The following is a 115,343-nucleotide window of genomic DNA, read 5'->3' on the forward strand; positions in this document are numbered from 1 at the left end:
AACAGTTCGTCCGCACGACCCACAACGGCATCACGCGTTTTTGGCGGTCCAATTGGAATCATCACGACTTGGGTTGGTGCCACTTTTGGAGGAAGTGCCAGACCACGATCATCACCGTGTACCATGATCAGCGCACCGATCAAGCGTGTACTTACGCCCCACGATGTCGTATAGGCATGCTCAAGTACATTTTCACGGCTGAGATATTGAATCTCAAATGCTTTGGCAAAGTTAGTACCCATGAAGTGAGAAGTTCCGGCCTGTACGGCACGTCCATCTTTCATCATCGCTTCGATGGAGTATGTATCCACCGCACCTGCAAATTTCTCTGAAGGCGTTTTTTGACCACTGATAACCGGGATAGCCAAATACTCTTCCACGACTTCGCGATAGATTTCAAGCATGCGCATCGTTTCCTCACGTGCTTCTTCTTCCGTTTCGTGAGCCGTATGACCTTCCTGCCAGAGGAATTCGCTTGTCCGTAGGAAAGGCAATGTTCTTTTCTCCCAACGAACAACGTTAGCCCACTGGTTGATCAGAACAGGAAGATCACGATAGGATTGAATCCATTTGGAATACATGTGACCAATGATGGTTTCGGAAGTCGGACGAATTGCCAGACGTTCTTCCAACTTTTCACCACCAGCTTCGGTAACCCAAGGCAATTCCGGGTTGAACCCTTCAACATGCTCTTTTTCTTTTTGGAAAAAGCTCTCTGGAATGAACATTGGGAAATACGCGTTGCGATGGCCCGTTTCGCGGAAACGACGATCCAGTTCATCCTTGATATGTTCCCAGATCTCAAATCCATCCGGCTTGAACACAATACATCCGCGAACCGGCGAATAATCCATCAGATCGGCCTTTTTAATAACATCAATGTACCAACGGGAGAAATCCTCGCCCTGTGGTGTGATTTCAGTCACGAATTGTTTATCATTTTCCTTTGACATAAGACTCCAGCGTCCTCCCATAACGACCCTCTCTGCAAATTCAGAGTGTAGTCAAACCATAATTATCCGTTAATTAAACGTAGTATATCATTATATGTTACAGCCAGCATCAGTACAAACAGCATGGCAAAGCCTATAAAGTGAACCATTCCTTCACGGTTAGGATCAACAGGCCGTCCTCTTAGCGCTTCAATTCCAAGGAATACCAATCGGCTGCCATCCAGCGCAGGTATGGGCAACAGGTTGAAGATTCCAAGGTACAAACTCAAAATAGCAGCCCATCTTGTTAGCTGTTCAATGCCCTGTTTGGCAATCTGACCTGTTACTTCAAATGTACGTACCGGTCCGCCGATGTCGTCCATGTTAAACTGATTAATCAGATGTTTGAAACCTTCAAAGATGACTTTTGTGGTGTCCACCATGGCTAAACCTGATACTTTGAACGTTTCTGCAAATCCAACAGATCGGGTTGGCAGTGTTGGCACGATTCCTACCTTACCACCCTCTTGTCCCTCTACAGTACGGGGGGTAATCGTTATATTGAATGTTTCTTCTCCCCGACGCAGGGTCCATTCCATCGGCTTGTCTTTCGACTCAGCAATCATAGCCACCATTTTTTGCGAATCAGTACCTATAGCCGTACCATTGATAGTCTCAATGATATCTCCTTCTTTCAGGTTGGCCTGGTCGGCAGCGCCGCCCTCAAGTACTTCACCGATTTGCAGATTTTTAGGGTTTTCCACCGGAACTCCGGCCATTTGTGCATACACGGCAAACAAGACAAAAGCCAGAATGAAGTTCATCAATGGTCCAGCAAAAATCGCCATCGCCCGTTGTCCAACCGTCTTGCTGCCAAACTGCCGGTCTTTCGGAGCAATTTGTGTTTGTTTACCGCGACTAACGAGCATTGCTTGTGGATGTATACGGTAGTGTTGTACCTCTCCATCAACATCCAATTGCATTTTCAACGCATTCTCCATATCAATGGAGATCACTTCGCCACGTATTACATTTTTACGATTATCCAATTGATCCAAATAAATCATTTTCACTTGATCATCCATCGGTCTAACCGCAATGGTCTGACCCTCTTGAATTTCCACAAGCTCGGGGTCTTCACCAGCCATACGTGCATATCCGCCAAATGGAAGCAAACGCAATGTAAACTGGGTCTCGTTTCTTTTATATGAGAACAATTTGGGACCAAAACCGATCGCAAATTCCCTTACAAGAATACCGGCGCGTTTGGCAAAATAATAATGCCCCCATTCATGAACCGTCACGATGACAAAGAACATGAGCACCGTTAGAAATACAACTTGTATGGTTTCCAATCCCTATCCATCCTCCTTCACGGCACGAACCGAAGTCTGTCCCTTTAGATTATCATTATTCCAAGGTGCCGCACAAGAGAATCACTTCTTCCATATTTGTAATGAAAAAAGGATTACAGACTAAAAGCATGTTTACGACTTTCCTGGTCACATCTTGCAATTTCTTCGAGATCAGGATTCTCCACATTGCGGTGTGCATCCAGCACGGAAGCAATAATATCCTCTATTTTAAGGAACGAAATCTCTTTGCGCAAGAAGCGTGCTACAGCAACCTCATTCGCGGCATTAAATGCCGTAGTTGCAGTCCCTCCCATTTTACCACACTCATAAGCCAGTCTTAAACAAGGGAACCGCTCCATATCCATCTCACGGAATTGCAGCTTGCCTGCTTGGGCCAATGATAATCGCTGTGCTGGTGAAGGCAGCCGATCTGGATAAGTTAACGCGTACTGAATCGGAACACGCATGTCCGGATTGCCAAGTTGAGCAATGATGCTCGTATCCTCAAATTCAACATAGGAATGTATGATACTCTCTGGGTGAAGCAGCACGTCAATCTGGTCATAGGTCAACCCGAACAGCCAATGAGCCTCTATCACTTCCAAGCCTTTATTCACCATCGTTGCGGAATCAATCGTGATTTTGGAGCCCATCGACCAATTGGGATGCTTCAGGGCATCTTCAACCGTAACATCCCGCAGCTGTTCACGTGAGAAATCGCGGAAAGAACCCCCTGAGGCCGTAAGGGTAATTCCTGCTACCCGGTTACGGTTTTCTCCGTTCAAACATTGAAATATCGCAGAGTGCTCGCTATCGATCGGCAGCAAAGAGACACCTTTTTCCGCAGCTCGCGCTGTCACAATATGTCCTGCCGTCACCAGTGTCTCCTTATTGGCTAGCCCTATCTGTTTGCCTGCTTCAATGGCAGCCAGTGTTGATTCGAGCCCTACGCTCCCCATGACAGCTGTCACCACAGTATCTGCGTCCGTCCCGGCTGCTACTTCCACCAAGCCCTCTTTTCCATAGAAGAGCTGCGTTCCCGCAGGTAAGTGCGGGGCGATCGTCTCAGCCAATTCTTTGGTACCTACCGATACCTTTTTTGGAAGATAGCGATTGGCTTGTTTGATTAAAAGTTCAGTATTTCCTCCGGCAGCCAGGCCCTCCACCTGATAAAGCTCAGGATGCATGTCAACGACATCCAATGTTTGAGTTCCAATCGAACCGGTGGATCCGAGAATTGCTATTTTCTTCATGCTGCACCTCATCTTTATTTATCCATTGCGTGCATCATTTCAAATTCATTTGTTATACACGTCTTATGTTCAAAACATTAGTAAGGCAGAAGCATTAGTATATGTACAAATGGAAACACAACAATCCAGCTGTCGCACCGATCCAGAATACCTCCATGCCCCGGAAGAAGGTTGCCGGAATCCTTAATATTGTACACACGTTTGTAAGCGGATTGGATTAGGTCTCCCATCTGGCCGACTACAGCACATGCGAGCCCAATCAATATTGCTCTCTGCCAAGATAACAAGCCATCCGATAACATCGCAAACACAACAGATGTTACAACGGCAATCACAATACCGCCCAACGCGCCTTCTACCGTTTTGTTAGGACTTATTGATGGCCATAATTTGTTTTTTCCCATAAGCTTCCCCACAAAGTAGGCACCAGCGTCACTGGCCCAGATAGAGCCTAATAATAGGAATGTCCAAAAGAGCCCGTGATGAAGATGTCTGGACTCAGCAATATAATAAAAACCGATACCTATATACAGCACACCCAAAAAGAGCATGGCGATTGTATTCACAGGAATCCTGTTCTTGGTTATCACCGAGGCCGTCATTAAAACAAGCATAACCAGCCAACTGATCTGGAACAGCGTCAGCGGTCTGCCTTCCCACACCATTTCCCATGGAAAGACAAGTGCAAAAACACCTGCATATCCAATCAGGGCTACACCTGAAAAAGGTTGTACCCCCGTCATTTTCACAAATTCATAATAACCGATGAGAGCCATAAGCAGTACCAGGCCATGATACCAAGGTCCGCCCAGCATGCAAAAACCCAAAAACAACACACCTGCTACTATCCCTGTCGTTAATCGCTGTTTCAACGGCTTCATCCTCCATCTATTTCAAACCGCCGTAACGCCTTGTTCTGCGCTGATATTCGGCTACTGCTTCAAGCAAGTGCTGTTTGCCAAATTCGGGCCAGTATATATCCGTAAACCATAGCTCGCTATATGCAAGCTGCCAAAGCATAAAATTACTGAGCCTTAATTCTCCACTTGTCCGGATTAACAGATCCGGATCAGGCATATCCACAGTCAACATATGTTTGTCTATGAGCTCAGGTGTAATGTCTTCTGCCGAGAGTTCCCCCGACTGGACCTGCAGCGCAATCTGCTTCACACAGTCCGTCATTTCTCGACGACTTCCATAATTCATTGCAAAGTTCAATACAAGTCCCGTATTGTGTTCCGTGAGACGAATTGCTTCACGTAAGGCATTAACGGTATGTGAAGGTAACTTCTCTTCCTGCCCCATCATGCGTATGCGGACATTCTTTTCTATAAGTTCATCTAACTCAATCGCCAGAAATTCTTGTGGAAGTCTCATTAGAAAATCCACTTCTTCTTTTGGACGTGTCCAGTTTTCTGTCGAAAAAGCATACATCGTCAGATATTTGATGCCCAGTTCATCCGCCGCGATGGTTGCACGTTTCACTGCCTTCATGCCATTCTGATGCCCAGCTATGCGTGGCAGACCCAGACGTTTGGCCCATCGACCATTCCCGTCCATAATAATGGCAACGTGCTGCGGGATATTATCCTCGGATATAGTCAGCGTTTCCTGCTTTGCAGCCCCATTCCACCACGACCGAACCCGTTTGATCATTCCTGTTCCTCCAAAATCCCTGAAGTTTCTTCACCTGAAGACTAGAAAAAGAGACAAAACCCCACCGTATTGGAGGGGCTGCGCTTGTCTTACACTTCCATAATTTCTTTTTCTTTGGCAGCGAGTACCTTATCGACTTCAGCAATAAACTTGTCGGTCGATTTTTGGATATCGTCCTGATGTCTCCGGGACTCGTCCTCGGAAATCTCTGACTTCTCCATTTTTTTGATATCATCATTCGCATCACGACGAATGTTACGAATCGCAACTTTTCCTTCTTCACCGAACTTTTTCGTCAGTTTTACGAGTTCTGTTCTGCGCTCCTCTGTAAGTGGAGGAATGGACAAACGAATCATGTTACCATCGTTGGCCGGTGTTAATCCCAGATCCGACTTCATGATCGCACGTTCGATTTCGCCCATAGAAGATTTGTCCCATGGCTGAATCATCAGCGTACGGGAATCTGGTGTGCTAATATTCGCGAGTTGATTAAGTGGTGTCATTGCTCCATAGTACTCTACCTGAACCCGGTCCAGAAGAGCCGGAGTTGCACGTCCTGCACGCAAAGTGGCAAGATCACGACGTAACGCTTGAATTGCTTTATCCATACGTTCTTCGGCATGTTTTTTAACCGCTTCTGGCATTAATCTACACTCCCTTTAACGATTGTTCCGATGCGTTCACCGAGAACTACACGTTTGATGTTACCTTGTTCTGTAATGGCAAATACGATCAACGGAATATTGTTGTCCATACAGAGCGAGGACGCCGTCGAATCCATTACACCAAGATTTTTGTTAAGTACATCGAGGTAAGTCAATTGCTCATATTTCTCAGCTGTACTATCCTTGAACGGATCGGCCGAGTATACGCCATCAACTTTGTTTTTAGCCATCAGGATGACTTCTGCTTCGATCTCCGCTGCGCGCAGTGCTGCTGTTGTATCCGTGGAGAAGAACGGGTTACCTGTACCTGCTGCAAAAATAACGACACGGCCTTTCTCCAGATGACGAATAGCTCTGCGACGGATATATGGCTCTGCAATTTGCTGCATGGCAATTGAAGTCTGTACACGTGTAGGCACTTCAATCTGTTCCAATGCATCTTGCAGTGCTAGCGAGTTCATTACTGTAGCTAACATTCCCATATAGTCGGCTGTTGCTCGATCGATGCCGTTTTCGCTGCCGGCGATTCCACGCCAGATGTTTCCGCCACCACATACGATGGCAACCTGCACACCAAGTTCAACAACTTCTTTTACCTGCTGAGCAATCGACGAGATCGTCTCTGCATCAATACCATAGCCGTTTTGACCGGAAAGGGACTCCCCACTAACCTTTAAGACAACGCGTTTGAATACTGGCTGTTCCAATTGTTCACCCTCCACTTTAAACTTGAGCACCTTCGGTGTTCAATCAACAAAACTTCTCGCGCATGGCCTCCTGCTTAAAAAGAAAGGAACACGACTGTGTTCCACTCTTTTAGAAAAACGATTAACCGGTTAGGCACTGTTTTCCTGAGATATAAGGGAGCTCTGCTTCGAAGTTTTATCATTCTTATATCTTCGAAAACCAATTTCTGCTTGCCGGTATGAAACCGTCTTATTTGTTCACTTGGGACATAACTTCTTCTACGAAGTTATCTACTTTTTTCTCCAAACCTTCACCCAGTTCGTAACGAACGAAACGACGGATGGAGATGTTCTCACCGATTTGGCTGATTTTTTCGTTCAGCAATTGGGAGATTGTTTTGTCTGGATCTTTAACGAAAGTTTGTTCCATCAGGCAGTACTCTTCGTAGTATTTACCGATACGGCCTTCAACCATTTTCTCAACGATTTTTTCTGGTTTGCCTTCGTTCAGCGCTTGAGCTTTCAAGATTTCTTTTTCTTTTTCCAGCTCTTCTGCAGGAACTTCTTCACGAGTTACGAATTTCGGACTAGCTGCAGCGATTTGCATAGCGATGTCTTTAACGAAATCTTTGAATTGGTCTGTTTTACCTACGAAGTCAGTTTCGCAGTTAACTTCTACCAGGACACCGATACGGCCACCAGCGTGGATATAAGATTCTACAGTACCTTCAGTAGCTGCACGTCCTGCTTTGTTTGCAGCTGCGGAAAGACCTTTTTCACGCAGAATTTCAGCCGCTTTTGTGATATCACCGTTTGCTTCTTCCAGTGCTTTTTTGCAATCGAGCATACCAGCGCCCGTTTTTTCACGAAGTTCTTTTACTGCACTCGCGTTAACTGCCATTATTAATTCCCTCCAAAATAAGTATTGTACGTACACGTACACTCTAAAAAAAGGGCAGTGAGAGGTTATCCACCTACCAACCACCCTTTTCATTTAGTTCATTCGTTATGTTCGAATCTATTAAGCGGAAGTTTCTTCGCCTTGGTTAGCTTCGATCACGGCATCAGCCATTTTACCTGTCAACAGCTTAACAGCACGGATTGCATCGTCGTTACCTGGGATAACATAATCGATTTCGTCCGGATCGCAGTTTGTATCAACGATACCTACAATTGGGATACCCAATTTGCGAGCTTCAGCAACAGCGATACGCTCTTTGCGTGGATCGATGATGAACAGGGCGCTTGGCAGGCCTTTCATATTTTTAATACCGCCGAGGAATTTCTCCAGACGATCTTTTTCTTTGCGAAGCAAGATAACTTCTTTTTTAGGCAATACAGCGAATGTACCGTCTTCTTCCCAAGCTTCCAATTGTTTCAAACGATCAATACGTTTTTGAATGGTTTGGAAGTTAGTCAGAGTACCGCCCAACCAACGTTGGTTAATGTAGAATTGACCAGCGCGCTCAGCTTCTTCCTTAACAGAATCTTGAGCTTGTTTCTTAGTACCCACGAAAAGAATTGTACCATTCTCTCCTGCGATTCCTTTAACGAAGTTGTAAGCCTCTTCGACTTTTTTCACCGTTTTTTGCAAATCGATGATGTAAATTCCGTTTCTTTCAGTGAAGATATAACGATCCATTTTTGGGTTCCAACGACGAGTTTGGTGACCGAAGTGTACCCCAGCTTCGAGAAGCTGCTTCATGGAGATTACTGCCATCTTCACACACCTCCTAATATGGTTTTTATTGTGTCCTCCGCCGGCATCATTTTTCGCCAAGACTCTCCATCAGGAAAGCACCCTCAACAAAATTAGCACATGCGTGTGTTTTAACACCGTTATCTAATATAGCATAACTGCTTGGCTGATGCAACAGTCTTTGAAAGCAAAAATACCTAGTCGCACAACGTTTTTATGTTATGTGAAATCTCCGACTATAATTATTGCCCAATTAGACTATAAAATAAAAAGAACCGTCTTGCCTGAGTGTACTCAGCTTGACGGTTCTTTAGTAATTTTGGCGATGATGGATTCGAAGCTTTCCCCTTTTTCAAGTGCGTACGTACCCACCTGAATCTTGGTGTTAATTCGCTCTGCCTTTCCCGCCTTAATGAAGGCCTGGGCATCATCTACTATCCCAGCTTTCTCGAGATTACCAGCGACAATCGCCAAGCTGTTACCAGAACGCACTCTAAATGTGACTGCTGCCTTTTGAGGCGTATTCGGTGACGATGGCTCTGCTGCTTTTGGTTCGCTCACATTATTCGGACTCTCATTGCCACTTGAAGCGGGCTGCTGAGGCTCCGTGGGAGCTTCCGGATCACTTGTATCCTCTGCCTTCTCCGGAGCAGCAGCCGTTTCTCCCTGCATTTCACTGCTCTCCTGCTTCTTCTTTTGTACCCATTCGGCTTCCGTATATAGTTCGTCCTCTGAACCAACAAGCTTCAAATCCATGCTTTTGGCAGCCAACTCCAACTCTTCTTTCGTCAGATTGGCTGCAGCCGGATCCGTTTCCAAACTGCTGTCCGATAGGGCGTTTTGCCCCACTGTGGCAAGCTGAAGCAGCACTGCTCCAATGATCATGCCCGTTCCAATTCCAATCCATAGGGAGCGCTTGTCCATCTCTTAGCCTTCCTCCCGTTCTGCCAGCTGAAGAATCAGCTGTACTTCACCACGTTGTATGCCGGTCTGTTTTGCGATCGCATCCACTGATTTGCCTTCATCATACAAATGAAACACTTCTGAATACCGATCTTTGATTGACTCTCGCTCATTGACAGGCTCTCGGCCACTTAGTGATGGCTCCATTTCTGAAATCTGCTTTGCGGCGTCTTCTCTCACACTAGCCATAAGAGCCTGAGCCTGCAAGGCATTGAATTCATCCTTTGATATATCTGAAACATGATGGGTTTCGGACTCTTTGCTTTTTTCAAGTTCATTGAGACGCTTCTGCAATTCTTCAAGCTGCATTTGCATGCGTTGATCTGCAGCTGCCGCCTCTCCCTTCATTTCAGCAACACGCTGAATAAGGGCATCATTATCGCTTTCGATTTCAGCCATATAATGTTCAAGTGTGGATTCCATCTCTTGCACTAATTGTTGGCTCGGTTCTGGCTTCTTAGTTTTCTTGGGCATGATGAATGCATATGCAATGGCACAGGCACCTAATATGACAATAATAACCCATGGTGACAAATTGGTTCCTCTCCTTTGGATATCGCCTTCAAAGCTCAAGTCTTCATTTTCGTAATACGGGAAGGGTTACAATGACAGATCCACATGCTTTCCTTTGTACGGATGCTCCGCAGGTTTGACTTGCTCTGACATCTGGATCGTCTCCTGCTCCCCGGAACCCCCTTCGTGCTCTCCATTACTAGATTGACCGTCTCGTACACCTGTATGTGCTGTTTCTTCCATCGCTTCACTACGCTGTCTTGCCTCTTCTGCTTCCTTGGCTGTTTGCACCGCCAGTAAATTCTGGTCCGTGACCGGTCGCTGCTGATATTCGCTCTGATACCGACCGGCTTCACTTGTTCGTGGTACTGCAATCTGCAACTCTACTGCCTTAAAACTCATACGCTCACCTCACGGTTTCGAATGGTTTTCTACCTGTGCCTGATGCTGTACTTAAACGAATGGAGTCATCGTAATGTCCCCGTCATGATAATAAAATGAAATTCTACTCACAGGATCTTTAATAAATTTGGTGTATCTGCCGATAACTATCTTAGAGCCTCCGTAAATCATCTTGAGAATATCCACCCGGGCTCTGCTCGTATCTTCCAATACTTTTTCAATTTCGAATATACGTGACTTAGTTTCCTCATTAAGACGAAGTGCCGACTTTTGTGTAGCCGTAAGCTTAACTCGCATTGCCATTTTGTCAGGACTCAGTTGTCCAGCAGCAGCTAATTGATCCAGCAGTACCAATGCTTTTTTCGTTTTGTCCAAGGAATCCATCTGTTCCCTAAGCCCTTTACGCAATTCACTCAGTTCGTTACGCAGTTTGGGTAGAACACCAACTTCAATCGAAGTTACTGTCGACATGCTGTTCCCCACAATTCGTGCTGAAACATTTTCACCGGCTTGAATGGATCCACCAACAATAAGGCCTTTGGTGCCGGCACAGATCACGCTCCTGCCTGCACGGATATTGGAATGCATAATGCTTTGGGAGACGAGAACATCTTCACCTGCATCTACGCTACCTTCCTGAATAAAGGTGCATTTGACATTGTGACCCGCCTGAACAAGCCCTTTGTTATATCCGATGATACCACCAGTGATCTCAACAGAGCCCCCTGCTTCTAGCTCTGCGCCTTCGACACCGCCGACAACGCGAATGTCACCCGCAGCTTTTATTTTAAAACCAGTTAGTACATTACCGCGTATGACCACCGTACCTACAAAATCAATATTACCGATATTGTAGTCTACATCGCCATTTATTTCGTATACCGGGAATACATTCAGTTTATTCCCTTCCGTTTTGGTCACCAATCCATCCAAGGCGGCATACATTGCAGATCCATCCGGATTAATAACAACATTTTTCCCCACTTTGAATCGTGCGTCTTTCCCTGGTCGAAAAGGAATTTCCTCACCAGTAACGGCCTGACCTACTGAACCATCCACTGGAGGAATGCGCTCGGCAATGATTTGACCTGATTTTACATTATTCAACCGAGTTACTTCTTTGTAATCCACCTTGCCATCTTCCGCTTCCAGAGGCCGCCGTTCACTCGCATCGTCCATGCCAACCAATACCTTAATGTACCCGTCTGTTCCAGGAACAGCCGCGATGCCTTCGGCGATCTTCAACTGCGTATTCATATATGTTTCAGGTTGATTCACAAACACGAGCAGTGCCTCACGCAGCACACCATACTTAATGCCCTGACCCGCAATAAACTGTTCCAGTTCATCCAGCGTGCAGGTGAAACCTTCTTCCTGCTTGGAAAACTCAAGGTAGGCCGTACTTTTATCTTCCGATAAAACAACGCTAAGGCATTGTTCCAAAGCAATTCGCTGTGTCAATGCAGTTCTTCCTCCTTTTACACTTTCCACTCCCCGAAATCCATGTAATCAAGCTTTCTATTAATCTTTGCGCATTAACAGATCCTTCTGTTTTTCGAGCGTTCCACGGAGTCTCAAAATGGCTTTGGAATGCAGCTGAGATATACGCGATGGTGAAAGAGACATTACTTCAGCGATCTCACTAAGCGATAAGTCTTCATAATACAAGAGGGAAACTACCGTTCTCTCTTTAACTGTCAGCTTATCGAGTCCCTGAACCAAAGCATCCTTCAGATAAAACTCGTTCACTTTGTAATCTGGATTTTTGGCCTTTTCATCGACCATTAAGGAAAGACGTGTCTCTGATTCTTCTTCCCGTATCGGGTCTTCAAGAGAGCACAGTGACATTACCGCCACTTCCTGGAGCATATGTTGGAAGTCCTTTGTCGACACGTCAAGATACTGACTCATTTCTTCATCGCTTACTGATCGTAGATAGGTTTGCTCCAGCTGCTGATAGGCATCTTCGATTCGTTTAGCCTTTTCTCGCACGGAACGGGGAACCCAATCTCCTTGACGCAAACCATCCAAGATCGCTCCACGAACACGCCATGAGGCGTACGTCTCAAATTGAAGGCCTCGTTCATAGTCGAATTTCTCAAGAGCATCGATTAGTCCCATAACGCCGTTGCTCTCCAGATCATCTTTTGGGACATTTTTAGGTAATCCAACAGCCAAACGACCGGATACATAATTCACAATGTGAAGATATTTTTCAATTAAAGCTTTTTTGGCTTCAAGATCTCCGTGTTCTTTCCACTTTTCCCACAGATCAGCATGGTTCAAATGTGAAGCTTTACGCTCGTCCAATTGCTTTCACCCTCCTTATTTGTCTGTCAGGTGACGAACGGCCTGCGCCAATTCTTCCGGATCCTTGGTCCGGACCAGTTTAGGCGGATCCAATGGGGCGAAACCCGTTGGAGCTTTCGTCTCGGATGGCGGAATCTCTTCCCCAGAGGAGGCGTTCTGTCCATTCTTGAGCAAGTCGTTTAGCTCTTGTCCATCGTCTTCGAGTTTAATGTCAACCTGCGAACCTCTCATTTCTGGACCAATTTGGGTATCATAATCGAAACCCTTACTTCCTGCGGACGGGGTCAGCAGCAACCCCAGCCCCCAGCGCAAACCAAAAGCAAGGGCGTACCAGGCTACGAATCCGATTAACCCGCGAATTAAACTGGTCATCAACAAATTGCTGCTGTATGCTACAAAAAAAGTCAGAATAAATCCGACTATGCCTGCTCCAAGATTAATGCGGTAGTTTCCTATCATAGTTTTATAATTCCTTTACACCCATTTGTACACTTCTAATATTTAAAATCCCTGTTTCACAGTCCATTTCAATGGTCCGGCCATAATTTCCACCAGTGTCTTCAGCAAGAAGAGGAATATTAAGCTTTTGTAGCCATTCCCGGCAAGATTCCGCATTCCTCGGCCCAATACGCATGGTATCTCCAGCTCCTGAAAAAGCAAACATCTGAGCACCACCTGCCATTTTGGACACGATACGTGAACGAGAAGCACCGAGTTTTAACATCTTTTCTAATAACTCAGGCAACGCCGTATCCGCATATTTAGCTGTGTTCAATTTTCCTTCTCTTGCAATCTCAGAAGAAGGAAGCATCACATGCGCCATTCCAGCCAGCTTCAAATGCGGATCATACATCGTTAACCCCACACAAGAACCAAGCCCTGTCGTGCGGATTATGCCAGGAAGGTGAGCAATGTTCAAATCCGCCATACCGACTTTAACGACGCTTTTTTCTTCAATCATGATCCAGAGGCACCCCTAAAGATTCAAATATCTTGGCAAATGACAATGGATCGGGAATCAGGAAAAATTGACCTTCCACCTGATCTTCTCCTTCGAAGAACGATGTGTCAATCAAAAGTGCATCGTCTCCCATTTCTCCAAATTGCAGCAGCCCATAGCTGAGTATTGCTCCTGCCATGTCAATGGCTAGTCCGGGAACCGTTGGATACATCGACAGCTTGGTGAAATCTGCAAGTGATGAAAGATATGATCCAGCCAGAATATTACCGATTTCTGATAACGCAGACTGTTCCATATCCGTAAACATGAGACCTTCCTTCAGATCAAAACCAGCAAGCCGGTTCAGCAGCATTTTGGCCGCCTCCGGGGTCATCATGAAAAACAGATTACCTGGCGCCTCGCCTTCAACACGTAAAAAGACAGTCACCACGATTCGTTCGTCCCCGCCCACTTTTTCGGCTACTTCTTCGAAAGGAAGCATCTGTACTGTCGGCACACCCATGTCAATCGGTCTATTTAGAAGTTGAGACAACGCCGTTGCGGCGTTGCCTGCTCCAATGTTACCGACCTCTTTGAGCACATCCATTTGGAATCCCTCAAATCGGTTGAACATCTCCACGTGTTAGCCCTCGACACTTTCCAGCTGTACAACTTCGCTTTTATTCAATACTTCATGCAGATTAAGCATGATCAACAAACGCTCATTTTCCAATTTAGCCACTCCGCGCAGATATCTCGCTTTGACTCCACCCACCACTTCCGGCGGACTGTCAATTGCACTGCTCTTAATGTCAATGACGTCATTGGCTGCGTCAACGATGAATCCAACCTGCATGTCACCTACAGCTACAATGACAATTCGAGTTTGATCCGTATATTCTGTTTCTGGCAGAGAAAAACGACCACGCAAGTCGATAACAGGGATAACAACCCCGCGAAGATTAATAACCCCTTTTACGAAGGAAAATGTCTTAGGGACACGAGTAATCGGCATCATGCGTTCAATCGTCTGAACTTTTTCAACCTCAATACCGTACTCTTCAGATCCTAGTTTAAAGACGATGACTTTCAATTCTTCCATGAATAAAACCTCCCTATAAGTGTAAGGCTTAGTTGCTTATTTAATAAATGCGTTAGGGTCAACGATGAGAGCTACTTGTCCATCTCCCAGGATGGTTGCTCCGGAGATTCCTTCAATGGAAGGAAGATAGCTTCCCATGGATTTGAGAACAATCTCGCTCTGTCCGATAAACTCTTCCACGGAAACCGCTGCTAGACGATCTCCTTTGCGGATGACAACGATTTCCGTTTCCGACTCATCCTCATCGTTGAAATCAGGTACACCAAACACTTCGTTTAGCGACAAGTACGGAATGAGGGATTCACGGAACGTAATCATTTTATTACCATGAATGTTTCGAACTTGTTCACGCTGCACAATGGCCGTCTCCACGATAGAAGACAACGGAACCGCATACTTCTCAGAACCTACGCGTACAAGCATTGCAGCGATAATTGACAACGTCAATGGCAGTTGAACCGAGAAATTAGTGCCTTTGCCTGGTATGGAATGAATGGTTACATTACCGCCAAGCGAAGTAATTTTGGATTTTACAACGTCCAAACCTACTCCGCGACCAGAGATATCCGAGATTTTGTCAGCTGTACTGAAACCAGGAGCAAATAAAAGTTGATTAACTTCATCGTCGCTCATCTTCGCACCCTGTTCTTCCGTCACGACACCGCGTTTAATGGCTGTTTGTAAAAGCTTCTCACGATAAATTCCTTTGCCGTCATCTTCAATCTCAATGAAAACATGGTTGCCACTGTGGAAAGCTCGAAGGTTAACTGTACCCATTTCCGGTTTTCCGGCAGCAACACGTTCTGCGATTGATTCGACACCGTGGTCCACAGCGTTACGCAGCAAATGCACCAATGGGTCACCGATCTCGTCAATGACAGTACGATCCAATTCAGTTTCAGCACCTGTAATGACCAGGTCAATTTTTTTATCCAAGGTTTTGGCTAGGTCACGAATCATTCGTGGGAACCGGTTAAATACGGTATCTACAGGTACCATGCGCAGCTTGAGAACGATATTTTGCAGATCTGAGCTGACTCTGCTGAGATGAGCCACGGTATCGGATAGATCATTATTACCCGTTTCACTTGCCAACTGCTCCAGGCGCGACCGATCAATCAGCAATTCACTGAATAAATTCATCAGTACATCCAATCGCTCAATATCTACTCGGATCGTACGCGAAGGTGCGGCTGCCTGTTTAGTTGGTGCAGCAGGCTTGGCTGCTGGTTTTTCTTCTGTTTTGACCGCAGTTGCGATCTCTTGTGATACAGCTGTTGCTATTGCGACTGTTTCAGCTTCAACTGCAGCTGCAGCCTGATTGGTCATCTGCTGAAGAGTTTCTTGATCCAGCTGAATGACTTTGGCACTTTCTATCTCTGAAATGCTTAAAATGCTTTTTTCCAGTTCCTGCGCTTCTTTGGTTGTTATGTAATACAACGAGAAACTGCGCTCAAACTTCTCCTGCTCAATATCCTGAACCGTAGGGAAAGACTTCACAACTTCACCTGAACGCTCCAAGAGATCAAAGACCATGTAGGCACGTACACCTTTCAGCTGACTGTCCTCACTAACAAGCACATCAATGTAGAAAACTCGATGCCCTTCCGCGATAGACTGGTCCAGAACAGAATATTGGAATTCGTCCAGATCAACAGCTGATGAAATGCTTTCTACCGGCTTAGCCGTTGTTGTAGCAGCTGGAGTTTCACCACCTGTCCATTCACCACTTTCAATGGCTTGAAGGGAAGCAACAATTGCGGAAACATCGGCTTTACCTTCTCCACCACTGGTAATATCCTGAACCATGGATTCAAGCGCGTCCAAACTCTTAAACAGGGTATCAAAAATATAGTCCTGCATTTTCAATTTCTCATTACGTACAAGATCTAACACATTCTCCATTTTGTGTGTCAATGATGCCAAATCCTCAAAGCCCATTGTTGCGGCCATACCTTTCAAAGTATGAGCAGATCGGAAGATGACTTGGACTATACCCAGATCCTCCGGATTGCCTTCGAGTTGAAGCATGTTGTCGTTAAGGGATTGCAGATGATCATTAGACTCATCAATAAACATGGATAAGTATTGGTTCATGTCCATTGTGAGGCACCTCCTCCATGAGTTACACTCCGTTTATTTCACTGCTTGAACAAGTTTTGGGGCGATCTCCTGCAAAGGCAGAAGATGACGTACGCATTGCAGCTCTACAGCAGAACGCGGCATTCCATACACCACACAGGTCTCTTCATTTTCCGCAAAGGTAGACGTTACACCCGCTTCATACAGCTTTTTCATCATTCTCGCTCCATCACTGCCCATACCCGTCAGCAAAACCAAATGCCGCTGAAGCGATGTAAAAGGCAATAACGACTCAAACATCGTATCCACTGAAGGCCGATGGCCATTCACCGGATGTTGCTCCGTAAGCTTCAGGATATACTTTCCATCGGCTGCTTTACTTACTACGATGTGATATCCGCCAGGAGCGATATAAGCGGAACCTTTCTTTAGAACCATACCTTCTTCCGCCTCAACGACATGCAGCGGACTAAATGTATTCAGTCGTTGTGCCAGAGACCTTGTAAAGTTGGGCGGCATGTGCTGCACAATGATGACAGGTGCAGGCAAATCAGCAGGCAGCTCCTCAAGCAAAGTTTTAAGGGCCCTTGGACCTCCCGTAGAGCAGCCAATTGCAACAATTTTGTTGAATGTACCTTCAGTCCCTGTTACTGCTTTTGGTATAGGTTGACTTGTGGATGCCGCCGTTTGCTCCATTGCCGACCGTATTGGCTCAGCATTTCGCAACTCCTTCGGAGTAGGAAGAGGCTTAATAGGTTTAGGCACCTTAGCTTCTCTTGTGTTAGGAATACGATCTGGACTCTTTGCAGCTTCCAGTTTTTTTTCTGACCGCTCTTTTTTCTGATCCGCCAGCGGCATGTTTCGCTGCAGCACTTTGGACTGGGGTTGCTCACTTGGTTCATTTTTTGGCCGTGAAACTGGCTGAACAGGATCAATCCTTTTTTGAGCGGGTTCTCTGTGAACTTGTGCAGGAGCATCACGCTGTACTCGCTGAGATTGACGCAAGAGATGTTCCTGAATCTCTCTCGTCCGTTTCAAGGACTCCTCACGGTCTGCCTTTCGCTTGATTTCGTTCATGGCCGCCCGCATCCGCTCGACGAGGGCCTTGCCTACCTGAGCAATATCCTGATCATGTGAAATGGAAGGCTTGCGTATAAAATCAAAGGCCCCTGCCTCAAGCGCCATGATGGTTTCCTTCATACCTTGTTCATTGATACCTGATAGCATAATTACAGGCACCGATGACTTCTGCATGATCGACTTCAGTGCATCCAGCCCATTCATCTCAGGCATTTCTACATCCATCGTAATTACATCAGGCTGTAAATCCACTGCTTTTTCAATGGCTTCCTTGCCGGTTGAAGCCGTTGCCGCAACTTTGAATTCCGGATCAGCTTCAATTAAATCCGTGACAATTTTGCGCATAAAAGCGGAATCATCGACAACCAATACTTGATACACCGCCATGTTTTGTCCACCTCTGTTTCCTTTTTTCAAGAATCATGTTGTCTTCCTAAGCCACTTTTTCATAAATCCCCTGATTCCTGTCAAGGTTCCGACTTCGTTAACCGCAGGTTCAGCCACATAGCGAAGGGCTAGCCGCTGTATATCTCTGGAAGCTTTTGAATGGGGATAAGCCAAGCTGTAGGGCACTTGTCTCTTCACCGCTTTAACAACATTCGGATCTTCAGAAACATACCCAAGTAGGGGGATATCCGTTTGCAAAAAACGCTTGGCTACTCCTGCTATTTTGTCCGCCACCTGTTCCGACTCCTGTTCATTTTCAACACGGTTAACGATCATCCGAAAAGGTGTAGCATTTTCCTGACCATGCATCACTTTAACCAGTGCATATGCATCTGTTATGGAAGTGGGTTCAGGTGTGGTTATAATCATACATTCGTCAGCTGCACCAATAAACTTCATATTCTCCCGAGAGAGCCCCGCTCCAGTATCAAATATGACATAATCCATTTCCTGTGCGACCATTTCCACTTGCTCTGCAAAAAATTCCAAATCACGGTCCGACAACGAAAATAACTCTTTCATGCCAGATCCGCCTGCAATGTAAGGCAGTCCATTCGCACCAAGCTGAATGATTTCCTGTATGGACTTCTGCCGATACAACAAATGATACAGATTATAAGGTGATGAAGTGCCCATAAGGACATCAATATTAGCCATACCGATATCTGCGTCAAATACGAGTACCTTCCTGCCCAGTGTTTGCAGCGCAAGGGCAAAGTTCAAAGTGAAATTGGATTTTCCTACTCCGCCTTTTCCGCTGGCAATCGTTAAGATTTTCGAAGAGCGGCCACTGCGCTGGGTTTTGTCCAATCCACTCGGTGCTGACACCAAACTTCGAAGAGAGGCTGCCTGGTCCTTCATTTCGCGAGTTCTCCCAGCAATTGTTTAGTCAATGAAGCCGGATCCGGTTTGAGCAAGTCATCCGGAACATTCTGTCCATTGGTCACATAAGCAAGTTTCAACGGGAAGTGATGCAGCAGATTAATCATTGGACCACAAGTGCCCGTTTCGTCCATCTTGGTGAAAATGATCTTATCCAACCCGTACTTGCTGAAATGTTCGGTAATCTCAAACATGTCCGCGCTTTTGGATGTCATGCTCATGACGAGAAAGGTTTCACTGTTCTCTACTGGTGCAAGCAGGCTTTGCAACTCAGAAACTAGCAATTCGTTTCTATAATTTCTCCCTGCAGTATCCATGAAGATCAAGTCACAATCCTGCAAACGAGATATAGCTCGTTGTGTATCTCCTGGAGACTGTACAACCTCAAGTGGAACATTCAAAATGGAAGCGTACGTTCTAAGTTGTTCTACTGCTGATATACGGTACGTATCCGATGTAATGAATCCCACTTTCCGATGATGCTTAAACATCTGCTCAGCCGCCAGTTTGGCTATGGTCGTTGTTTTCCCCACACCTGTGGGTCCAGCAACATAAACAATACGAGTGCCAGGCAATATCCCCGCATCGATACGTTCCTCCAGAAACGTTAAAATCTGTTTCTGAACGGATTGAACAATCTCATTTTCGTCCAGCTCTTTAGCATTCAACTGCGTCTGAACCGTTTCAAACCATGACTCAAAAACTTCCGCCCGCACCTCTTGATTAATCAGCCGCTCTCTAAGAAAAAGAAACTCTTCAGGTACAGGGTCAGCCAATTCATTCTGTCTAGATAATTGAGTCATCATCTTTTTGAGTTCTTTCAGTTCAGACATCAGTTCTTGTTGGCCCTGTTTGTTTGGTTCCTGCACGGAAGGAGACGATGAACCCGAAAAATCCGCCCCTTCCGGTCGCGGTTTATAATCCATGCTTGACTCAAATTTACCGTACCCTCTATCTGATTCGATGTTTATCGATTCAGCATGAGCAGCGGTTTCCTTACGTTTTTCATCGGCGCGTTGTTCAACAACCTGGGCAGCTGATTCCGATTGATTGGCTTCGTTCACAAATGAACGAGCCGTTTGCCTGTACGCTTCAGGAACATACGAACGAGGTACTGACGCAACTTGGTTCTGTATTTGCTTCTTGGCTTCTTTTTTATCTTCCTCTTCAACCGCAGCTACAACCTCAATTCTCTTTTTGCGAAACATTCCCATCATTCCGCCCACCTTAATTTCTTTGGTGGACAGAATGACAGCGTTACTTCCCAGGTCTTTCCGAATTTGAAGCATAGCTTCGGGCATGGTCTCTACAATATATTGTTTTACTCTCATAAGTTCACCACTCCGACACTTTGGATTTCAACATTCGGTTCCAACTCACTATAGGAAAGCACCGGTATGTCCTGCATGGTACGTTCAATGACTTGACGCAGGTACATACGAATGGTTGGAGAAGTTAATACGACAGGTTGTTGACCTGATTGGATTAATCGATTGACCTGCTCGGTCAATTTTTGATACACACTTTGTGTAGATGCAGGATCCAGTGCAAGGTAACTTCCTTGATCGGATTGTTGTACACTTTCGGCAATTTTCTTTTCCAATCCAGGCCCAACGGTGATCACTCTAAGTGTTTCACCTTTTTGGGAGAACTGTTGGGTAATTTGACGGGAAAGCGATTGTCTTACGTACTCTGTCAGAACATCCGGGTCTTTGGTATACGTCCCATAGTCAGCCAGTGTCTCGAAAATCGTGACCATATCCCGGATGGAAATTTTCTCGCGCAGAAGTTTTGCCAGCACTTTTTGTACATCCCCAATGCCCAAAATCGATGGAATCAGTTCATCGACAAGTGCAGCATAGTTCTCTCTGAGATTATCCACAAGCGCCTTCGTCTCTTGTCTGCCGAGAAGCTCATGTGCGTGTTTCTTAATCAGCTCCGTCAGATGGGTAGCCACTACGGATGGCGGATCCACAACGGTGTAACCAGCAAGCTCAGCTCGATCTTTGGTCACTTCGTCGATCCATAGAGCAGGAAGGCCAAAAGCCGGCTCCGTAGTTTCAATTCCTGTCACTGATTCTTCTTCGTACCCAGGGCTCATAGCCAGATAATGATTAAGCAGCAATTCACCGCCACCCACCACATTACCCTTGATCTTAATGACATACTCATTAGGTCTCAATTGAATGTTGTCTCGAATCCGAATGACAGGGACAACGAGCCCTAATTCAAGCGCACATTGCCTACGTATCATAATAATCCGATCCAGTAGATCTCCGCCCTGCTGGTTATCGGCCAGAGGAATCAAACCGTAACCAAATTCGAACTCGATTGGATCAACCTGAAGCAAGTTAATTACACTTTCTGGACTTCTAACCTCTTCGATCTGTTGTTCCTCCTCCATCTGTTCTTCTGCCTCTTGTTTGGATTTCAGCGTATTTTGCATCCTCCATGCGGCAAAAGCCAGTATACCCGCCAAAGGTATGGTCGTAATGGCGTGAATTGGAGTGAAGAAACCAAGCATTGCTATTACAAAAGCTACAATATATATGAGCGTCGGGTATGTAAACAACTGCCCCGTAATATCATCTGCCAAGTTACCTTCGGATGACGCTCTAGTGACGATAAGACCCGCTGCTGTAGAAATCAGAAGTGCAGGAATCTGACTGACCAATCCATCCCCGATTGTTAATACAGAATAGGTGGACAACGCATCTGCGAACGAGAGACCGTGCACGGTCATACCGATAATAAATCCACCAATGAGATTGATCAGCAAGATGATAATACTCGCGATCGCGTCTCCTTTTACGAATTTACTCGCACCGTCCATTGCACCGTAGAAGTCAGCCTCTCTCTCAATTTTGGAACGTCGCTCACGGGCCTGTTGTTCATTGATCAAGCCTGCATTTAAGTCCGCATCAATACTCATCTGTTTACCAGGCATCGCATCGAGTGTAAATCGCGCTGCAACTTCAGCTACACGTTCTGAACCCTTGGTGATAACGATAAACTGAACAACGACCAGTATGAGGAAGACGATAAAACCAATAGCAATTTGACCGCCTGCGATCCAGCTACCAAAGGTTGCTACGACAGACCCCGCATTCCCATTTCCAAGAATCAGCTTCGTTGTTGAAATGTTCAAAGCCAAGCGAAACAGTGTAGTAATCAACAATAATGCCGGAAAGATGGAGAATTGCAACGCTTCCTTGCTGTTCATCGCTACGAGCAATATCATCAATGCAAGTGAAATGTTGACAACAAGCAGCATGTCCAACAACCAGGTTGGGATCGGGAGAATCATCATCAACACAATGCCAATGATACCCGCAAGGACAGCAATATCTTTTGTTTTCAATGAATGTACGGCCTCCGATCCCTTTTATTTCGTTCTGCCCTTTAATTTATATACATAAGCCAGCACTTCGGCTACCGCTTGAAACAAATCAGCCGGTATGGCGTCGCCAATCTCGGCCCTCTGGAACAATGCCCGTGCCAGCGGCTTGTTTTCCATTGTAATGACACCGTGCTCTTTGGCAATCTCCCTGATGCGCAAGGCGACGTAATCCTGACCTTTGGCAATAATCTGAGGTGCTTCCATCTCAGACCCTTCATACTTCAGCGCTACTGCGAAGTGCGTCGGGTTTGTGATGATCACATCTGCATTTGGAACCTCCTGCATCATGCGCTGTACAGCCATGCGACGCTGACGTTCCCTGATTTTACCCTTGATCAGCGGGTCACCTTCCATTTTTTTGTACTCGTCCTTGATGTCCTGTTTGGACATCCGAATGTTTTTCTCGTAATCATATTTCTGATACATATAGTCGAACACTGCAAGTACCATTAAGGCCACAGCAATTTTGACACCCAGATTGAGGGTGATTGAAGCCGAAAAATGTAGTATGGCATCCAAAGAAAAATGAGAAAGTGAAGCAATATCCGATTGATAACTTGTAATCGTACTGTAGACTAGATAACCGATAATCGACATTTTCAAAATGGATTTTGCAAACTCCACTAATGAACGGAGTGAGAAAATGTTTTTGAAACCTTTGATTGGATCAAGCTTCTCAAGCTTTGGCTTCAATCCTTCTCCCACAAGTAGAAAACCAACCTGCATATAATTGACGATCAAGGCAACAACCGCCGCACCTATCAGTACGGGTGCTAGCAGCAGCATAACTTCAATGCCGTAGCGCATCATAAGGGCCATTACATTCTCGCCGGTAATCTCCAAGCTCAGCCGATTCATAAAGATATCTGTAAATAACCGAACAATGCGTTCTTTGTAAAAATCACTGAATACCATCATGATTAAAAAGGTGAACAGGAGAATGGATGCTCCGGAGATCTCCATACTTTTGACAACCTGTCCCTTTTTGCGCGTATCCTGCCTTTTTTTCGGGGTGGCTTTCTCCGTCTTCTCCCCTGCGAATAACTGAAGGTCAAGCTGAAATTTCATTTAAATCCTGTCCTCCGTTTCCTTTAGCCCGGCCTCTGTCCGATCGTTCCAAGCAACTTTTCCATAGATCTAAACATCGCTTCGAACAATTGGCTAAATACAAAGGCGAAGCTCGGAACCATCAAAAGCAATATGGCGATCCCCACCAGGACCTTTAATGGCATACCGACAGCAAACACATTGAATTGAGGAGCAGTTTTAGCCAAGAAACCCAATCCCACATCCGTCAAAAACAAAGCCACTACAATGGGTGCCGACATTTGGAAGGCAAGCATAAAGGCCTCACCTAACGTATGAACGAGAAACTCAGCAATACTACCGTCGGCCAATCGTATGAAAAAGGCATTGGATAAAGGTATCCAGCGATAGCTGTACACAATGGCGTCAAGAAGGTAGTGATGTCCATTCATCGTCAGGAAAAGCAGCATAGCAAAAGCATATTTGAAATTACCTGTCAGCGGTGCAGAAGCACCCGTCATCGGATCAAATACATTCGCCATACCAAAGCCAATCTGAAGGTCAATGAATGTTCCTGCCGTCTGCACGGCTGTCATGATCAGATAGGCTACGAAACCTAGCAGCAATCCTATCAATATCTCCCGGATAATCAACAGAATGTAACTCAGATCGGTAGGCACTTCCTGATTCATGCCATAAACTACATAAACCGTTAATGTTACAAATGCCGAAAGACCAACCTTAATGGAATTCGGCACATTTCGAGCTGAGAATACTGGAGCAGTTACAAAAAATGATGCAATTCGACAAAACATAAGCAGAGCGACAGGAAAACTTTGCAACAATGTCTCCATGTGCGAAAGCCTACCCTATATATCTGTATAAATTATCGAGAATGTTATACGTGAAATCTACCAAAATATTTAAGATCCAAGGTCCGAATAAGAGCACTGCCAGAAGTACGGCAATAATTTTCGGTACAAAGGCTAATGTCTGCTCCTGAATTTGGGTCGTTGCTTGAAATACACTGATAATGAGACCCACAACTAGAGCAAGTATAAGCATGGGTGCGCTGGCCAGCAGCGACGTATATACTGCTTTCCCGGCCAGACCTATAATAAATTCTGAAGTCATGACCGTCCTCCTTCAACTTTCCTGCTCATGTGTTAAAGCTCAGCAGCAGTGACTTCACTACAAGATACCAACCGTCCACAAGGACAAATAGCAATATCTTAAAAGGTAATGAGATCATGACCGGTGGTAGCATCATCATCCCCATAGCCATGAGTGTACTTGCAACCACAATGTCTATGACTAGGAACGGAATGAAAATCATGAATCCCATCTGGAATGCTGTCTTTAATTCACTGATTGCATACGCTGGCACCATGACAGTGATCGGTATATCTTGATACGTTTCTGGTTGTTCGGTCTGATTATATTTCATAAAAAGCAGTAGATCTTTCTCCCGTGTGTGGGAGAACATAAATTTCTTAATGGGATCTTGTGCCTTTTCAAGCGCTTCCGTTTGCGTAATGTCTCCTTTGAGATAAGGCTGAAGAGCTACCTGATTAATAGAAGACAGCGTCGGTGACATGATAAACAGTGTCAGGAAGAGCGCTAAACCGACAAGCACCTGATTGGGTGGCATTTGTTGTGTCCCCAAGGATGTTCGTATAAAACCGAGAACGATAACAATTCGGGTGAAGCTGGTCATTAACACCAGTATTGCAGGCGCTATACTTAACACCGTAATTAACAGTATTATGGACAGAGAACTCGTACTTGGTGTTCCTCCATCTCCGCTTCCGATTTGGATATCGATGTTCGGTATCGGTTCGGCAAAGGCAACCGTCACAGATGCCAGGCTGAGAAGCCCCATCAAACAACATGCTAGCCAAATCTTTTTCTTCATGAATCCCTCGACCGATCTGTAGTATTGTCTTCTTCCAGGAGCTTGTCCATCTTTTCTTTTCGGTTAGGCATCTGCCGCAGCTTCGACTCGAACAGCTCGTGAAAAGAGGCTGTTTCCTCAAGTTCCATTTCCCTTGGTGGTTCTTTCTTGCGCAAGCGGGATGCCAACTTGTTGATTAATGGTGAAAGGCTTCCCTGTTGTGAAGAAGCTTCTCTCTCAAATGAATCAACAATTCTCTGTGCCTCTTCCAAATCTGAAATTTTGTCTAGCAATTGTATATTTTCGCCAACACCGACCAGATAAACATTGCTACCAATTTCTATGATCTGAAGTGACTTGTTCGGCCCCAGCCCCACACCACCCAAAATACGGACTGTACCACTTCGGAACCACTGCTGATTCCGTTTGTTCAAAAAGCGGAGCAGGTAGACGATAAGGACCAGGATGACGGCCAGGACGACAATCACCCATACAAGCTGAAAATAATAGTTGGTCCCAATGTCAGCTCCTCCAGGAGTATCACCCTGCGCCATCATCATGTGTCTTAAACTCCCAGCGTTTTGCTGATAGCTTCGATGACTCGGTCAGACTGGAATGGCTTAACGATGAAATCTTTGGCACCAGCCTGAATTGCATCAATTACCATCGCTTGTTGTCCCATAGCTGAACACATAATGACTTTAGCGTTCGCATCGATTTTTTTGATTTCTTTCAATGCTGCAATACCATCCATTTCAGGCATGGTAATATCCATCGTAATCAGATCAGGACGAAGTTCCTTAAATTTCTCAATTGCTTGTGCTCCATCCTGAGCCTCGCCAACGACCTCATATCCGTTTTTGGACAAAATGTCCCGGATCATCATTCTCATAAACGCAGCGTCGTCCACGACTAAAATTCGGTTTGCCATCTTGATTCAAGTCCTCCCTAAATTGTGCTTATTGTAATTTCTGAATTCGGTCCCATTGGCTTACGATATCTATAACACGAACACCAAAGTTTTCATCGATAACGACGACTTCTCCCTTAGCGATCAGTTTGTTATTGACCAAAATATCGACAGGTTCGCCGGCCAGTTTATCCAGCTCGACAATTGAACCTTGTGAGAGCTCCAATATATCCTTAATTTGCTTCTGGGTCCTTCCTAATTCTACGGTGACTTTAAGGGGAATGTCCATCAATAAATTCAAATTATTTTCGTCCACCTGACCGTAAGCCCCGTTTTGCAAATTGGCGAACTGGACGGGTTGTACATTCACATTCCTGTTTGGCATACCGCCGTAGTGTTGTGGTGCACCATACGGTTGCTGTGGTGGCATTCCGTAAGGCTGTTGTGGCGGCATTCCTTGCGGCATACCCATTGGTGCCTGTCCATATCCATTATAGTCTGGAGCAGGCTGTTGAGGCGCCTGTGGAGGCATTTGCTGTTGAACCGGTGGTTGTTCCGGTGCCACAGGTGGAGCCGCCGCCGCTGGTGCTGCATGCGATGGTGTTGTCACAGGTGCATTAGCCGTTGATTCTTGTGCTCCGCCGATCAACATATCGACCATGTGTTTGGCGAAATCAACAGGCAAAAGCTGCATCAGATTGGAGTCAATCAGATCACCAATCAGGAGGCGAAACGATACTTGAATCAACGTTTCGTCATGCGGGAGATTGCTGACACCCTCGCCACTTTCCATATTGAGAATATCAATGCCTGGCGGAGAGATATTCACAAATCGATTAAAAATCGTAGACATGGAGGTTGCTGATGAACCCATCATTTGGTTCATTGCTTCCTGTACTGCACTAATATGGATCTCATTCAGCTCTTCATCCGCTGGATTGCCTTCGCCTCCAAGCATCAGATCAGCAATTACTTGTGCATCGCGCTTTTTGATAACTAGTGAATTGATCCCTTCAAATCCATCCACATAATTGACATGTACTGCAACATGTGGCTTGGGAAACGCTTCTTCGAATTGCGAACGGCTGATAATGGATACCTTCGGTGTTGTAATATCTACTTTTAATCCCAATAGCGTGGACAATGCTGTCGCTGCGCTACCAAACGTAATATTACCGATCTCCCCCAATGCATCTTGTTCCAGTTCAGTCAAAAAGTCATCAACTGTTTTTTCAGCAGGTTCCGTGCTACCCATCGATTCGGATTGCCGGAGCAAAGCGTCGATTTCTTCCTGGGACAAATAATCCTTACTCGTCAAATTCTTCAACTCCTTCGGTGACAATCTTATCTATTTGTACAGCCACACGGTCTTTTATCGTTCCCGGACTGCCCATATACTTCAACCTGTCGCCCACTTTGATGGACAATCCCTCATCAACCGGTTTGTTTAACGTAATGACATCGCCGACCGAAAGACCAAGGAATTCCGAGATCGAAATTCTGGATTCACCCAGTTCCGCAACAACTGGCAATTTGGCTTTGTTCACACGTTCTCTAAGGGCATCGTATTCTTCCGGCGCTCTTGTTTTCTTCTCTGAAACAAACCACTGATGTGTCGACAGCCTTGACATAATAGGTTCAAGAACGACATGCGGGATACACAAATTGATCATGCCCGTAGTGTCACCGATTTTGGTGCTCAGCGAGATCAAGGCAATCGTTTCGTTAGGTGATACGATCTGCATAAACTGTGGATTCGTCTCCAGTGCTTCCATTCTCGGCGATATGTCGAGCACTGTTTTCCAAGCTTCCTGCAAGCTTTCGAACGCCCGGCTGAAGATTCGCTCCATAATTGTCGTTTCTATTTCAGTCATTGAAGCTATTTTAGTCGGCGCACTTCCCGTACCACCCAGCAATCGATCCAACATCGCATAACCAACATTGGGGTGGACCTCCAGCACCATTCGTCCTTGCAATGGTTCTGCTTCAAATATGTTTAATATCGTCATTTTAGGGATTGAACGAATAAATTCATCATAAGGCAGCTGTTCGACCTGAACGACATTAATTTGAACGAATGTCCGCAATTGGGCTGAAAAATAAGTGGTGAGAAAGCGTGCAAAGTTCTCATGAATTCGAGTCAAACTTCGGATATGATCTTTGGAAAAGCGAACCGCCCGTTTAAAATCATACGATCTAATTTTTTTTTGAGTTTCTTCCTTTTTTAATTCCTCGGCATCCATCTCACCTGAGGAAAGTGCTGCTAATAGGGCATCAATCTCATTTTGTGATAATACATCCACCATGTTCTCACCCCCTTACCGTTTTACAGCGTGCTCTGTTCATTACATTGATGCCATCAAAAAATAAGTAAAGTTCGTGCTGCTCAGCTTTGGTTCAGGCAATGCTTCATTGATCAGTTTCGTCAATTTTTCATTAAACTGAGAACGTCCCTTGGCTGTTTTTAACTCCTCTGGCTGTGCATCCGCAAAAGTCTGAACAATAATTGGTTTTACGGTAATTTCTTTAATTTTCTCGAAATCTTCTTTTGCTGTAGCGTCAGTCAGTTTAAAAGCCAGGTTGACTTGTACGATGTGATTGGTGTCTGCCAAATTGGTTTTGATGTCGGTAATCTCGGAAGTAACCTCGACAATTTCATCGGCCGTCATCTTTTTGGCTTCCGCAGCCGAAGCTACGTCTGTTTCAGCTTTGTTACCCGTCTGTCCTTGCATAAATACAAACACAACCACCACAATGAGTGTTATGGCAAGCAAAATCGTTGCCAGCCAGGGCATCATCTTTTTCATCAGGATTCCTCCGTTTGCTGCACTTTGATAGTGGCTGCCTGAACCCCGATTTCACGGTTGTAATCTTTGATTTTCGAAATGACTTCATCTGCCTTTTCAAGCACAATCAGTCTCTTACCAGTTACCAGAGTAATATACGTATCCGGCGTTTCTTCTACAATCTCTACCATCAGCGCATTTAACCACATGGGAGAACCATTTAACCGCGTTACCGAAATCATGCTAAGCCCCCTCTCGCTCAATGTGGAGGAGCGAGCTCCTCCACGCATTAAAACATTCTAATCAGCTATTAACGTTTCAGGTTAACAACTTCCTGAAGTACTTCATCGGATGTTGTGATGATCCGTGAGTTCGCCTGGAAACCACGTTGAGCGACGATCATCTCTGTAAACTCACCCGTCAAATCCACATTGGACATTTCCAGTTGGCCTGCAATAACCGCGCCTGTTCCAAATTCGGTGCTGTTGGCTGTTACAATTTCGAATTCGCCATCAGCATTGGCATTTGCAGTAATTCGGTACAAGTTACCACCGATCTTTTCCAGACCTTCCGGGTTGGTTACTTTACCGATCCCCAGTTGTGCACCAGCTTCAGTTGTACCATCATCCATCGTTTGGTTGATGATTCCGTCTTGACCAATGGTGAATGAAACTACTGCTTCATCCAGAGTAATAGGCTCGCCACCGCTATCCACAACGAACAAACCATCTGAAGTTACCAGGTTACGGTTAGCATCCACATGGAAATCTCCAGCACGAGTCAAGAAAGGAACCTCTTGCTCTCCACCAAGTGTCACCAGGAAGAAACCATCACCGTTAAGACGCAAGTCGGTTGGATTGTTAGTGGTCATTGGACTTCCCGCTAGATGAAGCGTATCAATGGAACCAACGGATACCCCCAAACCGATTTGCTTTGCATTCACACCACCGTTTTCATCTCCTGGCGCTGTTACTCCCGCCGTGGTTTGGCTCATGATATCTTTAAACATTACACGGCTACCCTTGAAACCAACGGTGTTTACGTTCGCGATATTATTACCTATGACGTCCAGTTTTGTTTGAAAACCCCGCATCCCGGAAACGCCAGAGTACATCGATTTCAACATGATTATAAATCCTCCCAGCCTTAATTTGGTTACCGCATCAGTCGGTCAGCGGTGTTCCGGCTCCCGAGAAGGGCCAGCCGGTTAAGATATGATTACTGCACTATCGATTTGTGTAAATACGTTATCCTTCATGCTTTCGCTATCCATAGCTGTGACTACAGTGCGATTTTTAACATTTACGATAAAGGCCATATCCTGCATCAGGATCAGAGATTCTTTTGCACCTTTGGCCGCAGCCTTGTCGAGTGCAGTTCCAATCTGCTGCATTTGTTCGCTTTTCAGCTCAATCCCCCGTTGTTCCAATCTTTTGGCAGCATGGTTGCTAAGCTTCAACAGATTGTCTTCAAGCACTTGGGCAAAAGGTCGTTCAGGAGTTGTTGTTTCAGTCTGTTTAGCACGATTAAGCAAGTTAGGTGTTACTGGGCCTGTATATAGTTGTCCTACCGTTATTCGTTCACTCATAACGTGTTCCCACTATCCTGAACAGCTGTTTCAGCTTCCTCGCTTTCATTCACTGTTGCAGAAGCATCTGCAGTACTCTGAGCCTGGGTTTCTTCCTCTTCGATTGGAGCAGGATTCGAAACCTGAATAATTTCATTCAGCTCAATCTCGTCCTCGCCCACTTTAGCGTACTGTACACCATCCCGTACGATGATTGAATCTACAATCCCCTGACGAAGGGTTCCGCTGTCCTCTTTATTAGAAGAAAGCCAGCTAATTTCTCGTCCAATCATGCTTGAAACCGCACCAAGAGACTGATTCAGCGTTTTGAGTTGCGACGAAATGTTAACAAGCTGTTCAACCGAACTGAACTGCGCCATTTGAGCAATAAATTCCTTATCCTCCATAGGCTGCATCGGATCCTGATTTTGAAGTTGGGTGATTAGTATCTTAAGAAACTGATCCTTCCCTAACTCCTTGGTAGCTGCACTAGTTGTGGCCGTGTTCGAAGCCGAGTAGTTCGGCCATGTGTTATTTGTAGAAACAATTTCAGTAGCCAATATTTTCACCTCATTTCTAGTTAAGCTTTAGCAGTAAACGAGCCTCCTTGGAAGTCGTTTCCTTCCTCATTTTCACTGCGCCAATTCCGCAGTTCTTCCTGAAGGGTTGCCGTAGTTATTGCATCGTCTGTTTGCTCTTCACGTTCCCGTGAACGGCGCTGATCCTGCGAGTTATTTCCTTGCTGACGTCCGTCGTCATGATACATCTCAGAACCTAGGGAACTGCTCTGAGTGACTTCGATTCTCTCCACTTGTATACCTTGGGATTGAAGCGAGGTACGAAGCTGAGTCATTTGCTGTTCAAGCATATCCTTCGCCATCGCATGTTCAGTCATGAAGCGTGCAACCAATTGTCCGTTCTGCAAGGTAATCTGTACATCCAGCTTACCCAGATGTTCTGGTCGAAGTGAGATCGTAGCTTCTGAAAAGCCTTTTTGCTGTACGATGTCCAGCTTATTCACCACAAATTGCGTCATTTCCTTTGCAAACTGTGATGCCTGCATTACAGGTTCAGCTGGCTTAGCTACCGCTGTGCCCGAAGTACGCATGGATAATTCACCGGCTGTAATCACTTTCGAATGATCCATTTCTCCACCTTCACTCGCAGCCGAGGAAGTGTCCACATCTGTTTCACCTGTCACTTTAGGCCCACTATTAGAAGAAGAAATTGCAGTCAACTCTTTTTCCGTAGATGGAGTAGCTTTGGTTTGTACACCTTGATCTTTTAATGAATCCATGGAGTTAACGATTGTTTTAAGTTCTGTCCATCCTTTATTGTTGCTCAGATCAACTCCAGCCTCCTGCAGCTGATTCTGGAGGGTTTGAAGCAACTGCTTAAACTCAGCTGTATTTTTAGCTATAGGACTATCTGGTTCAGTCATGCTTGCAACCAACTGAGTAAGTACATCCTGCAACACAAAGCGAACTGCAGCTGGGTGTTCCGTAAGATCCATCACCGCAGTAGCGTTAACAGTGGTTGGCGCATTTACTGTTCCATCCGCTTTTTCCGTTTCAACGGAAGCACCGTTTAATTGGGCATACAGCTGTTGAATCAGACTTTGCATTTCTGCCAGTAATGCCGGGTCATTCTCCAGAACTTCATCTAGCGAATCCAAGCCACCAAACAACGAGTCCAGAACAGCTGTAAGAGATGTTTCTTCCCCTTCTTCACTAGTTGCAAGGGCTATAGCTAACGGATTAACAGTTAAACCTCCAGCAGTAGCCGAGTTGTTTTCTTCCGAAGTGGTACTATTCAGTGACTGTGCCAGTGTCTGCAAAAAACCACCATCGGCCCCTGTAACCCCACCTTTAGATTGCGTTCCAGACGAAGTTTGCGCTGCTCCTGTTGCCTTTGATGTGGATACTGAGGTCATTTGGTATACGATTGACATTTTGTTTCACCTCCTTTCGGATTAAGAGCGTTCTACCTACTTATTTCCCATTAACCGGTTTAAGATTTTCGCTGTTTCAGCTGAATTCTCAGTAGACATATTCTCAAGTAATTGTGAGCGTGTAGCATCGTCTACCGAATTCAAAATGGTCAATGTTTTATCTGGACTGAGTTTATACGTTTCTAACAGCAATTTTGCGCCGCTTGAGGCTGACATTGAAGAGAACGTTTGGCTAAGCTGGGTTTTGTCCAGGTTTTTCGAATTAGTAGCAGTCGTCGTTGTGGTCGCAGCCGTTTCTTTCTTCAATCTGGATTGCAACGCATCGAGTGCCAGATCTCCGGATGGCTTTGCATCCTTCATCATCATCGTGACATCTGCCGCCGTTTTCGGATCCATTTTCTCCAGCACTTTCGTACGGGCAGTCGACTGCATTGCACTCAGAAGCAGCACCATTTCTTCATTAGTCATGTTCTGTAAAATCGGTGCAGCCTTGCTAGGACTCATATCCGCATACATTTTGGCCAGATCCTTAATCTGTTTCTGATAATCAGACTCGCTCTCCGGAACCTCAACTGCTGCAGTTTCCGCTGCTTTCTCCGCTTCATCCAATTTCGCTTGCAGATCACTTGCTTTTTTCGCTTCAGTCGTAGCAGCCTCTTTTGCTGCCTGGAGCTCTGTTTCTTTAGCCGCTACCTGTGACTTCAACTTTTCAATTGTTGCTTCAGCACTTTCCACTTGCTTTTCGCTTTCGTCCAGCTTTTCCTTTTCTGGATCCAGCACAGGATCAGGCACCCAATCCTTGACTACCGGAATTTTGTTAGCTAGCTCAAGCATGTTATTGCGTATATCTACATTAAATAAGGTTAGCAGCACACCGAGCAGTACGACGGTGAAGACAATGGGGATCGAAATCATTAGAAACTTTTCCCAACCGCTACCTGATTCTTTCTCGATATCTGTGTCTTTAACAGCCATTATTTCATTCCTCCTTCACGAGACAACTTCGCTTGCGAAGCCCATCAGATTGCGCGTCCGGCCTTTGCAGCGAAGCGTACAGTAGCCATCTCGTCCAGATCGTTCTGTTCCCGGAGGAGCATCTCCTGCTGAAATTTGATTTTGGCTTTGCCTCTCGCTTCAAGCCACACTTTTTCATCAACCATCTTACCGTTCAAGAACGTCTGATTTCGCTGCACATTGACCTGAGCGTGTTTAACATCCGTACTCTTTTTGGTGATGCACTCATCCAGGTGATACACGTATCGCTGCATTTCTTGCAGACTGGATACAGAAGCAGTGCTCTCCGTTGCGGATTGAATGACACTAATCAGTTCGTTTTTATCATTCATAAGTTGTAAAAGGTGTTCTTCTTCTGTTTGAAGTTTGCCGATTGCTGTGGATAACATCCACTCCGCTTGTGTTTTTTCATTGCTCTTCAGGTCAACTACCTTTTGGAAATGATATCGAAATTTCATCGTTTAACCTTTCATCTCCTTGCAAATTCAAGAATCAAACGTTCCTGCACTTCACTCAGTGTTACTTTTTCATCCACTTTTTGCTTGGTAAAGTTCCATATGCTTTCGATCTGATCCATCGCTTCATCAATAGCTGCATTCGACCCTCTTTGATAAGCCCCAATGTTGATCAAATCTTCGGATTCTTTGTACACGGCCATCAATCGCTTCATATTATTAACGGCTTCCAGCTGTTCCTCAGGCGCGATATCTTTCATGACACGACTAATGCTCGCTAACACATCGATTGCAGGGAAATGTCCTTTGTTCGCGATAGACCGATTCAGTACAATGTGACCGTCCAGAATACCCCTCACCGCATCCGCAATCGGTTCATTCATATCGTCACCATCAACGAGTACCGTGTAAAATGCTGTTATGGAACCGGTTGGTCCAGTTCCCGCACGTTCCAGCAATTTAGGCAAACTCGCAAATACGGAAGGTGTGTAGCCTCTCATCGCTGGAGGTTCACCCACAGCAAGTCCGACTTCCCTTTGAGCCATGGCATAACGAGTAACGGAATCCATCATCAGCATGACATTCATGCCTCTGTCCCTGAAATATTCCGCTATCGTGGTGGCAATGACTGCCCCCTTAATTCGAATTAATGCCGGTTGATCTGAAGTTGCGACTATGACAACCGAGCGCTCCAGCCCTTCCGGTCCAAGATCACGTTCAATAAAATCACGAACCTCGCGTCCCCGTTCACCTACAAGTGCTATAACATTCACATCAGCGGCCGTATTACGGGCAATCATGCCCATCAAAGTACTTTTACCAACACCCGATCCGGCAAAAATACCAACCCGCTGACCTTTACCAACAGTCAATAGACCATCAATCGCTCTAACGCCTACACCCATGGTTTCCAGTACACGCGGCCGTTCCATCGGATTCACAGGTTTATTCGATGTGGAGAACATCGGCATCCTTGAAGGCAGCAACGATCCATCCAGAGGTTGACCAAGTCCATCAAGCACTTTGCCCAGCAGCTCTGAACCAACCTGAACTCCAAGCGGCTTCCCGGTACCTACGACATCGCACCCCGGACCAATCGATTGCAATTCACCCAAAGGCATCAGCAGCACTTTGTTATCCCGGAAACCAACGACTTCTGCTTGAATCGGCTTCTCCGATTTCCCCGGGTAGATGTAGCATACGTCACCGATGCTTGCGTCAGGTCCTTCGGATTCAACCATAAGCCCGATAACCTGTGTGACCTTACCATTAACCCGAACAGGATCAAATTGGCGTAAGTGCTCCATGTAACGCTGTGAACTAAGAACCTTCATGTTGATTTTTTCGCCCCTCATCCTCAAGTGCTATGCGGACCAGTTCTTTTTTTATTTCAGAAAGTTGTGTATCAATACGGGCATCCACGCTTCCAAAAGACGAGCGAATGACACACCCTTTGTCTTTTACCGTTGCATCCGGCAATATTTGAAGTTCGGCTTGTGAATCGATGGATAAGGACAACTCTTCACGCGCAGCTTGTACAAAAGCAAATTGCTCTGGAGCTACACATAAGGCAATCATTCCTTGTTCACGTTTCCGTGACAGATTCTGACGGATCAATTCGAGAGTATGCTCTGGTTCAACAGTGAGCTGTTTATCAATAACCTTCTCTGCAATTCCGCATGCCAGCTCTACAAGAAAAGGCTCTGCTTCCTGGATAATTTGATCTTTTGCTACATAAGCCTCTTGCAGTACTTCCTGAGCTTCTTTCATCATCTGTTCGATCTGCACTTGGAGATCCAGTTCAGCTTGTACTTTGCCTTCATCAAAACCCTGCTGAAAACCTTGTGAGCGCATCGCTTCAATTAAATGTTCATCCTGCTGACGCTGTTCTTGCCACCAGCTATCGATCTGCTCACGGGCTTCTTTAAGCATGCGTTCCGCTTCCTCGGAAGCTTCGCGTACCTGCTTTTCTGCAAACTCCTTGGCATCCTCCAGCATCTCCGCAGTCAGACGTTTAGTTTCTTCGTCTACACGAGCCTGTAACGCCTCTGTCTCTGCACCTTCTACTTTACTATCTGTTCCTTCAGCTTCAGGACCACCATAATGATGATGGTTTTCAAGACGTTTGCGGTCATCAACCGGCACATACTGGAAAGATTTAATCAAATTAGACAATGATATCATCTCCTCCGCCGCGAGCGATAATGATCTCACCAGCTTCTTCCAGTCTGCGGATCGTTCCTACGATACGAGTCTGGGCTTCCTCCACATCACGCAACCGAACAGGTCCCATGAATTCCATTTCTTCCTTGAATGTCTCGGACATTCGTTTGGACATGTTGCGGAACACTGCATCGCGAACTTCTTCGCTCGCCACTTTGAGTGCAAGCTGCAAGTCTGCGTTGTCGATATCGCGGATGATACGTTGAATTGAACGATCGTCCACGTTGACAATATCTTCGAATACAAACATGCGTTTTTTGATTTCTTCGGCAAGTTCCGGATCCTGAATTTCCAGAGAATCCAAAATGGTACGCTCCGTACCCCGGTCGACCCCATTCAAAATCTGTACGATCGACTCGATGCCGCCTGCGTTTGTATAATCCTGTGTAACCGTTGACGACAGCTTTTGTTCCAATACACGTTCCACCTGAGAGATAACCTCAGGGGATGTGCTGTCCATGACAGCGACTCTTCGTGCAACATCAGCCTGCTTCTCCTGAGGCAACGAGGATAGAATTGCTGCTGCCTGTTCGAATTGCAGGTAGGATAGTACCAAAGCAATCGTCTGTGGACTTTCGTTTTGAATAAAGTTTAATATTTGGTTTGGATCCGCTTTGCGTGCAAAGTCAAATGGTCTAACCTGCAGCGTAGCTGTCAAACGGTTAATAACTTCAAGTGCTTTTTGCGATCCGAGTGCCTTCTCCAGAATTTCTCTCGCGTAAGTAATACCGCCTTGAGAAATGTATTCCTGAGCCAGACAGATCTGGTGAAATTCTGCCATAATCATATCTTTTTCGGAAGCATCCACTTTGCGAACATTGGCAATCTCCAATGTTAATTGTTCAATCTCCTCATCACGCAGATGTTTGAAGATTTGTGCCGACACTTCCGGACCTAGTGTAATCAACAAAATTGCTGCTTTTTGTCTTCCAGTCAAACCTTGACTGCTTGCCTTTGCCAATGCGTTCACCTCTATTCGTCAGCCAGCCACGTACGCAGCAGATTGACGAATTCGTCTGGCTTTTTCTTCGCCAAACTCTCCAATTGTTTGCGCACTTGACTTTCGTTCGTTACACTGTCCAACGTAATGGACGGGAACTCTGTTGCTACTGGGAGAGGAATCTCTTCTTCTTCCTCTTCGTTTTGTTTGCGTCGACGGCGTACGAGGAGGATAACGACTGCTGCGATTAACGCGGCCACCAATGCTCCTACGCCCCACATCATACCTGTTGATAGCTGGAATCCTGTTTCTGCAGCGGCTGCAGTCTGGAAACCTTGGGATATAACCGAAACTTTCTTGGTCAGATCAGCGTCTGTAATTACATCACCTGAATCTGCAAGTGAAGCTCGAACGATGTTCACCAAAATATTTTCAATTGCATCCTGGACAGGTTGTTGTAATTCTGTTTGCCCTTCAGGTGGTTCAACGGCTACGTTAATGGTTAAATCTTTTACAGTATAAGGACTGGAAATGATATCTTTGGCAATTCGATTGACTTCGTAGTTTACAGTGCTTGATGATTCCTCAGAAGTAGAATTCCCCGCTGCATCCGCTGAAGGATACCCAGGAACTTCTTCTTGACCGGTACCTGCGACACCGCCTGTTGGAGTACTCGCACCTGTATAACTCTTTTGAATCTCCTGGACACTGATCTCGATGCCCTTCATGTTCTCTTCATCAACTGGTGTAACGAGATTCTCTTTGCTTGTCACTTTATCGAAGTTAAGCTTGGAAGCAACGAGTACATTTACTTTGTCTTCGCCTACGATTTGAGACAGAAACTGTTTTACATTGTTGCGTACGTCATTTTCGAACTTCTTCTGCAAAGCCATGTTTTCCTGGACTTCGGAAGATAATCCACCACTGCCTCCACGGGCAGTTGGAATCAACTCGGCTTCATCCGTGTTGGTGATCGTAATATTTTCAATTGGCAGGTTGGGAATAGCGGTTTTCACCAAGTTAAAGTATCCATCCACCGCTGCCTGATTCGGGTGATATCCCGGTTTAAACTGCAATGCTACGGAAGCGGATGCTTTGTCCTGTTCTTCCAGGCCGGCAAAGATATTATCTTTCGGCATATTGACCAAGACTTTTGCATCTTGAATACCCTGCATGCGCTGGAGTAACTGTTCGACTTCTCCGTTAATGGCATTGTTGTATTTAACATCGAATTCTTTGTCTGTCATCCCGATCGGCGATGAAGACTCCTCGAATGATTTATATCCTAATGAACCATTCTGAATAATCCCTTGTGATCCTATGTTGACTTTTGCTAGTGCAACATCCGTGCTTGGTACCGATATGGTTTTCCCGTCTGCGCTTAATTTGTAGGGGATATTGGATGAATCCAGGTAGCTAATGACTCCTGCTGAGTCACTGGAATTCAAATCAGTAAATGCCACTTCATATTCTGTTTTGGACAGCTGCATAGTTAGTACAACCGCTGCCAGAATCAAAAATAAAAAGGTGGAAACCAGTAAAACTTTCTGTTTTTTGCTGAAGCTATTCCAATACTGGGTTACTTTATCCCTGTACTGGGCAATTCTCTCATTCACTCTGTCACCCCATCCGAAACTTTGCTTAGTCTGTCCCGAGCCATCAAAGTACTTCTATTACTAAAGTACGAGATTTCCTCAGGAGCAGCATCGCAGCTGCTTGTTGTAATGATCAGCGCTGTTATCGAAGCGCAATCATGCTCTTTTTACATTTGCGTACGCATAATCTCTTGATACGCTTCGACTACTTTGTTTCGGACTTGCGACGTGAGCTGCAGACTCAACAGGGCCTGTTCTGAAGCGATCATTACCTGATCCACGTTCACATTCCCCAATAGAAATTGATTGGACATTTCATGTGCCTGAGTCTCCTGCGTTGCCACGGACCCTAATGCCTCTTGTAAGTATGTACCGAAGCTCTGAATAGTTTCGGCTGGTGTTGATGGTTTGCTAACGGAAGCATTTTGCATCTGCAACGGTTGAACTACCTGTGTGTTAAACATGTTGTTCTGAATCATCAATGTCTCCCCTTTATCCCATTATTCATGTTAAAACCTCATTGACATTACCGTAATCTATCTTCCGATCTCTAAAGCTTTTGTTATCATTGCTTTGGTTGAATTTAGCGCTGTTACGTTTGCCTCGTAGGACCGAGAAGCTGATATCATGTCAACCATCTCTTTCGCAATATCCACATTCGGCATATACACATACCCTTCAGCGTTGGCATCCGGATGAGAAGGATCATATACAGGTTTCAGAGGAGACTGATCTTCACGAATCTCTGATACTCTAACTCCCTCACCTGAGGCCTTATTCCCCATCTGATTCTGCAGGATACTGCTAAACGAAGTTTTGTTTGGTTCGAGAACTACCATTTTTCTTTTGTAGGGAACCGCTTCGCCATTTGATACACTGGCGCGAGTCGTCTCAGCATTAGCGATGTTTGAAGATATTACGTCCATCCTCAAGCGTTGGGCTGTCAGGGCCGAGGAGCTAATGTTAAAACTGTTACTGATATTCACCTAAGTTATCTCCCTTCCACTCCAACACGCATCATTTTAATCTGTTCATTTACTTGTTGAATATAAGCGTTGTAACGTAACTGGTTCTCCGCCAGAAGGCTCATTTCTTTGTCGATATCGACATTATTCTGGTTATTATTCATGGATGTCGAATGATCCATTGTTACTACAGGTGTAGGAACGGAAGAGGAAGGTCCTATGACAAAATGCCTTGAGTCCGTTACTTTTCCCTTAAGAACTGGCATATCTCCATCCGTTTGCTGCTTTAAAATTTCTTCAAAAGATACGTCAGAACGCTTGTAGTACGGGGTGTCCGCATTCGCAATGTTGTCTGCAATCGTTTGTTGTCTAGTGTTGGACGCATCAAGTGCACCTTGTAATCTTTTAAAGCTGATATCATTCAAAAGATTCACGATTTCCCTCCTCTCCTTAGAAATTATGGAAAAAGATTCAATCTTTTTCCCTTAAAATCGCTTATGTTTTTCGACAAAAACATTCGCCTTTTCGCGTTTTTCTAGGACTTAAGTAGAATTAACTCTGATGTTGTCGTATAACATAAGTTTCTTCGAGATTGGCATTTATTACAATAAGAAAAAAGCCCTATCTTTTCTGAAAGAGAGGGCTTTTTGTGTATTTTCTGCAAATTATGAATTTTTTCGCAAATGTTGAGGCCCAAAACAAATTGGAGTTCACATCTACAAAACACACACTTAAACATTCTTAAAATTTATAGCAGGCTCTTCCATCTTATTCCTACCGTCACTTCATCAACTCAATTTGCAATTGGGAAAATTTATCTTAATTGTGTTAGCAATATTTGCCGTTGTAACAAGGTTTTTATTCATCAGAATTTTAGAAGGAAACATTCAATACATTAAATAATTGACAAGCTAGCCTTCTTGCTTTACTTGTTTACCCTGATATAACACAACACTTTCTTAACAATTCAAAATCCCATTACACTTGGAAGTCAACGAAAATATTTTACTGCATCAGCGTATTACTCCGATCGACTTTTTGCGCATTTGCGCAAGTTTTGTCGGCAAGGTAATTAAACCGATAACCAGACTTGGATAAAACAGACAACCTTATATTGGAAACTGTTCCACCCACAAACATGATCTTTTTCGGAATCCTACCACCTCGAATCCTGACAACTGCGGCACAAGTCCTACTTTTTCCCTACCTTAAAATGTAACTTCAATCTTTTTATCGGCTTTTCTATAGAAATCCATTAGTCGGGAACAAAAAAAGGCAGCATTCATCTGCCATAAAGATAAGCAATCACCAACCGATCAGGATTATTCCTTCAACAGTAGTTCATCTTATTTCTATTAAACAGTGAATACCACCCTTAAACTTCAATATCATAAAGTTCTTCTGATTACTGTGAAAAGTCTTATTACAAAATATATTGACTCAGGTCACGATCCTGAGCAATATCGTTCAGTTTCTCGCGCACATACTCCGGAGTAATCACCATTCGCTCCAGCGTGAGCTCAGGTGCCTCATAGGACAAATCCTCAAGGAGTTTCTCAAGAATAGTATGCAGACGCCTAGCGCCAATATTCTCCGTATTTTGGTTTACGGATTCAGCAAGCTTGGCAATCTCACGAATGGCCTCATCCGAGAATTCGATTTCAATATTTTCAGTCCGCAGCAAATCGACATATTGTTTAGTCAACGCATTCTGAGGTTCTGTCAAGATAGATACGAACTCCTCCAGAGATAGGCTATTCAACTCAACCCGAATTGGGAAACGTCCTTGCAGCTCGGGGATCAGATCCGAAGGTTTGGCCACATGGAACGCTCCAGCCGCCATAAACAGAATATAATCGGTTTTGACAGGTCCGTACTTGGTCATCACTGTAGAACCTTCCACGATAGGCAAAATGTCCCGCTGCACCCCTTCACGAGATACATCCGGGCCGCTGCCACGTCCCTGGCTTGCCACCTTGTCGATTTCGTCAATAAAAATGATACCCGTCTGTTCGGCTCTGCGAATGGACTCTTGCGTAACGTCATCCATATCGATCAGCTTGCTAGCTTCTTCCTGGATCAGGACTTTACGAGCTTCTTTGATCGCCAGCTTGCGTTTTTTGGTGCGTCGCGGCAGCAGGCTTCCAAACATCTCCTGCATATTCATGCCCATCTGGTCATTTCCCTGCCCTGCAAACATATCCATCATATTCGGAGCTGTATCCTCAACATCAATCTCGATAATGTCTTCTTCCAATTTACCGGATAACAAGTCGAATTTGATCTTGCGACGCCGCTCTGCGACATTGGTGTCCGGCTCCGGTTCTTCCTGCTCGGGCGTATTGTTTCCATTATTGCCGAATATCATTTCAAACGGGTTACGTTGATTTTTGGACTTGGATTGGGAAGGAGCCAGAATATGTACGATACGTTCATTGGCAGCTTCTTCAGCCTTGTCTTTTACCTTTTCGGTCCGTTCCAGCTTAACCATCCGCATGGACGTTTCAATCAGGTCACGGATCATGGATTCCACATCACGACCAACATAACCCACTTCCGTGAATTTCGTTGCCTCCACCTTTACAAAAGGGGCACCCACCAGTTTAGCCAGACGGCGGGCAATTTCCGTTTTACCAACACCTGTCGGTCCAATCATCAATATGTTTTTAGGGACAATATCATCCTGCGTATGTTCTGGCAAAAGGCTGCGGCGATATCGATTGCGCAAGGCAACCGCCACCGATTTTTTGGCCTGTTTCTGACCTACAATATACTTATCAAGCTCTGCAACGATTTGTCTTGGTGTTAACGCTTGTGTTTGCATTTCGCTTCCCTCCTACCAGTCTACTTAAAATCCTGCATAGAATTATGTTATCAAAATTAGGGATAACCCCGCAAATTGATAGGAATAGCCCTGACGGCCATGCTCTATGTTTCAGTTTGCGGGGTTATCTTACAGTTCTTCTACAATGATATTATTGTTGGTATACACACATAATTCTGCAGCAACCTGCAATGACTCACGAGCAATGTCCTTGGCTTCCAGGTTTGTTGCATGACGTTTTAATGCACGAGCAGCAGACAGGGCAAAGTTCCCACCAGAACCGATCGCAATGACATCGTCATCCGGCTCAATGATTTCGCCTCCGCCAGAGATAAGCAGCATTCCTGTCTTATCCATAACGATAAGAAGTGCTTCAAGCTTGCGCAAAATGCGATCCTGCCGCCAGTCCTTGGCAAGCTCCACTGCAGCACGCTGCAGATTGCCATGATGCTCCTCCAGCTTACCCTCAAACTTTTCGAATAGTGTAATGGCATCCGCTACTGAACCGGCAAAACCAGCTACAACCTGTCCGCGGTATAGACGTCTTACTTTTTTGGCCGTATTTTTCATCACAACGCTTTGCCCCATGGTCACCTGACCATCTCCGGCAATCGCTGCCTTGCCATTATGACGAACTGCACAGATCGTTGTAGCATGAAATGACATATCCATGATTCAGCCTCCTCCCACGAAACTAATTTATACGCGTCCCGGAACAGTTAGACCTTCTGCAGCTGCAAAACGGGCAATACCATCCAATGCGCGCTGTGCAAGAGCTTCATTTTTTTCTTTTTTGTTACGGATCTTTGTTTCCAGTTTCGGCAGCAAGCCGAAGTTAGCATTCATCGGTTGGAAGTGTTTGAAGTCAGCCGTAGTAATATACTGTGCCATACTGCCAAGTGTTGTCTCTACTGGCAACACTACAAGTTCCTGTCCAAGTGCCGCTTTGGCTGCATTCATACCCGCAATCAGACCTGAGGCAGCAGATTCAACATACCCTTCCACACCTGTCATTTGTCCTGCAAAGAACAGATTTGGACGTTCCTTGAACTGATACGTTGGACGCAGCAGTTTGGGAGAATTAATGAAGGTATTGCGGTGCATAACACCATAACGTACAAACTCTGCATTTTCCAGTCCAGGGATTAGCGAGAATACCCGTTTCTGCTCTCCCCATTTCAGATGTGTCTGGAATCCAACCAGGTTATACAGGGTTCCTGCTGCGTTATCCTGTCTAAGCTGTACCACGGCGTGTGGCAACTCCCCTGTATGCGGGTTAATGAGACCAACAGGTTTCATCGGACCAAACAGAGCCGTTTGTTTTCCTCGCTTCATCATGACTTCAATCGGCATGCAGCCTTCGAAGTAAATTTCCTTTTCAAACTCTTTTAATTGGGCAACCTCTGCCGTAATCAGAGCATCATAGAAGATATCAAACTCTTCTTCTGTCATCGGACAGTTTAGGTAAGCCGCCTCCCCTTTATCATAACGGGAAGCAAGGTACACCTTGTTCATGTCAATGGAGTCTTTTTCAATGATCGGAGCAGCTGCGTCGTAGAAATAGAAGTATTCCTCTCCCATCAGCGCCTTGATTTGTTCGGATAATGCTGGTGAAGTCAGTGGACCGGTTGCAACAACAACGATACCATCCTCTGGCAAGGAGGTCAGTTCTTCGTTAACCACCTCGATGAGTGGATGCTGATGAAGCGTGGAAGTAATTTCTCCTGAGAATCCATCGCGGTCAACAGCAAGTGCCCCTCCTGCTGGAACTGCATTTCGATCGGCTGCACCCAGTACCAGGGAGTTCAGCATTCTCATTTCTTCTTTCAGCACACCAACTGCATTGGTCAAACCGTTGGCACGCAGCGAATTGCTGCACACCAGCTCTGCAAATTTATCGGTATGATGAGCCGGTGTTTTTACAACCGGTCTCATCTCGTATAGTTTTACTCGCACACCGCGACTTGCAATTTGCCAAGCTGCTTCCGTTCCTGCCAGCCCGGCTCCAATTACTGTTACTACTTGTTCATTCGTCAAAATCATTTACCCCCATATATGCTAATCCGCTGTTTCTTCTTCCGGCTCCTCGACCGGTTCCTGATGATCACAGGATGTACATTGCAAACGCGTTCCCTGCTTGTTTCGTTTCTCAACCATGAGGGAACCACAACTTGGACAAGGTTTGGCCGACGGTTTATCCCAGGATACGAAATCACACTCTGGATACTTGTCGCAGCCATAGAAGATACGTCCTTTCTTGCTACGACGTTCAACCACATGTCCTTCCTTGCATTTCGGACAAGTTACGCCAATATCCTTAATGATCGGTTTGGTATTCCGGCAATCCGGGAATCCGGAGCACGCAAGAAACTTGCCGAACCGACCCAATTTGTACACAAGCGGCTTGCCGCATTTCTCGCAGATTTCGTCCGAGACTTCATCTTCAATCTCAATCTCTTTCATTTCTTCTTCTGCGAATTCGAGTCTTTTCTCGAATGATTCATAAAATTCCGCAAGTACCTTGACCCAGTCTTCCGAGCCTTCTTCCACATGGTCAAGATCACCTTCCATATTGGCAGTGAACTCTACATTCAGAATTTCAGGGAAAAACTCCTCCATCTGCTCGATGACCAGTTCTCCAAGCTCGGTAGGCATGAATTTCTTCTCTTCAATTGCCACATATCCACGCTTCTGAATGGTTTCCAGGGTTGGTGCATATGTACTTGGACGCCCTATGCCCAGCTCTTCCAGCGTACGTACAAGTCTTGCTTCCGTATACCGGGGCGGCGGTTGAGTGAAGTGCTGTTTCGGTTCAATCTCCTGCTTCTCTAACCGATCTCCATTTTTTAGTGGAGGCAGCAAACGATCTTCTTCCGTAGTACCATCATCGTTACCTTCCACATAAACCTTCATGAAGCCCTGAAAGCGAACCTTGGAGCCTGCTGCACGGAAAATGGTATCTCCAGCTGCGATATCCACAGAGAGTGTATCGAGGACAGCAGAAGACATCTGGCTAGCCACGAAGCGCTCCCATACCAGTTTATACAGCCTGAACTGATCACGGCTCATAAATGATTTGATGGAATCCGGATCACGCAAAATGGATGTTGGACGAATAGCTTCGTGAGCATCCTGCGCATTGGCAGCCTTCTTGGAATAGTTTCTTGGCGTCTCAGGTGCAAAAGCTTCACCGTACTTGCCAACAATATATTCTTTGGCTTCTTCCTGAGCGGATGCCGCAATCCGGGTGGAGTCTGTACGCATATACGTAATGAGACCCACTGTGCCTTCTTTTCCGAGGTCTACGCCCTCATAGAGCTGTTGTGCAACCGACATCGTTTTGGAAGCCCTGAAATTCAATTTCCGTGCAGCCTCCTGCTGCAAAGAACTTGTCGTAAACGGAGCGGATGGATTCCGGCTGCGTTCTTTCTCTTTCACTTCTTTGACGGTAAAATCCGCATTCTCAATTTGTTTCAAAATAGCTTGTACTTCGGCTTCGCTTCCCAGTTCGGTTTTTGCACCGTTCAATTGATGGAACTTCGCTTCAAACGGATTGCCGTCTGCAGTCAGCTTCGCCGTAATGCTCCAGTACTCTTCTGGAACAAAGTCATCGATTTCATTTTCGCGATCCAAAATGATTTTGACTGCCACCGACTGAACACGTCCAGCAGACAATCCTTTTTTGACTTTCTTCCATAATAGAGGACTGATTTTATATCCGACAAGCCGATCCAGAATTCGTCTGGCCTGCTGTGCATTAACCAAGTCCATGTTAATCTTGCGGGGTGTTTTGAACGCATCCTTGACTGCCTGCTTCGTAATTTCGTTGAAGACAACTCGGCAATCCTCCGTGTCATCCAGTTCAAGTGCATGAGCCAAGTGCCATGCAATAGCCTCGCCTTCGCGATCCGGGTCAGCTGCGAGGTACACTTTTTTCACTTTCTTTCGTGCATCCTTCAGTTCTTTCAAAATCGAACCTTTGCCGCGGATCGTAATATATTTCGGATTAAAATCATTCTCCACCTCAACGCCGATCTGACTTTTCGGCAAATCGCGCACATGTCCCATCGAAGCCTTCACGATGAACTTGCTGCCTAAATATTTGCCGATTGTCTTCGCCTTTGAGGGCGACTCCACGATTACGAGTGAATCCGCCATAGGTTCATCCTCCTCTCAGTCATGAAACTGCTTGTTCCTTTTCATCCTTGTCAGCAATTAAATAACTTCCGTTAATAATCTATTTTCACATGCCGCGTGGTCACAGCATTGTCATACCCTTGCATATTTGGTTCCAGGTAATTGGCTAATCTGTTTTTTTATGATTAAAGATAACAGAACTGAATGCAAATGTCCAAAATCCCAACCGAGCTGCTCTACAAGTTGATCCAAAGATCTTTCGTCCTGCTCCAGCAAGGAGATGATCCTTCTCTCATCAGATGAGAGAATCACTTCAGGAAACATATCCGTATGATTACCTTCTCCCTTTTCTGGGGAACGTCCTCTATTGTAAGGAAGTTGTTCGGGATTTGGCAAGTCCATTCGGTACTCTTCAAGCAGATCATCCGCGCAAGTGACCAATTTTGCCCCCTGACGAATCAGATTATGTGACCCCCGACTCTTGGGTGATGTAATGGGGCCCGGAACAGCAAATACATCTCTCCCTGCCTCCAGCGCAGCATCTGCAGTAATAAGAGAGCCGCTTCGGATATCCGCTTCTACAACCAGCGTTCCAAGTGTCAAACCAGCAATAATTCGATTACGTTCCGGAAATAATCCTTGATGAGCACGTGTGCCTGGTGGATATTCCGACAGTAATAGACCTGTTTCAGCAATTTGCTCAGCTAGTTTTTTGTTCTCAGGTGGATAGATCTTATCAATTCCTGTGCCAAAAACGGCAATGGTTTTACCTTTTGCGCGAAGAGCGGCCTCATGACAGGTGCTATCAATCCCTCGGGCAAGTCCACTTACTATGGTCAACCCTGCATGACAAAATTCTGCCGTTAGCTTCTCGCCTACTTTGCGCCCATACACTGTTGGCATTCGGGTTCCTACCATGGCAATCGCCTTTGTATGTAACAAACTCATGTCCCCACGGCCATACATAACCCAAGGTGCCTGAACGGTTTCCTTCATTAATATGGGGTAATCTTCATCCAGATAGGTAATAACCTGAATTCCTTGTTTATAAACCGCTTCACGCCTATGCTCAATCCAGTCTGCATCGAAAGTTTTCACAAGCCTCGCGGCCTGATCTTTACGTAACCCGGCTTGAACCCAATCTCCTTCTTCATAATGAAGCAAATCTGGAAGGTTGAGCCCCCCTGTCATTAATTTCGAGATCGTTTTCTTCCCAACACCATCCATTTCATGCAAACCAAACAGAATCAAGCTTTTCTCCATGCTATAAGCCTCCCGAGCGGGAAGAACACTTCCCTCATATTGTGTAGGTTGTGACGACAGAATGCAAGCGTTTACTTTACAAAGAGCAATTCAGCTCCCTCATTTGGCAAGTAATTCAACGCAAAAAAGCAACCCTTCGCCCTGTATGAGGACAAAAGGTTGCTTACCTTTTCCGTATCACAATAGTCGGTTACGAGAGTAATAACATCTCCGCACCGTTTCTACTATTATAATGGAAAAGAATTAATGTGTCGTGCACAAATTTAAAATCCCGCGCTCTTCTAGCACGCTTACCAGAGTGGAGCCCATCTCGGCAGGCGTTGGAGCAACTTTGATACCGCAGGATTCAAGCTTCGCGATTTTTTCCTTGGCTGTACCTTTACCTCCTGAGATAATGGCACCAGCATGACCCATCCGTTTGCCTGGAGGCGCAGTAACGCCACCGATAAATCCAACAACCGGTTTGGTCATATTATCGCGTACCCACTCTGCAGCGTCTTCCTCTGCTGTACCACCGATCTCCCCGATCATGATGACAGCATGAGTCTGAGGATCTTCATTGAAACGTTTGAGGATATCAATGAATTCGGAACCTTTAACCGGGTCTCCCCCGATTCCTACCGCTGAAGACTGTCCAATTCCACGTGTAGTCAATTGATGAACAGCTTCATAGGTGAGCGTTCCGCTACGGGAAACGACGCCAACATGTCCAGCCATATGGATATAGCCAGGCATGATCCCGATTTTACATTCACCCGGTGTAATAACACCAGGACAGTTCGGTCCGATCAATACAGTCTTTTTGCCTTCCATGAAACGGTCTACCTTCACCATATCAAGGACAGGGATACCTTCTGTAATACAGATTACAAGATCAAGCTCTGCGTCAACAGCTTCCATGATGGAATCCGCTGCGAATGCTGGTGGCACATAGATAACACTCGCTGTTGCACCTGTAGCTTCCTTCGCTTCTTGTACCGTATTGAATACCGGAAGACTAACGACTTTGCCATCTTCCAGCGTGATATCAACATTGGTCCCACCTTTGCCTGGTGTTACACCGCCTACCATCTGGGTTCCGTAATCCAATGCGCCCTTCGTGTGGAACATTCCCGTTGAACCCGTAATGCCTTGCGTAATGACTTTTGTATTTTTATCGATCAAAATACTCACGTTGCTTCACATCCTTACGGTTATTTTTCAAGTTCCGGACAGCTCCGGCACTAAGAAAGCAATTTATATCATTCGATTCCATCGCTAGCGGGAACATGAATTAGACGGACTGAAGCATTCCGATCCAATTCATGAAGATTGCGAACCGCTCTTTGGATTGATATAAATGGCCCAGGAATGAACTTATTTTACGAGGGCAACGATTTTTTGTGCACCGTCGGCCATGGAATCAGCAGGTACGATATTCAGGCCGGATTCACCCAAAATCTGTTTGCCAAGCTCCACATTCGTTCCTTCAAGACGAACAACCAGCGGTTTTGTGAGGCCAAGCTGCTTCGCTGCTTCAACCACACCATTTGCAATGACATCACAGCGCATGATTCCGCCGAAAATATTAACGAAGATGCCCGCCACTTTAGCGTCAGACAAAATGATTTTGAAAGCTTCTGTCACTTTCTCCGTTGTTGCACCGCCCCCAACATCAAGGAAGTTGGCAGGGTCTCCGCCGTAGTATTTGATGATATCCATCGTAGCCATCGCAAGTCCCGCACCGTTAACCATACAGCCGATGTTGCCATCAAGTGCTATGTAGCTGAGGTCGTATTTGGAAGCCTCGATTTCTTTTTCGTCTTCTTCATCCAAGTCGCGCAGTTCCAAAATATCCTTGTGACGGAACAATGCGTTGGAATCAAAATTCAGTTTCGCGTCCAGCGCGATAACGTTTCCATCTCCAGTAACAACAAGAGGGTTGATCTCAGCAATGGAGCAATCTTTTTCCACAAATGCAGTGTACAATGCAAGCATGAATTTGACTGCTTTGTTCACCAATTCATTTGGAATATTAATGCTGTAGGCCAATTTACGTGCTTGGAACACTTGTAATCCAATAGCAGGGTCAATAACTTCTTTGAAAATTTTCTCAGGAGTAGCTTCAGCCACTTCTTCGATCTCCGTACCGCCTTCTTCGGATGCCATCATCACGACACGGCCCGTTGCACGGTCAACAACAACACCCACATAGTACTCTTTGCGGATATCGCAGCCCTCTTCGATCAAAAGACGTTTTACTTCCTTGCCTTCAGGTCCAGTCTGGTGTGTCACCAGTACTTTCCCCAAAATTTCGGAAGCATACGCTCTAACTTCGTCTGCGCTCTTCGCTACCTTTACGCCGCCGGCTTTTCCCCGGCCTCCTGCGTGAATTTGCGCTTTGACTACAGTCACCGGACTGCCCAGTGCCTCTGCGGCCGCAACCGCTTCATCGACTGTATAAGCAACCTTCCCATTAGGAACGGCAACTCCATACTGTTTCAGTACTTCTTTTCCTTGATATTCATGGATATTCATTCTCGAATCCTCCTATCAACATGACTGCAACAAGGCGGGTTGGTTGACTACCAAAAGACAATTGTTGACTATTTTCACTTAAACCCAATTCATTGTAACACGTTTTTAAAACGCTTTCCTTAAAAAAGTAATGGTTAATAGACAGCTTTTTGATATGGATATCATCCCATATTGTGAATGCTTGGATATTAATGGAAAAAAACCTCAGACTAATATGTCTAAGGTTTCTCCTTTTCGTTATATCAAGATTATTTCCAGGTTATTTTCTAGCTTCTTTCATATTCGTTTCATGTACCTTCTGAAGCAGTCCTTTAAACTGACCAAGCAACGATTCAAATTCCGTACTGCTCAGGCAAGCATCCCCCTGAATAGAATCCGGAATGGACAGAGCCTTATTGCGAAGCTCCTTACCTGAATCAGTTAACGTAATAAGCACTTTGCGCTCATCCTGTGCTGAACGTTCACGATGAATGAGTCCGGCAGATTGCAGGCGTTTTAATAGCGGTGTCAACGTTCCCGAATCCAAGTAGAGTGCCTCTCCGATTTCTTTAACCGTGCATTCCTCTCGCTCCCACAATACCATCATGACCAAATACTGCGAGTAGGTGACACCCAGCACCTCGAGATATGGCTGGTACATCTTCGTGATTTCACGTGAACAAGCATATATGGCAAAGCATAATTGGTTATCCAACTTCAAAGCATCCGTTTGCATAATATTAATCCCACCTGCCTATTGTACATTTAATTTCTTATAGAAAGCGCTGTGTTAAGCCTGTCTTTTGCATGCTTATCTGCACATACTGAAAACTCTCTCTATATATATTATCACAAATTAGAAAAAAAACAGAATAATTGAGCACAAGGGATTTTACATTTCTATTTTATTGTGTTAAATTAAATTGTGTAAAATATAATCGCAGACATAAAGGGGCGAGTTGACATGATGACTATTCAACAAAAAATGTATGAAACTACGGTAAAAGCAGTTGGCGGACGTAACGGTTATGTAGAATCCTCCAGTCCGGAACTTCGTTTAGATGTACGCACACCGAAAGAAATGGGCGGTGCAGGTGGAGAAGGTACCAACCCAGAGCAATTGTTTGCAGCAGGTTATGCAGCTTGTTTTGATAGTGCACTAAATATGGTTGCTCGCATGCAAAAAATTAAGTTAGAAGGTACTGAAGTCACAGCTACAGTTCATTTCGGAAAAGTGGAAGATGGTGGCTTCGGCATCGCGGCAACACTCGACGTTCTTGCAAAAGGCGTAGACAAGGCGACCGCAGAGAAGCTGGTAGAAGCGGCTCATCAAGCATGCCCATACTCCCGTGCAACACGCGGCAACATTGATGTCGAACTAAACGTACTTTAATTAAATTTGTAAAACTGTTTCATTTCCTCTACTTTGAGATGGTTAGTATCCTTAACGATATACCTATTCAGACAATGATTTTCTGATGATATCCACGAGAGTGGATTGATAAAAATTCAGAATTCAGGGTTAGAATTACAGCGATGATGAAGACAGGTTGACGCCCTGATTTCTTTTATATACAATGCTTATTAGAAGCTGAGGAAGCACCTTGATTCGCACACTGGCCCGCATTATGCGCAGCCAAGGACGAAGTGAGGTGTTTCTTTTTATTATGTACGGAAAATTGTATAGTGCATGTTTATATGGAATTGACGGGGTATTAATCGAAGTGGAAACGGATTTGTCCAATGGATTGCCCCAGACTTCCATTATTGGCTTGCCGGATTCGGCCATTCGTGAAGCGGTTGAGCGTGTTCGTGCTGCTGTCAAAAATTGCGGTTATCAATATCCATTACAACGAATTACGATTAATCTTGCCCCTGCTGACCTGCGTAAAGAAGGCTCTTCATTTGATCTTGCCATTGCCGTAGCTTTGCTAATGACTAGTGGGCAGCTCGTGCTGCCGTCCCAGGAAAGAACACTTTTGCTCGGCGAACTCGCATTGGATGGCTCGGTTCGATCCGTACCAGGTGTACTTGCCATGGTGGATCTGGCTAAGCGTCAAGGCTTCACTTCCGTTCTCCTCCCCGTTGATAATCTGGCAGAAGCTTCGTTAATTAGCGGTATTAACGTATATGGAATCGGCCATTTAAGAGACATCGCGCCAGATAAGCCTGATTCCCAGACGAAAGATGGGGTCTTGTCTAAAGCGGGAACGGTTGTTTTGAATAACTTCGCTCACCTTATTAAACCCGCTGCATATGAACAGGGTCTCTCCAGCCCCAACGCCAAGACTCAGATTACGGCTTCGTTAAGCGATGACTACAGTGACGTTCTCGGCCAACATCATGTGAAGCGCGCGCTGATGATTGCTGCAGCCGGGATGCATAATATACTGCTAGTGGGACCTCCCGGGACTGGCAAAACGATGCTTATCAAACGTCTGCCCACCATTCTCCCTCCGTTATCCGAGGAAGAATCACTGGAAGTCACCAAAGTGCTAAGTGCTGCTGGGAAACTGAAAGAAACGTCAAACGGTTTGGTTACGGAACGCCCCTTCCGGTCACCACATCATACGATATCTACCTCCGGCCTAATTGGTGGCAGCGGTATTCCGAAGCCGGGTGAAGTCAGCCTTGCACACCGCGGTATACTGTTCCTTGATGAGCTTCCTGAGTTTCATCGTCAAGTGCTTGAAGTTTTACGTCAGCCGCTGGAGGATCATACGGTCACCATAAGCCGGGCAAGAGCTGCTTTTACGTTTCCTGCACAGTTTATGCTTGCATGCTCCATGAATCCCTGCCCGTGCGGGTATTTGTCCGCTCAATCTGAGGATCAGCGCTGTATATGCAGCCCTTCCCGCGTTGCAGCTTATCGGGCCAAAATCTCGGGTCCTTTGCTGGATCGGATAGATCTGCAGGTCGAGGTTCCTCCACCTGGCGAATGGCGGAAGGCAGCACCTTCCCCGACTTCTGCCGAGATGCAAGCCAAAGTTGTCCATGCTCATCATATCCAGGCAAAGCGCTATGCGAGCAGCTCTGTGCGTTGGAATAGTCAGTTATCCGGAAGACTGCTCCGCCGAACTGCACGTCTTCCCTCGGAAGCAGACCATCTGCTCCAGCACACACTGCAAGCCCTTAACTTAAGCATGCGTGCTCACGATCGCATTATCAAGATGGCGCAGACGATTGCTGATCTGGATCATGACGGCGAAATTTTAACGGCTCATGTGGCTGAGGCAATTCAGTATCGGCAATTGGATCTAAATTTGTTTTAGAACCTTAATAGCCCCAGCTCATAACATATAAATTCACTTTAATGACGATCACTAAAAAAACCGTTCAGGTCATCTCCTTCATTTCATTGAAAAGGAGACCTTGAACGGTTCATTGGTTAAGATACGGACAGGCATGCTGCTTACTTAATCAAAAAGGGTAAGTTTATCTTTGGCCGGTGTGCGTTCTTTCGCAGAAGGGATAACCTCCGGATAACCCATGTAGACCATGCCGACAATTTTTTCACCAGCCTCAATCCCCAGTGGTTTGCGGAATTTCGGTGCATACAGGAAAGGCTTGGTTACCCAAAAGGTTCCAATATCTTCACTCCATGCAGCCAGCATAAAGTTCTGCACCAGTGCACTTACTGCAGCAAAATCCTCATCCCATATATTTTGTCTTGGATCCTCTTCCAGGACCACAAGCATGATCGACGGTACCTGCATAACATTGGCTGAGAATTTGTTATCTTCGCCCATCTCTGCCTCAATCGCTTCTGCAAGCTTCTTCCGCCCGTCTCCGGTAAACAACAAAAATCTCCACGGCTCACGCAATTTATGGTTTGGTGCCCAGACTGCCGTATCTAACAGCTCGATAATCTGTTCTGTAGGCACAGCATCTTTTTTAAACTTTTTGACGGTACGCCGGTTCTGAATGGCACTTCTTACATCATTGACTGTACCAATATTTGTAGATTTGGTCACTGAACTTACCTCCTATGGAAAATTCTCCATCACAGCAAATTCCAATAGCGCTGCTAACGGACTTTATAATAAATAAAATCAATACGCTTGGTTACATTCTTGATTATACAACGAACCGTTCTTCAGTTTCAAAGAATGCCCATGGAATTAGTGTTGACTATTTTTCACACAAAAAAGGTGTCTCTAAAATTTGAATTCACAAGGGAATTCTTTCATTTTAGAAAACACCATGTTTAAAGTGGTTTAGTTCATCAGTTCAGAACGCATTTTCAATGTGCTCAATAGTTACAATCTGACCTGCCGCATCTAAAATTACAGCAACCACATCAAAACGAATTTGCAATTCTTTCTCTCTTAATTGTTGAAGATATACGGCTGCCGTGGAACGAACCTGCTGCATCTTACGAATATCTACCGATTCCTGTGGTGTACCATACTTTCCGGCTCCACTTCTGCTTCGTACCTCAACAAAGACAAGCAAATCACCATGTGCAGCGATAATATCAATCTCACCACGGCGGCAACGCCAGTTTTGTTCCATAATTAAATAACCTTGCTCACGCAGCCACCTGCAAGCCGCTTCTTCGCCTATCTTGCCTTTTTGCTGACGCGTAAGTTTGGGAGTAGAGTTATGTCTAGGTCCAGGTGAATGGCTCACCATGTATCCTCTCCCTCACTTCCGGAAGCGAGGCGGTCTGCTCGGTAAATATAGGTTAACACCTCAGCCACCAGTTGATAGAGCTCTGCCGGAATTTGCTCGTCCAAGTCAAGCTTGGACAAAACCTCCACCAGTGCAGCATCCTCCTGAACAGGAACTCCGTTTTCCTTAGCTTTATCAAGGATTGCTTCCGCGACTTTGCCACGGCCTTTGGCTACAACGACCGGCGCTTCACTTTCGCCGGGTACATATTTTAAGGCAACAGCCTTTTTGGAAAGAAGATCTGGCTGCGGCTCATCTTTCATACTCGCATATCCACCCCTTTGTAACGATCAGGGCTGTAGTCGGACGCATTTATTTTACGCTCAGCACCCGGTTCCTGGCCAACTGGCCAGGGCTCTGTCTTAAAGGTTAGTAATTGATAGCCCAGCTTGTCCAGCGCCTCTTGAATCACTTCCCGTCCGCTATCCAGAAGCGGACCCATGCCCTCCCGATCATTGAGAACCCGAAGGCTGACAATATTGTTGACGACATGCACATCTACCAGTGTTGGTCCGAGACTTTTCATGTCCAGATCAAACCACAATCTGCAATTGGATGCATCCAGTTCACCGCGCGGGCCCCGCCGGGATTGGATCTGTACCGAAGCCGTTTCTTCTCCATTGGGTCCGGTAATCGGGATGAACCAGTGCATTTGGGCAAAGGTAGAGCCCCGGTCCGTTGTCAGCAGCAACTGCTGACCCGTCAGATATTGCACAGCCTGCCCGGCGGCTTCCTTCAGGGCCGCCGGGGCACTGTCGCTGCTGGCGAGCTGCAGCAGCAAGCCCTTCAGCGAGTCCGCGGTGCCTGGACTCGCCGCCTCACCCACGCGCGGCTGTGCAGCCGCGCCGTGCACTGCCTGCTGCTCGTGCTCCGCACCGAGCAGCTTCAGCACGCGCCCCACCCACGGGTCCCCCTCGTGGGTGACAGGCGCGTGCTGTGCGGCAGCGCCCGCAGGTGCTGCCGCACTCCCCCCAGCCGGCTGCGCATCAGCGCCGGCTGGTACAGGCTGCGGCACGCCTCCGGCAGCCGCAGCAGCCTGGCCGCCCGCAGGTGCAGGGGCGGCCTGTGCTGGTGCGGCAGCGGACGCGCTGCGCAGCGCGTCCAGCAGGGCCAGCAGCTTCGGCGCCAGTTGCGCCGCCGTTGGTGCTGCTGCCCCGGTCTGCGCTGCAGCGGGCGAAGCACTCGCAGCTGCTGGCGTCTCCGCACGGCCATCTGGTCGCCCAGCCGCGCTACCTTCCTGCTGGCCGGCAATCCCTCGTCCAGCTGCTACATCCGCTGCCGCCCCAGGTATACCCGGGCGGCCCGCTTCCGTGGCACGCTGGCTCTCTCCAGGGATTCCCGTCCCTGCCTGAATGCCTTGCCCAGCTTTTCCGGCCGTTTCCGCTTGTCCGTTTCCAGATTTTGTCCCAGCCTCAGGAAGCCCTGTGCCTGAGCTGGTTTGCACACCACCGCGCACGTCTGCCGCTGCGCCGCTGTTTGACATCGGAACAGGTCCTGTTCCGGCTCCTGCCGGCGTTGTTGTAGGACCCTGCAGCAGTGATGCCGTTTGGCCAGATGTTCCTATCTGACGTCCTCCAGCAGGCAGCGTTTCGGGAGCATCTGTCTGCTGCCCGCCGGCTACCGTTACAGGCAAACCACCCGACGCTGGCAGCTTGGATGTACCTGCCTGTTCACCCGTCACCGCGGTTTTGCCCGCACTCTGAGTAAGAAATGTTTCCAGCTGCTCCGTTAACCCATTTAGCAGCTGATGAAGGGGTGGACCAAATACCGTCTGATGCAATCCTTTTACCGTTTCCGCCGTAATCGGCAGACCACGCTGAAATGCAATACCCGTTGCCTGCACCCACTCTTCCACAGGTACTTGAGCTGGTTTGACAGTCATCATACTTTGAACCATGGCAACATTATCCTTCGTAAACGGTAACCCGCTGCGCTGCATGGCGAGCAGCAGTTCCCGATTCCCCTTGGTATCCGGCAAACCTACCTCTTGAAGCAGATTGTTCAAAGATGCTTGGGGCAATTCAGACAACGTGCCAGCTAGCGGCTTCATGACGGTCATGCCATTCTCTCCAGGCGGCTGCACTTGAAGTAGTGTGGTTTCCCCTGGGCGAAGGGGTGTCTCGAGCTTGGCACGTACCTGTACGCCCTGAATTTGCAGAACAGCATCTCCACCATCCTCTGAGACACTTACGACAGATCCACGTACAACCTGACCCTCCTTAAGCTCAAGCGGCTTGGCATTCCCCGGCTTGCTGTCTCCCAGGAGACCACGAATCATCGAGCTAATATTCACGGTTCTCTCCCTCCTTCCTTTACATCTTGGTTAAAATAAAGTATGCTGCTCGCCGAGCAGATTGCCGAGAAAACTCCGCCTGTGCATCGGGGTGGCGCCAAGAGCCATGATCTGTTCGCGATGAAACTTAGTTGCATATCCCTTATGTATCGACAGACCATACTCTGGATATAATGTCTCCCATTCCTCCTTGCAGAGCCGATCGCGGGTTACCTTCGCAATGATGGATGCTGCTGCGATGGACTGGCTGTTGGCATCCCCTTTGATAATGGAGATCTGAGGTACATTTACGTCCACTTTTTCGGCATCAACCAATAGATAGTCAGGTGGACCGTCCAAGGCCTCCACGGCACGCTTCATTGCAAGTCTGGTGGCCTGTTTAATATTGAGACGATCAATCGTTTCTGCATCCGCAAAACCAACACCTACGGACAAAGCCTTTTCCATAATAACGTCATACAGAGCTTCACGCTTCTTCTCTGTTAGTTTTTTGGAATCATTGACACCTTCCAGTATCAGATCACGAGGCAATATGACAGCAGCGGCCACTACATCTCCGAATAGACATCCCCGGCCCACCTCATCAATTCCTGCAATTCGCTCAAAACCACTCTCCCAATACTCCCTCTCATGAATCAGCAGATCACGGGGTTCAACCTCTGCTTTTTTCTTCTTGGATTCAGAAGGTTCCACTGGTATCAGTTCATTTATTTCATTATGTTCAGTCATTGCTTTCATCTCCTCTACCCACCAAGCTTTAACATGTTTCTCTCTATAAGTCATCAATGTCTCTTTTCCCTATGCCCGGTTCGGGAAGCCCCCAATTTTTTGATCCTAATATGTTCAGTCCAAGTAATTCACTTACTCTCTTGATCACACCCTGAACGTGGTACTCTGTTATAGACGCAGATTCTAGCTCTTTGTTTTTCAGATTAGTAAAAATTACTTCGTCTTCATTAGCACCTTGATATGCATATATGATAATAAGTTGGTTTCTTCATTTATCGGTATCTGAAGATTTAAATTGAAGATATCTTGTGATCAACCAGGCGAATTGCTTGAACTCTCATCATAGCACGATTTTTACACCTCAGATATATACACAAGACAATCTCATCCTTTCCTATTTGTGGTCATCTTTCATTCCTGCTTTTATAATCGCTGCTCTATCATAAGCTCCTTATTTTTTATAAAAATGAAAAAAGCGACCGCTCCCGGTAATCCGGTAACGGCCGCTTCTTTCGGCTCAATATTGCAAAATGAAAATTCGTTTTAATATGGAGCTTCCATAGAGAAGCGTCCCATCTTGCCTGCACGCAATTCACGCAGAAAAGCACGCGATGCTTTTTCCAGGTCCACACGTCCACCGCTAACAATACAGCCCCGTTTACGACCAACCTGTTCCATGATGGCTATAACGCTATCCGAATCATCTGCATCCTTGGAGAACTCCTGAAGCTCGTAGCGTTCCTCCAGAGCATCCCAGTAGTAACGCATCAGGTAACTGATTGCAAAGAAGGCAATATCCTCGGCATTGAGGATCTCCTCCTTGATGGCTCCTGTGACCGCAAGCCGATAACCTACGTTCTGGTCCTCGAATTTGGGCCACAAAATACCTGGCGTATCGAGCAGTTCCATCTCTTTGCCTACTTTAATCCATTGTTGACCCTTCGTTACACCAGGACGATCTCCCGTCGCTGCAATATTCCGTCCAGCAAGTCGGTTAATCAATGTGGATTTCCCTACGTTGGGAATACCTACAATGAGTGCACGGACTGCACGCGGGTTAATACCCTTCGCCAGCTGACGGTCAATTTTCTCTTTGAGCAGCAACCGGGCCTGTGCCGGAATGTCTTTTACATTGGTACCTGTGGATGCATCCACAGGGAACGCAGTAATTCCTTCATTTTTGAAATGGGCAATCCATTCCTGTGTCACCTTGGCATCCGCAAGATCAGACTTGTTTAACAAAATCATGCGAGGCTTACCCTGTAAAATTTCATCAATCATCGGATTTCGGCTGGAGACAGGCAGACGGGCATCCAGCAGTTCGATGACCACGTCAATCAGCTTTAACTTATCCTGAATCTGGCGTCTGGCCCGGGTCATGTGACCTGGAAACCATTGTATCGTCACCTTGTCTTCACCTCATTATTTAATGATATATAAGCTAAGCTACAATTCACTCGGCCCCTTCATTGGCAAAACACGTTTCCGGTCACGGGTATCCCCATTCTTATTTTGCCCTCTCTGGTATGGAGTAAACGATATATTTAGCTTATATACCCTGAACTTGATTAGTGGTTAATCCACTTGATATCACCGATCGGCCAGAAAATAACATCTGCACGTCCTACGATATCTTCTAGAGACACGTATCCAATCATTCGGCTATCCGTACTGTTCGGACGATTGTCGCCCATTACAAATACATGGCCTTCCGGTACCTTGCCATCCGGGAATTGCTCATTCGGGAAGTCCTTCACATTATAGGTTCCGCCATTCGCTTCGGCTGCGTCAATCGCTCCCTGAATGTACGTCTCATTCACTTTCTCCCCGTTTACCATAACCGTATCCCCACTCACCTGCACAGTATCACCCGCTACAGCAATGACACGTTTGATGAAATCACGTCCTTCAGAAGGGACATGGAATACGATAACCTCTCCGCGCTGCGGTTCCCGGATATCGTACAGGATTTCATTTACAATGACACGTTCACCTGTATGGAAATTCGGCTGCATGGAAGGTCCGTCCACGACAAACGGTTTGAATAATAACCATCGAATTAAAATAACGAGCACCAATGCGATCACAATCGCTTTGAGCCATTCGACAATCTCATTTTTGGCTTTTTTGGATCGACTGCCCTTCTCTTCGGCAGAATTGTCCTGCTGTTGAACGTCCTGTTCCATTATTGATCTTCCTCTCTTCACGGTACATGTTATAGCAGTTTACACATCCAGCTTTTCACATCATTCATTTCATTGAATTCATGCAAAATTCTCAAATCAGTTATGTACTTCTACACGAGCATTTCATTCCATTACAAATGATCCGCATATTACATATGCTCTAACTGATTACACAAGCCTCCCGGACTCTCACGCGTGTGCCGCCATACCATTTTACTCGGAAGTGTACCTCCGGTTCAACTTTTCCCGGACAAAAACGAAAAGGGCTTGTCTCCAAGCCCTCTCCGGTATCCGTTATATTAACGAATTTCTTTAATTCTCGCTGCTTTACCGCGTAGTTCACGAAGATAATAAAGCTTCGCACGACGCACTTTACCACGGCGAGCCACATCGATTTTATCGATTTTAGGGGAATGAAGCGGGAAAGTTCTTTCCACACCTACACCGTAAGAAATTTTACGAACTGTAAAAGTCTCACTGATTCCACCACCACGGCGCTTGATCACAACACCTTCGAACAATTGGATACGCTCACGAGTTCCCTCGATAACCTTAACGTGCACTTTCAAAGTGTCACCAGGACGAAAACTCGGAATATCTTTGCGAAGTTGTTCTTGAGTAATCGCTTGAACGATATTCATCTATGACTCCCTCCTTCCGTACAGGCGTTCATACTTCTTCCGGAGAACACCCTGTCTCCTTCATTATCCATAGAGGACCGCCGTATTCCACACAACAGAATTATTGTACCATGCCATATATCAAAACACAAGGAGAAATAAACATAATATCACAAACAACTCTTTCACTCGAAGTCAACCACATTACGGAAAAAATAATGTAACTTTCTGTCAAGAATGTTCGTCTATGATATAGATTGGTAGAATACTGAATACCTGTCTCAATTGCACTAAGAAATGAAATTGTATAAGGAGAAACAACTGAACTATGAAACATTGGAAAAGATTTACCCTTGCGACACTAGCCGCAGTCACTTGCATCATTACGCTATATGCCTATGCTGTTAATCATCCTACAAATGCACTATCACACAAAGCATGTACATCCTGGGACATGGTCAAGCGTAAAGCGTTCCTGATGTCACACACAGACTACTCTAGCAGGACCGGTCTGAATCTGGCTACCTTCCAAGTTGCGCCTGGTACAGCTACGGAAGTTCCTGTACTCATGTATCACTACATACAGCCCAAAGTGAATAATCACGAAACAGGAAACAAGTCTGTTATTAATCTTGAGGATTTCGAAGACAATATGAAGTACTTGCATGATGAAGGGTACAATACGATTACATTGGAGCAGCTGGAAGACTATGTGAATGGTCTGATCTCACTACCCAAGAAGTCTATTGTCATCACTTTTGATGACGGATATCAGAACAATTATACACTTGCCTATCCCGTACTCAAAAAATATAATTTTCATGCTTCTCTCTTTGTCATCGGCAGCAAGATTCAGGATCAGCCAGCTGATTTTGATCCCGCCAAAAAAACATTTATCTCCGAACCGGAGATGAAGGCAGCAGCAGATGTATTTGAGTTTAACAGCCACACCTATAACTTGCATCACAAGGGGTTTATGCGCTGCGGTGAGAGCGTGCCTGTGGGACTTGATACAAGCCTGCTGAACGATGATATCAAGATGATGAAGGAAAAGGGAATCGACACGCCCTATTTGGCATATCCTTTCGGTTACACCAGCACACAGATGATTTATCAGCTGCAGCAAAATGGTTATCGCATGGCCTTCTCGGTTCGCTCAGGTTTTGTTCAACCAGGTGATAACCCGATGAAGCTCCCAAGACTAACAGTGACAACCGGAACGGATTTAGCCACATTGCTGAACCCAAAGGCAGATCAGTCGGATATACTCCCTTTGGTCGACACCAGTCAATAGTAGCTAAACCAACACTTCTCCGCCTGGATATAGAGTCGAGCTGTACAGTCTTTTGGACTGCGGCTCGGCTTTTTTGGAGGTCCATGGGGTCAGTTCAATCTTGGAGCTGGAATACAGGACAGCTTCAGTCATGTCGTAGATGATGATTTGTTCCTTCCCGGTCTGACAGAGATCCGCATGTACGGCATATCCTTCTTTCCCGAATTCTGCAACCGTTTGCATCTGTCCATCTACCAAAGAAGGCAGTACCCCTCCGCCTCTACGATAAGCCAATACATAATCCAGTCCACTGTCATCCCAGTCCCGTACAGGCTCTATAATCGTTAGCCAGCCACGTGTAGTCCGAACTTCCGTCCAGAGTTCTTTTCCCTCACAATCCAGCAAAAACATTCCGTCTTTTCCATGCTGATCACCGCGAATGATACGATCAAGACCAGCGACCTGCAAACCGGGCAGCACTTCGCAAAACTTTCCTAACGCGATGTGCTGCGATTCAATAGAATCGGCATACCGCCATATCTCATGGCCGTAACGGTCCATCATTACCGTTACACTGCCGCCGATAACTATTTCAATATGACCATCACCGTTCACATCTCCAAACCAGATACAATCCGCATGATCGTCCAGATCAGTGCAAGACCATAGCAAGGTTCCGTCATGATCCAGCATGTCATAGCCTGCCATAACCTCATCCTTCCCATCGGCGTCGATATCGTATACCCATGGGAAATGTCCTACATTGCCTTCGTGCTTCCATAGAAGATTGAAATCATGATCGAGTGCCCATAAGGTTTTATACCGATCCTTGATTATGACATCCAGCTTTTGTTCATCCCCGGTCAGATTCGCAAGAATAATGCAGTCATGTGCCTCGTCACCCGGTAAAGAATGTGTACTTTTAATATCTCCGGTTTTTCCGTCCAGAATCAGAAACTTCTTACCCATGATACAAATGACTTCATTGTTCCCGTCTCCATCCCAATCCGCAATTTGAGCGGGGTAATCCGATCCTGGACCACCTGCATCCGGATCAGGTTTTCCCACTTGCCAGAGGAGCTCTCCATCCAGATCAAATGCCGTCAGACAGGATACCTGATGCGGAACATAACGGTCATCGATTCCGCCATCGGCTTGAACCAGCAGCATCTCTAATCGTCCATCTCCATTCAGGTCTCCGAGAAGCATTTTGCAACGTTCCCCGGCTTTACTTATATCTATTCTGCCGATCTCGTAAGGCTGATGATACATAATCTTCCTCCTCCGTTTTATCGTTATAGATTGCTCACCCTAAATTTAACATAAAGATCTCATCTGTTCTTGACAGCTCTTGTTCTGAATTCCTGAAAAAGTGAACATTCACATTGATTACTCCTGCAGGATACGAACGATGCCTCTTCTTATTTAATCCATTCCAAAAACTCCAACCTATTGCCAAAAGGATCGTGAACATAGAAGCGTTGTACACCTTCGTCCGTTCTCGCATCGTCATCTATGATATGAACCTGTTTACCACTTAAATGTTCTTTAAGTAAGTCTAAGTTCTGAACGTGAAATGCTGGATGAGCTTTAGTAGCGGGCACAAAATCTTTTTGTACTCCAATATGCACCTGATGAGTTCCACATAGAAACCACACGCCACCACGTTTTTTTAGGGCTTCAGGTTTCGGAATTTCTGTCCATCCCATAAGGTTATGAAAAAATATCCGTGCTTCCCCTTCACATCCTTCTGGCGCCGCAAGTTGGACATGATCCAGACCATAGAAATTATAAGTCATTTCAAAATACCCCCTCTCCGTTTCATTTGGTGAAACAATGTTTCATAATTATATTCTATAATAGTCTACATATTTAATCCAGCTTTTTACATTTTCAGTCGCTACGAAATTCACAGCATACACCTCCACAACAAAAAAAGACCACCCCCGTAACCTAAAGGGTGGCCTGTATCTTGTATTCATAGCTATGCTACTTATCATGCGATCATAAAATATGTGCAGCTACTCAGAAGTCCGTTCCATCTCAGAACGAAGTTTATCGAGCCATATCCGTTCTTTTTCCGTTAATTCAGCAGTATTCAGCATATCCGGTCTGCGTTCCAGCGTACGGATCAGAGATTGTTCTCTGCGCCATGCATCAATATTCAGATGATGTCCAGATAACAGCACATCCGGTACCTTCATGCCTCTGAATTCAGGCGGTCGTGTATAATGCGGATATTCGAGCAGCCCTGTGCTGAACGAATCTGTCACCGCACTCGTCTCGTTCCCGAGTACACCCGGGATCAAACGAGCAACACTGTCAATGGCAACCATTGCAGGCAGCTCACCTCCGGTTAACACATAATCCCCTATGGATAATTCGTCGGTGACGAGAAATTCGCGAATACGCTCATCATAGCCTTCATAATGCCCACAGATAAAAATCAGATGATCTTCTTGTACCAGCTCTTCCGCTTTTTTCTGTGTAAACGTCTCACCTTGCGGACACATTAAAATGATGCGAGGAGGTTTGGTCGATGCTGCTGCTGACTCTTCGCTGCGCTTTTCAAGGACATCCTCCACAGCAGCAAAGATCGGATCAGGCTTTAATACCATCCCTCCGCCTCCGCCATAAGGTGTATCATCAACCGTATTGTGTTTGTTCGTAGCATAGTTCCGGAAGTTTACTGCATTCAGTGAAACGAGCCCCTTCGTCTGAGCTTTGCCAAGAATGCTTGTCCCGAATACACCTTCGAACATTTCTGGAAATAATGTTAGTACATCTACTCTCATGTTAAAGCAATCCTTCCATCAGATGAACCTTAACCAGTTTCTCATTCACATCGACATCAAGCACCACATCGTCAATAACAGGTAACAGAATTTCCTTGCCTGCCGCCGTTTTAACAACCCATACGTCGTTGGCTCCAGGTGTCAGAATCTCGGAGATTGTTCCCAGGTTCTCACCTTCTTCAGTCACAACAGTACATCCAACGATTTGGTGGAAGTAATACTCATTCTCCTCCAGCTCAGCCAAATTCTCTTTGGAGACTTTGGCTATGCTGCCTTTGAACTTTTCCACTTCATTAATGTTTCCGTATTCCTTCAATCGAACGATATACATATTTTTATGCAATCGTGCCGATTCCACATGAACCAGCACCGGGTGGTTGTCGGGTGTAAACAAATACAGCTCCGCATTTTTCGCAAAACGCACTTCCGGGAAATCGGTTAAAGGCATGATTTTCAACTCACCACGAATTCCGTGGGTATTGACGATTTTACCTACATTCATAAACTCTGCCATACGTTCCTCCTGCATTTCATTCAATATTGTTCATAGTCATGATCTTCCTACAGTCGACCGGTTACAACTCGTTATCCAATCGCTGTAATCCTCTAATTTTAAATTTCATTATTCAAAGGTCAAAATTCAGTGATAAAGGCAAGCGCGAGCGTTATTCATGTTTGATGAGCTACTCAATTATAATATTTAAGTTTCAGCATGCACGAAAAGGGGCTAGGACATGCATCCTAACCCCCTTTCGTATATCTTTAAGATATGATATCGACGGTAACCCGTTTATCCATCTTAACTGCTGCTGATGTGACGACCGTACGAAGAGATTTTGCGATTCGCCCTTGTTTACCAATAACCTTCCCGACATCGTCAGGATGAACAGTTAACTCGTAAACGACAAGCCGGTCTTTCTCAACCGTCCGAACCGCCACATCTTCCGGATGATCGACCAAAGCCTTAGCAATTATGCTTACTAATTCTTCCATAGATGACCCTCCGAATCAGCACCTTATTTAGTCAATTTAGACTCGTGGAACTTCTTCATCACGCCCGCTTTGCTCAGCAAGTTGCGGACAGTGTCGGATGCTTGCGCACCGTTTTGAAGCCATTGCAATGCTTTATCTTCATCGATCTTAACAACAGCCGGTTGTTCAACCGGGTTGTAGTAACCGATCTCCTCGATAAAACGACCGTCACGTGGGGAACGGGAATCCGATACCACTACGCGGTAGAAAGGAGCTTTGTGAGCACCCATACGTTTCAGACGAATACGAACTGCCATTTGAAAATTCACCTCCTTCAATGAAATCTGTATATTCCTCAGCAACCCTTGCAATCAACGGAAAGGAAACTTCATTCCTTTGCCAAGACCCTTCAGCTGCTTCATTGCCTTGTTCTTGCCGCCTTTAGGTCCCATCATATCCGAGAACTGTTTCATCATGCGGCGCATTTCATCAAACTGCTTGATTAGGCGATTAACCTCAGCCAAAGATGTACCACTACCTGTAGCAATACGTTTCCGGCGACTATGATTGATCATGTCGGGGTTGCGCTTCTCCTCGGTAGTCATGGAGTACACAATCGCTTCAATCCGGCCCATTTGCTTGTCGTCCACTTTCAGGTCCTTGGCTTGCTTCATCTTGCCCATGCCGGGAATCATATCCATGATCTGATCGATAGGTCCCAGCTTCTTCACCTGATCCATTTGCTCCAGGAAATCCTCGAACGTAAATTCTGCATTACGCATCTTACGTTCCATTTCCTTGGCTTTTTCGGTATCAATGTTGGATTGTGCTTTCTCAATCAGGGAAAGCATATCCCCCATGCCGAGGATCCGTGAAGCCATCCGTTCCGGATGGAACGGTTCAAGAGCATCGAGCTTCTCGCCGAGCGACGCAAACTTGATGGGGCAGCCGGTTACTGCTTTAACAGAAAGTGCCGCACCACCGCGCGTATCGCCGTCCAGTTTGGTCAAAACGACCCCAGTCAAGTCAAGCTGCTGGTTAAAGTGTTCCGCCACATTAACAGCATCCTGACCGGTCATGCTATCGACCACAAGCAGGACTTCGTCTGGATTCACTACGCTGTGAATCTGTCGCAGCTCTTCCATCAATTCCTCATCAACGTGCAAACGTCCCGCGGTATCGATGATAACATAGTCATTGCCGTTATCTTTGGCATGCTGCAGACCCTGACGTGCGATCTCCACCGGGCTTGTCTGATCTCCCAATGTAAACACCGGAGCCTTGATCTGCTCACCCAGTACTTGCAATTGCTTGATCGCTGCAGGACGATAAATATCCCCCGCAACCAGCAATGGTCGGCTGTTTTGCTTTTGCAGCATCTTAGCTAATTTACCGGATGTTGTCGTTTTACCAGCACCCTGCAAACCTACCATCATCAGCACCGTAGGCGGCTTGTTCGCTTTAGCCAGTTTCGACTGGCTTCCACCCATCAAGTCCGTCAGTTCCTTGTTAACGATGTCGATAATTACCATGCCTGGCGTGAAGCTTTCCATGACTTCCTTGCCAACAGCTTTCTCTTTCACCTTGGCGATGAATTCCTTGACCACTTTGAAGTTTACATCCGCTTCGAGCAATGCCAGACGTACCTCACGCATAGCTTCGGCAACATCTTCATCCGACACCTTGCCTTTGCCGCGCAGCTTGCTGAACACATTCTGCAATCGGGTCGTTAATCCTTCAAATGCCATGATCCCACCTCCTTAAGCTGTAATACTGTTTTTGGAACCGATACGTTCCGTCCCACTTCCTTATTCCCGAAGCTGGTGAACAATATCGTTTATTTGTTTGTTGTTATCAATGGAGACGCCTGCGCGTTCCAGTGCATTTTGCAAATCTTCGAGATTGCGGCTACGTCGTTCGTGCTTCTCCAGCAAGCCAAGCTTGCTTTCGTAATTTTCCAGCACCTGTTCAGCACGCTTGATATGCTCATATACCGCCTGGCGGCTGATCTCGAACTCGGCTGCAATTTCACCAAGCGAGAAATCATCATGAAAGTAATATTTCAGAAATGTTTGCTGTTTCTCAGTAAGCAAACGTTCATAGAAAGCAAACAGCAAGTTAATCCGGTTTGTCTTCTCAAGCCGGTTTTCTTGACTCATATCGGGGCACTCCCTTCGTCAAGGAAAAACACTTTACACTCTTGCAACGTTCCTAATAATACCGAAAACAAATCAGGATGTCAAGCAAAAATACTTGTCACAATAAAAACGTTCAATTTGCACTCTTTTTTCGTGCCTATACGGTTGATCTTAGCCATTCCTATACAGTAGAATACGACCTGCTGCATCCTTTATATAGAACAAAAAACGAATGGGTCTCCACAGATGGAGCCGATTCGTTTTACACTATCTACTGTGTTCTAGCGAAGTGGTGTCAGGTACAGCAGTACCATAAAGAAATGAAGAATACTGCCTGCCAACACAAAGAGATGCCAAATCGCATGGTGATACGGAAATCCACGCCACACATAAAAAAGCGTACCCAGTGTATACATCAGACCTCCAGCAACCAGCAGCACGATTCCGCCTGTAGGAATGGCAGCCATGAGCGGTTGCCAGGCAATAACGATGAGCCAGCCCATCGCAATATAGAAAATCGTGGACATGAATAGAAACCTTTTCGTAAAAAACGCCTTAAAGATCACGCCGAATAATGCGATTCCCCAGATTACACCGAATAGGGTCCAACCAAGTGTGCCGCGAACAGCAATAAACAGAAGCGGAGTGTACGATCCAGCAATAAACAAATAAATGGAAGAATGGTCGAAAATCTCAAATAAATCTTTCATTTTTCCATCTTTCCATGCATGCACGAGTGTAGAGCTCGTATAGAGCAGCAACATGGTGATCCCGTAGATCGTGAAACTGACCACATGCCAAGCCGTGCCTTTCATACTCGAAAATACAATCAACAGCACCAGTGCAGCAACACTGAGCGCAGCGCCGATTCCATGAGTCACCGCATTGGCGACTTCCTCACGACGGGAATAGGTATAGGTATTGGCCATATCAACCATCCTTTCTAGCCCTTTAGCCTTGCCTTCTTTATTCCCATTATACACGTATTGCCAGTGACATTACACGTGACACTTATCACGTATATCACTGGCAATACGGTTAACGCTATTAATTCATCCTATTTATTAATGGTTCTAAGAACTGGCTTCCTCATCTTCTGCGTCCTGATCCGGTTGCTCTTGGATCAGTCCGGCAAACAACGCATGCACGAATTGCTCGGAATCAAATGGCTGCAGATCGTCAATTTTCTCACCAAGACCTACCATCTTCACTGGCAGATCCAGTTCCTGACGAATGGCAACGACAATACCACCTTTCGCCGTACCATCCAGCTTCGTCAGTACGAGTCCAGTCACGCCGCTTTTCTCCCCAAACAGTTTGGCCTGATTCAATGCATTCTGTCCAGTTGTCGCATCGAGAACCATCAATACTTCGTGTGGAGCTTCCGGGATTTCACGCTGAATAACACGATAGATCTTGTTCAGCTCCTCCATGAGATTGGATTTGTTCTGTAGACGACCTGCGGTATCGCAAAGCAAAACATCTGCTCCCCGCTGTTTGGCTGCTTGCACAGCATCATACATAACCGCGGCCGGATCTGATCCAGCCTGCTGCTTGATGACTTCAACGCCGGCACGCTGTCCCCATACCTCTAGCTGCTCAATTGCACCGGCACGGAAGGTATCACCAGCAGCCATAATGACTTTTTTGCCCTGCTGTTTGAAACGATGTGCCAGCTTGCCGATCGTTGTTGTTTTACCTACGCCGTTGACACCGACAAACAGAATAACGGTAATGCCATCCGGATTCATCTTCAGTTCGTTATTTTGTTCACCGCGCAGGAGGTCTGTCAATTTCTCGGACAACACAGGCTGCAATTCAGCCGCGTCTTCAATTTTGCGTTTTTTGACCTCAACACGCAGGTCTTCAATCAGGTTCATGACGGTATTGACCCCAACATCCGCTCCAATCAGGATTTCTTCCAGTTCCTCATAGAATTCCTCATCGATCTTTTTGCGGCGAATAACGAGATCGGATACTTTCTCCACAAGCCCTTTACGAGTCTTCTCCAGTCCATCCTTGAACTGTTTTGTTACCGACTCCGTTTTGCTTGCAATGCTGTCTCTCAGCTTCTTAAAGAAACTCATAAAGCCCCTCCATCGTGTACGTAATCTTAGTGCTGTTTATTTAATTAACAATTTCTGATGCATGATTGAATTCTTTAAGCACTGGCTATTTCGGCTTCCTCATCTTCCAGTCTAACCGAAACGAGCTTCGATACTCCGCCCTCTTCCATGGTGACACCGTATAGTACATCTGCTTCTTCCATTGTGCCCTTCCGGTGAGTAACAACGATAAACTGTGTCTGTTCGGAGAATTCCCGCAAATACTGGGCGAAACGTACCACATTGGCCTCATCCAGCGCTGCTTCGACTTCATCCAGCACACAGAACGGTACTGGCTTCACGTGCAAGATGGCGAATAGCAGGGCCATTGCCGTTAATGCGCGTTCTCCGCCAGATAAGAGCTGCAGGTTTTGCAGTTTTTTGCCTGGTGGCTGGGCAACGATATCAATTCCGGTTTCCAATAGCCGTTCCGGGTCCATCAGAACCAGATCCGCACGCCCACCGCCAAATAGCTTGGTAAATACCGTACCGAACTCACGGCGGATTGCATCAAACGTTGTCTTGAAACGTTTAGCCATCTCATCTTCCATCTCACGGATGACCTGGTACAACGTCGTTTTAGCTTCCACCAGATCATTTTTCTGCTCATTCAGGAACTCGTAACGTTCGTTAACCCGCTGGAATTCCTCAATCGCCCCTAGATTGACTTCACCCAGAGCTGAGATACTGCGCTTAAGCTTCTGTACTTCGGCCTGAGTGCTCTCTACATCTTCCGGTACTGGATATCGTTCTTTCGCGAGCTCATAACCAAGTTCATAGTCGTCCATCAGTTTACGCAGTATGTTTTCGAGTTCAACATCAAGCCTGTTTACGGAAATCTCCGTCTGACGCATCTGTTCCTCTACCGCTTTTAACTGTGTACGCTGTTCCTTCGTTTCACTCTCAGCAAGTTCAAGCTTCTTCGACAGCTCACTTCGTGCAGCTCGCTTGAAATCCAGCTGCTCGGAAGCTTCCGTTTTCTTCAGCTTGAACTGGTTCAGATCTTCAATCTGTTTGACGCTCTCCACCTGCGTTTTCTTCAGGTCTGCTTCCATGGAAGCCAGCAGTGTCCGGTTTTGACGTAAATCTTTGACCAGCGACTCCACTTCACGCTCCAATCGGCGCAGCTGCTCCTCATTTGAGAACCGTTCCTGATCCAGTTTCCCTTCTCTGACTTTCAATTCGGTCAACTGGCTCTGCAGCTCTTCCTTGGCAGACTCATTCGCTTTGCGGGCAAACTCTGCAGCATGGATGGCACGGTGAGTTGCCTTCTCTTCCTCTTCAAGCTGCTCCAGCTTCTGCACAGCTGCTTCGCGTGCCGTATCCATCTCTTTGATTTCTTCAGTAAATCCACTTTTCTCCTGGCCGGCTACCGCAACCTGTTCCAACACGTGACGCAGCTCGTGCTCGACCTGTTTCATTTCCATCGATGCCTGCTGTTCGGCATTTCGTGTATCATCACCTGATTGACGCAGTTCATCCAGCTTGTCCTGGCATTGTTCCAACTGGGTTTTCACATCATCAACACTGCGGTGCAGCTTCACAATCTGGTTTTCGGTATCCAAAATATCCTGATCCAGTTGATCCAGCTGCCGTTTCCGGCTGAGCAGACTTACATTTTTCTTGTGCTGGCTTCCTCCTGTCATGGAACCGCCCGCATTGACTACATCCCCTTCAAGGGTCACGACGCGGAAACGGTACTGACAGCGTGCCGCAATTTTATTCGCGTATTCCAACGTTTCAGCAATGATGACATTCCCGAGCAGGCTTCCAATGATATTTGCATAACGGGAATCGAAGTGTACAAGATCCGCACCAATTCCCACGAAACCATCCATGCCTTCGATCATGGAACGCTCACTGGAACCAACGGTGCGTGGACGAATGACATCAAGCGGCAGGAATGTGGCCCTGCCGAGCTGGCGCTGCTTAAGGAATGCGATGGCCTGTCTGGAGACCGACTCGTTTTCCATAACGACATGCTGAAGTGCAGCACCCATTGCCGTTTCCACAGCCAATTCGATTTTTTCAGGAACTTTAACCAGTTCCGCCACGGCTCCATGTACACCACTAAGAGTGCCTTTGCGAGAAGCTTTGAGGACTTCTTTAACCCCAAGCATAAATCCGTCAAAATCATCCTGCATCTCTTTCATCGTATCCCGGCGGGATACCTGAGCTTCGCGCTTCTGTTCCCATTTTCGAACTGTGCTGCGACTCTCTTCCAGCAGCTTCTGCAAAGATTGCAGACGTTCACTTTCAGTTATATATCCGCCGCGCAAGTCACTGATCTCTTTACCCAGGCGGACTACTTTTTTCTGAATCTCGGCTTTTCGAGCTTCGAGCGTTTCCTTCTGCTCTTCCCACTTGCCGGATTCTTCGGATGCACGGTTCATGCGACGTTCAAGCGACTCTTTCTGCTGATCGGCGTATCGGATCTCGTTGCGCGTCTGAGCCATCTGGTTCATCAGTTCCAGCAAATTCCCCTTAAGGCTTTCTTCCTGCTGCTGGCTGATTCCGCCCGTAACGCCAATGAGCTTCGCTTCTTCTTCAGACAGACGGTTTCGCACGTCACCCAGTTCCTGCTCCAGATTGCCAAACTTCTCACGTAATGCAAGCAGCTCAGCCTCACGTTCCCGATGTCGTTCTTCACTCGCAGCAAGTGTAACCGTGAGCTGCTCATGATTGGTTTGCAGATGACGAGAACGTTCTTTGAGCAATTCTCCAATACCTTCACTTTTCTCTGTTGCTTCACTGAACTGCAGCAAGGCAGATTGCAGCTCTTCCGTCTCCGTTTCCAAGATTCGCAGTGCATTCCGGTCGCTCTCCAGCTTGGCATCATGTGTGGAAACAATTGCTGCAAGGCCGACTTCTTCTTCTTTTAGCGACTGTAGCCGTTCATTCGCCTTGCTCCAGGACGCATGAATCTGTTCGATCTGGTAGACATACATGGAGATTTCCTTCGATTTGAGCTGTCCACGCAATTCCTTGTAGTGAATTGCTTTTTCCGACTGCTCTCTCAATGGGCCAATCTGGTCCTCCAGTTCTGTAACCAAATCGTGAATACGCAGCAAGTTCTGCTCCGTCTCGTCCAGCTTGCGTGTAGCATCCCGCTTACGGGATTTATACTTGACAATACCGGATGCCTCTTCAAAGATACCCCTGCGATCCTCGGAACGAGTACTCAAAATTTCCTCGATACGTCCCTGTCCGATAATGGAGTAAGCTTCCTTACCGATCCCGGTATCCATAAACAATTCCGTTATATCCTTCAGCCGACAGGACTGTTTGTTGATAAAATATTCACTGTCCCCGCTGCGATGTACACGACGTGTCACTGTCACTTCACCAAAATCAAGGGCAAGCGCGTGATCTTCATTATCCAGCGTTAACGACACTTCACCGTAATTGACGGCTTTTCTTGCATCGCTGCCGGCAAAAATGATGTCTTCCATTTTGCCGCCCCGTAGGGATTTGGCACTTTGTTCCCCAAGTACCCAGCGAATCCCGTCTGAAATATTACTCTTGCCACTTCCGTTCGGACCCACTACAGCCGTAATGCCGCGAACGAATTCCATCTCTGTTTTGTCGGCGAATGACTTGAATCCACCCAGTTCAATTCGTTTCAGAAACATAGGGTATCCCGTCACCTCCTCTTGCTTATTTCATGTGCTCCTTCAGCGCTGATCTTGGATTAGGAGTGAATCATTTTTCCCAATCCTCTCTTTACAAAAAAAAGAGCAAAAAGCAGTCCGGCCGATAATTTCCGCCGGGGCGGACCCGAGGGGCTGCTCTTTGCTCTTCGTTTGTCTATGCGCTACCCGGTAAAGCTCAGGCTTCCGGAAGCTTCAATCGATCAAGCGCTGCGGATGCAGCCTGCTGCTCGGCTTCCTTTTTGGAACGTCCTGTACCTCTGCCAAGCCGTTCTTGACCCATATGGACCTCCGAGACAAACTCACGTTCATGGGCAGGGCCCCGTTCTTCGACGATCCGATACTCAAGAGCTCCCATATTGTGATGCTGAGTGAGTTCCTGCAGTTCCGTCTTGTAATCGCTCATCTGAAGCTTGCCGCCCAGAACGATCAACGGAAAAACATGCTGGTCCAGAAACGTTCTGACTGGCTCCAGTCCCTGATCCAGATACAATGCACCGATGAAAGATTCAAACACATCAGCCAGCAAAGCCGGCCGTGTTCGTCCTCCCGTCAGTTCCTCACCTTTACCAAGAAGTACATACTGACCAAAACCAAGTGCTTCTGCAAATTTGACGAGGGAAGGCTCGCAGACAATAGATGCCCGCAGCTTCGTTAATTCACCTTCCGGACGGTTAGGATACAAATGATACAAGTATTCCGATACAGTCAACTCAAGCACCGCATCGCCCAAGAACTCCAGACGTTCGTTATCCTGGTGCTGACTGAATCGGTGTTCGTTTACATAAGAAGCATGGGTAAACGCTTGTTTTAGAAGCTGCCTGTTGTCAAATTTGATTTGAAGTTTGTGTTGTAACTGCTTCAGATCTTCACTCAAACGAACTAGCCCCTTATGCTTCAAATTTTTTGAGAATAATGGTGGCATTGTGACCGCCGAATCCAAACGAGTTGGACATGACTACGTTCACGTTGGTTTCACGCGGAACATTCGGAACATAATCCAGATCACATTCCGGATCCTGGTTTTCCAAATTGATCGTAGGTGCGAGTGTCTGATGAGTCAGAGACAATCCGCAAATTACGGCTTCCACGCCACCAGCTGCACCCAGCATGTGACCTGTCATTGATTTAGTGGAACTTACTGCAAGCTTGTACGCGTGATCACCAAACGCCTTTTTGATCGCCAGTGTTTCGGATCGGTCACCTACAGGAGTTGATGTACCATGTGCATTGATGTAGTCCACTTCTTCCGGTTCAATTCCGGCATTGCGAAGAGCCATCTTCATGCAGCGTGCTGCTCCATCCGGATCCGGCTCAGTCATATGATGCGCATCTCCAGTCAGACCGTAACCGATCACTTCACCGTAGATACGTGCACCACGTTTTTGAGCATGTTCCAAGGATTCCAGAATCAGAATGCCTGCTCCTTCACCCATCACGAATCCGTCACGTCCTGTATCAAAAGGACGGCTTGCCTTAGCCGGTTCGTCATTGCGTGTAGACATCGCGCGCATTGCACAGAAACCAGCCAGACCCGTTGGCCGGATTGTCGCTTCCGCACCACCGCAGATCATGGCATCTGCATCCCCATTTGCAATCATCTTGAAAGAGTCTCCAATGGAATGCGTTCCTGTAGCGCAGGCTGTTACAACGTTGGTGTTTGGACCTTTAGCTCCAAGAGAAATCGACATTTGGCCAGAAGCCATGTTAGAGATCATCATAGGGATGAAGAATGGGCTTACCCGTTTTGGACCTTTTTGCAGCAATGCATTGTGCTGGTCCTCCCAAGTTCCCAATCCGCCAATACCTGATCCGATGGATACACCAAAGCGCTCGGCTTCGATGTTCTCATTAATCTTCAAACCACTGTCTTCAACAGCTTTGAAACCAGCTGCTACAGCAAATTGAACAAAGCGGTCCATTTTGCGAGCATCCTTGCGATCCATATATTCATCCGGGTTGAAATCCTTAATTTCGGCCGCAATTTGTGTCGTGTATTCACTCACATCAAAGGCCTCAATCTGAGAGATTCCGGACTTGCCTGCCATTAAACTTCCCCAGAACGTTTCCAAATCTTTTCCGAGCGATGTCATTACGCCCATTCCGGTAATTACTACTCTTTGTTTCAAACCGACTCACCTCTATATCGACTGCTTGCGCAATTATTTTGTGGGAATATCCGCAAGCGGATGCTCACCCATCCCGATCCGAAAATCAAGCTGGATCAGCATCGCTGCGGAATGAGAAAAACCAATGAATGATGAGAAGTCCCGCCTGTTCGAAAACAGGTGCGGGACTGAATTGACTTTAGGTATGAGATTGTATGTAGTTTACAACTTCACCTACGGTCGTGATTTTTTCTGCATCTTCATCAGAGATTTCCAAATCGAATTCATCTTCCAATTCCATGACCAATTCTACTACATCCAAAGAATCAGCACCCAAATCTTCTTTGAAAGATGCTTCAAGTGTAACTTCAGCTTCGTCTGCGCCCAAGCGGTCGACGACGATGCGTTTTACACGCTCCAATACATCGGACATCCGGTTCACCTCCTCCTTGGTATTATACGAGAATCGCAGGCAAAATGCCATAGAAGACATATGCGGCTCCCGGCCGGGGAATCCGGCCTTTTTCCGGCATTTCGGATCGTCCAGCGCCTGTTCCCCGACTATTAATTTAAGTCCGGGACGTTTTACATGTACATGCCGCCATCGACGTGCAATGTCTGCCCTGTCATATAGGATGAAGCTCCCGATGCCAGGAATGTAACAACTCCGGCAATTTCATCCGGCTGACCCAGTCGGGACAGCGGAATGCCACTCAGCATACCATCTACGAGTTCCTGTGACAATTCCTTGGTCATATCCGTCTCAATGAACCCAGGTGCTACACAGTTAACCGTGATGCCACGGGAAGCGAGTTCACGAGCGGACGCCTTGGTCAGACCGATGACCCCCGCTTTGGCAGCAACATAGTTGGCTTGTCCGGCATTACCCAGAACACCAACAACAGAAGAGATATTGATAATTCTGCCCGAGCGTTGTTTCATCATTGGACGAGTAACGGCTTTAAGGCAGTTAAACACCCCTTTGAGATTGGTCTCAATAACCTGGTCAAACTCTTCCTCTTTCATGCGCATGATCAGATTATCACGTGTAATCCCCGCATTGTTAATCAGAATGTCCACATTGCCCCAGGCTTCAAGAGTAGTCTTGACCATTTGTTCAGCTTCATCCATTACTCCAACATTCGCCTGAATGGTGATGGCCTGAACTCCCTTGGCACGAATCTCTTCCGCCACTTCTTCAGCAGCAGCCTGACTGCCTGCATAGTTTACGGCTACATTCGCACCAGCTTCAGCCAGAGCAAGTGCAATGCTGCGGCCAATCCCGCGGGAGGCCCCTGTTACCAGTGCGTTTTTACCTTCTAACGGTTTAGACAACCTAATTCCTCCTTTCCCCAAATAACCTGTCATTCAATCACTTTAATGCAGCTGCAGTAGCTTCAAGCGTTTCAAGACTGTTCACATTGTACAATTTTACGGATTTATCTGTTTTTTTAATCAATCCGGTCAATACACTTCCAGAACCAATCTCAATGAAGGTATCTACACCTTGCTCAATAAGCCATGTCACACTGTCTTCCCATAAAACCGGAGAATAGACCTGTTCGGTCAACAATTGTTGAACCTGTCCATTTTCCACAGGTCTTGCTGTCACGTTAGCGACTACCGGAACCTTGGCTGGCGAGAATGTTACGGTCTCCAGCTTCTCTGCCAGTTTCCCAGCAGCTTCCTTCATCAATGAGGAATGAAAAGGACCGCTCACTTCCAGTGGAATGGCACGCTTGCCGCCAGCTTCTTTCACCCGTTCCGCTACGGCAGCGACACCTTCCTTGACACCGGAAATAACAATTTGACCCGGACAGTTCATATTAGCAAGCTCAACCGCGTGACCCGTTTCGGATACGTCCCGGCAAAGCACCCCCAGCGCTTCCCGATCCGCACCCAGAACAGCAGCCATTGCTCCCTGCCCGCCTGGTACTGCTTGTTCCATATACTGACCACGTGCCCGTACAATGTTCACGGCGTCAGCAAATGTCAGAACGCCCGCTGCAACGAGAGCACTGTATTCACCCAGACTGTGTCCAGCCGTATAGTCGGGCTCTATCCCTTTTTCTTTAAAAGCCTCAAGCAATGCAATACTCGCAGTAAGCAGAGCCGGTTGCGTATTTGATGTCTGTTTCAACTCGGTCTCTGGTCCTTCAAACACGAGATTGCTCAGCGAGAAGCCCAGCACATCATCGGCTGTACGGAAAATTTCTGCTGCCGCAGGCACGGACTCATACGCGTCCTTGGCCATGCCTACAGCCTGTGATCCCTGTCCGGGAAATACAAATGCGATTTTGCTCATTAGATTTATCTCTCCCAGCTATCTAATTTACCAAACGAGTACAGATGCACCCCAAGTCAGTCCGCCCCCGAACCCAACCATCAAGATGGTGTCGCCGGCTTTCATGCGGCCCTCTTCAGCTGCCTCCACCAATGCAAGCGGAATGGATGCTGCCGAAGTATTGGCGTATTTGTCTACGTTGACAACCACTTTTTCTTCCGGAAGCTCAAGTCGCTGCATGGCGGATTGAATGATACGAATATTGGCCTGATGAGGAACAAACAGATCCACGTCCGTGCGCTCCATGCCTGCTTTACGCAGAACTTCATCCGTTGCTGTACCCATAACACGTACGGCAAATTTGAACACTTCACGGCCATTCATGTAAATATAGTGTTTTTTATTCTCAACCGTCTCTGCGGATGCAGGCAGACGGGAACCGCCGCCCTCCAGTTGAAGCAGGCCGCCTCCAGCACCTTCCGCTCCAAGGTCAAACGATTTGAATCCGCGACCTTCAGGAACTTCGCCAATAACGACCGCGCCTGCTCCGTCACCGAACAATACGCATGTGTTACGATCTGTATAGTCCGTGATCCGGGATAGACAATCCGCGCCAATAACAAGCGCGTTGTTATACATGCCACTTTGGATAAAGCTGGTTGCTGTTGCCAGGCCATATACAAATCCTGAACATGCAGCGGACAAATCAAACGCCGCAGCGCCTTTGGCACCGAGCTTATCCTGCAAAATGCAGGCCGTAGACGGAAATGCCGAGTCCGGCGTAATGGTTGCTACGATGATCAGATCCAGATCACTGCCTGTCATTCCAGCAGACTCAAGCGCCTTCATCGCTGCTTCGTATGCCAAGTCCGAAGTCGCCTGATCCGGAGCTGCGATATGACGTTCCTTGATCCCAGTGCGGCTAACGATCCACTCGTCATTGGTATCTACCATTTTCTCAAGGTCACTGTTGGTCAAAATTTTCTCCGGTACATATTTACCTGTACCGATAACCCCTACCGGGCGCAAATTATTCATGTCGTCACTCACTTCCCGCTAATTTCCTTAGATATGCTTTCCACCAATTGGTTCTGCACTGCAATTCTAGCTTGGCGGACAGCGTTTTTGATCGCATTGCCATCCGCTGATCCATGACTCTTGACAACTAGTCTGCTCAACCCTAGAAGCGGCGCACCGCCATGCTCGGTATAATCCAGTTTCCGTTTCAGGCCGCGCAGCTCAGGCATGAGCACCGCTGCAGCCAGTTTGCTTTTGAGCGAAGATGAGAACTGTTCCTTAAGCAAAGCGAAGATGGCACCTGCTGTGCCTTCCAGCGATTTCAGCAATATGTTACCGGCAAATCCGTCACAGACAAGCACGTCACATGCACCTGTAAGTACATCGCGAGCTTCCACATTACCGACAAATCGAATCGGAAGCTGCTCTAGTAGCGGATATGCGTGCTTCGTTAGTTCATTCCCTTTGCCCGGCTCCGTTCCGACATTGAGCAATCCCACTCGGGGTGAGTCGACTCCTTGTACTTTCTGCCGATATAAGCTACCCATAAGTCCATATTGTGCCAAATGTTCGGGCTTGGCATCCATGTTAGCACCCAGGTCAAGCGCAAGCACGCCAACATCATCTATTGTTGGAATCATAGGTGCAAGTGCCGGTCGTTCAATACCTTCCATGCGGCCGACCACGAGCAGGCCGGTTGTCATAAGCGCCCCGGTATTACCTGCAGAGATCATGGCATCTGCTTCGCCTTCCTTAAGCATGCGGCCCGCGACCACCATGGAAGCATCCTTTTTGCGACGAACGGCCTTAACAGGTTCGTCATCCGAACCAATCACTTCCGAAGCATGACGGACTGACAGGTTAGCCGGCTTGATCGTTGACTGATTCAAAAGCGGTTCCAGCTTGGCTTCATCGCCAACAAGCACGATCTGTGTATCTGCCCATTCCGTGGCGGCAGCTATTGCACCTTCTACCGTTGCCTGGGGTGCATGATCGCCTCCCATGGCATCTATGACGATTTTCATTCCAGATGACCTCCCTCTAGGCTGTCGTCTCCACCCGAACGGTAGATGACAAAGTTGCCTTGAAACACCATTTCCTCACCTACATAGGTGAACACTTCAACTTTTGCTTTCCCCTTTTGACCCGAGATCGATCTCACATACGCTTTCGCAATACATTTCTCGGCCAGGTGAACCGAACGAACAAATCGAATATCGGCCGAAGCCGTCAATGCAATCTCGTCATTAATGACAGCGACTGCCAGGGAGTTAGCCTGGGCAAATACATAGTGACCACGAGCAATTCCCGTCCTAGAAAATACATGCTCTTCCTTAATCTCAAACAAGGAGATCCCACTTTTGTCCAGCTGCAAATCTACAATATCACCGATAATCTCATGCAGAGGCAGCGAGCGTACCTGGTCATACGAACGCTCTGCCATCAGTTTCATTCGTTCACGAAGCTCAGGAATCCCAAGCTCCAGCCGGTCGAGGCGAATCGTTTGAATACTCACCTTCAACTGGCGTGTAAGTTCCTGATCCGTTACAAACGGATTATCTTCGATCATTTTGGTCAATTGCTGCTGCCTCTGTCTCTTCGGTACACGTTCGATGCCTGACACCCCCCGCTGTATCGTATAAGAAAGCGTCCCATGCCGGTCCGTTCTATCGTTTCATATCGTTCTCTATAATTGAACCTCTAACCACCAGAGGTTTTTCAACACACAATTTTATGGTTCTTCTCTATGTAACCCCAAATCTTAGAACCTGGTACTAAAGCATAGTATATCTCATCCTGTGTCAAAAAGAAAGACTGGGCGGGCAAAAACCATTCTGTGCTGAACAGCCGCCCTCCTGCATTCTACTAATCTTTCTTCTTGAAACAGTTAACCAAAGTCAGCCATTCCCCTAATACGAATACTAATTTGAACATTCAAAAAAAGTAGTACCTCATCGAAATGAAGTACTACTTGATGTCTAACTATTATTGAGAGATGATCTCTCTTGCTTTGTACGTTCCGCACACTTTGCACACGTGGTGAGCAAGCTTCAATTCGCCGCATTGTTCACATTTCACCATGCCCGGTACAGCCAATTTAAAGTGAGTGCGACGTTTGTCGCGACGCGTCTTGGACGTTCTCCGTTGAGGTACTGCCATTATTCCCACCTCCTTATCAAAATCAACCTTTGCAGGTAGTTGTTACACTAGATTTTCATTTGCTCATTTAAAAAAATCCTTGAGCCCTGCAAGCCGCGGGTCGATAACTTCGTTATCGCAACCGCAGTCACCCTCGTTCAGCTCATGGCCACACTTTGGACATAGCCCTTTGCATGTATCGCTGCATAGCGGTATAAACGGTAGGTGCAGCAGAAAAGCTTCCTCGGCATATAGCTTCAGATCGATGTCCTCTCCATCCACATAGACAGTATCATCTTCTTCAGACAAGTCCTCCGGCTGTTCTCCCTGCTTGAATTGCTCATGAAAATCAATATGAAGATGTTCACTAATCGGCTTGAGACAACGTGAGCACAACATGTCCACTCCTGCTGACACTTTGCCATGAACATCCACCACGCCCCCCGTTGCTTGTTCTGCAGATAAATCCGCAGTCAGCGGGGTAACGGCTGTGATATCTTGTCGGTTAGAAATCAGTTCCTTAATATCCCACTGTTCATTGAACTGCAGGGGTCGGTCACTGATAGCCACTTTGCGAAATGGCAATAACATTTCCCATCACTCCAAACGAAACCAATTTCATAATTCATGTTAAATGCTTTACGGCAGTTATACAGATCAAGTCTGATCGTTATGCACTTCATATCTTGACTGTATGTATTCTGACGATTCATCGTTAAAAGTATTATGAAATTGACTTAACAAACAAAAATCATTATACCGATTTTCCAAGACGTTTGTCAACACTTTTAACTTTACACCCTTTTGGGAAAGAAAGATACCCGAACGATAAAAACACTCTTCCGCATTATAAACTTTCTCTCCGCCAGACTACAAGCTAATCCTTTTACTTGCATGACGGACACATTTCTTTAATGATTCGTGTGATGTAGATCACACGTCCCCCTTTAGACCCTATCTATACTTGCTATATGCCACGCATAATAGATACATGGCGCAAGGTTATCCATCTAATTTATCAATCCATTTATGGGAGGAAAAATCCATGTTAAGCGAAAATACAATTCGAGTGATCAAATCCACCGTACCTGTACTTGAAGTTCACGGAGAGGCCATTACCAGCCATTTCTATAAAACGATGTTTGCACATCATCCCGAACTGCTGAACATTTTCAATCACGCTAACCAAAAACAGGGACGGCAGCAGGCCGCTCTTGCCAATATGGTATACGCTGCTGCACTGCATATTGATAATCTCGCCGCAGTCCTGCCAGCCGTGCGTCAGGTCGCGCACAAACACCGCAGTCTTGGCATTACCCCGGAACAATACGAAATCGTGGGCACCTATTTGCTGAAAGCGATCAAGGATGTGCTGGGTGATGCTGCGACCGAGGAGATTATTGCTGCGTGGGCCGACGCCTACAATGTCATTGCGGGTGTCTTTATCGGTTTAGAGAAGGATCTATACACAGCCAGCGAAAACCAAAATGGTGGCTGGGAAGGTTTCCGATCATTCCGGGTTGCCAAAAAGGTGAAAGAAAGCGACCTGATTACTTCCTTTTATCTAGTGCCAACAGATGGTAATCCCATAGCCACATATCAACCTGGACAGTATATCAGTCTCCGGATGAAACCTGAGGGAAATGCGTATGCCCAAATTAGACAGTACAGTCTTTCGGACGCTCCAGGAAAAAAGTATTATCGCATTTCCGTTAAACGTGAGAGTGCTCGGATGGAACGACCAGATGGTGTAATATCGACCTATCTGCATGACCATATCACTGAAGGAGACTTGGTCGAATTGTCTGCTCCTGCAGGCGATTTCACACTGAACCCGGAGGATTCACGCAATGTCGTATTATTAAGTGGTGGCGTCGGGCTCACTCCGATGATCAGCATGTTGAACACTCTGGTTGACAGTAATGTCCAGCGTTCAGTCACTTTTGTTCATGCTGCCCTAAATGGCGAAGTTCATGCTTTCCGGGATCATGTAAATACATTGGCAGAACAGCATGAGAACATACAAGCCTTTTATTGTTATGCACAGCCAACACCAGATGACCGCGAGCAATCGCGTTTTCACAGAGAGGGTTATATCGATGCAGCCTGGCTGTCACAGATGATCCGCGAGCCCCTGGAATCCGATTACTATTTGACCGGTTCTGTCTCCTTTATGCAGACAATGTATGCGGCACTAGGCGAGATTGGCGTTTCACCTGAGAATATTCATTATGAGTTCTTTGGACCCAAAACAAACCTGATTCCTGCATCGGAAGCCATTTAATTTATCTCCAGAAAAAATAATAAAGGATCAGCAGTGACTCCCCTGAAAGCACGGGACGTATTCATCTGAATGCGACTCCGTGCTTTTTTGACGTTTTCTACCGCTTTTATTTGAATAAGGATGCTCGTATCCCCTATTATTAAGCAAGACGTTTCTGCTAGGCGAAGCAGCAATGACATTAATCGACCAATGGGAACAACATCCCAGTCAGGTATTGAAGATATATAACATTGTTATTGAAAGGAGTGCCCGAAGATGAAAGCTGTAGGTGTGATTGTTGAATATAATCCGCTGCATAACGGACATGTCTATCACTTGAATGAGGCCAGGCGGCTAAGCGGAGCAGATGCCCTTGTGGCCGTCATGAGCGGCCCTTTTCTCCAGCGCGGGGAACCCGCCATTGTGGGAAAAAGGGCTCGTACCGAGATGGCGCTGCACGCAGGCGCCGATCTGGTGATTGAGCTGCCGGTTGCCTATGCGGTACAACCGGCGGAATGGTTTGCCTTCGGTGCGGTTTCGCTGCTGCACCGCACCGGGGTCGTGGACTCGCTCTGCTTCGGCAGCGAGTCCGGCGACCTGGACAGCCTGCAGCGCATTGCGCGCGTGCTGGCTGTGGAGCCCGCAGGGCTGCGCGAGGACATCGCGCGCCGCCTGCGGGAAGGCGCCAGCTACCCCGCCGCGTACGCAGGCGCGGCTGCAGCGCTGGCGCCCGGCGGCGTGAGCGAAGATGCCGCCGCCGCACTGCTCGGGCAGCCCAACAATTCGCTTGGGCTGCACTACCTGATCGCGCTGGAACGACTCGGCAGCGCGATCCAGCCCTTGACGACGGCACGCACCGGTGCCGCGTATCATGAGGCGACGCCCGGACCGGGGGCGATCGCCAGTGCAACAGCCGTCCGCCGCCTGCTGATGGCGGACGGGCCCCAGGCCGCCGCGCCGTATGTGCCGGCGGCAACACTTGCCATTCTGCAGCGCGAATGGCAAGCAGGACGCGCTCCCGTGCACTGGGAGCGCTTCGCCCAGCCGCTGCTGCACACCGCGGTGACCCGCCGTGCCTCCGAGCTGGCAAATATCGCCGAAGTCACGGAAGGATTGGAGCACAGGCTGCTCCGCACACTGGCTCAGCTTCCGGAGCCTTCGGTCGAATCGCTGCTGGAAGCACTCAAAACCAAACGGTATACGCGCACCAAGCTGCAGCGGATGTTGACCCATGTTCTGTTGAATCATGCCAAGGCCGAATTGACTCCGGACCAGCTAGCCGAAGGACCCGGTTATCTCCGTGTCCTTGGATTCAATTCACTGGGCCAAAGTCTGTTGAAACAGATGAAAACGGCTTCGTCCCTGCCTGTTGTGCTGAAACCGTCTGCCTTCACTCACAACCAGCTGGAGCTTGATGTGCAGGCACAAGCATCATATGCCCTCTCTTATGAGCAGACGGACACACGGGCCATGTACAGCGACTATTATGAGCCACCAGTTCGATGCTAAACGTTGTACAATAAATTGTTCATAGATGTTCTTATCAAAAAAAATCCCCTATGTCATGTCGTTTATTCAAACGATCGCATAGGGGATTTCAGATTATTTACTCTTATTCGTTCGTGAAAACATGCTTGCTCCAATCATTCTCAATTCCAACTTTATGATTTGGCAGACAATGTTTTCAGATAAGCCAAGGCATCGTCTACCGTATTCACAGGAACCAGCTTCATTTTAGTGCCAATCTGTTCCGCTTTGGCTTCGGCTTCCTGATAATTCTGTTTCGGAACGAAGAAAATCTCTGCCTCTTTTCGATCCGCAGCAACGATTTTATGCACCACACCACCAATGGGACCGACTACGCCTTCTTTGGTGATCGTGCCCGTGCCGGCAATTCGATGACCTTGGGTAAGGTCTCCGGGAGTAAGCTGATTATAAATTTCCAGGGTGAACATCAATCCGGCGGAAGGACCGCCAACCTGAGTATCCGTAAACGTAATTTGTTTATTCGAATCTTCGGGTTTTACTTTCTGAACGGTTCCGATCATTACACCCAAGCCGGGCCGGGTATCACCCGTTTTGCTGTCTTTTACTTCAATCAGCTTCACATCACGGCTAATCGTCTCGCCTCCGCGTTCCAATTGCATTTCTACCGTATCTCCCACTTTTTTGTCCTTCAACTGAGCAGATAATACGGTGTTATCCGGTGTAGCTGTGCCATTCACGCCGAGAATAATGTCGCCAGGAGCAATATCTCCCTGTGGCTTCGGATCCTCTGATAAGCCAAACACGAAGATATGTTCAGGAACGATGGAATACTTAACACCCGCCTGCTCATAAGCCGCTTCCATGGCGGAAGATTGGGAATCACTCATGAACCATACCTGTTCGGCAGAGTACTCTGCTTCCGTTTTTCCTTGCAGGCGGTCTTCCTTTTTGTCAATTTGCATATTTCGGTTAAACAAGGACGTACCCAGCAAAAACACATTGGCATACGTTGCCGACACCGTCGTCATCATGAATACACCACGTTCTTCCTGGTCCCCATCCTTAACCGTAACCATCGGTTTTACTTCATCCGCGCTGCCAGGCATATAGATGATATATGGCGTTGGCATATACACTGCAACATAGACAACCAGAGCCACCACGATCACAAAGATCGAAGCTCTGAAGCCGCCAGATTTTCGAATCCGATTCATCGCATGAGCCCCCGTTCTTTGCGTTTCTTCTATAATTATAAGTCTAACATCCTCAATCTCACGCATACAATGGTACAGGCCGGATAGGCCGCAGTATTCTGTCGCTTGTCCGGTCAAGGCCGAACCGTCCCCTGGACGTCATTCGGCCGTCCAATCCGATTACTGCAGCCGAATGAATCGGCGCTATTTCATATGAGGTGAAACGATGACAATGCAGACCGAGGTTACAGGATCCAACCCGATCAGGTCGGTACTTCTTAGTACCGGCGCTTTGTTACTGGTCGTCGCTGTAGTTGTATCTCCAAAAGATGCCTTCGATGCCTCCATTCAAGGGCTGGACATCTGGTGGAAAATTATCTTCCCGGCAATGCTTCCGTTTCTGATGTTGTCGCAAATGCTTACTGCATTTGGTTTTACAGACGCTCTCGGCGTCTTACTGGGACCACTGATGCAGCGTTGGTTTCGCCTCCCCGGCGAAGCTGGACTAGCCCTTGCCGTCGGCATGTGTGGAGGATTTCCTGCTGGGGCGGACACAGCGTCCCGTCTGGTTCGGGATCAACAAATAACCGGCAAACAGGCCATTATTCTGGTCGCTGCAGCTCATTTCACCAATCCAATGATGATCATTTTGGTCATAGGGGCCGCATTTCTTCACCAGCCTGCTGCCGGATATTTTCTGCTTATGATTCATTGGCTCAGCGGATGGATTGCCGCAATCATTGCCATTCGGCTCAATCGCAGTCGTCAAAAACAGACCACTACAGCCAGTCCCCCTAAGCGCAACCAGCACCAGGGGCTTTGGTTTCAAATGATGAACGCAGCCCGTGAAGCCCAGGCCCGAGATGGCCGCGGATTCGGCAAACTGCTGGGTGACACCGTGTCTCATGCGGTTCAGACGCTAATGATGACTGGTGGTTACATCATCGGTTTTGCCGTGTTCATACGACTTCTGGGCCTGTACATCACGCCCGGCAGTTCGGCTGCCCTCTGGCCTTCTGTATTGGAAGTGCATTTGGGCTCATACCATTTAAGTCAAACGCCATGGGCACCCGTACTTACGATTTCCCTTATTACTGCGGTTCTTGGTTGGGGTGGACTGTGCTCCCATTTACAAGTCTCAGCTGTGATGAAATCCACCGGAATGGCAGCCAAGAGCATGATCTATTTTGCTGCTGTACGTTTGCTTCATGCATTGACTGCCTTTTCATTAAGTGTCTTCCTCTGGACACCCTTCAGCCGCTATAGTGCAGAGGTATCGGCCCCGTTTTGGCCTGCTGCAAGCGCGGATGAGACAACTCTGCTGCCGATGCAATCCCAGCTTGAAGGCAGCACCGCTGCGGCAGAGATTTTATGGAGCAGCTTCCCGGCAGTCTGTATCGGACTTGCGATCATTCTTGCCGTTATGATCAGCCTGTCGGGCTTGACCCACTGGTTTAACCGCCGTTTTTCTCGCTGATTTTCCGGCGAAGTGCCGTTTCCACTTCCGGGGACACCAGATCGGTTACATCTCCATGATAATGAGCAATTTCCTTGACGATACTGGAGCTCAAATACGAATATTTCGGATTGGTCATCATAAAGATGGTTTCCGCATCCGGGTTCAGCTTGCTGTTGGTGGAAGCAAGCTGCAGCTCGTATTCAAAATCAGTCACGGAGCGTATGCCACGAACGATGACCTGAGCTTCCTTTTGCCGAACATAATTGGCTGTCAGATCACGGAAGCTATCCACTTCCACATTAGACAGATGCCTTGTAACTTCTGAAATGAGCGCTTTACGCTCTTCCACCGTGAACAGTGGATTTTTGCTCATATTATTCAGTACAGCCACGATGACGCGGTCAAATTGCTTGGACGCCCTAGCAATAATGTCCAGATGGCCCATCGTTACAGGATCAAAACTCCCTGGATATACGGCAATCCGTTCCTGCCTGTGTATCATTTCAGTCATGAGGAGCCTCCTCTTCTGCTATGCTGTTTTCTCCATCATTCGATGCCTCAGGTGCATAATCATAGATGGACACAGCTGTCTCCCCATACACAGCCTTGCGCGTTTGTTCAAACGGGCCGAATTGCTCAGGGTAACTATATTTGGATTCATATTCAAGCACGATCGTCGCTTCCGGTTTAAGCAGTTCCAGCTCATGCATCGTAAGCATCAGCTCATCCCCGTTTTTCATCCGGTAAGGCGGATCGAGAAACACCAGATCAAATTGTGTCGTTCGCTTCGCAAGCGCCTTTAACGCACGACCTGCATCATTACGGTATATAGCTGCCTGATCTTCCAGCTTGGTTGCCTTCAGATTGGCGCGGATCACTTCAATACTTTTGGATTCCAAATCAACAAAAACAGCCTTGTCCATGCCGCGGCTCAGCGCCTCAATTCCGAGACCACCACTACCCGCAAACAAATCCAATGCTGTACCGCCCTCAAAATAAGGGCCAATCATGCTAAACAGCGCTTCCTTCACCTTGTCGGTGGTCGGACGTGTTCCATTGCCAGGAACAGCCTTCAGCGGTCTGCCTTTCGCACTCCCGGATACCACTCTCACTGATGAGTCACCTTTTCTCTCTATGTAAGTTTATTGACACAGCTATCGTACCACACTCGGGTTCAGTTTGAAAAATAGTCTGTCTCCATTCATTTCAAAAAAATTGTTGACCCGTTGTTGACGCATATGTATAAAAAGGAAACATTTCGGCCATTCTATAATTATCGACATCACAAGTGTCGTAGACAACCGCGGAGAAGACTTACGTTTCCCCATAAGCTCTTCGTCCGGTTTCTCCTCTCCCATGAAAAATAGGCCCTCGAAAGAGGGCCTGTTTTTATTTTCTTTCAAATTATGTATAGAAACGATAAGTTAAGACTGTATGCCGTCATCAATAAGGTGTTACAGCTCCTTCCACTTCAACATCTGTTTCGGGCTCCAACCAGCCGATTTCTTTGAGCCAAACTTCCATGTCATTCAGAAACGCTGCATGATCCAAATTCGCTATTTTGTATTTCTTTATCTTCTCACTCAAAAAAACATAAAAGGAATGACTTAACTCAACCCGTTGTCTTCTTTTACTGAACTTTTTGTAAAGGTCCTCGCTGACCGTCATGTCAAAATAAAGCACCTGCTCTTTTTTGGCATATCTGACCGTGGACTTTCATTCATATTCTTCCGGCAGGCAGCGAAAAACAAAGAACAACTCGATATCACATGCCGGATACTTCATTTCAGCTTGTTCGAAAACAGGCTGTAATTCGTCAGATAGGGAGGCGACGTAGGTTAACCCGGACGTATCGGATGTTTTGCCCATTTTCACAGTAACCCACCTCCTTGATTTTCCGGCTATTCATTGTTCTCCATCTCCCGGAACTTCCGATTGGAACGCCGCAAGTTAATCATGGAGAACAGCAAAAGAACTACCGGTAAGAACAGATTCCAATTCTGCTTAATAATCATCACAACACCGAAGAACACAATCGCGAGCCAAACCAGTATTTCAATAGTCTCAACCTTGGTCAGCGTATGCTTAAATGCTTTTTTGGAGATGAGACGAACGAGGTAATACACGAGCACAGCATAGAACACACCCATACCCAGGATTGCAATTAAAGCAATTAACATTTCCAAGAACATCCCCCTCTCACCTCCAAATTTGTTTACCTTAAGTTCCTTTATAAGCAAGAGTGTATCTTAACTTAGACTCCAAGAAATATTCTTTCTTTCCATGTTATTTCTCTTCTGTAATAACCGTTGCATTGTAGATCACAACACGTTTTCCATTCAGATCAAATAATACTTTATTGCCATATTCCGTATCCTGCACATCGATTTTTCCCTCATAGGTCTGAATCAATTCCCCGGAGTCACTGTACACTTTAACGATCCGCTCCAGCCCCCCGGAATTGTTGGATCTCATCGTTTTCAGCGCCCGCTCACCCGAAGCCGTATTGAAATACCAGATGAAACACCCCACGATGATACCCAGTACAGCCAGGACGGTAACCCACACACCTGCTTTTGCCTTTCTGCTCATAATGAAGCCCCTCCCTTTGTTCCATGTCCCGTATAGTACGAAATAGCTTCGATAGCGGTTTCATGGAATTAGGCTTGCGCGACCATTTCTCCATAGCAAAACAGAGGTCATCCGATACACGGAGACCCCTGTTCTACATTTATTAGGATACGACTCTTACAGTGAACGAATGACAAATTCAAATTCCAATTCGCCGTCCGAGGCAATGCGATATTCCGGATGAACCGGCGCACCCCAGCTATCATCACCGCCAACACCCATCTGTTTACCAGCTACAGTAACCACTGTATAATGCACGGGCGGCAGCTCGTATACATGCTGCGCGTTTTCCAGTTCGAATGCTGTATACGGCGATACGTTAAGCTCAACTGGAGCTGCAGAAGCCTCAATTTTGAAGCCGCGTCCTGCATCATCCGTCAGTTTCGCCCAGCGTACTCCTGTACGGTTGCCTGATTCCTGTGGTACCAGGTATGGCGCAACCGTATCCGCCACTTTACTGCCATGAATGCCCAAACGTGCTCCAAATGCACGATCCGCATAGTTTTCTTCCGGACCCATGGCCAGCCATTCCACGTTGCCATATTCCGGTGACGTTTTGAAAGACAAGGCATGAATCGGAAGGTCAGGCAAGCCTGCTGTACCTTTGTAGGCGTTATGAACATGCACGCTTCCATCAGCACGCACAGTATAAGTTACTTTTACCTGCACGTCTGCAGAAATGTTGAGCTTGTGCGTGAATTCAATGCGATATTGATCCGGTTTCTGTTCTGCCTTCCACTCGACACATCTTGGCAGCAGACTAGCGGCATACCACGCACCCAGTTCGAAGCCCATGGCAGTCCCTTTATCATTATCCGTCGTTGCCCGCCAGAACAATGGCGCAGGAGGCTGAGCAATCGTCTCACGGCCGGACAGCTTGAGGGATACCAAAGTTCCGAAAGCTTTGGAGAACAGTACGTGAGTTTGACCTACACGGACACCAATATTCACATCCCCTTCAACCACCTGAATTTCATTTGTCAAATTCAGATCCTCTGCAGCCGTTGCAGCGGAATCTTGTGTGAAGATAAACTGGCCAAACGCGACTTCGTCCCCTTTATCCGCCCAGAGGGTAGCCGCTTTGAGAACAAATGCAGCATTAACCGCATATTCGCCACCAGCCAGAGCATCTGTATCGAGCGGAAGACTTACCGTTTTCTCGCTTTGGGCAGGTACATTGACTTCCAACGTTCCGCGCAGCACTTCATGTCCCTCACGTTCCAGGCTGTACACCAGTTCCAATGCTGATGTATCTGCGAACAGGTTGCCATTAACGATTTTGACCCCTTCACGATCCGGGAACAACTTGATATTTTGATACAGGAACTTCACTTCCTGCATTTTGGCAGTTACTTTGCGATCCGCGTGCACGATGCCGTTCCCACAGAACGAGTAGTCCGAAGGACGATCGCCGAAGTCGCCGCCGTATGCGAGGTATTCCTTGCCGTAACGGTCTTTTTTGTAAATGGATTGATCGATGTAATCCCAGATGAATCCACCCTGATACATCGGGTATTTGTCTTCCAATTCCGTATATTTGTGCATGCCACCGATGGAGTTACCCATGGCGTGCATGTATTCACAGCTGATGTAAGGCTTGGTCGGATTCGCATTCAGGAATTCCTCAATGTCTGCTGGCTTGGCATACATGCGACTCTCCATATCACTTGTCTCATCAAAACGACGATCATGGAAGACTCCTTCATAATGCACCAGACGCGTTGGGTCAGCCGATTTGAAGTATTGGGATACTTTGTAGATGACTTCGCCGCCATGTGACTCGTTACCACAGGACCAGATCAGAATGGACGGGTGGTTTTTGTCACGCTCCACCATGGATACAGCCCGGTCCATGACAATGTCATGCCACTCTGGTTTATCACCAGGAATTACCCAGGAAGGCTCAACGGCACCAAGCTTTTGCCAGGAACCATGCGTCTCCAGGTTCATCTCATCAATAACATACAATCCGTATTCATCACACAATTCATACCACAAGCTTTGATTCGGATAATGTGATGTACGAACCGCATTCATATTGTTCTGTTTAATGGTACGCACGTCCCAGAGCATGTCCTCTTTGGTAATGGCACGGCCACGGCGCGGGTTGAACTCGTGACGGTTAACTCCTTTGAATACAATGCGTTTACCGTTGATATGCATCACTTTATCGATCATTTCGAACTTGCGGAAACCAACAGACTGAGGCACAACTTCAACCAACTGACCAGCAGCATCATATACACGGATGTATAAACGATACAAGTACGGTATTTCCGCACTCCACAGGTTTACCTTGCCGAACTCTTCCCGAAGGCTAACCAGACCATTCGTAACTTCCACTCCACCAAATGTTCTCAAAGCGTTCCCTTCAGCATCGCGCAGCTCAGCTTCAACTCGTGCTCCCGCAGCAGCTTTACCTTCCAGCTTCAGATCGAGGTTCAGCGTACCGTTGGTATAAGATTGGTCCAGATCCGTTACCACACGCAGGTCCCGGATATGTGCTGCAGGTACCGTATAGAGATATACGTCTCTGAAAATGCCGGAGAAGCGCCAGAAGTCCTGATCTTCCAGCCAGCTGCCCGTGCTGCGTTGATATACTTCCACAGCCAGTTTGTTTTCTCCATCCTGAAGGAACGGTGTCAGATCGAAATCCGAAGGGGTGAAGCTATCTTCTCCGTATCCCACGAACTGACCATTAAGCCACACATAGAATGCTGACTCTACTCCCTGAAAGGAGATGTATACCGGATTGTTCTGCCACCCTGATGGCAGGTGGAACGTCCGAATGTAGCTTCCAACTGCATTTTTGTCCTGCGGCAGTGCTGGCGGACGCAGTTCGTTCAATCCATCCCAAGGGTATTGTGTATTTACATATTGAATTTGACCATACCCCTGAAGCTGAATGTGACCAGGCACTTCGATGTCATCCCAGCCTTCACTGGAGTAATCCGATTGGTAGAACAGCTCCGGCCGGCAATCCGGACGAATGGCATAATTGAATTTCCAGGTTCCGTTCAGGTCATAACGCATTTTCATGGTTCCTGAAGCCTGTGCTTCCTCCATGGTGCTGTAATAACGATGATCCGAGTAAGCGTTTAGACGATTAACCTCAAAAACGCTTACATTTCCCAGCCAGTTGATATCTGCTTGTGTTGCTTTCATCGGCTCTCTCTCCCTCTAGTGCGAAATGTATAGTATGAATTATTCAAGATTCAAACCTGTATTTCCTCTTCCAATAACAAACAGAAAGACAGAGGTACACCATTGCTGGTGTCCTCTGCGTTTTTTTCTACATCAGTCTTTTCAGATGACATCCACTATTCCACTATTTCACAGAACCAACCATACCAGCGACAAAGTGTTTCTGCATAATGAAGAACACTAATGCTGTTGGCAGCGTGGCAATGACAATCGCTGTCATGATCACCCCATAATCTGGCGAGTAACTGGAGCCGAGATTAGAGATCAGCAATGGGATCGTTTGTTGATCTGGTGTCTGCAGCACAACGAGTGGCCACAAGTAGTTATTCCAGCTGCTCATGAATGTAATGATCGCAGCTGCCGCATATGTTGTTTTCATTGTAGGCATGTAGATCTTCAGGAAGATACCCAGTTCGCTAAGACCATCGATCCGGCCTGCTTCAAGCATCTCTTTCGGGAACATTTTGGTGTTCTGACGGAAGAAGAAGATCAGGAACGCAGTCGTAATGGTTGGCAGAATGACTGCCGCCATTGTATTGATACCCATAAACGGTGCAATTCCCGAGATGGTTGCAAACATCCGATAGAGCGGTACCATCAAGGCTGCGAACGGAATCATCATGGAAAGCAGCAGGATGTTGAAGACGATGTCACGTGATTTCGTCCGGTATACTTCAAAACCGTAACCAGCCATGGAACCAATCAACAATGCAAGCAATGTGGAAATAATGGACACAATGGCCGAGTTGCCGAGTGCCTGTACCAGATTGGTCGTATCCAGCAGCTTCGTGAAGTTATCTATGAAAGCCGAGCCGGGTAACAATCTGCCTTTGGTGACATCTACCGAAGCATTCGTGGAGCTGACGAGCATCCAGAAAAATGGGAAGATCGATATGAAGGCCACAAGGGACAGGAATACATAGGTGAAAATGCGTTTCACTTTGTTCTTAGCCATTTTTATCACCTGCCACTTTAAACTGGATGATGGACAATACAATAATCATCAGCACGATGGAGTATGAAACGGTTGCCGCATATCCGAAGTCCGGTGAATATTTGAACGAAAGGTTATAGATGTATTGCGAGATGGACATCGTTGCATTACCCGGTCCACCCTTGGTGATGTTCATGATCTCATCAAAGATTTGCAAGGTACCAATCGTTGATGTAATGGACGTGAACAGAATAATCGGTTTGAGCAATGGTACTGTAATTTTGAAAAATTGAGTAAATGCATTTGCACCATCAATCCGTGCCGCTTCATAGATGGATTGATCGATATTTTGCAGGGAAGACAGATAGAAAATCATGTTATATCCGGTCCAACGCCAAGTAACGGCGATTATGATCGTAATTTTAGCCCAGAACGGGTCGGTGATCCATTGAATCGGTTCAGCAATGACATGCAGATTCATCAGAAATTGATTGACCATTCCATCTGCAGAGAACAAATACTTGAATACAACAGAGTAGGCAACCAGTGAGGTTACACAAGGCAAAAAGATTGCAGTACGGAAAAAGCTGCGGAAGCGCAGTGTGCTGTCATTCAACAGAACGGAAATGAACAATCCGAGAATGATCATGACAGGGACTTGAATGATCAGATACAAAAATGTATTGGATACGGCTGTACGGAATGTTGTATCAATAAACAACCTTTTATAGTTATCGAGCCCCGTAAATTCAAGATTGGCACCCACGCCAGACTTGAAAGATAAGAGCAGTGCCTGCAGCATCGGATAGAAGTAGAATGCAACGATCCCGATGACAGCGAGCGAAATAAAAGCCCATCCAGTCAAATTATTTTTCTTTTGGAGACTGTCTCCTGTATTCATGGCTTTCACAGTATGGCTCCTCTCTCTCCATGCAACATGGATAGAACCCATGGAGCCTTCCACCATGTCCGGTCGGCAGTGTGCTTCGCCAGACGGTGGAACGGCTCCGATGCTTCCTTGGGTTCTATAAGTTACCGTGGATCATCTTAGTTTAATTGAGCTTCAGCTTGTTTTTGTGCATCAGCCAGAACGTCGTCGATCGCTTTGCCGTTCAGGAAGTTTTGCATTTCAACAACCAGAATGTCCTCGATTGCATATGTGTTAACACCGTAATTTACGCTAGGGATTTCTTCAGTCCATTTTGCGAAGTCTGCAAAGATTTTTTGTCCACCGAAGAACTCATCTGCTTTGTCAAATGCTTCACCTTCAGTAGCCGGTTTGTATGTTCCGATTGCGCCGATACCGTTAAGCAGGTCTTGATACAATTGTTTGTCAGAACCAAACGTGCTGCCCAGGAAGTCTGCTGCTTGATCTGCACCAGGAACATTGTTCATGACATACCAGGAGCTACCTCCAAGGTTGGATGCATGTACAGAGTTTGGTTGACCAGCCATTTTAGGAAGCGGAGCTACAGCCCATTGACCGGATTGGGATGCTTCTTGACGAACGGATGGTGTAATCCAGTTACCTGTTGGGATCGTGGCTACGTCACCATTGTTGAATGCTGCTACGAACTGGCTCCAGTCGGAGTTCAGTTTAACCACATTGGCATCCATCATTGCTTTGTAAGAAACAAATGCTTCTTTCAGTGCTTCATTACCAGCCAGGTTAGGTGTTTTGCCATCTTCTTTGGAGTACCATGAACCTGCGGATTGAATCATCATACGAATCAGACCCAGGTCATTCGGATCAAGAGTGATCAGATCTTTACCTGTTTTTGCTTTAACATCTTTACCGATTTGGATGTAGTCATCCCACGTGATGTCTTGCAGATCTTCAGCTTTGTAACCAGCTTGCTCCAGCAGGTCTGTTCTGTAGTAGAGACCCGTTACACCAGAGTCAAATGGAACACCGTATTGTTTGCCGTCATAAGCTGTCGGTCCCAATTTGTAATCGGCAAAGTCAGAAGCCGTGAAGTTGGAAGACAGATCCTTGAAGGCATCCGGGTAAGCATTCAGGAAGCTTTGTGCACGGTAGTCTTCAATCAGTACGATGTTTGGAAGACCGTTGCTTGTTCCCGAGTTCAAACCTGTGTTGAGTTTTTGGATAATATCATTTTGTGCGTATTCAACAACGTTGATTTTTACATCAGGATGATCTTTAGCGTAAGCTTCTTTTGCTGTATTCAATGCAGCAATGTTGAACGATGGGTCCCATGCCCAGATCGTAATCTCATTGGATGCTTTCTCACCCTCGCTAGCCGTGTTGCCTCCTCCTCCGGAAGAACATGCGGACAACAGCAGGACAGTAACGAGCATCAATACCCACATTTTTTTCAAATCATTCAACTCCCCTTCAACCTCTTTGTGTGTAATTTGTTTGCGTTTTCTGAAAGCGGTTGCTTTCGATGTATTCATCTTATCATTCCCAAATCGGCATTCGTTAGTAATAATTTTGTACGGATTTGTCATCTTATTGCCACAATGAAAACCTTTACAGAAACCGTTTGCATTAAATTTGTTTTTTGGTAATTCCTTTTGATTTTGGAGTAAATCGAGCCAAAAATTTTACCACTGAAGCAAAAATACCGCTTTCATTTATCAAAATAAAAAAAAGCCCTTCGTGTAGAAAACTCTCCACAGAAAGACTTTTGATGCGTGTTAGTTTATAAACTCGTGTTGCATCTGTGCCATTTCTTCAGCTTGTAATCAGCGGAAGTGTAACCGTCACTCTTGTCCCCTCGCCTGGGGTACTCATAATCGTCACACCATAAGGGGCGCCATACAGCAGTTCAATCCGGTCATGCACATTACGAATACCAATGCCGCTAAACAGCTGCCGATTATTTTTGGGATTAGGCAATGATTCGCCCATTGAGAACCCTTCAATACCATCTCCGTTATCCATGATCTCGCAGATGAGTGTTTCCCCTGCCCGAGAGACAAGAACATGAATGGTGCCGGTCTCTTTGCGGTTAAAGGCGTGGAAGAAGGCATTTTCAATAAACGGTTGGATGACAAGTTTGGGTACATGGTAGTGATTACAGTCAGGTGCTACATAGAAGGCCGCTTTGATTCGTCCACCATAACGGACATGATTGATGAAGACATAGTTCCTCAGGTTCTCCACTTCCTGCTCTACCGTGACCGTCTCGCTTACATCACTGATCGTATTTTGCAGTAAGGCAATCAATGCATTAATCGTCTCTGCTGCTCGATCCTTGTTCCCCTGCTGCACGAGTACCTTCACCGAAGCCAGAGTATTATACAGAAAATGAGGATTGATCTGGCTTTGTAATGCCGCAAGTTCTGCATTTCGCTGTTCCCGCTGGGTCAATACGAGCTGATCCACATAGTCATGAAGCTCATCAAGCATGTAATTGTACGCATGACCAAGCTGCCTGCTCTCATAACTTCCACTAACCGGAATGTAGTTATCGAGATCGCTTTTTGTAATATTGGACATTTGCTTCACGAGCCTGCGCAGCGACTTTGTAATCTGATTGGTGATTAGAAACACCAGTACAAGCGCCCCAGCCACAATGGCGGCGCAAATCAAGGCAATGGTTTTGAGATCAAGCAATTGTCCCACAGCCTGATCCTTATCAACCACATTAATAATATAGAAACGGTAAAACGGCAGATATTCGGACAGAACTACGCTGTCCTGCTCCATTACCTTTGCGTTTATACCATTATTATCGCTCTTCGTGGCCATTTGTCTGGCGTAAGATAGAAGATCCAGCTGCTTCGTACCAATCCATTCTTCACGGTTGGAAGACACAATTTCCCCGTTTTCATTGAGAATGACCACATCGTTACCTCTGCTCGTGAAACTGCTGTAGAACTGACGGAACACACTCTCTTTGATGGTTACATAAAGCGTTCCGTAAATCCGGCTCTGGGTCCGATCCGCCAATGCTTTGGTAGCTGAGATCATCTGCTGCGTGCCAACGTCGGTGTCCGTTTGGTAATCGTCAAACATCAACCGATTCGGTGTCTTCACAGCGTCGATCGTAATCGGAAGTTCTCTTAATTCCTCCAGCGACATCCTCAGGTGAGATCGGTCCGTAGAATAGGTGCGCCCATTAATACCGCTAATCGTAATTCCGACCTCATAGGATTCCATAATGGACTGGATACGGTCCATCGATTCCCTCATATTATAATAGGACTTGGCCATTGTGAGAGAATCCCCCTCTCCCTCCGACAGATAGCCGCGAATTGCCCCACTTTGGCTTACATTGTTGGAGACGGCCGCAATCGCATCATTAAAGGATTCGAAGGTGGTCTTAATCTGACTAAGCACCTTGGAGTTTGTGATGCTAAATGTCTCGGTAAACAGCTTCGTCGACATATGGACGGTAGTCCATAAAATAAGTACGGAAACGAGAACGATGCTTATCACCATGACGAGAAACAGCTTGGGAAACAATCCGAGACGTGATAATCCGTTCATCCATTTCTTCATGATCTTTTCCTTCTGACTTTATGCCCAGAATTTCCGACGATATCGGCTTGGTGACAGTCCGGTAAATTTTTTGAACACTTTACAGAAATAGCTGTGATCCGAATAGCCTACCATGCTGCTGATTTCGGAAATGGTAACATCATCCGATCGCAAGAGTTCTTCTGCCTTCTCAATGCGAATTTTGTTCAGATATTCGTTGAACCCTTCTTTTTTATGTGACGAAAAATAACTGGATAGATACGATGGATTAAAATGAAAATGCTTCGCGACTTCAGCGAGACCGAGCGGTTGATCGAAATGCTCATGCATATATTCAAGCAGCATCTTCATATTGGGGTCACTGCGCTTCCCTCCATCACCAGCCGTGCATTCCTGCACTTCAAGCATGAACTGATCAAGCACCTGCATGGCTTCATTCAGGCTTGAAGCTCCGTCCACGTTTTTGAAATAAGTATATTTGCTCTCTTCCAGAGCCGAAGATTGTACGTCCATATCCGCAAGAGTAATCGTTACGTTGAAAATCAGATTGCCCAAAAAGGATTTGATCTCGAACACATCCGCAATGTAGTCACGTCCCAGGGTAAGGGCATGCTCTTTCAGATACTCCCTGGCTGACTCGGTACGATTCCGCTTCACGTGCTGCAAAAACATATTCACATTAAACTGGTAACCTGCCGTATGCAGTGGTGGAAGTTCGCTGAAGACAAGAATTGAACGATCCTCATAATAAAAACGATATTCCATGAGTTTAATGAGTTGATTACGGTACACTTCACCCATCTGGTCAAAAGATGTAAAGCTGTCACTTAAGACCCAGCTGGGTCCTTTGATGCCTGCTCCATTTTCAATGGCCATCTCTTTGATCCGCCCGACCATCCATTCCTCTTTGGCAGGGTCTACATTCAGAAGGAATATAGGCATTTCACTCTCCACCGGTACCATGGCACATTCCACATCGGCAAGATAATTCAGCAGCTTGTTTTCGGTATCCTTCTGGCCCAAGTGCGAATGCTTCCCGGAAACAAGGAGGCGAAAACAATGGTGTGGAAACGTGTCCCTGACCATAGCCATATCTTTTTCATCTTCCAATGCAAAACCGGACAGCATCTTCTCCATGAACTGTCCCAGCTTCCACCCTTCACTTGAGGGCTCATACTGCAGTTCGGGAATTTTTCCGGCCGTTCGCTGAAGTACCTGCAGCAGCTCGTCGGTGTCCAGCTTCGGTTTCAAAATGTAATCTGCAGCTCCATGCTGAAGCGTTGAACGCACATATTCGAATTCACTGAAGCTGCTGAGCACAATGACTTCAATCTGCGGCTGGCTCGCTTTAAGCGCTCGTACAAACGCTTCACCGTCCATGATTGGCATCACAATGTCGGTTATGACGATGTCAGGCTTCAGCAAACGTACCTGTTCCAGGCCTTCTTCGCCATTGGACGCTTCTCCAACAATCTGGAATCCTTCCGATTCCCAATTCATATGATGCTTGATCCCCTGGCGTACCAGAAACTCATCGTCAACAATCAGCACCTTGCACAACCGGTTCATGATCGCGACCCCCTTGTCTAATCTTTCCTCTATGTCTCTACAGGTTATACCTTTTTTATATCGGATATAACGGGTCCCCCGTGTTAGCGGTTACAACAATTTTAAAGTTTTCGTTCTCTCTTTATATCCCATAATCGTTGTTAAATCAATGGAAATTGAAAGCCAGACGTATTCCTGAACGAAAATCCACTTATTCATTTTACACTATTTTTCGACAAAAAAAGAAGCCATGGTTCACCTAAAGACAATCGGTGTTCCGGGACTTCTTATCATATCTTACGATCTACTTAAAGTTCAATGATTACTTGAACAAACCAAAACTCTTCATCGTACATTGAAATTCCTGCTGTGATTTAATCCGCCTGATGCCCACGGCCGTACGCATGGGTCTTCTGCCCTTTTACACCAGGCCTAATCACAAAGACAGAACCGGCATCGGGCGTCTCCACCAAACGTTCCTCACTAATGCCTATTCGCGCAGTTGTGATATAGAGATCCTCCAAGTCAGGTCCGCCGAAACAACAGGATGTTACCTGGTCTGCAGGCACTTCAATCTGCTCCAGCAATTCTCCGTTGTGCGGGTTCCACCGTGTCACTCTTGCGCCGCCCCAATGAGCAACCCACAACATGCCCTCACTATCCACCGTCATTCCGTCAGGAAAACCAAAGTCCTCCGGTACCGAAATAACACTTGTCCGATTCTTGATTTCACCTGCTGCGAGATCAAAATCAAATCGGTCAATGGAACGTGTAGGGGTATCGATATAGTACATCACTTGATCATCTGGGCTCCAGCCAAGTCCATTGGAGGTAGACACATCTCGAACCATGGTTCGAACCGGTTTGCCTTCCTCGAGACAATACAATGAGCCTGCTTTACTTTCATCATGCAAACTCATAGTTCCCGCCCAGAACCGACCAAGGGCATCACATTTCCCATCATTGAATCGATTGGTGGCTTTGTCGCTCTCGGGATCCTCGATTGCCTTCAATTCTCCCGTGCTCAGATGGTAGGTATGGAACCCGCTTCGGAGTGCCACAACAACCTCATCGCCGCGATAGGGAACAACCGCACCCACATGTTCACCTACGTCGTAAGCCTGATCCTGGCCTGTTTGAGGATCATAGACATGTACCTTGTAACTTTCGATATCCACCCATAATAAACGATTGTGTTCTGCATCCCAGCTTGGACCTTCCCCCAGCCGTGCCGGGGTATGTACTGCAATGTTGAGCTTGCTCAAGCAATCACATCCTTTTATGATTTGGCGCCGCCTGACCATTCAAAACCGATAGCATCCAAAAATGCTTTGGACAAAATCATGTGGCCTGTTGCATCTGGATGAACACGGTCATAGGTCAGAACTGACGTATAGAAATGATCCCAGAACGGGACAAAGGCTGCCTGTGTATCCACCAAAATGGCATCAAACTCATTCGCTACCCTACGCACAGCTTCGCCATAGATATCCATCGTCGCGCGCATAGGATCTTCTGGATTGGCCTCCAGGTAATATGGGGTCATCAAGACAAGTCCTTTTAGATTGGGGCGAACAGAAGCCACAAGTTCTCTCAAAGTGGTTTCATACTCTTCCAAAAACACATGCGAATCTGCCGAAAATGGACGGTCGAACTGACGCCATACATCGTTAATGCCAATCATGATCGTCAACCAATCGGGCTTCAGATCAATAACGTCACGATCCCAGCGCTGCTTTAAATCGCGGATGGTATTCCCACTATTACCCACATTCTGAATACGCAGCATCAATTCCGGATAAATGGAACGCAAAAGTGCGTATACCTGTGCAACGTAACCATGTCCGAGTCCTGAACTGCCTTCACCTACAGGATGTTCACGACCACAGTCCGTGATGGAATCGCCGATAAAGAGCAGCTTGTCATTCTTTTGCAATTTCATAGTCGTATCTCCTTCGCCCTATAGCGCATTAAAATGAGGGGTAAACGGTTACCATCCTTGATTTCTAAGCCAAGTCAGCAACAGATCCGACCACGCCCGAACAGCATGATCATCTTCAGCAAGGCCCAGACCATGCGATCCTTTTTCAAATACATGCAGATCATAAGGAATACCTTGGGCACCCAATGCAAGTGCATAACGCAAGCTATTTTCGACAGGTACGGCCTGATCATCGCTCGTATGCCAGATAAATGCTTCAGGTGCGTCAGCTTTAACCTGCTGCTCTGCGCTAAATGCTCTAATCTGTTCAGGCGAGGCATTCGGGCCCAGCAGATTTTCGCGCGAACCAGCATGGCCATATGATTCCATCGTTATAACCGGATAACAGAGAATAACCCGATCCGGACGTGAGCTTTCACGCTCAATCAGATCTTCGTGATTCGGCTGTCCCTTATCATACAGGGTACCAAGTGTAGCTGTAAGATGGCCGCCGGCAGAGAAGCCGAGTACAGCAATTTTGGAAGGATTGATCCCAAATTCCTCGGCATGGGCGCGTACATATCGGATGGCACGCTGACCATCGGATAGTGGTGCAGGATGCTGATGCGGGGCTACCCGGTATTTCAGCACAAATGCACTAATACCTGCCCGGTTGAGCAATTCGGCAATTGGGGCTCCTTCGTGATCTGCGAGAAACCCGTAACCGCCGCCGGGGCACACAATGACAGCGCTCTCGGAACCAGGCTGAATAAAAGGTATGAGATGTGGCATTTCTTCTTCATGCCCTTTAGCCGCATGAGGTGCTGCGTGATCCCATAATGGAATGGTTGTTGTTGTCAACTTCTATCATCCTCTCTTAGTAGAACGGATACGATCATCCGCTTTCGTTTTCCAATTGAAGGAATCGATATCATCATACGGCAACTGCCCCCATGCATCAATACCTTCCTGGCATCACTTTTGTTCATAGGATCATCGCGGACGGAAAAACATGGTCAGATACCGTAAACAAGAGCTGTACTCCTCCCTGCTTCGCTATAAATATAACGTTCGAAACTGCTCAGGTGTTACACCTTCAATTCGCCGGAATGTCGCTACAAAATGGCTCGCATCGCGAAAACCAACGCGCGCAGCCGTTTCCTTCACAGTCAATTTGCTGTTCCCTGTCATCCATTCCTTGGATTTGCGAATCCGCAGAAGAATAAAATAGCTGTAGGCCGTCATGCCGAATGACTGTTTAAACAACGTATTCAAATGTCTTGGTGTAATTCCTGGCACGGCAGCCATCTGTTCAAGGCCTATATCCGGATCCGCATAATGCTGGTCCATGAATGCAATGAGCGGTGCAAGCCGTTCCACGGCATGCGAGATGGATGACCGGCTGCCAGTCATGCCGTGTTTTTTGAGCAGGATCAAAAAGCGGTACATATCGGCGGAAGCTTCCAGACCGGACAAGTCCTGGTCGCTACTAATGGAATCCAGCACTTTCCTGCCGTAGTTCTCCAACGGGCTTCCTGCATCCCATTGATGAAGTGCCGCTTCTCCAAGTCCAAGTGCCTCGGTAATGGCCGGACACTGGGATCCGCCAAACGTTATATAGAGCGTCTCCCACTCCCCTAATGAAGGTACATATTCATGCGGCTCATTCGGAGGCAGGAGAATTCCGGAGCCTTCACCGAGGACCACAGTTGAACCAGCAAAATAGAACTCCCCTGCTCCTTTCACCGTCTGAAGCCAGTGATAGCAAGGATAGCCTGCAGGCCTAAGTACATTCTCCTGATTGCCGTTATAACCAATGCTTTCGATATACAGTGGTAGCGGCTCTTCGCGTGGCGTCATGAAATATCTTCGATGTGTTGGTGAGATTAACATGGTGTTCTCCTCTCGATAGGTAAGCGTTCAGGCAATGCACAGCCGCTTCTCTCATTTCCATATTCTTATATGAATCATTACTTTTCTTATATTTTAAAAGCTATTTGAATCATATAATATACAATTATTCTTATACAAGAGGTGAACATATTGATTAGCAGCAAATTACCCAAAATGTTCTATGGCGGTGACTACAACCCTGAACAATGGGATCACGAGACCCATCTTGAAGACCTGCGCATGTTTAAACTGGCAGGCATTGATATTGCCACAATTAACGTTTTCTCCTGGGCTCTGATTCAGCCTGATGAGGTAACCTATAGATTTGAAGAATTGGATCAATTAATTAACAGTCTCTATGAAAACGGTGTCTACGTTTGTCTTGCTACCAGCACGGCTGCTCATCCCGCGTGGATGGCCAAAAAATATCCGGATGTACTGCGTGTGGATGCAGACGGACGCAAACGCAAATTCGGCGGACGCCATAATTCCTGTCCAAACAGCCCAACCTATCGCAAATATTCCGAGAAAATTGCCGATAAACTGGCGGAACGCTACAAAGACCATCCCGCTGTCCTGGTATGGCACATTTCCAACGAATACGGCGGAGACTGCTATTGCGACAACTGCGAGAAAGCCTTCCGTGTATATCTGAAAGAGCGTTACAAGACGCTGGATCAGCTCAATCAAGCATGGAACACTAACTTCTGGGGCCATACCTTCTATGACTGGGACGAAATCGTTCTGCCAAGCAATCTGAGTGAGCACTGGGGTAACAACAACTCGACGTTCCAAGGCATCTCCCTTGATTACTCCCGCTTCAACTCCGACAGCATGCTTGATTGTTACCGTTTGGAATATGATGCGATCAAGAAGCATGTCCCTGATTCTGTCGTAACAACGAACCTGATGGGATTCTTCAAGCAGCTTGATTATTTCAAATGGGCCAAATATATGGATATCATCTCTTGGGACAGCTATCCGGGTCTTGCCACGCCATTCAGCTTCACTGCCATGGCACATGATCTGATGCGCGGACTGAAAGATGGTCAGCCATTCATGCTTATGGAACAGACACCAAGCCAGCAAAACTGGCAGCCGTACAACTCTCTGAAGCGTCCTGGGGTAATGCGACTGTGGAGCTATCAGACGATCGCACATGGCGCAGACACCATTATGTTCTTCCAGCTTCGCCGCTCCATCGGTGCATGCGAGAAGTATCATGGTGCGGTCATCGAGCACGTCGGACACGAGAATACACGTGTATTCCGCGAAGTCGCCCAGCTTGGCAAGGAGCTGCAATTGCTCGGTGACAAAACACTGGATGCTACGGTGGAATCCAAAGTGGCGATTGTGTTTGACTGGGATAACTGGTGGGCCATCGAGAAATCCAGCGGTCCTACCGTTGCCCTGAATTATGTGGATCAAATCCACAAATATTACGCTGCCTTTTTCCGCCGCAATATCCAAGTGGATATTGTCAGTGTGGATACCGATCTTAGCAAGTATGATATTGTTCTTGCTCCGGTACTTTATATGATCAAACCGGGATTTGCAGCCAAACTGGAGAAGTTTGTTGAAGCCGGCGGTACGTTCCTGACCACATTCTTCAGCGGCATTGTCAATGAGAGTGACCTCGTCACAACAGGTGGTTATCCCGGTGAACTTCGTAAGCTGCTTGGAATCTGGGTCGAAGAGATTGATGCTCTGCTCCCTGAGCAGAAGAACAGCATCGTGCTGAAAGACTCCTATGGTAATCTTCAAGGCAAATATGAATGCGGCATGTTGTGTGACCTGCTGCACAGTGAAGGTGCTGAGGTTATCGCCGAGTATGGAGATGATTTCTATCAAGGCATGCCTGTCGTAACCCGCAACACGTTCGGTCAAGGTGAAGCATGGTATGTGGCTTCCGATCCGGAAGAAAGCTTCCTGGATGGCCTGCTGGGACAGCTTGCGGCAGCAAAAAACATCCACCCTTTGCTCGAAACACCAGATGGTGTGGAAGTAAGCGCACGTACAAAAGACGGCAAGCAGTACCTCTTCGTCATGAACCACAATGCGACCACTCAGTCGTATGAACTTGGAAATGACAAGGCTCAGGACCTCTTAACGGATCGCGAACTTTCGGGTAGTGTGGAGATTGAGGGCCGCGGTGTTCACCTGCTCGAGATGAAGTGAGTTCGAGATACAGTGAGCCTATCCGTGTGAAAAAGACTAAAACAGAACGCTAGGTAACTACTCGATACAACCTGTTACGAATTAATCTTAACAATCAAGCTTTTTCATAAAAATTACGTAAATCTCAATGGATTAAGCTAGATATAAGCTTCTTTTCATCATACTAGCTGCTACTTACCGTATCCGTATAACCGGATACGGTTTTTTTGCCAACAGTTGTGGATTTTTGGTGAGAAGGAAATATTACCCCATAGGGCGAATTTGGACGAGACACATATTATATGGGCCCCTGCCGGAAAAGCGCTCCCTCATTCACCATTACTCAGCAAAATTAAAGGCATACATAGGATTGGTGACACCCAAGATGTCACTAATCGGCTGTTACAATGGCTTTAGCACTCCGGCAACCTTTCCGGCGGCCTAACTCTCGAAACGGAGTGGCTGACATGAACAAAATAAATCGGCTTGCTGCCATCGTCATGGCATTACAGCACGGACTCGAAACAGCACATTCACTGGCAGACAAGTTTGAAGTGTCCCGTCGTACCATTTTGCGAGATATCCAGTCCCTCTCCGAGATGAACGTGCCGATTATTGCTATTTCCGGCCCTGGCGGTGGCTTTCGGCTTATGGAGGGTTATGTGCTGCCTCCACTGCAGCTGGATCCGGTGGAAGCAGCAACTCTCATATTCGCTCTTGAGGGAATTAGCCATTACTCAGATACACCATTTCAAGAGAAACGCTGGACGGTTATGGATAAAATCAAAGGTATTATTCCGGATGACGTCATGGCTCGAATCGATCCCATGCTCAAACAGCTGAATCACTGTATCCCGGAGCGCAACTATATTCTTCATCATCTGGAACCGCTCCTTGCATGCATTCCTGAACAGGGTTGGTTGCGTATCCTGTATCGTTCGGCTGCACGCCAGCGCTGGATCCAGATCCGTCCGATTCGCATTTATGCGTCTGCAGGATTCTGGTACTGTGATGCATATTCGGAGGAACATGGGGAACAGCGTGTGTTTCGAGTGGACCGGATTCTGGAAGCTGAGTCTATTGACTCCTCCATAACCGAACAGTTAACGATAGATGCCGAGCGCGAATTAAGCCAGCCTCGCCCTATGGCAAAACCTGCTGTTCGTATCAGAGCACGTTTAAGCTACTGCGCCATGGTTGAGGCAGAACAAGAAAGGCACATTGGTGAGAAATTGACAGAGATTGCCCCAGATCTCTGGGAGCTTTCTTTCCTCTGTCCAGCAGACCAATGGGAGTGGGCTGTTCGTTTCTTTTATCGTCTGGGCCGTGAAGCCGAAGTCATTGAACCCGAGGAACTCCGCAGCGAGATCAGGCAGCATGCCGAGGACGTGTGCCGACTGTATGTGTGTGCTAACCCTAATTCTGTACAACTACATAAAAGGAGATGCCCTAACCATGATTACCGAGCCGATTGTAACCTATGAGGAAGCTGTCCAGCGTATACAGACTGCGGGATTGCTTCCACTCGCACCGTTATTTCCTGACTTTCCTTCGCTATCTTCGTTAACGCCATCGGAAAATTGGCATAGTGATTCTCCTCTCGATCCCTGGCTGTGGCGTTCACGCCTGGCTGAAGAAGGCGCTGCTGCATACGGCAAATTTGTTAAAAAGAAAGCCATCCTCATCTCCCGCGAATGTTTCCCTTGGGTGCACCGGTTGCTATCTGACAGCAGAACCATCCAGGAGCAATATGATGCCGGCCAGCTCTCCCGTGACGCATTCAAGCTCTATGAGCGAATCGAAGATCAGGAAGGCATGGATGGACGGGCATTACGTGCACAGGCTGCTTTTGGCGCCAAGGAAGATAAGAAGGCATTCGATCAAGGGCTATTGGATCTTCAGGGCAGTACAGCCATTGTTATTAGCGGGACCAAGGAGAAGGAGGGTCTCGAGGAAGGCAAAGTGGCCTGGAACAGTTCCTCCTATGAGACAGCAAGTCACTGGATGAGCCGTCAGGGTATCGAACCTTTTAACGGCAGCATCACAGAAGCACGCGGCCTTTTACTGGACAAACTCGTTGAGCACACGACTGAGGCTGGACTGGTAAAAATCAAAAAGGCATTTGGCATCGTTTAGACCGACATCTTGCACTTAATTAAGATACAATCCACCAATAGAAACAGACCATTTGAGATTTTGAGTTTATATCTGTACACAACGAAAATCCCGGAGGCCAAATCCACCATTGCCTGCCGGGATTTTTAATAATTAATAAAGATATGCTATGCCGAGGAATCAAGGAAGGTATAACCTATAGAATTACACCATCTTTGAATATAGCAATTTCCCTGAACCCATGCTGCTCACTAAGTGTCTGAGTTCGTCCTGAGGCAATGTCAATCAACTGGCTGAAGAGCTGGACTTTCACGTCATCCATCGTCCGGCCCTCGAGCAGTTGACCTGCGTTGAAGTCGATCCAGTGTTTTTTTCGATTCGCCAGATCCGATTGCGTCGCAATCTTGACCGTAGGTACCGGACCTCCAAATGGGGTTCCCCTTCCTGTAGTAAACAGTACAATGTGAGCACCTGCAGCTGACAATGCCGTGACCGACACCAAGTCATTACCGGGTGCCTCTACAATGTTCAAGCCGGTTTGGGTTACACGTTTTCCATAACGAAGCACATCAACGACGGGAGAACGACCGCCTTTTTGAGTACAACCCAATGATTTCTCTTCGAGTGTCGTTATGCCACCGGCTTTGTTACCAGGGGAAGGATTCTCATATATGTTCTGACCATGATTTACAAAGTACTGCTTGAATCCGTTAATCAAATCAACCAAATCACCGAAAACCTGTTCATTTGCAGCCCGATTCATCAAAATGGTTTCTGCCCCGAACATCTCTGGCACTTCGGTCAGAATGGCCGTCCCTCCTGCAGCAACCAGCATATCGGCAACCGAGCCCACTAGCGGGTTGGCAGTGATGCCGGATAAACCATCTGAACCGCCACACTTCAATCCGATTTTGAGCTTGCTAAGTGGAAGCGGCTGGCGCTGTTCCAGCTCGGCAATCTCCACCAGATCTTCCATCAGACGCAAGCCCTCTTCAAGTTCATCATCTGTTTCCTGTGCCTTGAGAAAACGGACCTTCCCCTGATATTCAGGTGCGATGCATTCGCGGAACTGGTCGACCTGATTATTTTCACAACCCAATCCAATAACCAATACACCCCCTGCGTTCGGATGTTCGACGAGGGAAGCCAGCAGCTGCTGGGTATACTTCAGATCATCGCCAAGCTGCGAGCAGCCGAATGGATGAGGAAAGTGGTACACGCCATCCACCCTGCTGCCGAACTGTGACTGCCCCATACGTGCCAGTGCCTCGCATACCTTGTTGATGCATCCTACCGTATTAACGATCCATATTTCATTGCGTATGCCTGCCTCCCCATTAGGGCGCAAATAGCCTTCAAATGTCCGTAAATGTTCCGGGGGCATATCTGCTTGAACGGATGCACCAGGCTGATACTCATATTCCAGTAAGCCATGCAGCCCTGTTTTCAGATTATGGCTATGAATCCAGTTGCCTTGTTCAATCCGTTCCTTGGCAATACCGATGGAGAAACCATATTTCAGGACATCATCACCTGGTTCGATTCCATGTACAGCGATCTTATGCCCTTTGGGCACATCATCAAGCAGTGTAAATGAAACTCCGTCAGGGAGGTTGACCGTTTCTCCCTTTGTGTAATCACGAAGAGCTATGATCACATCATCCTGCGGCTGTATGGCAATCCAGTCATGCGTTGTACTTGTTGTATTCATTTCGTCTCACCTTCCAGTAAAACGATCTCATCAAGAAGTGCTTCGCGCAGTCCTCTTCGCTCATTCAGATTCTCTCCCCAAATGGTTGAATCTGACAATACGGCAGCCAACCTGTCATTCAACTGCTGCCGGTCCCTTCGGAGCGAATCATAGTTCTCCCAGTGTGCAGTTAGGGCTGCAAGAACATCCGGGTCGTCCCTCAGCACAACAGATTCACCGTTGAAGCGATGTCCGTGGTATCCGTCTAACGTATTCACCGGGCGGTACAATAACAACAGTCCAGCAAACCCACGAACCAGGCGTGTCGGCCAGCTGTTCTGAGTTTGTTCATAAGATAATAAGGTAGGCAGGACACGCACCTTGAATTTGCCAATGGTATTTAACGCAATATCTTGAAGCTTATGATTGATATAGGGATTGAGGAATCGTTCGAATACCTCTTCAGCGTACTGGTCAAGCTGATGATCCGGCATATCCAGCGCAGGCACAATTTCCTGATGCACAGCTTCCCTGATCCATGGTCCAAATTCGGGATCCTCCATCGTTTCCCTCACATACTGCTTGCCTTGAAGAATGCCAAGAGAGGACATCAAGGTATGTGCGCCATTTAAAATGCGAACTTTTCGCACCTGATAAGGCTTCAGATCTTTGACCCAGTGAACATTGAGTCCAGCCTGCTTCAGCGGCAGTTTCTTGTCCAGTCCCTCATCAGCCTGGATGGCCCAGAAATGATAAGGCTCTGCCGTGTTAATCAGTTGGTCCTCATAACCCCATCGTCCTGCCAATGTGTCGGCTTCTTTTTGAGTTGGCGCACCCGTCACAATCCGGTCAACCAAATTGTTCAGGAACAGGTTATGGTCTTTAATCCAATTACGGAAAGCATCGGAATAGCCAAAGTCCTCACTGTGACGCAATACGCAGCTGCGCAGTACATCACCATTCCCTTCGAGCAATTCACATGGCAGATGAATCAATCCTCTCGAAGGATCACCCTCAAACCGTACATAACGCTGATGGAGAAACACGGTCAGCTTGCCTGGAAATGAAGAAACTGGCTCTCCATCCACGTAATCCGACTGAATATATTTTAATCCCGACTCCGTCGTATTGGAGATAACAAACTCCAGTGAAGGAAGCTCGGCCAGTTCCAAAAAGGCCTGCCATTCTTCATAAGGATTCATACACTGGGAAAAGATCGAAATCATCTCGGTGCGCTCCACCGCTTTACCTTGAGAAAGACCTCGGGTAATCATGGTATACAATCCATCCTGATCCCGGATCTGCTCCAGCTTCGCCTTGCCCCCTGGCCTTGGCTGGGTAACCACCACACTGCCATGGAATTTGCCTTGTCTGGCACTCTCATGAAGCATCCAGTCCACAAATCCCCGCAAAAAGTTACCTTCTCCAATCTGCAGTACCTTAACGGGACGATCCATGATTTCCTTGCACTTGCGCTGACTGTCGTTTCCCAACAGATTCAGCTTCAGTCTTGGTCGTTTGGTGCTCGCCGACATGCACACTCACCTCATCATTTATTTGTGATCATCCGAGTCCGATATCATCTGTTATATTCATCAATTGAAAACGCTTTAAATTCATTGTATCATCAAAAAAAGGAAATTAAATTGCTTATATTGCGTTAAATATACTCTTTCATGACCAGGCATGGTCCACCACGTATTAATTAGCTTTAGAAAGGAGTCCTTATGGCACGCTCGCCCGTTCGCACAACCATCCAGTCAGATTCAGGCATTCCCTTTCGACTGGTCTATTCAGATACGAAAGCTCCCCAGAATGAACTGCCGGATCATCTGCATGATTGGCATGAAATCATTTACGTATATCGCGGTCAAGGGACCATTTTTATCGATACGGGTCTTGAAGACATGCAGTCAGGGGATTTATTCATCATTCCTGGCAGTACAGTACACCGGGCTTTGCCGGACGAGATTAATCCTATAACCTCTTCAGCTCTGTTTTTCAGTCCCGGATTACTGACTGCGGCTGCAGGAGGCAGTGCTTCAGCCCTGCTCTCCCTGTTCGAGCGATGCCGCAGACTCAGGGTTTACAAAAGACACCTGACGCCGGAGGAACAAGCCAAAGTGACTGCGTTTATTGAAGAAATCCATGCCGAATTCCAGATGGAGAATCAGCTAAGCGCCCATGCAGCCCTGCTTCGGCTTCAATTGCTGCTTATATTTCTCGAACGTCTCGAGGACGCCGGTCCTGCCCGTACTGTTCACTCCAATTCCGGTCCGAGCTGGCTGTCAGCCACGCTGTCCAATATTGACGATAAATTGCGCAGCGGACTTTCCCTGTCCGAGCTCGCTCTACAGGCAGCAGTATCTCCAGCTCATTTCAGCCGGGCGTTCAAAAAGTATACGGGCATGACCCTAACCGACTATGCTCTAGCCCGCCGGGTGATCATGGCGAAGGAGCATCTGCTTCGGAACGATGACACCATGGCAACTATAGCGGATGCCTGCGGCTTTGAGAGCCTGCCCCATTTTTATCGGCAATTCAAAAGAATTACGGGCACTACGCCTGCGGCTTACCGCAGAACGATGAATGGTTGATTTGCAAAAGTGTAACATATTCTTCCATACGGCCCTTGTGGTATGATAATACGGAATAACAATGTCAGAAACGATACGTTTCTTCGGTCAGAGGAGCTTAAGATCCCATGCATAACGAATTCAATCGCCGAAATATCGGTATCTTTGCTCACGTAGATGCAGGCAAAACAACCACAACAGAACATATGTTATATCATGGCGGCATTGTTCGCAGCCCCGGCCGGGTAGATGACGGTACGGCAGCTACGGACTCCCTGGACATTGAGAGAGAACGCGGAATTTCCGTACAGGCAGCCATGACCTCCCTTACATGGAACAATACCGTGATCGACCTCGTCGATACCCCGGGACATATCGATTTTAGCTCAGAAGTGGAACGTTCCCTGCGTGTAATGGACGGTGCCATTCTCATTTTGTCAGCTGTGGAAGGGATTCAGTCCCAGAGTGAGACCATCTGGCACGCTCTGAGATCCCTTCGCATCCCCACCATTATTTATATCAATAAAATGGACCGGATAGGCGCATCTGCAGCAGCCATTATGGAACAGGTTCAGTCCACGTTCTCTCCATTCGCATGCCCGGTACAATCCTGCGTAATGGATGAAGATTCATTCATCGGTGTTCATTCCTTATGGCGTGATCAGGCGAATCAGCAAACGATTCCCGGACTCCTCGAGATGATTGCAGAGCTGGATGAAGCGATCATGGAATCCTACATTAATGAAGTCCCTCTGCCATCAGAGCAGATCGATTCAACATTCCGCAAGCTGGTGCATCAAGGCGAGATATTTCCGGTTTGTTATGGTGCGTCGGGGAAAGGGATAGGGGTATCCGAACTTCTTGATGCGGTCACCCGGTTCCTCCCACCTCCTGCAATCATAGAGAATTCTGCAGTCTCGGGGGTCGTATTCAAAATTGAACGAAACAAAACGATGGGACGAACCGCTTACGTCCGCATGTACGGAGGAAGCATTCACAACCGGGACACGATCTATAACACGACCAGGGGACTGGAAGAAAAAGTGACTCAAATCCGCCAGATGGATGGTCGCAAATGGTCCGATACCGGAGCAGTACACAGCGGGCAGATCGCCGCTCTTTACGGTCTGAGCGAGACGCATGTAGGTGACATTATAGGAAGTCCAGATGCCGTTCCTCCCATGCCCCAAATGGCGGTACCTTTGCTGACAGTACAGGTACACGGCCAGGATCCGGCACGTTACCCCGATCTTGTTGCTGCATTGCAGGAGTTAACCGATGAGGACCCGCTGCTTGACCTGCAATGGCTTCCAGAAGATCGGGAATTGCACCTCAAAGTCATGGGAACCATTCAGCTTGAGATCCTGTCGAGCTTGTTAAGCAGTCGTTTTGGACTGGGAGTTGCTTTTGACCCGCCTTCTGTCATTTACAAAGAAACGCTAAACGCTCCAGGTGAAGGCTTCATCGCTTATACGATGCCTAAACCCTGCTGGGCCATTCTTCGCTTCCAAATGTATCCGCTGCCTCGCGGAAGCGGTCTGATCTATGAATCCACAGTTCGAACAGACCAACTGCTGCTGCGGTATCAAAATGAAGTACAGCGCCGTGTACCAGAGGCCCTGTCTCAAGGCATGTTCGGCTGGGAAGTCACCGATCTGAAGGTCACGCTTGTCGAAGGAGAGCATCATGTCTGGCATACGCATCCGCTGGACTTTGTTGTTGCTACGCCGATGGGAATTATGGATGGCCTGGCTCGTACAGGAACGAAACTGCTGGAGCCGCTTCTACAATTCCGCTTGACAGTACCGGAAGAATACGGAGGCAAGGCTCTAAGCGATCTTGTGCATATGCGTGCAACGTTCGAAGCGCCTGTTATTGGCGGCGGGAGATGTATTGTTGAAGGGCAGATTCCGCTAGCCTCTTCCATGGATTATCCCGTGAAGCTCCGCTCTGAAACCGGGGGACGGGGTGTACTAGTCACCTCTTTTGCCGGATATCAGGATTGCCCTCCAGACGTGAAGCCGATACGCAAGCGCAGGGGCGTGAATCCGCTGGATCAATCCAAATATATTTTAAGTGTTCGTAATGCGATAACATCATAAACGGAGTTGAACGTGTTGTGCTGATTAAATTTTTAATATTCGGCCTTCTATGGCGGATTGTTGGCAATCCGTTTTTGGCTGTTCTGATTCTTCTCATTATTCTGTATTTCCTGGATCGTCGCTATGTCGGGGTGTTCCCCAGTTTCATGAAACCGATCAAACGCATGCGTACGATCTCACGGCTGCGTCAGCAGATTGCGATGAGTCCCAATGAAGTCTCTTCCAAGCTTGACCTGGCCAGACTTCTGATCGAACGTAAACGTTATAACGAAGCTTATGAATTGCTTTTGGAGCTTGAACGTCCCTATGAGCAATCTGCCGAA

At 46.9% G+C, this 115,343-nt stretch carries 114 protein-coding genes (1 of these 114 running past the window's edge); 12 read left to right on the top strand and 102 right to left on the bottom strand.

From position 1 onward, the window contains the following. The 54 genes from proS to CHI14_RS07635 all read right to left on the bottom strand — a co-directional run. The coding region (gene proS / locus CHI14_RS07370) for a proline--tRNA ligase (RefSeq protein WP_095287795.1) at positions 1–953 on the bottom strand (953 nt) is incomplete at its 3' end. A gap of 62 nt (positions 954–1,015) precedes the next feature. After that, the gene (gene rseP, locus CHI14_RS07375; protein WP_095287796.1) at positions 1,016–2,287 is read right to left on the bottom strand and encodes an RIP metalloprotease RseP; all 1,272 of its coding nucleotides are present in this window, start codon (positions 2,285–2,287) and stop codon (positions 1,016–1,018) included. 113 nt (positions 2,288–2,400) lie between these two features. Next, positions 2,401–3,540 (bottom strand): 1-deoxy-D-xylulose-5-phosphate reductoisomerase, encoded by a 1,140-nt coding sequence (locus CHI14_RS07380; protein WP_095287797.1) that lies wholly within the window; start codon positions 3,538–3,540, stop codon positions 2,401–2,403. Between the two features lie 77 nt (positions 3,541–3,617). Next, entirely contained in the window at positions 3,618–4,412 is a 795-nt protein-coding gene (locus CHI14_RS07385; RefSeq protein ID WP_095287798.1) for a phosphatidate cytidylyltransferase, read from the bottom strand. Positions 4,413–4,428: 16 nt separating this feature from the next. After that, positions 4,429–5,196, bottom strand: coding sequence for an isoprenyl transferase (locus CHI14_RS07390; RefSeq protein WP_095287799.1), 768 nt, complete (start codon positions 5,194–5,196; stop codon positions 4,429–4,431). 89 nt (positions 5,197–5,285) lie between these two features. Then, entirely contained in the window at positions 5,286–5,840 is a 555-nt protein-coding gene (gene frr, locus CHI14_RS07395) for a ribosome recycling factor (protein WP_095287800.1), read from the bottom strand. Then, positions 5,840–6,568: a UMP kinase gene (gene pyrH, locus CHI14_RS07400; RefSeq protein WP_095287801.1), complete on the bottom strand. Its 729-nt coding sequence runs from the start codon at positions 6,566–6,568 to the stop codon at positions 5,840–5,842. The genes frr and pyrH overlap by 1 nt, the downstream gene beginning before the upstream one ends. Positions 6,569–6,797: 229 nt before the next feature. Next, positions 6,798–7,448, bottom strand: coding sequence for a translation elongation factor Ts (gene tsf / locus CHI14_RS07405; protein ID WP_095287802.1), 651 nt, complete (start codon positions 7,446–7,448; stop codon positions 6,798–6,800). A gap of 120 nt (positions 7,449–7,568) precedes the next feature. Then, on the bottom strand, positions 7,569–8,267 hold the full coding sequence (rpsB, locus tag CHI14_RS07410) for a 30S ribosomal protein S2 (RefSeq protein ID WP_047842496.1): 699 nt from the start codon (positions 8,265–8,267) through the stop codon (positions 7,569–7,571). A gap of 273 nt (positions 8,268–8,540) precedes the next feature. Further along, entirely contained in the window at positions 8,541–9,170 is a 630-nt protein-coding gene (locus CHI14_RS07415; protein ID WP_095287803.1) for an endolytic transglycosylase MltG, read from the bottom strand. Positions 9,171–9,173: 3 nt separating this feature from the next. Continuing rightward, positions 9,174–9,782 carry a DUF6115 domain-containing protein gene (locus tag CHI14_RS07420; RefSeq protein ID WP_141236648.1) on the bottom strand — a complete coding sequence of 203 codons (609 nt, stop codon included), beginning with the start codon at positions 9,780–9,782 and terminating at the stop codon, positions 9,174–9,176. Between the two features lie 27 nt (positions 9,783–9,809). After that, a complete protein-coding gene (locus CHI14_RS07425; protein ID WP_095287805.1) occupies positions 9,810–10,124 on the bottom strand; it encodes a hypothetical protein in 315 nt (104 codons plus the stop codon). Positions 10,125–10,175: 51 nt separating this feature from the next. After that, positions 10,176–11,585, bottom strand: a complete 1,410-nt coding sequence (locus tag CHI14_RS07430) for a DUF342 domain-containing protein (protein WP_095287806.1) — start codon at positions 11,583–11,585, stop codon at positions 10,176–10,178. Positions 11,586–11,645: 60 nt separating this feature from the next. Then, positions 11,646–12,434, bottom strand: a complete 789-nt coding sequence (locus tag CHI14_RS07435; RefSeq protein ID WP_095287807.1) for a FliA/WhiG family RNA polymerase sigma factor — start codon at positions 12,432–12,434, stop codon at positions 11,646–11,648. Positions 12,435–12,449: 15 nt separating this feature from the next. Next, positions 12,450–12,893 (bottom strand): hypothetical protein, encoded by a 444-nt coding sequence (locus tag CHI14_RS07440; protein ID WP_095287808.1) that lies wholly within the window; start codon positions 12,891–12,893, stop codon positions 12,450–12,452. Positions 12,894–12,897: 4 nt separating this feature from the next. Continuing rightward, positions 12,898–13,395, bottom strand: a complete 498-nt coding sequence (locus tag CHI14_RS07445) for a chemotaxis protein CheD (protein ID WP_095287809.1) — start codon at positions 13,393–13,395, stop codon at positions 12,898–12,900. Further along, positions 13,388–14,008, bottom strand: a complete 621-nt coding sequence (locus CHI14_RS07450; RefSeq protein ID WP_095287977.1) for a chemotaxis protein CheC — start codon at positions 14,006–14,008, stop codon at positions 13,388–13,390. Before CHI14_RS07450 ends, CHI14_RS07445 begins: the two co-directional genes overlap by 8 nt. Before the next feature lie 9 nt (positions 14,009–14,017). Further along, positions 14,018–14,476, bottom strand: a complete 459-nt coding sequence (locus CHI14_RS07455; protein WP_095287810.1) for a chemotaxis protein CheW — start codon at positions 14,474–14,476, stop codon at positions 14,018–14,020. 36 nt (positions 14,477–14,512) lie between these two features. After that, positions 14,513–16,579 (bottom strand): chemotaxis protein CheA, encoded by a 2,067-nt coding sequence (locus tag CHI14_RS07460; RefSeq protein WP_095287811.1) that lies wholly within the window; start codon positions 16,577–16,579, stop codon positions 14,513–14,515. A 33-nt stretch (positions 16,580–16,612) separates the two neighbouring features. Further along, the gene (locus CHI14_RS07465) at positions 16,613–18,025 is read right to left on the bottom strand and encodes a chemotaxis-specific protein-glutamate methyltransferase CheB (RefSeq protein WP_095287812.1); all 1,413 of its coding nucleotides are present in this window, start codon (positions 18,023–18,025) and stop codon (positions 16,613–16,615) included. 33 nt (positions 18,026–18,058) lie between these two features. Further along, a complete protein-coding gene (locus tag CHI14_RS07470) occupies positions 18,059–18,946 on the bottom strand; it encodes a MinD/ParA family protein (protein ID WP_095287813.1) in 888 nt (295 codons plus the stop codon). Next, entirely contained in the window at positions 18,943–20,298 is a 1,356-nt protein-coding gene (gene flhF / locus CHI14_RS07475; RefSeq protein ID WP_095287814.1) for a flagellar biosynthesis GTPase FlhF, read from the bottom strand. The genes CHI14_RS07470 and flhF overlap by 4 nt, the downstream gene beginning before the upstream one ends. Next, on the bottom strand, positions 20,295–22,328 hold the full coding sequence (flhA, locus tag CHI14_RS07480) for a flagellar biosynthesis protein FlhA (protein ID WP_095287815.1): 2,034 nt from the start codon (positions 22,326–22,328) through the stop codon (positions 20,295–20,297). Before flhA ends, flhF begins: the two co-directional genes overlap by 4 nt. Before the next feature lie 24 nt (positions 22,329–22,352). Continuing rightward, positions 22,353–23,435 carry a flagellar biosynthesis protein FlhB gene (gene flhB, locus CHI14_RS07485; RefSeq protein ID WP_095287816.1) on the bottom strand — a complete coding sequence of 361 codons (1,083 nt, stop codon included), beginning with the start codon at positions 23,433–23,435 and terminating at the stop codon, positions 22,353–22,355. 23 nt (positions 23,436–23,458) lie between these two features. Further along, a complete protein-coding gene (fliR, locus tag CHI14_RS07490) occupies positions 23,459–24,247 on the bottom strand; it encodes a flagellar biosynthetic protein FliR (protein ID WP_095287817.1) in 789 nt (262 codons plus the stop codon). Between the two features lie 10 nt (positions 24,248–24,257). Continuing rightward, complete coding sequence (fliQ, locus tag CHI14_RS07495) at positions 24,258–24,527, bottom strand: flagellar biosynthesis protein FliQ (protein WP_024630226.1); 270 nt, start codon at positions 24,525–24,527, stop codon at positions 24,258–24,260. Positions 24,528–24,552: 25 nt separating this feature from the next. Further along, complete coding sequence (gene fliP / locus CHI14_RS07500; RefSeq protein WP_095287818.1) at positions 24,553–25,308, bottom strand: flagellar type III secretion system pore protein FliP; 756 nt, start codon at positions 25,306–25,308, stop codon at positions 24,553–24,555. After that, a complete protein-coding gene (locus tag CHI14_RS07505) occupies positions 25,305–25,841 on the bottom strand; it encodes a flagellar biosynthetic protein FliO (protein WP_249281048.1) in 537 nt (178 codons plus the stop codon). Before CHI14_RS07505 ends, fliP begins: the two co-directional genes overlap by 4 nt. Before the next feature lie 11 nt (positions 25,842–25,852). After that, entirely contained in the window at positions 25,853–26,218 is a 366-nt protein-coding gene (locus tag CHI14_RS07510) for a response regulator (protein ID WP_095287820.1), read from the bottom strand. Between the two features lie 28 nt (positions 26,219–26,246). Further along, entirely contained in the window at positions 26,247–27,515 is a 1,269-nt protein-coding gene (gene fliY, locus CHI14_RS07515; RefSeq protein WP_095287821.1) for a flagellar motor switch phosphatase FliY, read from the bottom strand. After that, positions 27,505–28,503: a flagellar motor switch protein FliM gene (gene fliM / locus CHI14_RS07520; protein WP_095287822.1), complete on the bottom strand. Its 999-nt coding sequence runs from the start codon at positions 28,501–28,503 to the stop codon at positions 27,505–27,507. Before fliM ends, fliY begins: the two co-directional genes overlap by 11 nt. Before the next feature lie 39 nt (positions 28,504–28,542). Continuing rightward, positions 28,543–29,004 (bottom strand): flagellar basal body-associated FliL family protein, encoded by a 462-nt coding sequence (locus tag CHI14_RS07525; RefSeq protein WP_095287823.1) that lies wholly within the window; start codon positions 29,002–29,004, stop codon positions 28,543–28,545. After that, positions 29,004–29,225, bottom strand: a complete 222-nt coding sequence (locus CHI14_RS07530) for a flagellar FlbD family protein (protein ID WP_024630220.1) — start codon at positions 29,223–29,225, stop codon at positions 29,004–29,006. The genes CHI14_RS07525 and CHI14_RS07530 overlap by 1 nt, the downstream gene beginning before the upstream one ends. Before the next feature lie 68 nt (positions 29,226–29,293). Next, positions 29,294–30,109 carry a flagellar basal body rod protein FlgG gene (gene flgG / locus CHI14_RS07535; protein ID WP_095287824.1) on the bottom strand — a complete coding sequence of 272 codons (816 nt, stop codon included), beginning with the start codon at positions 30,107–30,109 and terminating at the stop codon, positions 29,294–29,296. 81 nt (positions 30,110–30,190) lie between these two features. Then, complete coding sequence (locus tag CHI14_RS07540) at positions 30,191–30,571, bottom strand: TIGR02530 family flagellar biosynthesis protein (RefSeq protein ID WP_095287825.1); 381 nt, start codon at positions 30,569–30,571, stop codon at positions 30,191–30,193. Continuing rightward, complete coding sequence (locus CHI14_RS07545) at positions 30,568–31,110, bottom strand: flagellar hook capping FlgD N-terminal domain-containing protein (protein WP_095287826.1); 543 nt, start codon at positions 31,108–31,110, stop codon at positions 30,568–30,570. The genes CHI14_RS07540 and CHI14_RS07545 overlap by 4 nt, the downstream gene beginning before the upstream one ends. A gap of 20 nt (positions 31,111–31,130) precedes the next feature. After that, on the bottom strand, positions 31,131–32,501 hold the full coding sequence (locus CHI14_RS07550) for a flagellar hook-length control protein FliK (RefSeq protein ID WP_095287827.1): 1,371 nt from the start codon (positions 32,499–32,501) through the stop codon (positions 31,131–31,133). Positions 32,502–32,537: 36 nt separating this feature from the next. Beyond that, entirely contained in the window at positions 32,538–33,476 is a 939-nt protein-coding gene (locus CHI14_RS07555) for a MotE family protein (protein ID WP_095287828.1), read from the bottom strand. 44 nt (positions 33,477–33,520) lie between these two features. Next, on the bottom strand, positions 33,521–33,973 hold the full coding sequence (fliJ, locus tag CHI14_RS07560; RefSeq protein ID WP_095287829.1) for a flagellar export protein FliJ: 453 nt from the start codon (positions 33,971–33,973) through the stop codon (positions 33,521–33,523). A gap of 11 nt (positions 33,974–33,984) precedes the next feature. Beyond that, positions 33,985–35,304, bottom strand: coding sequence for a flagellar protein export ATPase FliI (gene fliI, locus CHI14_RS07565; protein WP_095287830.1), 1,320 nt, complete (start codon positions 35,302–35,304; stop codon positions 33,985–33,987). Continuing rightward, positions 35,291–36,145: a FliH/SctL family protein gene (locus CHI14_RS07570; protein WP_095287831.1), complete on the bottom strand. Its 855-nt coding sequence runs from the start codon at positions 36,143–36,145 to the stop codon at positions 35,291–35,293. Before CHI14_RS07570 ends, fliI begins: the two co-directional genes overlap by 14 nt. After that, positions 36,138–37,154: a flagellar motor switch protein FliG gene (fliG, locus tag CHI14_RS07575; RefSeq protein WP_095287832.1), complete on the bottom strand. Its 1,017-nt coding sequence runs from the start codon at positions 37,152–37,154 to the stop codon at positions 36,138–36,140. The genes CHI14_RS07570 and fliG overlap by 8 nt, the downstream gene beginning before the upstream one ends. 11 nt (positions 37,155–37,165) lie before the next feature. Further along, the gene (fliF, locus tag CHI14_RS07580) at positions 37,166–38,749 is read right to left on the bottom strand and encodes a flagellar basal-body MS-ring/collar protein FliF (protein ID WP_095287833.1); all 1,584 of its coding nucleotides are present in this window, start codon (positions 38,747–38,749) and stop codon (positions 37,166–37,168) included. A 146-nt stretch (positions 38,750–38,895) separates the two neighbouring features. Then, entirely contained in the window at positions 38,896–39,207 is a 312-nt protein-coding gene (gene fliE, locus CHI14_RS07585) for a flagellar hook-basal body complex protein FliE (protein WP_095287834.1), read from the bottom strand. 57 nt (positions 39,208–39,264) lie between these two features. After that, the gene (gene flgC / locus CHI14_RS07590) at positions 39,265–39,714 is read right to left on the bottom strand and encodes a flagellar basal body rod protein FlgC (RefSeq protein ID WP_095287835.1); all 450 of its coding nucleotides are present in this window, start codon (positions 39,712–39,714) and stop codon (positions 39,265–39,267) included. Between the two features lie 5 nt (positions 39,715–39,719). Continuing rightward, the gene (gene flgB, locus CHI14_RS07595; protein WP_095287836.1) at positions 39,720–40,127 is read right to left on the bottom strand and encodes a flagellar basal body rod protein FlgB; all 408 of its coding nucleotides are present in this window, start codon (positions 40,125–40,127) and stop codon (positions 39,720–39,722) included. A gap of 989 nt (positions 40,128–41,116) precedes the next feature. After that, positions 41,117–42,517 (bottom strand): ATP-dependent protease ATPase subunit HslU, encoded by a 1,401-nt coding sequence (gene hslU, locus CHI14_RS07600; RefSeq protein ID WP_095287837.1) that lies wholly within the window; start codon positions 42,515–42,517, stop codon positions 41,117–41,119. Between the two features lie 129 nt (positions 42,518–42,646). Beyond that, positions 42,647–43,189, bottom strand: coding sequence for an ATP-dependent protease subunit HslV (gene hslV, locus CHI14_RS07605; RefSeq protein WP_095287838.1), 543 nt, complete (start codon positions 43,187–43,189; stop codon positions 42,647–42,649). Positions 43,190–43,216: 27 nt separating this feature from the next. Beyond that, on the bottom strand, positions 43,217–44,560 hold the full coding sequence (gene trmFO / locus CHI14_RS07610) for an FADH(2)-oxidizing methylenetetrahydrofolate--tRNA-(uracil(54)-C(5))-methyltransferase TrmFO (protein ID WP_371859911.1): 1,344 nt from the start codon (positions 44,558–44,560) through the stop codon (positions 43,217–43,219). 15 nt (positions 44,561–44,575) lie between these two features. Further along, positions 44,576–46,675 carry a type I DNA topoisomerase gene (topA, locus tag CHI14_RS07615; protein WP_095287840.1) on the bottom strand — a complete coding sequence of 700 codons (2,100 nt, stop codon included), beginning with the start codon at positions 46,673–46,675 and terminating at the stop codon, positions 44,576–44,578. Positions 46,676–46,786: 111 nt separating this feature from the next. Continuing rightward, a complete protein-coding gene (gene dprA / locus CHI14_RS07620) occupies positions 46,787–47,917 on the bottom strand; it encodes a DNA-processing protein DprA (protein WP_095287841.1) in 1,131 nt (376 codons plus the stop codon). A 243-nt stretch (positions 47,918–48,160) separates the two neighbouring features. Further along, the gene (sucD, locus tag CHI14_RS07625; RefSeq protein WP_095287842.1) at positions 48,161–49,090 is read right to left on the bottom strand and encodes a succinate--CoA ligase subunit alpha; all 930 of its coding nucleotides are present in this window, start codon (positions 49,088–49,090) and stop codon (positions 48,161–48,163) included. Between the two features lie 183 nt (positions 49,091–49,273). Next, complete coding sequence (gene sucC, locus CHI14_RS07630; RefSeq protein ID WP_095287843.1) at positions 49,274–50,434, bottom strand: ADP-forming succinate--CoA ligase subunit beta; 1,161 nt, start codon at positions 50,432–50,434, stop codon at positions 49,274–49,276. A 259-nt stretch (positions 50,435–50,693) separates the two neighbouring features. After that, complete coding sequence (locus CHI14_RS07635; RefSeq protein ID WP_095287844.1) at positions 50,694–51,149, bottom strand: MarR family winged helix-turn-helix transcriptional regulator; 456 nt, start codon at positions 51,147–51,149, stop codon at positions 50,694–50,696. A gap of 228 nt (positions 51,150–51,377) precedes the next feature. On the opposite strand from CHI14_RS07635, the gene CHI14_RS07640 reads away from it, so the two are divergent. Together CHI14_RS07640 and CHI14_RS07645 are read left to right on the top strand one after the other, a co-directional pair. Beyond that, positions 51,378–51,806, top strand: a complete 429-nt coding sequence (locus CHI14_RS07640; RefSeq protein ID WP_095287845.1) for an organic hydroperoxide resistance protein — start codon at positions 51,378–51,380, stop codon at positions 51,804–51,806. A gap of 274 nt (positions 51,807–52,080) precedes the next feature. Continuing rightward, positions 52,081–53,685, top strand: coding sequence for a YifB family Mg chelatase-like AAA ATPase (locus tag CHI14_RS07645; protein ID WP_095287978.1), 1,605 nt, complete (start codon positions 52,081–52,083; stop codon positions 53,683–53,685). A gap of 144 nt (positions 53,686–53,829) precedes the next feature. Here CHI14_RS07645 and CHI14_RS07650 read toward each other — a convergent pair whose 3' ends face one another. From CHI14_RS07650 to rplS, 8 genes are all read right to left on the bottom strand, one after another. After that, a complete protein-coding gene (locus CHI14_RS07650; RefSeq protein ID WP_249281040.1) occupies positions 53,830–54,387 on the bottom strand; it encodes a nitroreductase family protein in 558 nt (185 codons plus the stop codon). Between the two features lie 256 nt (positions 54,388–54,643). Continuing rightward, on the bottom strand, positions 54,644–55,045 hold the full coding sequence (locus CHI14_RS07655; RefSeq protein ID WP_249281041.1) for a YraN family protein: 402 nt from the start codon (positions 55,043–55,045) through the stop codon (positions 54,644–54,646). After that, positions 55,042–55,350: an EscU/YscU/HrcU family type III secretion system export apparatus switch protein gene (locus CHI14_RS07660; protein WP_095287847.1), complete on the bottom strand. Its 309-nt coding sequence runs from the start codon at positions 55,348–55,350 to the stop codon at positions 55,042–55,044. Before CHI14_RS07660 ends, CHI14_RS07655 begins: the two co-directional genes overlap by 4 nt. Next, positions 55,347–57,380 (bottom strand): hypothetical protein, encoded by a 2,034-nt coding sequence (locus tag CHI14_RS07665; RefSeq protein ID WP_095287848.1) that lies wholly within the window; start codon positions 57,378–57,380, stop codon positions 55,347–55,349. Before CHI14_RS07665 ends, CHI14_RS07660 begins: the two co-directional genes overlap by 4 nt. A 30-nt stretch (positions 57,381–57,410) precedes the next feature. Continuing rightward, the gene (locus tag CHI14_RS07670; protein ID WP_095287849.1) at positions 57,411–58,109 is read right to left on the bottom strand and encodes a ribonuclease HII; all 699 of its coding nucleotides are present in this window, start codon (positions 58,107–58,109) and stop codon (positions 57,411–57,413) included. Between the two features lie 543 nt (positions 58,110–58,652). Continuing rightward, positions 58,653–59,516, bottom strand: a complete 864-nt coding sequence (gene ylqF, locus CHI14_RS07675; protein WP_095287850.1) for a ribosome biogenesis GTPase YlqF — start codon at positions 59,514–59,516, stop codon at positions 58,653–58,655. 161 nt (positions 59,517–59,677) lie between these two features. Then, positions 59,678–60,295, bottom strand: coding sequence for a signal peptidase I (lepB, locus tag CHI14_RS07680; protein ID WP_095287851.1), 618 nt, complete (start codon positions 60,293–60,295; stop codon positions 59,678–59,680). 299 nt (positions 60,296–60,594) lie between these two features. After that, entirely contained in the window at positions 60,595–60,936 is a 342-nt protein-coding gene (gene rplS, locus CHI14_RS07685; RefSeq protein ID WP_018883527.1) for a 50S ribosomal protein L19, read from the bottom strand. A 307-nt stretch (positions 60,937–61,243) separates the two neighbouring features. On the opposite strand from rplS, the gene CHI14_RS07690 reads away from it, so the two are divergent. Beyond that, positions 61,244–62,209 (top strand): polysaccharide deacetylase family protein, encoded by a 966-nt coding sequence (locus CHI14_RS07690; RefSeq protein ID WP_095287852.1) that lies wholly within the window; start codon positions 61,244–61,246, stop codon positions 62,207–62,209. A 3-nt stretch (positions 62,210–62,212) separates the two neighbouring features. Here CHI14_RS07690 and CHI14_RS07695 read toward each other — a convergent pair whose 3' ends face one another. The 21 genes from CHI14_RS07695 to CHI14_RS07795 all read right to left on the bottom strand — a co-directional run bounded on the left by CHI14_RS07695 (position 62,213) and on the right by CHI14_RS07795 (position 81,987). Continuing rightward, on the bottom strand, positions 62,213–63,460 hold the full coding sequence (locus tag CHI14_RS07695; RefSeq protein WP_095287853.1) for a hypothetical protein: 1,248 nt from the start codon (positions 63,458–63,460) through the stop codon (positions 62,213–62,215). 149 nt (positions 63,461–63,609) lie between these two features. Further along, positions 63,610–63,987, bottom strand: coding sequence for a VOC family protein (locus CHI14_RS07700; protein WP_095287854.1), 378 nt, complete (start codon positions 63,985–63,987; stop codon positions 63,610–63,612). A 222-nt stretch (positions 63,988–64,209) separates the two neighbouring features. Beyond that, positions 64,210–64,983 (bottom strand): tRNA (guanosine(37)-N1)-methyltransferase TrmD, encoded by a 774-nt coding sequence (gene trmD, locus CHI14_RS07705; RefSeq protein WP_095287855.1) that lies wholly within the window; start codon positions 64,981–64,983, stop codon positions 64,210–64,212. Between the two features lies 1 nt (position 64,984). Next, on the bottom strand, positions 64,985–65,497 hold the full coding sequence (gene rimM, locus CHI14_RS07710; protein ID WP_095287856.1) for a ribosome maturation factor RimM: 513 nt from the start codon (positions 65,495–65,497) through the stop codon (positions 64,985–64,987). A gap of 248 nt (positions 65,498–65,745) precedes the next feature. Next, positions 65,746–65,976, bottom strand: coding sequence for a KH domain-containing protein (locus CHI14_RS07715; RefSeq protein ID WP_024630185.1), 231 nt, complete (start codon positions 65,974–65,976; stop codon positions 65,746–65,748). A 23-nt stretch (positions 65,977–65,999) separates the two neighbouring features. Further along, complete coding sequence (gene rpsP, locus CHI14_RS07720) at positions 66,000–66,272, bottom strand: 30S ribosomal protein S16 (protein ID WP_024630184.1); 273 nt, start codon at positions 66,270–66,272, stop codon at positions 66,000–66,002. A 54-nt stretch (positions 66,273–66,326) separates the two neighbouring features. Beyond that, complete coding sequence (ffh, locus tag CHI14_RS07725; RefSeq protein WP_024630183.1) at positions 66,327–67,703, bottom strand: signal recognition particle protein; 1,377 nt, start codon at positions 67,701–67,703, stop codon at positions 66,327–66,329. A 60-nt stretch (positions 67,704–67,763) separates the two neighbouring features. Then, the gene (locus CHI14_RS07730) at positions 67,764–68,114 is read right to left on the bottom strand and encodes a putative DNA-binding protein (protein ID WP_095287857.1); all 351 of its coding nucleotides are present in this window, start codon (positions 68,112–68,114) and stop codon (positions 67,764–67,766) included. 260 nt (positions 68,115–68,374) lie between these two features. Continuing rightward, positions 68,375–69,022, bottom strand: coding sequence for a PAQR family membrane homeostasis protein TrhA (trhA, locus tag CHI14_RS07735; protein WP_064639088.1), 648 nt, complete (start codon positions 69,020–69,022; stop codon positions 68,375–68,377). A gap of 144 nt (positions 69,023–69,166) precedes the next feature. Then, complete coding sequence (ftsY, locus tag CHI14_RS07740; protein ID WP_095287858.1) at positions 69,167–70,180, bottom strand: signal recognition particle-docking protein FtsY; 1,014 nt, start codon at positions 70,178–70,180, stop codon at positions 69,167–69,169. A 74-nt stretch (positions 70,181–70,254) separates the two neighbouring features. Beyond that, on the bottom strand, positions 70,255–73,830 hold the full coding sequence (gene smc / locus CHI14_RS07745) for a chromosome segregation protein SMC (RefSeq protein WP_095287859.1): 3,576 nt from the start codon (positions 73,828–73,830) through the stop codon (positions 70,255–70,257). A 196-nt stretch (positions 73,831–74,026) separates the two neighbouring features. Continuing rightward, complete coding sequence (gene rnc / locus CHI14_RS07750; RefSeq protein ID WP_095287860.1) at positions 74,027–74,725, bottom strand: ribonuclease III; 699 nt, start codon at positions 74,723–74,725, stop codon at positions 74,027–74,029. A gap of 13 nt (positions 74,726–74,738) precedes the next feature. Continuing rightward, positions 74,739–75,977: a beta-ketoacyl-ACP synthase II gene (gene fabF / locus CHI14_RS07755; protein ID WP_095287861.1), complete on the bottom strand. Its 1,239-nt coding sequence runs from the start codon at positions 75,975–75,977 to the stop codon at positions 74,739–74,741. A 178-nt stretch (positions 75,978–76,155) separates the two neighbouring features. Continuing rightward, positions 76,156–76,389, bottom strand: a complete 234-nt coding sequence (gene acpP, locus CHI14_RS07760) for an acyl carrier protein (protein WP_024630176.1) — start codon at positions 76,387–76,389, stop codon at positions 76,156–76,158. 152 nt (positions 76,390–76,541) lie between these two features. Beyond that, positions 76,542–77,291 carry a 3-oxoacyl-[acyl-carrier-protein] reductase gene (fabG, locus tag CHI14_RS07765; RefSeq protein ID WP_095287862.1) on the bottom strand — a complete coding sequence of 250 codons (750 nt, stop codon included), beginning with the start codon at positions 77,289–77,291 and terminating at the stop codon, positions 76,542–76,544. Between the two features lie 37 nt (positions 77,292–77,328). Then, positions 77,329–78,261 (bottom strand): ACP S-malonyltransferase, encoded by a 933-nt coding sequence (fabD, locus tag CHI14_RS07770; protein WP_095287863.1) that lies wholly within the window; start codon positions 78,259–78,261, stop codon positions 77,329–77,331. 27 nt (positions 78,262–78,288) lie between these two features. Further along, positions 78,289–79,278, bottom strand: a complete 990-nt coding sequence (locus tag CHI14_RS07775) for a beta-ketoacyl-ACP synthase III (protein ID WP_095287980.1) — start codon at positions 79,276–79,278, stop codon at positions 78,289–78,291. A gap of 8 nt (positions 79,279–79,286) precedes the next feature. Continuing rightward, positions 79,287–80,282: a phosphate acyltransferase PlsX gene (plsX, locus tag CHI14_RS07780; protein WP_095287864.1), complete on the bottom strand. Its 996-nt coding sequence runs from the start codon at positions 80,280–80,282 to the stop codon at positions 79,287–79,289. After that, positions 80,279–80,827: a transcription factor FapR gene (gene fapR, locus CHI14_RS07785; protein ID WP_221192561.1), complete on the bottom strand. Its 549-nt coding sequence runs from the start codon at positions 80,825–80,827 to the stop codon at positions 80,279–80,281. The genes plsX and fapR overlap by 4 nt, the downstream gene beginning before the upstream one ends. A gap of 416 nt (positions 80,828–81,243) precedes the next feature. Beyond that, positions 81,244–81,417: a 50S ribosomal protein L32 gene (gene rpmF / locus CHI14_RS07790; RefSeq protein ID WP_090923906.1), complete on the bottom strand. Its 174-nt coding sequence runs from the start codon at positions 81,415–81,417 to the stop codon at positions 81,244–81,246. 63 nt (positions 81,418–81,480) lie between these two features. Beyond that, complete coding sequence (locus CHI14_RS07795) at positions 81,481–81,987, bottom strand: YceD family protein (protein WP_095287865.1); 507 nt, start codon at positions 81,985–81,987, stop codon at positions 81,481–81,483. A gap of 454 nt (positions 81,988–82,441) precedes the next feature. Here CHI14_RS07795 and hmpA point away from each other — a divergent pair, with 454 nt between their 5' ends. Continuing rightward, positions 82,442–83,680: an NO-inducible flavohemoprotein gene (hmpA, locus tag CHI14_RS07800; protein ID WP_095287866.1), complete on the top strand. Its 1,239-nt coding sequence runs from the start codon at positions 82,442–82,444 to the stop codon at positions 83,678–83,680. A gap of 255 nt (positions 83,681–83,935) precedes the next feature. Beyond that, entirely contained in the window at positions 83,936–85,168 is a 1,233-nt protein-coding gene (locus CHI14_RS07805) for a nucleotidyltransferase (RefSeq protein WP_095287867.1), read from the top strand. 152 nt (positions 85,169–85,320) lie between these two features. On the opposite strand, the gene CHI14_RS07810 is transcribed toward CHI14_RS07805, so the two are convergent. Further along, entirely contained in the window at positions 85,321–86,361 is a 1,041-nt protein-coding gene (locus CHI14_RS07810; RefSeq protein ID WP_095287982.1) for a SepM family pheromone-processing serine protease, read from the bottom strand. A gap of 205 nt (positions 86,362–86,566) precedes the next feature. Here CHI14_RS07810 and CHI14_RS07815 point away from each other — a divergent pair, with 205 nt between their 5' ends. Next, positions 86,567–87,817, top strand: a complete 1,251-nt coding sequence (locus tag CHI14_RS07815; RefSeq protein WP_095287868.1) for a nucleoside recognition domain-containing protein — start codon at positions 86,567–86,569, stop codon at positions 87,815–87,817. On the opposite strand, the gene coaD is transcribed toward CHI14_RS07815, so the two are convergent. From coaD to CHI14_RS07895, 16 genes are all read right to left on the bottom strand, one after another. After that, positions 87,795–88,301, bottom strand: a complete 507-nt coding sequence (coaD, locus tag CHI14_RS07820; RefSeq protein ID WP_095287983.1) for a pantetheine-phosphate adenylyltransferase — start codon at positions 88,299–88,301, stop codon at positions 87,795–87,797. The two genes, CHI14_RS07815 and coaD, sit on opposite strands and share 23 nt — an antisense overlap. A 1-nt stretch (position 88,302) precedes the next feature. Further along, the gene (gene rsmD / locus CHI14_RS07825; protein ID WP_095287869.1) at positions 88,303–88,911 is read right to left on the bottom strand and encodes a 16S rRNA (guanine(966)-N(2))-methyltransferase RsmD; all 609 of its coding nucleotides are present in this window, start codon (positions 88,909–88,911) and stop codon (positions 88,303–88,305) included. A gap of 331 nt (positions 88,912–89,242) precedes the next feature. Next, on the bottom strand, positions 89,243–89,386 hold the full coding sequence (locus tag CHI14_RS29900) for a hypothetical protein (RefSeq protein WP_170948046.1): 144 nt from the start codon (positions 89,384–89,386) through the stop codon (positions 89,243–89,245). A gap of 129 nt (positions 89,387–89,515) precedes the next feature. Continuing rightward, positions 89,516–89,674, bottom strand: coding sequence for a hypothetical protein (locus tag CHI14_RS29905; RefSeq protein ID WP_170948047.1), 159 nt, complete (start codon positions 89,672–89,674; stop codon positions 89,516–89,518). A gap of 26 nt (positions 89,675–89,700) precedes the next feature. Beyond that, positions 89,701–89,985, bottom strand: a complete 285-nt coding sequence (locus CHI14_RS07840) for a hypothetical protein (RefSeq protein ID WP_141236649.1) — start codon at positions 89,983–89,985, stop codon at positions 89,701–89,703. A 100-nt stretch (positions 89,986–90,085) separates the two neighbouring features. Further along, positions 90,086–90,391: a hypothetical protein gene (locus CHI14_RS07845; RefSeq protein WP_095287873.1), complete on the bottom strand. Its 306-nt coding sequence runs from the start codon at positions 90,389–90,391 to the stop codon at positions 90,086–90,088. A gap of 156 nt (positions 90,392–90,547) precedes the next feature. Further along, the gene (lacZ, locus tag CHI14_RS07850; protein WP_095287874.1) at positions 90,548–93,595 is read right to left on the bottom strand and encodes a beta-galactosidase, LacZ type; all 3,048 of its coding nucleotides are present in this window, start codon (positions 93,593–93,595) and stop codon (positions 90,548–90,550) included. A 163-nt stretch (positions 93,596–93,758) separates the two neighbouring features. Beyond that, a complete protein-coding gene (locus CHI14_RS07855; protein WP_095287875.1) occupies positions 93,759–94,589 on the bottom strand; it encodes a carbohydrate ABC transporter permease in 831 nt (276 codons plus the stop codon). Further along, positions 94,582–95,469 (bottom strand): carbohydrate ABC transporter permease, encoded by an 888-nt coding sequence (locus tag CHI14_RS07860; protein WP_095287984.1) that lies wholly within the window; start codon positions 95,467–95,469, stop codon positions 94,582–94,584. Before CHI14_RS07860 ends, CHI14_RS07855 begins: the two co-directional genes overlap by 8 nt. A gap of 146 nt (positions 95,470–95,615) precedes the next feature. Beyond that, the gene (locus tag CHI14_RS07865; RefSeq protein WP_095287985.1) at positions 95,616–96,908 is read right to left on the bottom strand and encodes an ABC transporter substrate-binding protein; all 1,293 of its coding nucleotides are present in this window, start codon (positions 96,906–96,908) and stop codon (positions 95,616–95,618) included. A 358-nt stretch (positions 96,909–97,266) separates the two neighbouring features. Further along, on the bottom strand, positions 97,267–99,039 hold the full coding sequence (locus CHI14_RS07870; protein ID WP_095287876.1) for a sensor histidine kinase: 1,773 nt from the start codon (positions 99,037–99,039) through the stop codon (positions 97,267–97,269). A gap of 18 nt (positions 99,040–99,057) precedes the next feature. Beyond that, complete coding sequence (locus tag CHI14_RS07875) at positions 99,058–100,587, bottom strand: response regulator transcription factor (RefSeq protein WP_095287877.1); 1,530 nt, start codon at positions 100,585–100,587, stop codon at positions 99,058–99,060. 353 nt (positions 100,588–100,940) lie between these two features. Beyond that, complete coding sequence (locus CHI14_RS07880) at positions 100,941–101,831, bottom strand: SMP-30/gluconolactonase/LRE family protein (protein ID WP_249281042.1); 891 nt, start codon at positions 101,829–101,831, stop codon at positions 100,941–100,943. Between the two features lie 14 nt (positions 101,832–101,845). After that, entirely contained in the window at positions 101,846–102,508 is a 663-nt protein-coding gene (locus tag CHI14_RS07885) for an SGNH/GDSL hydrolase family protein (RefSeq protein WP_095287879.1), read from the bottom strand. A 48-nt stretch (positions 102,509–102,556) separates the two neighbouring features. Beyond that, positions 102,557–103,348 (bottom strand): alpha/beta hydrolase, encoded by a 792-nt coding sequence (locus CHI14_RS07890; RefSeq protein WP_170948048.1) that lies wholly within the window; start codon positions 103,346–103,348, stop codon positions 102,557–102,559. Positions 103,349–103,543: 195 nt separating this feature from the next. Then, entirely contained in the window at positions 103,544–104,380 is an 837-nt protein-coding gene (locus tag CHI14_RS07895; protein WP_095287880.1) for an AraC family transcriptional regulator, read from the bottom strand. A 150-nt stretch (positions 104,381–104,530) separates the two neighbouring features. Between CHI14_RS07895 and CHI14_RS07900 the strand changes: the two genes are divergently transcribed. The 3 genes from CHI14_RS07900 to CHI14_RS07910 all read left to right on the top strand — a co-directional run bounded on the left by CHI14_RS07900 (position 104,531) and on the right by CHI14_RS07910 (position 108,673). Next, complete coding sequence (locus CHI14_RS07900) at positions 104,531–106,558, top strand: beta-galactosidase (protein WP_095287881.1); 2,028 nt, start codon at positions 104,531–104,533, stop codon at positions 106,556–106,558. Positions 106,559–107,004: 446 nt separating this feature from the next. After that, positions 107,005–108,021, top strand: coding sequence for a helix-turn-helix transcriptional regulator (locus CHI14_RS07905; RefSeq protein WP_095287882.1), 1,017 nt, complete (start codon positions 107,005–107,007; stop codon positions 108,019–108,021). After that, complete coding sequence (locus tag CHI14_RS07910) at positions 107,993–108,673, top strand: AlkZ-related protein (RefSeq protein WP_095287883.1); 681 nt, start codon at positions 107,993–107,995, stop codon at positions 108,671–108,673. The genes CHI14_RS07905 and CHI14_RS07910 overlap by 29 nt, the downstream gene beginning before the upstream one ends. A gap of 175 nt (positions 108,674–108,848) precedes the next feature. Here the strand turns inward: CHI14_RS07910 and CHI14_RS07915 are convergent, their stop codons facing one another. Together CHI14_RS07915 and CHI14_RS07920 are read right to left on the bottom strand one after the other, a co-directional pair. Then, a complete protein-coding gene (locus CHI14_RS07915) occupies positions 108,849–110,363 on the bottom strand; it encodes a UxaA family hydrolase (RefSeq protein ID WP_095287884.1) in 1,515 nt (504 codons plus the stop codon). Next, positions 110,360–111,877, bottom strand: coding sequence for a tagaturonate reductase (locus CHI14_RS07920; protein WP_095287885.1), 1,518 nt, complete (start codon positions 111,875–111,877; stop codon positions 110,360–110,362). The genes CHI14_RS07915 and CHI14_RS07920 overlap by 4 nt, the downstream gene beginning before the upstream one ends. Before the next feature lie 192 nt (positions 111,878–112,069). Here CHI14_RS07920 and CHI14_RS07925 point away from each other — a divergent pair, with 192 nt between their 5' ends. The 3 genes from CHI14_RS07925 to CHI14_RS07935 form a co-directional block, all read left to right on the top strand. Beyond that, complete coding sequence (locus CHI14_RS07925; RefSeq protein ID WP_095287886.1) at positions 112,070–112,939, top strand: AraC family transcriptional regulator; 870 nt, start codon at positions 112,070–112,072, stop codon at positions 112,937–112,939. Positions 112,940–113,046: 107 nt separating this feature from the next. After that, complete coding sequence (locus CHI14_RS07930) at positions 113,047–115,020, top strand: elongation factor G (RefSeq protein WP_095287887.1); 1,974 nt, start codon at positions 113,047–113,049, stop codon at positions 115,018–115,020. Between the two features lie 17 nt (positions 115,021–115,037). After that, on the top strand, positions 115,038–115,343 hold the start of the coding sequence (locus CHI14_RS07935) for a tetratricopeptide repeat protein (RefSeq protein ID WP_170948049.1). 372 nt of this gene lie beyond the right edge of the window; 306 of the gene's 678 nt are visible here — the first part of the coding sequence; its start codon is at positions 115,038–115,040; the stop codon falls past the right edge of the window.

Source organism: Paenibacillus sp. 7516 (assembly GCF_002272715.1).
GTDB classification, from domain to species: domain Bacteria; phylum Bacillota; class Bacilli; order Paenibacillales; family Paenibacillaceae; genus Paenibacillus; species Paenibacillus illinoisensis_A.

Excerpts from the sequence above, each read along its gene's own strand:
- CHI14_RS07690 (WP_095287852.1), top strand. The coding sequence starts at position 61,244 with ATGAAACATTGGAAAAGATTTACCCTTGCGACACTAGCCGCAGTCACT.
- CHI14_RS07540 (WP_095287825.1), bottom strand. The coding sequence starts at position 30,571 with ATGAGTGAACGAATAACGGTAGGACAACTATATACAGGCCCAGTAACA.
- CHI14_RS07870 (WP_095287876.1), bottom strand. The coding sequence starts at position 99,039 with ATGAAGAAATGGATGAACGGATTATCACGTCTCGGATTGTTTCCCAAG.
- sucC (WP_095287843.1), bottom strand. The coding sequence starts at position 50,434 with ATGAATATCCATGAATATCAAGGAAAAGAAGTACTGAAACAGTATGGA.
- CHI14_RS07390 (WP_095287799.1), bottom strand. The coding sequence starts at position 5,196 with ATGATCAAACGGGTTCGGTCGTGGTGGAATGGGGCTGCAAAGCAGGAA.
- CHI14_RS07460 (WP_095287811.1), bottom strand. The coding sequence starts at position 16,579 with ATGGACATGAACCAATACTTATCCATGTTTATTGATGAGTCTAATGAT.
- CHI14_RS07925 (WP_095287886.1), top strand. The coding sequence starts at position 112,070 with ATGGCACGCTCGCCCGTTCGCACAACCATCCAGTCAGATTCAGGCATT.
- ftsY (WP_095287858.1), bottom strand. The coding sequence starts at position 70,180 with ATGAGTTTCTTTAAGAAGCTGAGAGACAGCATTGCAAGCAAAACGGAG.
- lacZ (WP_095287874.1), bottom strand. The coding sequence starts at position 93,595 with ATGAAAGCAACACAAGCAGATATCAACTGGCTGGGAAATGTAAGCGTT.
- CHI14_RS07855 (WP_095287875.1), bottom strand. The coding sequence starts at position 94,589 with ATGGCTAAGAACAAAGTGAAACGCATTTTCACCTATGTATTCCTGTCC.
- flgG (WP_095287824.1), bottom strand. The coding sequence starts at position 30,109 with ATGTTGAAATCGATGTACTCTGGCGTTTCCGGGATGCGGGGTTTTCAA.
- CHI14_RS07645 (WP_095287978.1), top strand. The coding sequence starts at position 52,081 with ATGTACGGAAAATTGTATAGTGCATGTTTATATGGAATTGACGGGGTA.
- CHI14_RS07795 (WP_095287865.1), bottom strand. The coding sequence starts at position 81,987 with ATGTTATTGCCATTTCGCAAAGTGGCTATCAGTGACCGACCCCTGCAG.
- fliI (WP_095287830.1), bottom strand. The coding sequence starts at position 35,304 with ATGAAGGTTCTTAGTTCACAGCGTTACATGGAGCACTTACGCCAATTT.
- CHI14_RS07815 (WP_095287868.1), top strand. The coding sequence starts at position 86,567 with ATGACAATGCAGACCGAGGTTACAGGATCCAACCCGATCAGGTCGGTA.
- trhA (WP_064639088.1), bottom strand. The coding sequence starts at position 69,022 with ATGGCCAATACCTATACCTATTCCCGTCGTGAGGAAGTCGCCAATGCG.
- CHI14_RS07915 (WP_095287884.1), bottom strand. The coding sequence starts at position 110,363 with ATGAATACAACAAGTACAACGCATGACTGGATTGCCATACAGCCGCAG.
- CHI14_RS07670 (WP_095287849.1), bottom strand. The coding sequence starts at position 58,109 with ATGACTGAACATAATGAAATAAATGAACTGATACCAGTGGAACCTTCT.
- CHI14_RS07885 (WP_095287879.1), bottom strand. The coding sequence starts at position 102,508 with ATGAAATTGCAAAAGAATGACAAGCTGCTCTTTATCGGCGATTCCATC.
- CHI14_RS07920 (WP_095287885.1), bottom strand. The coding sequence starts at position 111,877 with ATGTCGGCGAGCACCAAACGACCAAGACTGAAGCTGAATCTGTTGGGA.
- CHI14_RS07440 (WP_095287808.1), bottom strand. The coding sequence starts at position 12,893 with ATGATAGGAAACTACCGCATTAATCTTGGAGCAGGCATAGTCGGATTT.
- fliP (WP_095287818.1), bottom strand. The coding sequence starts at position 25,308 with ATGAAGAAAAAGATTTGGCTAGCATGTTGTTTGATGGGGCTTCTCAGC.
- CHI14_RS07530 (WP_024630220.1), bottom strand. The coding sequence starts at position 29,225 with ATGATTTCGGTAACGCGGTTAAATGGTTCTCCCATGTGGTTAAATGCG.
- plsX (WP_095287864.1), bottom strand. The coding sequence starts at position 80,282 with ATGAAAATCGTCATAGATGCCATGGGAGGCGATCATGCACCCCAGGCA.
- CHI14_RS07805 (WP_095287867.1), top strand. The coding sequence starts at position 83,936 with ATGAAAGCTGTAGGTGTGATTGTTGAATATAATCCGCTGCATAACGGA.
- rpsP (WP_024630184.1), bottom strand. The coding sequence starts at position 66,272 with ATGGCAGTTCGTATTCGTCTGAAACGTATGGGTGCTCACAAAGCTCCT.
- CHI14_RS07525 (WP_095287823.1), bottom strand. The coding sequence starts at position 29,004 with ATGAAAAAGATGATGCCCTGGCTGGCAACGATTTTGCTTGCCATAACA.
- topA (WP_095287840.1), bottom strand. The coding sequence starts at position 46,675 with ATGGCGGATTCACTCGTAATCGTGGAGTCGCCCTCAAAGGCGAAGACA.
- lepB (WP_095287851.1), bottom strand. The coding sequence starts at position 60,295 with ATGGAACAGGACGTTCAACAGCAGGACAATTCTGCCGAAGAGAAGGGC.
- CHI14_RS07465 (WP_095287812.1), bottom strand. The coding sequence starts at position 18,025 with ATGGCGGTGTATCAAGTATTGGTTGTCGATGATTCCGCTTTTATGCGC.
- frr (WP_095287800.1), bottom strand. The coding sequence starts at position 5,840 with ATGCCAGAAGCGGTTAAAAAACATGCCGAAGAACGTATGGATAAAGCA.
- CHI14_RS07450 (WP_095287977.1), bottom strand. The coding sequence starts at position 14,008 with ATGTTCAACCGATTTGAGGGATTCCAAATGGATGTGCTCAAAGAGGTC.
- hmpA (WP_095287866.1), top strand. The coding sequence starts at position 82,442 with ATGTTAAGCGAAAATACAATTCGAGTGATCAAATCCACCGTACCTGTA.
- CHI14_RS07445 (WP_095287809.1), bottom strand. The coding sequence starts at position 13,395 with ATGATTGAAGAAAAAAGCGTCGTTAAAGTCGGTATGGCGGATTTGAAC.
- CHI14_RS07695 (WP_095287853.1), bottom strand. The coding sequence starts at position 63,460 with ATGTATCATCAGCCTTACGAGATCGGCAGAATAGATATAAGTAAAGCC.
- CHI14_RS07635 (WP_095287844.1), bottom strand. The coding sequence starts at position 51,149 with ATGCAAACGGATGCTTTGAAGTTGGATAACCAATTATGCTTTGCCATA.
- CHI14_RS07455 (WP_095287810.1), bottom strand. The coding sequence starts at position 14,476 with ATGGAAGAATTGAAAGTCATCGTCTTTAAACTAGGATCTGAAGAGTAC.
- dprA (WP_095287841.1), bottom strand. The coding sequence starts at position 47,917 with ATGGAGAAAAGCTTGATTCTGTTTGGTTTGCATGAAATGGATGGTGTT.
- CHI14_RS07905 (WP_095287882.1), top strand. The coding sequence starts at position 107,005 with ATGAACAAAATAAATCGGCTTGCTGCCATCGTCATGGCATTACAGCAC.
- CHI14_RS07555 (WP_095287828.1), bottom strand. The coding sequence starts at position 33,476 with ATGGCTGTTAAAGACACAGATATCGAGAAAGAATCAGGTAGCGGTTGG.
- fabD (WP_095287863.1), bottom strand. The coding sequence starts at position 78,261 with ATGAGCAAAATCGCATTTGTATTTCCCGGACAGGGATCACAGGCTGTA.
- rimM (WP_095287856.1), bottom strand. The coding sequence starts at position 65,497 with ATGGCAGAGTTTATGAATGTAGGTAAAATCGTCAATACCCACGGAATT.
- hslU (WP_095287837.1), bottom strand. The coding sequence starts at position 42,517 with ATGCAAACACAAGCGTTAACACCAAGACAAATCGTTGCAGAGCTTGAT.
- CHI14_RS07875 (WP_095287877.1), bottom strand. The coding sequence starts at position 100,587 with ATGAACCGGTTGTGCAAGGTGCTGATTGTTGACGATGAGTTTCTGGTA.
- fliR (WP_095287817.1), bottom strand. The coding sequence starts at position 24,247 with ATGGAGACATTGTTGCAAAGTTTTCCTGTCGCTCTGCTTATGTTTTGT.
- tsf (WP_095287802.1), bottom strand. The coding sequence starts at position 7,448 with ATGGCAGTTAACGCGAGTGCAGTAAAAGAACTTCGTGAAAAAACGGGC.
- ffh (WP_024630183.1), bottom strand. The coding sequence starts at position 67,703 with ATGGCATTTGAAGGATTAACGACCCGATTGCAGAATGTGTTCAGCAAG.
- CHI14_RS07550 (WP_095287827.1), bottom strand. The coding sequence starts at position 32,501 with ATGTCAATCGTATACCAAATGACCTCAGTATCCACATCAAAGGCAACA.
- CHI14_RS07380 (WP_095287797.1), bottom strand. The coding sequence starts at position 3,540 with ATGAAGAAAATAGCAATTCTCGGATCCACCGGTTCGATTGGAACTCAA.
- CHI14_RS07470 (WP_095287813.1), bottom strand. The coding sequence starts at position 18,946 with ATGAAGGACCAGGCAGCCTCTCTTCGAAGTTTGGTGTCAGCACCGAGT.
- CHI14_RS07510 (WP_095287820.1), bottom strand. The coding sequence starts at position 26,218 with ATGGCAAACCGAATTTTAGTCGTGGACGACGCTGCGTTTATGAGAATG.
- CHI14_RS07810 (WP_095287982.1), bottom strand. The coding sequence starts at position 86,361 with ATGAATCGGATTCGAAAATCTGGCGGCTTCAGAGCTTCGATCTTTGTG.
- CHI14_RS07715 (WP_024630185.1), bottom strand. The coding sequence starts at position 65,976 with ATGGAAGAATTAGTAAGCATAATTGCTAAGGCTTTGGTCGATCATCCG.
- rplS (WP_018883527.1), bottom strand. The coding sequence starts at position 60,936 with ATGAATATCGTTCAAGCGATTACTCAAGAACAACTTCGCAAAGATATT.
- fliE (WP_095287834.1), bottom strand. The coding sequence starts at position 39,207 with ATGATTCAGAACAACATGTTTAACACACAGGTAGTTCAACCGTTGCAG.
- smc (WP_095287859.1), bottom strand. The coding sequence starts at position 73,830 with ATGTTTCTGAAACGAATTGAACTGGGTGGATTCAAGTCATTCGCCGAC.
- CHI14_RS07910 (WP_095287883.1), top strand. The coding sequence starts at position 107,993 with ATGATTACCGAGCCGATTGTAACCTATGAGGAAGCTGTCCAGCGTATA.
- hslV (WP_095287838.1), bottom strand. The coding sequence starts at position 43,189 with ATGGATATGTCATTTCATGCTACAACGATCTGTGCAGTTCGTCATAAT.
- CHI14_RS07415 (WP_095287803.1), bottom strand. The coding sequence starts at position 9,170 with ATGGACAAGCGCTCCCTATGGATTGGAATTGGAACGGGCATGATCATT.
- coaD (WP_095287983.1), bottom strand. The coding sequence starts at position 88,301 with ATGATACACAGGCAGGAACGGATTGCCGTATATCCAGGGAGTTTTGAT.
- CHI14_RS07930 (WP_095287887.1), top strand. The coding sequence starts at position 113,047 with ATGCATAACGAATTCAATCGCCGAAATATCGGTATCTTTGCTCACGTA.
- CHI14_RS07700 (WP_095287854.1), bottom strand. The coding sequence starts at position 63,987 with ATGACTTATAATTTCTATGGTCTGGATCATGTCCAACTTGCGGCGCCA.
- acpP (WP_024630176.1), bottom strand. The coding sequence starts at position 76,389 with ATGTCCGATGTATTGGAGCGTGTAAAACGCATCGTCGTCGACCGCTTG.
- CHI14_RS07860 (WP_095287984.1), bottom strand. The coding sequence starts at position 95,469 with ATGAATACAGGAGACAGTCTCCAAAAGAAAAATAATTTGACTGGATGG.
- trmFO (WP_371859911.1), bottom strand. The coding sequence starts at position 44,560 with ATGATTTTGACGAATGAACAAGTAGTAACAGTAATTGGAGCCGGGCTG.
- flhB (WP_095287816.1), bottom strand. The coding sequence starts at position 23,435 with ATGAAATTTCAGCTTGACCTTCAGTTATTCGCAGGGGAGAAGACGGAG.
- CHI14_RS07425 (WP_095287805.1), bottom strand. The coding sequence starts at position 10,124 with ATGAGTTTTAAGGCAGTAGAGTTGCAGATTGCAGTACCACGAACAAGT.
- fapR (WP_221192561.1), bottom strand. The coding sequence starts at position 80,827 with ATGATCGAAGATAATCCGTTTGTAACGGATCAGGAACTTACACGCCAG.
- rpsB (WP_047842496.1), bottom strand. The coding sequence starts at position 8,267 with ATGGCAGTAATCTCCATGAAGCAGCTTCTCGAAGCTGGGGTACACTTC.
- flhF (WP_095287814.1), bottom strand. The coding sequence starts at position 20,298 with ATGAGAGTAAAACAATATATTGTAGAGACCATGCCCGAAGCTATGCTT.
- fliM (WP_095287822.1), bottom strand. The coding sequence starts at position 28,503 with ATGGTGGATGTATTATCACAAAATGAGATTGATGCCCTATTAGCAGCA.
- trmD (WP_095287855.1), bottom strand. The coding sequence starts at position 64,983 with ATGAGAGTAGATGTACTAACATTATTTCCAGAAATGTTCGAAGGTGTA.
- fliQ (WP_024630226.1), bottom strand. The coding sequence starts at position 24,527 with ATGACTTCAGAATTTATTATAGGTCTGGCCGGGAAAGCAGTATATACG.
- CHI14_RS07640 (WP_095287845.1), top strand. The coding sequence starts at position 51,378 with ATGATGACTATTCAACAAAAAATGTATGAAACTACGGTAAAAGCAGTT.
- CHI14_RS07505 (WP_249281048.1), bottom strand. The coding sequence starts at position 25,841 with ATGGCGCAGGGTGATACTCCTGGAGGAGCTGACATTGGGACCAACTAT.
- CHI14_RS07730 (WP_095287857.1), bottom strand. The coding sequence starts at position 68,114 with ATGAGTCAAGAAAACCGGCTTGAGAAGACAAACCGGATTAACTTGCTG.
- CHI14_RS07775 (WP_095287980.1), bottom strand. The coding sequence starts at position 79,278 with ATGAATAATTTGCGCCCGGTAGGGGTTATCGGTACAGGTAAATATGTA.
- CHI14_RS07660 (WP_095287847.1), bottom strand. The coding sequence starts at position 55,350 with ATGAAAGATGAGCCGCAGCCAGATCTTCTTTCCAAAAAGGCTGTTGCC.
- fliJ (WP_095287829.1), bottom strand. The coding sequence starts at position 33,973 with ATGAAATTTCGATATCATTTCCAAAAGGTAGTTGACCTGAAGAGCAAT.
- rpmF (WP_090923906.1), bottom strand. The coding sequence starts at position 81,417 with ATGGCAGTACCTCAACGGAGAACGTCCAAGACGCGTCGCGACAAACGT.
- CHI14_RS07845 (WP_095287873.1), bottom strand. The coding sequence starts at position 90,391 with ATGAGCAGAAAGGCAAAAGCAGGTGTGTGGGTTACCGTCCTGGCTGTA.
- CHI14_RS07895 (WP_095287880.1), bottom strand. The coding sequence starts at position 104,380 with ATGTTAATCTCACCAACACATCGAAGATATTTCATGACGCCACGCGAA.